Below are 115,343 nucleotides of genomic sequence, written 5' to 3'. Positions count from 1 at the left end.
TGGCCGCGTCGGCCACGAGCACGCGCAGACCGACCAGGCCCAGTTGGAAGATCAGGAAGAGGGCGACGACACCGACGACCGCCTCGATGGTGATGTCGCCCCGCTCGGACGGCTTCACGGCCGCAGCTCCTCGATCGGGCCGGACGAAGTCTGGCTGATGGAGAACTGCGCGAAGGGCACCAGGGACACGGCTTCCCCGGTGACCGTCACCGACACGTTGCGTCCGTCGGTCTCGGCGTGCGCGGCGACCTCGTTCAGCCATGAACCCGTGGCTCGGGTGACGTAGCCGGCCGCTGCCGAGGCAGCGGCGGCGGTGTCCACCGGTGGGAGCCGGGCCGCGTGGACGCCGTCGCGGGCGGCTTCGAGCGCGACGCCGCGGCCGAGCAGCACGACGGCGACCTGCAGGATCGCCCAGGCGACCAGCAGGACGGCGCTGAAGATGATGGCCGCGGCGACGTTGTCGTCGCCGCGTTCACCCGCCAGCATCAGTGGCCGCCGATCAGCGGGAGCTTGCCGTTGACGAAGGCCGTGATCCCGGCGCCGATCAGCGTGGCGACGGTGATGCCGAGCGCCGCGTAGAACGCCTTGGTGATGTTCTCGTCGCCGCGCTCGCCTTCGTCCGCGAACTGGCCGAGGCGTGTCTGGAGCCAGAGCCACCAGAACGTGATCTTGCCGAGCATGATCTTCTCCTCTCAGGTGTGGAGCATCAGGTAGAGGCCGGGAAACGCGAGGAAGGCGATGAACGCCAGGCCCAGCAGGGCGACGGGCATGTCCATGCGGTCCGAGCGGACCGACGAGCCGGTCTTGCGGTCGGCGAGCTGCTTCTCGTCCAGGGCGGCGGCCTTGGCGCGAAGGGTGTCGACGATGCTGGCGCCGTCCTGGCCGGCGCTGGCGATGATGTGCCCGATGTCCTTCAGCTCACGGACGCCGGTTTCCTCGGCCAGCTCGGCGAAGCCGTCCCACGGCATCCGGCCGCGCAGGGTGGCTTCGTCGATGGCCAGCTTGATCCGCCGAAACGCCCAGCCCGAGCCGAGCGTGGCCGGGTAGCGCAGCGCCTCGACCGGCCCACGGTCGCCGAGCCGTCCCAGCGCGACGAGCCGGCAGTAGGCCGCCAGCGCACCGGCGAACGCCGCTCGGGCGTGCTTGACCTTGCTCTTCAGCACGATCACCGGCAGCTGCCACCCGAGGAACGCGCATCCGACGGAGGCCGCGCCGGTCAGCACGATCGGCGGCGCAGCACCGACCAGCGCCAGGACGACGGTCAGAACCGGGATCCACAAGGCACCGACGAGCAGCAAGCCGACCCGCTGGACCACAAAGGACTCCCGTGACTGGCCGACCAGCGCGAGGTCAGCGGGTTTCGCGATGAGCTTCAGCCGGTCCGCCCGTGCGACGAGACCATGGCGTAGCCCCTGCGGCGTCTCGTGGAGCACGTCGGCGAGCCGTGGCCGCGTGGGTGCGAAGGCCGCCACAACCAGCGTCACGCCAATCGCCGCCACGATCGCCAGGGTGATCAGCGCTGCTTCGGTGCTCATGGTCGCTCCCGGCAGAGGAATCGCGCTGCCGGAGGTTCGACGCCGAGCCGGCGCAGCCACACCACCGCAACGCCGACGACGCCGAGCACCCCAGCGAGCACCAGCTGGCCGCCGACCGAGCAGTAGACCGAGGTGTAGCTGTCGCTGCCGAAGACGGCGAAGCCGACGAACATCACGGCCCACAGCCCGAGCAGGATGCGAGCCGCGGACCGCCGCCGGGCCCGCTCGGCCTCCGCGTCCCGGCGGGCCGCGACGTCGGCGGCGATCTGCCGGGCCAAGGTGGTCAAGAGCTCGGCGGTGCCGGTCCCCTGCCGGTGGGCGACGCAGAGGCCGGCCGCGGCGGCGTCGCCGATCTGGTCGTCGAGGTCGTCGGCGAATTGGAGGAGGGCGTCGGCGACGTCCCAGCTGCGCAGACGCTGGCCCAGCGTCGTGACTTCGGGACTGATCGCGAGCGGCGCGTCGTGAGCCGACCCTTGCAGCGCACCGACAAGGCCGGCGTTGCCCGCGCGCAGGACGTCCGCGAGGCGTCGCAGCCAGTCCTCGAGTGCCTCCAACCGTTCGATCCGGTCGGTGGCGACCTTGCCGGCGCCGAACAGCCACGGCAGGAAGACACCGGCTGTGGCGATGGCGAGACCGGCGACCGGCCAGCCGCTGACCAGCCAAACGAGCGCGCCCGCACCGGAAGCCGCGGCCCATCGTGCTGAGCTGCGTCGCCGGGTCGACCACCAGGCGAGGAATCGTCGGCCGCGCCGGAACGCCGGCACATCGTTCGGCTCAAGACCGTGGATGCCGAGGACAGCCAGGGTGAGACCCAGGCCGACACCTGCGCCGGCCAGGGTCAGGACGAACTCGGTCATCGTGGGCTCCGATCGGTCAGCCAGCCGTCGCCGCTGCTCGTCAGCCAACTGCGGTCGAAACCGCCACGTTCGTAGTCCTCGATGTCGGTCGGCAGGTTCCCGGTCGGCACGGAACGCCGACCCTCCGCCGGGGCGAAGAGGAACGTGCGGGCCGGTCGCCCGTACTCCCCTGGCTCGACAGCGACGATCTCGGCGATTTGGCGATCGAGACGGCCGGGCTCGTGCACCAGGTCGACGTGGACGATCAGGTCGATGGTGTTGGCGACGACCTCGTAGGCGAACTCGGGCGTCCAGGCCGCGTTGGTCTCCAGGCAGAGCAGGACCATGCGGTGGATGGCCTGCGCGGCGCTGCGCGCATGCAGGGTGGACAGCGATCCGGCCCCGCCGGCGGCGAGGGCGTTGAGCATCGGGACGATCTCGCCTCCGCGGACCTCGCCGACGACCATGCGTGCGGTGTGCATCCGCAGCGACTGCCACACCAGCCGTGGGAGGTCGACGCCGCCGACCGGCCTGCCGTTTTCCCAGCGCTCGGTGTTGCCCTCCCGTTCCTCGAAGGCGACCACCGCGGGGAACCGGTCTCGATGGCGGTGCAGGCCGAGCTCGAACTCGGTCTCCAGCGTCGCGAACCGCTCGGTGGGCGGAACCTCCCAGCACAGCGCCCGCAGCAGCGTCGTCTTCCCGGCCTTCTGGCGGCCGCAGATGACGATGTTCTTCTCCGCCCGGACCGCCGCGCGCAGGAGCGCGAGCTGTGCGGTCGAGAGCATGCCGCGCTGTCGCAGGGCTTCCAGGCCTGCGGTCGGCAGCCGGTGCCGACGGATCGAGATGTGCGGCCGGTCGGTGACGCCGATGGCTGCGGCCAGGCGTTCCCCGCCGGGGAGCTCCATGTTGAGCAGGGGGCGGGCGTCGTTGATCGTGTGCTCGGTGCGGCCCATCCGGGCGGCGATCCGCTGCAGCCACTGCACGACAGCTTGGTCGGTCGCGGCGATCCGCGGGGCCCGGCCGACACGTCCGTCGTGGTAGGACAGCCACACCGGGTCGCTGCCGATGATGTCGATGTTCTCGACCTCGTCGTCGGCCAGCAGCGCCTCGAGCCGGCCGAGGCCGAACATCTCCGCCAGCACGGCCGAGCGGACCGTCTGCTCCTGTTCGAAGTCGAGGAATGGCCGCCCGGAGCCGGCCCACTCCTTGATCACCGTCGCGAGGACGTCGTCGAGCAGGATCTCCGCGACCGCCCGCTCATCCCGTTCTCCCGACGCGATCTGCTGCTGCACCAGCGGCGCCAAGCGCTGCTGCACCCGGTCGACGACCTCGTCGATGTCCGCGAACGCGGCGACGTCAACGGACATGGCCGTTCACCACCGGCGGTGGCTTCCGGAGCCAGCTCATGCGCTCCATCGCGCGGCGACCGATCTCTTCTGCGGTTCGGCGTGCGTGGGTCAGGAGGGGCGATGTCTCGAACTTCCGGCCGGGCCGGTGCAGGTCGGTGAACTGCGCCGCGCAGGTCGGGTCCCAGGGCAGGGCGCCGACGACGTGCAGGCCGAGTTCCTTGCCGATCTCGCTGTGCGGGAAGCGCTGATGGGTGCGGGGATCCGGGTCGATGATCAGGACGACGAGCCCTTCGTTGTCGAAGACGCCGTGCTCCTCGCGGAGGACGGCCGCGGCTTTCGCGAGGGTCTGCAGCGAGCCGCGGCAGTTGCGCACGACCGCGACGACGAGGTCGGCTTCGGAGAGCACCGAAGTCGGCGTGGAGCGGCTGCGGAACCGGCCGCAGTCGGCCAGGACGTCGACCGTCTCCAGGTCCAGGAACAGCGAGGTCAGGCGGCGCCAATCCAGGCTGTCTGTCTCTCGCGGAGAACTCACGCCGGCCAGCAGGTGGTGCCGGCCGGTGCCGTCCGGCAGGACGAGCAGCTGGCTCGACATCGCCCGGTGCAGCGGCATGGTCCGCGCCTGCAGCATCAACTCGAACACGCCGGTCCGGCCGTGGCTGCCGTCCGGGTCGAACACGCCGAGGGCGCGCCCACCGGTCGGGTCGCACTCGGCGACCACCGCATGACGCGGCCAGACCCAGGTCAGCGCCATCGCCGCCGTCGAGACGCCCGGGCTGCCGTTCACCGAGATAAAGGAGATCAGCACTTCGATCACCGATCCTTCGGCAGCACGACGATTGCGACGCCGCCGGCCGATGCCCGCGAGGCGAGCTGCACGCCATTCGCTTCCGGTACGACGACGTCCACCACCTGCGTCGAGGTCGCGTCGCGATCGCTCACGCTGATCACCGCGCCTCGGACCGGCGGCCATGCGTCGGCACCGGCAGGGACCAGAAGGATCGGCTGGCGCGGCTGCAACGGCGCGGCGGGTAGCTGGCCGGGCTTCACCGGCACGCCGATCAGCTGCTGCCCGGCGCCCGGCACCGTGGCCGAGCCTGCGACCGCGTCGGGCGTCACGATCTCGCCCGGCTCGAGGTCCGTTGGGGCCGTCCGCCCGACGATCTGGAACCGCTGATCCCACGGCATCGGCCGAAGGCCTGGGTCCGGCCGGACCTGGACCTCGCGCAGCGCCTCGGCGGTGATGACCTCGCCGTAGCGAACCGGCCGAGCGACACCGACCGCGGCCACTGCGTCGTCCGTCGCCCGGAAAATCCAGACGATGCCCGCGGCCGAGACCGCCGACAGCACTACACCCAGCAGGACGAGCAGCTTGGACCGGCGACGACGCGGCGGCCGGAGTGGAACTGGCGCAGGCGGCGTGTCGGGCATTCCGCGCAGCTGCTGTACCCGCGTGCTCATCGCGGACCCCGGGTGTTCAGTGTGCGAATCTCGCGGACGGGAAGGCGCGCCGACGAGGTCAGCGTCATCGTCCGGAACGCGCTCTGTCCGCCGCCGGACCAGCGGATCTCCCAACGGCTGGTCGCGTTGATGGCAGCCACTCCCCCAGCGACCAGGCCGCGATAGACGTAACCGCAGGTCGGCGACTGCTGCCCGGCCAGGCCGTCGGTGAACTCGGTACCAGGTCCGGTGCAGCTGGTGGTTGCCCCGTCTCCCATGGACCAGTCGATCTTGGCCAAGGTCGCCGTGGCTGTCACGGTGATCGAACCCGCGCTCGCGGTCCGGGTGATCGGCCCGACGGTAGCTTCGCGACGAGCGGTCCACATCCACACCGGGAAGCCGATCGTCGCACCATGTGGGGACTCCGCCGGTGGCGCGAGCCGGATGTCCGGAGCAGACAGCCCCATCGCCGAGATGGCCTGTTCGGCCAGCTCGGCCGGCGACACCTGCGGCACCACGACAGGCTGCCCGTTCGGCGCGAATACCACCCGCGGCCAGCCCTGCAGTGCTCCGCCGCCCTGGCAGATCAGCAGCTTCAACGAGCCCTCGGACGGCGAATGGCCACCCCACAGAGGATCGCCCGCGGGCGGCGGTGTCCACGGCTGGTCGACGCACGCGGACTGCGGCCGCCCGGATGCGTGGCCACCAGCTTGCTGGGCCGGTCCCGATCCCTGCTGCGGGGACCCTGCTGCTCCCGGGCGACCCGGATCGGTGGCCTCCACCCAGCACATCCCGCGGGTGCCGGCCGACTTACATCCGCCCGGGCCTGCCTGGCCGTACGCCGTCGCGGGCAGGGCGGCGGTGACCAGGCCAACGGCCAGGAGGCAGCTTCCTTTCAACATGGTTTCTCCAGGCGTGGTTGGACTTGCTGGACCAGCCAGCGATCGGGGTCCGAATAGCGGACGAGCTGCGCTTCGAACTCGTACCGCCGCGGCTGGTCGGGGTTGTCGAGGTTTCGGCCGGACTCACCGGCCTTGTCGCTGACGAGGTGCTCGTCGGTGGCGTCGAGGCAGTCGGTGACGACGACCCGGGGCGGCTCGCCCAGGGACACCGAGGTCACCTTCGGCGCCCGCCGGTACCGGCCGACAGTGTGTGCCGGCACGGAGGCGAGGTTGGCGACCTCGTTCACGTAGTCCGTCAGCGCCGGGTCGGCCATCGCCTTCGCCAGCTCCGGGCGCCAGTCTTTCTCGCGAGGTGTACGACCTGCCTGTTCGCTGATCTGCCAGTAGAGCTCGTAGGCAGCCAACGCAGCTCGGGAGGCTTCATCCTCGGGCCGGACGGGCTTCGAACCCGACGGCAGTGACACCCCGGACGGCAGGGTGCTCGGTGCCTCCTTCTGAATTTCTCCCGTACAACTCACCAATCCCGCCGACACGAGAATAAGCCCCGCCACCGAGAACCAGCTTTGCATCATTGTTCAACCTCTCTGACGAACCGTTGATCAGGTTCATCAAACCGGGCAATCGAGACGTCATGAGCCAACACAGTTCTATTCACTCGAATGTGTGCTTCACTCCGGCCCGTAGTAGCCGGGAGCACATCCGACGCCACCGTTCCACCAGGCGCCAGTAACACGCCATCTGATCACTGGCTGCAGGTCCGTCACGCCAGGGCCGACGCAGTAGTGGTAGATGTTGCCCCAGATGTCCTGGACGTCAAGCATGACGGTGGAACCCGTGCCACCGTCACAATGCCGGTACACGCCCCAGCTCTGATACCCGCAGGAGTCCCTCAGACCGAAGTGGACGGCTGCGTCCGCGGCCGGCGTCAACGCTGCACTGAGCGTGGCGATCACGATCGAGCCCGTGACAGCAGTCCGGCCCACCAGCCGAACAGATTTCGGATTAGACATTTCGACCTCCAAACCGGATCAATCTGCCGCTATGAATCCGGTCTACAGGCCACTGTCCCACGCACTGCAAACGGCGCATGACACGGACTTTGGAGTACGTATGAGTTGCCGCTGAAATTCACTCTTCATCGCAAACACCCGAGACCGCCTGTCGACGGTTGAGGACGACAGGACTAGAGTGGGATCGGGCTTGCCGTTGTAGTTGATCAAATCTCGACGATGGGGCAACTATGAGTGCTGCGCGTGTCGCGTTGGTCGTCACCTGTGGATTGGCGGCAGCGCTGACAACATGGTTCGCGATCGCACGCTGGGACGACGTGAACAAGACCGCGACGATGACGTCGGCGTTAGGTGCGCTGGCAGCAGTGGGCGTCGCAGTATGGGCCGCGGTGCGCACACCGCCAGCCGGGAAGTCGGCAACGGTGTCCGACACCGGCCCAGCCAGGGCCGATACCGGCGGCAAAGCGACCACCGGTATCTCCGGCAAGGCGAGCGTCCTCGATGCTCGCATATGCGTGGAGCGCACAGGCCGAGCCGAAGCTTCTGGAGGAGGGGACGCGGTCACCGGCATCCAACTGGATTGACATTACATTTAACATCGCTCGACGAATTCCTGGATTGAACAAATGCCAAAGGAACAGCCGAGCCGGAACACTGTCACTGACAGCGGCGCAGCCACTGCACCTGGCGGCTACGCCAACTCCGGCGTGCATCTCGGTGACGTCAACTTGGTGACCGGAGTCCCCGTGCGAACGCGGTATCGCGAGCAGGTGAAGCGGATCGCTCCGCCCCAGCTGGTCGGACGGGACACCGAACTCGCTGAACTGACTGAGTTTTGTCGCGCACCTGAGACGGCTGGCAAGTACTACTGGTGGATTGGCAAGGCATGGTCAGGCAAGTCGGCACTAATGTCGTGGTTCGCGCTAAAACCACCTGAAAACGTCAGAGTTGTGTCGTTTTTCGTCACGGCACGACTGGCCAGCCAGAACGATCGAAATGCGTTCATCGACAACGTGATGGAGCAACTGCTGGCCGTTCTTGGCGAGACGATGCCTCCGTTCATGACCGAGTCCACGCGCGAGGCGCACCTGTTAGGCCTCCTTACCGAAGCAGCCGAGTGCTGTCACCGTCGCGGCGAGCAGTTTCTCCTCCTCGTCGACGGGCTCGATGAAGACAGAGGGGCACACGACAGTTCAGACTCACACAGTATCGCCGCCCTTCTCCCTGCGGAACTACCAGCCGAGATGCGTGCGATCGTCGCCAGTAGGCCGAATCCTCCGATCCCTACCGACGTACCAGCGTTTCACCCACTACATGACCAGTCGGTCATCCGTCGATTAGCACCCTCACCGAAGGCGCAAGTCACGCGAACAGCGATGGAACGTGAACTGAAGCGACTGTTGCGCGGTACAATCGCCGAGCAGGACTTGCTCGGCCTGGTCGCCGCAGCAGGCGGCGGACTGTCTTCGCCGGACTTGGCGGAGCTAACCGGATCGTCAACGTGGGACATCGACGACCATCTACGGACTGTGACCGGACGGACCTTCTCTATACGCAACAGTCATCTTAGCCCCGACGGAGCCAATGTATTCCTGCTAGGCCACGAGCAGCTTCAGGTCACAGCCTTGGAAATGCTAGGCGAACGTCGCCTGATCGGTTACCGCGAGCGTATCCACGCATGGGCTGGTCAGTATCAGGAAAAACAATGGCCGACGGAAACCCCAGAATATCTGCTTCACGGTTACTTTCACATGCTTCAAGCAGCCGGCGACGCGCGAAGAATGACGAACTGCGCTACCGATATCGCCCGCCAGGACCGCATGCTCAGCTTGTCAGGAGGCGATGCACTTATCCTAACCGAAATCGCCGCAACCCAAAGCATGATCGCGAACCAAGTCGAACCAGCCTTAGTTGAGATGGTTCGCCTTTCCATCCACCGAGATCGCCTTCTCGCCCGCAACCGAAGCATTCCAACAGAGCTACCTGCCGCCTGGGCAGCACTGGGTCAAATAAAGCGAGCCGAATCCCTCATTAGATCAATACCCGAACCTGAAGATCGAATCTACGCATCGATTTTTGCGGCCACCTCATTAAAGCAGCATGGCGCCACCGAAGAAGTTAGAGAACTACTTAGCACTGCCGAAGCCGCAGCCGCCGCTGTCGCGTCCGGACCCGGAGATCACGCAGATGTCTTGTACGCGGCCGTCGAGGCGTTGATCAACTTCGACAACATCGATCGAGCCGAGACCCTTGCGCGTTCCATCAATTGGTCACCAGGAAAACCGTCAGGGCTAGAATTGGTGATCGATAATCTGATCCATGCTGGCAAAGTGGAGCACGCCGAAGCAATAGCGCAATCCATAACCGATCCAAACAGCAAAGCAAGAGAATTGGGTTTGGTAGTCAAAGCACTCAGCAAGGCCGGCCACATTGAGCACGCTGAAGCAATAGCTGCTTCGAGTAACTACTCAGTTTTCCAGGTAAGACTACTCGCAACAATCTCGAAGACATTGATTGAGATCGGCAAGCACAAACAGGCATCCGAGCTCCTTGAACGCGCCGAGACCATCGCGGGTTCTGCAGCCCCCTTCGAGCAAGTGCAAGCACTTGCTTCCATCGCCACCACTCTCGCCTTTGCGGGCAACAGTGACGAGTCAAACAAAATTACAGCACGCGCTGAGACGATAGCATACGCAGCACCTCGACCCGAGCGCATACAGATGCTGGTGACCGTAGTCGAAACTCTGGCGAGGATTGGCAATTGTTCGCACTCCGAAGCAGTCGCGCGTTCAGTCCCGGACGCCGACTGGCGAGCAGAGTCCCTCATATTTGCCATACGATCCTTCCTCAAATCAAATGATGTCGGTCGCGCTGAAGCGATTGCAATGGGCATATCAGATCTTTTCTATCGAATTCATGCGCTCATACCGGTAGTCGAAGCATTAACCGCGACTAACAAAGTCGACCACGCCGAGATGCTTGCATACTCCATCAAAAATAAGTTCGGCCGATCCGAGATACTGGCATCCATCGCAAAATCGTTGATCAAGATTGGCAATCTAATCCGCGCCGAATCCATCGCCACTTGCATTATCTCCGACTCCGAAAAGATTCATATCCTAGAACTACTGGCTGGAGCGTTTGCAAAATCCGGGGACTTCAGTCGCGCACTAAAAATCGCGCACCTCACGGATGACCCAGGCCAACAAGCCCAGATACTCACTTCAGCAGCCAGGGCCATGACGATCATCAACGACCACAGAGCCGCAAGCGACGTCCTTCAACGCAGCGAGAACCTCGCTCGATCAGTCAACAATCTTGAACGTGAGGCAAAAGAACTGATTTCGCTCGCCGACAAGCTGATAAGCGTCAACCTGCATAGTCAGGCACGCTCCTTCGTAGAACGCACAAAAACTATAGTCGACCACATGGCCGACCTAGAAATGCGCGCACGAGCGCAAGTGTCAATAACTGACATCCTGGTCAAGTTGGGGGACCTCACACAGGCAGAGATGGTGGCGCGCAGTATTACAATTCAAAGTTATCAGGGGAAAGCAATGGGTTCAATAGTCGAGGCGCTAGTCAAGGCTGGCCTATTTGCTCAGGCAGAACCACTTATTCAATCAACTGACGATTATGCCAAACAAGTGAAAATGCTTGTTTCGCTAGCCGAAGGTATGAGCAAATCGGGCAAGCCTGCACCTTCACAAGAGACACTCAAGCGCGCACTAAATATGGTTCTGTCGCGCTACGATGACCCCTCTAAGCATAACGAACTCCTAACCCTAATACTCGTCGGTTTTATCAGGATCGGGCACCTCGAACCCACTGCGGCAATTGTGCGAATTATGAGCCCCGGCGAGATGCAGAGCACCGCGGCCGCAACTGCCGTCGAGGCCATGATTGAGGCAGGATTAACCAGAGATGCAGAGAGACTGGCGCGCTCGATCGTCGACCCCATTGGCAAAAACCATGCACAGATCTCAATTGCCAGGAAGCTCGCCAAGTCTGACAACAATAGCCGCCTTGCAAATATGGTCCAGACGATTATCTCTCTAACACGCTCCCAGGCCAGCGTATCCGACTTAGAGCTACTCATCCAACCACTAATCAAAGCTGTTGCCGAAAATTGTGACATGAGAAGCGTCGAGGCTATCGTGCAATCTATTGCCGACCCTGTCTTACAAGTTCAGGCGTTGACTTGGGCTGCCGAGGCAGCTTCTCAAACAGAATCAAGGGAGCAGCCACACAAGCTCCTCACTCAAGCCGAGGCAATCGCGCGCGCCATTACAGACCACAGCGATTCGGGATTGGCGCTAGATATTCTGACCGAAGAGTTGGTCAAGCAGGGCAGACTCGACCACGCCGAGGAAGTGGCGCGTTCCATTTCCGGCGGCGACTGGCAGATAGACGCCCTTTCCGTCGTAGCTGGCGCACTATTAAAAGTTGGAGAAACCGATCGCGCGGAGTCGGTCACACGTTCGATACCCGACTCCGACATACAGGCCCAATTATTAATCAAAGCAGCCCGAAATTGCACTCGCCAACGCAGAGTGCAGGCCGTCGCGGAAGCCTTAAGAATCTCAAGCTGGCACCAAGCAGCTCCAGATGTAATTCAAATTGAGCCAGATGCAATGATAGTAATCATAGAGGAACTGGATCGCCTAGCGCTGCAAAGACAGCACTAGATCCTCGGACATGCAATTAGTCCGTCCAGTCGACGTGGTGCTGGGTGAGCCATGCGGCTGTGTTGCGAGGCCCGCCCTCAAGCCGCTTCCTGATCGCGATGTCGCGGATGATCCGCTTGATCGGGCCAGGAGTCGCCGTGCCGCCCATCCTCGCGCTGGTCGCGACCAAACGCTCGACCCGCTCCCGGCGCTGCTGCTCGTAGGCCCGGAACGCCGCCACCACCTCGGGCGCGTCGCGTAGGCACTTGGCCAGGACGACGGCGTCCTCCATCGCCATCGACGCACCGTGCCCGGCGTTCGGCGCCGCGGCGTGGGCGGCGTCGCCGATGACGATCATCCGGCCGGCGTGCCACCTCGGCGTCGAGGCGATGTCGTAGCCGTTGCTCGCGCGGATCTGCTCCGACGCCTCCACGATCGACGCCGCCGGCGAGCGGTCACGGCGAAGCAATGCCGTCGCCTGCCGCTTCCACTCATCTAGCGACGTCGACGCCAGTTCTGCCTTGGACAGCTCCGGACGCGGCAGGTTCACGAACCACCACGTCTCGCCGTCCGGCGCGGTTGTGTAGGCGAAGAAGACGCGCTTGCCGTAGATCATCCGGTACACACCAGGCAAAGGCTCGACCGGCGCCTGCCGGGCGTAGCCACACAACACGACCGTTCCCGTGTAGCGCGGCTCGGGCGCGTGCGGGTCGATGATCTCCCGGGTGGCCGAGTGGATCCCGTCGGCGCCGATCAGCAGGTCACCTACCTGGCGGGAACCGTCCTCGAAGGTCGCCACCACCCCATTCTCGAGGCCAGTGTCGACGTCGTCGAGCCGCATGCCGTGCTCGATCTTGATCCCGCGCCGGGCGGCCTCGTCGTGCAGCACGCGGTACAGCTCAGCACGCTTGATGGTGTGCGGCCCGTACGCGCCGGCCGAGCCGCCGCCGATGGGTGCTTCGCCGAGTCGCTTACCCGAGCCGCTCCAGAACAACGCGCGGTCGGCGGGGAAGGAGGCCTGCAGCACCGGCTTGTCAGCCTCGATCGCGTTCAAGGCGTCGAAGCCGTTGTTCATGATCGTCATGAACGCGCCAACGTCGTCCGCGCCTGTCCGATATGCCTCGTACACGACGGAATCGATACCCGCCTTCTGCAGGGCCATGGCCGTGACCGGCCCTGCGATTCCGCCACCGATGATCAGCGCCTTGGTCATCCCGCTCTCCTCGTCTCCAGGCCTCGCGCCAGCTGCACCAGCTCGCGAACGTCCGACTCCAGTCCGTCCCCGTCCGGCAGGGCGACCGGAACCGCCTTCGCCGGAACGTGCTCACCGGCCGCGTGCGCAGCGAGCGCCTCCTGCAGACGGCTCGGCAAATCGGCGGAAGCGTCGGTCCGCGCGAGGTACGGGCTGATCCGGACCAAGCCGTCGCGGCATTCGACGACCCGGCGGTAATACCGGCGGTGCGTCCCCCGCAGCCGCAATGCGTCTCGCCACGGCGCTGCCGGCACACGATCCAGTGCGTCATCCGGAAACTCCGAGTGCAGCACCGTCCACAGTGGCGCAAGTTGCCGGTACCCGCGGCGGTGGCGCCACCAGATCCGCACCGCACCCAGCCTCGTTACCACAGCCGGGTAGGTGACCCCGGCCAGAAACAGCAGAACACCCGGCATCAGCAGGACAGTGACGGCGAGCGCACCTACAACCGTCCCGGCTGACCCACCGCGATCGGCGACGCCGACGTGAAAGATCAACCCCAGCACGATCGCGGGCACGAACACGCAGTTCGCCAAGACGATCGCGACCAGGCCGACGGCCGCGATGCGCAGTCCACGGGCCAGCCGCCCGCCCGCTTCACGCGCGTACCGCCAGGCCCAGACTGCCGCTGTCGCGAAGCCGAGTGCCATGAAGACGTCGGCGGCGATGAAGAAGACCGCCACGCTGGGCACCGACTGGTCGTTGGTCCGGGCGGACGCCGGTGTCGCCAGCGCGGCGACGAGAAGCACGCCCTCCGCCAACAGGAGCAGAACTGCGTACCAGCCGGCGCGTCGCCGGGCGGCTGTTCGGTTCCCGGTCGAGAACAGGAAGAAGCACACGAGGCTGTACACGCCGACCAGCAGAAGACCGTGCTGGATCAGCCGCGCGATCATCGGCGCCAGGCCTGCCACATGGGCGCCTTTGTCGGCCGCAGCGCCGAACGGGAACGCCAAGGCCAGGCACGCCACGAGCGCTGTCACGCTACGCAAGGCGAAGTTCCTCGGGTTCCGCGCCAGCCTGGCGGCCAGCCACAGCAGCAGGGCGGCTGACACGATCCCGTACGCGAGGACCAGAGGTGTCACAGCCACCCCAGCCGGCCTTCGAGCGCGGCTCCCATTTCCTGAGCCGCCTCGCTCGATCTTCCGCTGACGCCGACCTGGTCCAGGACCGACGCCCATTCCAGGATGATCGTCGCCGTCGTCTCGGCCTCACGCTCCTGCTCGGTGTCGTAGGAGGTGCGCCGCAGCGCCCGGCGAACGGCGTCCGGCTCGAGATCCGGATAGCGCTGGCGCAGGCTGTCTGTCGACATGTCCGGGTACAGCCCGGCCAAGAGCTCGTCATCGCACGGATCGCTCTCGTGGCCGGCCAGCAAGTGGCCCAGTTCGTGCAGGATGATGTGGTTTTGGTGCGGCTTGCTGGTTTCGCGCTGGTAGAGGATGTAATCCGCCGGGCGGGTGCTGATCCACACGCCGAACGGACCGGGCACCGGAATCGAGTGGGCGAGCAAGCGGATCGGCTTGCCGCGGCGGTCACCCACGCGTCGGCACAGCTCGAAAACGTCCAGCGGAGGCCCGATGTCCAGGTCCTTCAGTAGCCGCCGGCACCGGCGACGCAGCAGCCGCTCGTTCACCGCTCCCCTCGCTCCCGAGCAGCCTGTTGGTCTCGGTAGACGACGTCGAGCAGGTCCATGACGAGCTGACGGCGATCCGGCGTCAGCTCGCCCGCGCGCATGGCGATCCGCTGCGCCTCCTGGTCGCCAGAGTTCGCCTTGAGGCGTTCCTGCTCCGCTGCCAGGTCCCGGAGCTGCTGGTCGACGCGATCGGTCACGTCGTCGTCGAAGAAGTAGTTGACCGGCACTCCGAAGAACTTGGCCAGTCCCTCGACGTGCTTGATCGTTGGGTTGTCCCGCTTCCGCTTGCGCAGCTGCCAGATGTACGTGCCGGAGATCTTCGTGCCGGCGACCGTGATCGAGTCCGCCGCGAAGTCGTTGCTGTACTCGTCACCGCCCGGCGATTTCGTGACGGCGAACAGGTGGTTCAGCTTGTCCGCGAAGTCACGCCCGCGTTCGGCCATCACCCCTCCTCAGCTCCCCTCGACGGTACCGCTCACCAGGCGACTTAACTGAAATTAAGACCTGATCAGGTGAATGCCGACGCGATAGTTGAGACGTGACCTGCGGAAACTTAAGATCAACAGCCTGGGGTGATCGAACCGGGGAGGGAACGATGACTCGACCGAGCACACAGGCGATCACCGCCGAGGACGCCGAGCGCCTGCGCAAGCTGCATGACGCGAAGCAGCTCTTCGGCGGTGACTGGATGACGGCGATCCTGCTGGCACTGAAGAGCGGCCCGAAGCACTACACCGAGCTGCTCGACATTGTCGGCTCGCTCAACGACGCCGCAGCGGCGAACAGCTGGTCCGGACGGCCACGAGTGCTTCATGCCAGCGTCCTGACGCGGACATTGAAGACGATGACCGCCGACCGCTTGATCGTCCGCGACCAGGAGGCGGGCGTGTTCCCGCCGTCTGTCGTCTACTCGCTGGCCCCGGCAACGCGGGAAGCGCTCGAAGCCATGCAGCCGCTGGCCGACTGGGTGAGTCAGCACGCGGACATCGTCGACCAGGCACGGCATCGCCGGAGCCAGGACTCGGAAGGGGACCGACGCTCAGCCTGATCAGAGCTGGGCGAGTGTGCCGCACGCGAAGGCGGCCACGATCATGGACGGCCCCATCGGCACCTGGCCCTCCCGGAACGAGTACCTCCGGAGCAGCACGCCGATCAATCCCGCTACCGCGGTGAGGACGTACGTCGCGAGGAAGCCGCTTAGGACCCAGGGCCAGCCGAACCAGCCCAACAAAATACCGACACTCGGAGCGAGCTTGACGTCTCCAGGTCCCGGTTGACCGGTGATCAGGTAGGACAGCAGCAACGCTGCGCCCCAAGCCGCACCGCCAACGAGAGCGCGCAGGCCGCATCCGACATCATCGCCCGCGATCGCGGCAACGATTGCGGCGACAACAGTGGCGCCGCACAGCGGGAGGCTGAGCAAGTCCGGGATGCGGTGCTCGACGGCATCGACGGCCGCAGCCGGGACACCCAACAAGGCGAATGCAGCGCCGAAGGCCATGGCGACCGGAGTCCAGAGCGCCACGACCGCGCCCGCGGCCGCGACGACAACGATCACCTCAGCGACCCACGCGCCCGACAGCTTGGAGTTCATCGACCGGCGCAGCAGGCACACGGTCACCGGCGTGAGCGCCAGGCCCGCGGCCAGTCCGACGGCCAGACGAAGCATCCCCGTCATCCGGCACCCACCCCGCGATCGCCGCACCCGAGGTGATCATCGTAGGAACGGGGCAGCTCGCTCGCCACCGGTGATCGTCAAGGCTGCCGAGCAGGCTTTACGACGAGCAGGCTGCCGACTTCCGCCTGAAGCTGGGAAGGCCGTCCGGCGCCCCGGTGACGTCTTCATCGAGGACGTGGAGTTCGAATCTGGCGGTGTCGTAGCCGCCGGCCTCCCAGGCGAGGTCGCTGTCGCCGATGCGCCACTCGCAACCGGTGACTCGCTCCCTCAGCAACCACGCCACTTCGACCTCCCGAACCCACGACCTCGAACGACGTGAACCTACCACGCAGATAGAACACGCGTTCGATGAAACAGTGCGCGGGTCAGGCTTTCGTGAGGCGCTCCAGGAACGCGCCCCAGGCAACCTGGTCAACCGCAAGCTGCCCGTCGGACGGCGCCTTCGAGTCACGCACCCCGACGTCGTCACCGAGGCGCACCTCAACGCAGTCCGCGGTTTCGGAGCTCCAGCTCGACTTGAACCAGCCGGTCGAGTTCGTCATTTCTTCGCCTCCATCAGCTCGTTCTTCACCTTGGCGATGAGCTCGAGGCTCTTCTCCTCGCTCATCGCCTTGCTGCGCGCCACCTCGGCCTTCCGCCGATGCACCGCAATGTCTTCCTCGGCGTAAAGCATCAAGCCGCCGCGATGCAGCTCGAGATTGATGATCGACGGCGCCTGAGCCGAGTCGAACAGGATGAACGATCCAGTCAGTACGGGTGTCCATCCGGCTTCGAACGGGATGATCCGCACCTTGACGTTGGGCAGCTCGATCATCTCCGAGAGGTACGTCAACTGCTCGACCCAGACGTCCCTGCCGCCGATGACATGCCTGATCGCCGCTTCACCCAGCAACACATCAAGCGTCGCCGGTGACTTGCGGGTGATCAGATCGCGCCGACCGATCCGGATGGCCACGCGTTCATCGATCTCGTCGGCGGGCACCTCCGCGTCGACCATGATGGCGCGAATGACCGCGCTGGTCTGGAGAACGCCGGGGATCAGCAGCGGAGCCAGGTGTGTGACGGTTGTCGCCGTCCGCTCCGCAGCCAGCAGCGCGTTCATCTGCTGCCGCTGCTCCACGACCGTCACGGCATGCCAGCGGCCGCTCTGCTCCGCATTGGTCACCATCGCCATCAACTCGGCGCCGGCATCGTCGCCGATACCGAGCGCCTCGACGATCGAGGCGACGTCGTCGGGCTTGGGGTTGCGCTCGCCGGTTTCCCAGCGCGAGATCAGTCCGGAATCCGACTCCTTGCGACCGATGAGCACGGCCAACTTCCGCAGCGAGACTCCACGCGACTCCCGCGCCTCCTTCAGCGCGTCGCCGAGGTTCATCGGCGCCTCGCGGTGCTACCAGCCATGCAGCACATGCTAGTGCAGGTGGAGCCGACCGCAGAGGTCACCCGATCAGGTCATTGCGCAGCCTCGCTACCAGCGCTGACACTTGCTACCAACATTCGGTAGCACTGTCAGCGCCCAGCTCATGGCCCTGACAGCCTAACGGGGAGGCGCACATGCGAGGACACCACTGGAGCGGAACACCGCTGATCGTCCCCGCACGAACTCCCGCCGGCTCGGCGACGCAGGTCACATTGGGCCTGATCGACACGACCGACGGGCCTGTCCGCGCCGTCCGGGTCGGCGCCGACGGACCGCCCGCCTTCCTGCCCCGGCAAGCGATGGCCGAGCTGGTCAGCCACGCCCAAACGATGCTGACCCTCGATCTGCCGGGAGACCGCAGATGACCGCTCACGGGTCCGCCGCAGCGGCGGGATGACAGCCCGCCCCCTGATCAGCCCGGTCGGTGCGCTTGCCCCGACCAGCGCACCGGCCGGGTGTTCACCGTTCCTTTCGATCCAGCTTCACCGCGGAGATTCCACGATGGCTACCGCACCGACAAGACGCCCGACTCCCCCACGCCTGCTGTGGGTCACTGAAGCGTCGACCGGCACCAACCACCTCGTCACGGAAGCTGCTTTCGTCGACGGAATACGAGCCTCCGGCTCGTACCGCGGGATCTGCGGCGCCGAGTTCTCTGCTGCGCCGATGATCGCTGCTCCGCGCCGCGCGTGCTCGGCGTGCCGCGGGCGCCTTGTCGCCGATCGAACGTCCTGCCGCAGCAAACCGCGTGGCACCTCGTGGTGGCGACGCCTGCGACGCCCCAAACCCGGGAGGCACAATGACCGGCTCTGATCGCTGGGACGAAGCTGTCCTCGCATGGGAGGGCGGCAGCGCGGCCATCAGTGAGTCGCGTAACCGCGGCTGGGAATGGCGCGCCACTCCAGCCGGTTCGAACACACCCGAGTTGCTCGTCGGTCATCGGACAACAGATGCTCACCACGACGTCGTGCGCATCGAAATGCTGGAGACGCCACCGCACGCGATCGGCGCCCGTTTTGCTTTTGGTGACTGGGGAAAACGAGAAGCACTCCCCCTGCGGGGACCTGTCGACGGCCCACCAGAAGTTGTCCTGCGTCAGGTGATGGGCTGGTCCGACGATGCGCCGCACTGAACTTTCCCGAGGTGGTGGAGCACCGTGGCGTCAACCACGATCGCCTGGCCGTCCGAAACCGACCTGTCCGTCGCGGAGCATCCGGACTACGCCCACCTCTGCAGGGTTCTCGCCGGGCTGCGCCGACTCTCCGATAAGGACAGACCGACTGTCACGCCCGGAGCCCGCATGACCCGCGACACCCAGAAACTCGTCGACGCTCTCGAAGCGACTCAGCTTCGAATTTCCTTGCTGGTCATACAGCTTCGAGACGGCACTGCGACCCCGGAGGAGCACCACAACCTCGCCGACGCGGTCGGCGAACTACCCGACCTGCTCCGCTCCCACGGCGATGACGTCGCCGCCGGGATCATTCCGGCAGCCCGTGACATGGAACGAGAATGCGCATGACCAAAGCAAGCCCCTGCCTGCCAGCCCTGCTCGCCTTGAGTGCCTCTCTGCGTACCGCCCGAATCGCAGAAGGACTGGGGCTGCGCCAGCTGGCACACAAGCTGGGAATCTCAGCCCAAGCCTTGTCTCTTTGGGAGACGGGAAAACGCGCACCGGCGATCGAGGACGTGGCCCACGTCCTCGGGTTTCTCCGAGTGAGCCCAGTCGAGTACGGCCGCGTCATGCGGCTCCGGCGGCAGCTTGATGACCCGGTTTCCATCGAAACCCTGGACGCGGGCTCGACGAGTCAGCGGCGAACCTTGGAGGCGCTCGCGGTTCGCACCTTCGAATGGGCGCCACACGTCGTCCCAGAGCCGCTGCAGACGTCGGAGTACATCCGGGCGATCGCGCAGGATCATGCGGCGAAACCGGATGATCTCGATCAGGCGGCCTTCGAACACCAAGTCCGGCAGCTCGACCACGGCTGGACCGGCCACCGCACCGTTCTGGTGGGCGCCGCAGCCTTGGCCCCGGCGACCGAACCGCAGCTACAAGCTCTTCGAGCGGCAGCCAACCTTCCCGGCCTGGTAGTCAAGATCGTTCCGCCGAGTGTCGCGAAGGCGATCGATCCGTTCACGATCTATGAAGGCCAGGCCAGCGCCTTCACCGTCGCACTGCGACACCAAGAAAACGTCATCTTCATCAACGAACCCGACGCAGTCCAGAGCTACCGGTCGACGTTCAAGGCTCTCGAACGTGGGTCCGTCACCTGCGCCGACTTCCGGTTTCCCTGATCGGAGCGTCGCGATGACCGCACTGATCTACCTCGACGCGCAGACCGTTCACCCGGTCATCGACGGCGAGTGGCACCGCCTCGCGGGAGCACTCGAGGCGGCAGAAGTGATCACCACGCTGTGCGGTATTACCGACACGCCGGTGTTCATGCCGTTGAGCGAACGGCGGAATCACGGCATTCCCCGGCAATGCGATGCGTGTGACACGATTTACCGGCGGCGCCAAGGCATCCCGTCACGACGAGACCGGCTCAGCGGCCGTCGGCCCGCTCAGGAGTAACCCGAAGCTTCGAGCCGGGCACTTCAGTTGGCGACGTGGACGCGGGTGGCGAGGTCGCGGATACCCGGAACGGGAACGCGGCCCTGGTTGAGCAGCACTCCGACGATGTCCCGGACGGCAGATCGGGTGTAGACCTCCCCGGGCGCGCGACGTTCGGCGGCCAGCAGAGTGTTGTACGCCGAACCGGGGCTACCGAGGTCCAGGTGTACGGCGGCGAGGTCGACCAGGAACCGTCCTTCGCGCTCGACGTCGGGGAACCTCACCGGGCCGGCAGTGCGGGCATGCTGGATGGCCGCGGCCGGGTTGCCCAGCAGGTGCTCGACGGAGACACGATGGCTGAGCAGGTTCGCTCCCGCCCGGGCGCCAGCATCGCCGGAGAGACGCGCCGTCGTCGTGGCGGCCGCGTCGAGCAAGTCCCTGGCGCGGACGCCGTCGCCTGCTCGGGCCGCGGCGTAGCCGCCGGTGCACAGCAGGCTGGAATGAAGCACCAGGTGCCGCGGGTCCTGCCCGTCGAGCGTGAGCCGGTCGGCGGCGCCGAGGACGAGAGCCTGCGCCTGTGCGTGATGACCTGCGCGGCGGCAAACACCCGACAGCATCCGTTCCGCTTCGGCGAGCACCAAGGGCTCCCCCGCAGCGCCGGCGGCACGGACGGCCCGGTCGGCGCTGATCCACTCCAGCCCGTTGGGCGCCAGCTTCGCGAGGGCGCGGGTGACCAGCGTGTATGCCTGGGCCAGCGCTCCCGGGTCTTGAACGGCCTCAGCTGCGCGCACCACCGACGGCAGCACGTCGGCCAGGGTGAGGAAGTCGGATTTGCCGAACGCGGTGCGCGCGGCTGCCAGACCGCGGGTCAGCTGTTCGGCGGGCATCGTCGGCCCGTGAGCAGGGGCGCCGACCAGGACGTCCGATAGACGCGCGGCGAGCACGGTGGCCGGGTCGGGCGCCAGGGCCGAGTCGGCTGCCGCGGGCATCGCGGCGCCGGCGACGGTGGCGCCGACAGCCAGGCTGCCGGCCTTCAGGAAGCTGCGCCGACGCACGTCGTCCTCCTCCCGTTCGGGACTGCCGATCACCCTAGAAGGACCGGGCGTGCTGCGCCGGGTTGCCACGCCCTCGTGGTCGTACAGTCCGAAGGCTTCCATGGGCACTGACAGGACCTCGGCCAGGCGCTGCAGTGTCTTGACATCGCGTAGCGGCCGCCGCCGGGACTCGAACCGCGAGATCACGCTCGGGTGAAAACCCAGCCGGTGGGCCAGCTCGGTCTGGGTCCATCCGGCCAGCTCACGGGCGTGCCGCAGCACTGCCGGGTAGTCCTGGCGCGCGATCGCGTCCCGCAACGGCGACGGCATTATCGGGGACATCGGCGTGTCCTCCACCTTCGAGAGGCCGACTCACCCAGGGTAGCCATCCGGTGACGTGTTGAGGGAAGCGTGCCGAGCTGGCACAGCTGTGCCGGACCGGCACGACGGACGCCCGGACCGGCCGGCGACGCGGTTTTCTCGATCGCACCAGGGCCGGCACCGCGCCTGCCCGGCGAGGCAAGGAGGCCCGGTGGAGACGACACGGACAGCGGACGTCGTAATCGTCGGCGCAGGGATCATCGGGCTGGCCTGCGCACTGGAGCTGGCACAGAGCGGAACCTCGGTGGCACTGATCGGGCCATGCGCCGGCCTGCACCTCGGGCAGGCGAGCCGGGCAGCGGGAGCGATGCTGACTGTGTTCTCCGAGGTCGAGGCCGCACACCCACCGAAGCGGGTCGCCATCGAAGTGGCCGAACGAGTCGCCGCCCGCGTCGGCTACGAGGCCTGGCTGGACCAGCTCGCCGAAGCCGGCGGCCAGCCAGTGACACTCACCCCGGGCGTGTGGGTCACCGCCAGCACGCCCACCGACCGGGCCGAACTCGCCGCGATCGCCGACGCGGCCGCCGACGCAGGCGTCCCCGGCGAGCTGCACTCCCCTGGCGACGTTCCCGGGCTGGCCTCCGAGACGGTGTTCGAAGCGCTGTGGCTGCCCGGCGAAGCCGGCGTCGACGCCGAGGCCTTGACCGGCTCGGCCACGGCAGCGGTGCTCGCACATCCGCGGATCTGCTGGCTCGATACCGACGCCGTCACGGTCACCGAAGCTGGATCGGCGATGCGGGTCGCCACCGCCGCCGACACGACGGTCACCGCCGAGCAGGTGGTGCTCGCCGCCGGCGTCCAGATCCCGGCGCTGTTGCGCCACAGCCCGGGACTCGAACTCGGCACCCCGCCAGTGCTGGCCGGACGCGGCGTCAGCATCGTCCTCGACGCCGCCCCGGCCCCGGTCGCCTCGCCGATCCGGACGCCGAACCGCGGGTTCGCCTGCGGCGCCCACCTGGTCACCCGCACCGACGGCAGCCTGTACCTGGGCGCCACCAACCGGCTCAGCACCCACCCGGTCCTGGACCGCTGCCCCAGCGTCGACGAGATCGCGACTCTGCTCCACGACGGCATCCACGAACTCAACGCCGACCTGCGGCACGCCCAGATCCGTAAGGCCCGGGTCGGCTACCGGCCCTACACGACCGACCATCTCCCCCTGGTCGGCCGGACCGCGCACCCGAAGGTGCTCCTCGCGACGGCCACCTACCGCTGCGGGATGCTTCTCGCACCACACGTAGCGCGCCTCATCCAGCGCGAGGTCGACCACCCAGGCGCCCTGCTCGATCACCCGTACTCGCCGCGGCGATCAATCCAGACGCCCGGTCTGACCGAGCTGCTCGCCGCGCACGGTCCCGCCTTGGCGGAATTCATCTGCCAACCCGGCGGGCGCCTGCCCGCTGGCACTGCCGCAGCACTCGGTGGGCATCTGTGCGCTGCGCTGGCTCAGCAGCTGGCCGACCCCGCGGTGCAGCGGCTCGCTGCCTCCGCCCCAGTCGAGGAAGTCCTGCCGCTTCTGCTGGACGTCGCCGGGCGGAGGAGCCGATGACCTTGCCTGCTCCCCTGATCGAGATCGTCACCGCGCTGCGCCCAACGGCCGTATCCCTCACCCTGACATCCACTTTGGACGAAATCGGCTTCGATTCGCTCGATCGGATCCGGCTCGCCACCGCGCTCGAATCGGCCTACGGCGTCGTCATCCCCGACGCCGTACTGGCGGACGTCCACCAACTCGGCGACCTCACCGCAGTCCTCGGCACCCACCCACCGGCCGAAAGCCAGTCGCAGATCGTCGCCGACCGAATCCCTGCCCCACGCGAGGCACCTCGCCGACTGCCGCCGGCGGTCGTGCACCCCAGCACCGAACTCGGCGAGGGCGCTCACGTCGGGCTCGGAAGCCGGGTCTGGCACCGCGTCCACCTTGCCGACGGCGTCGAAGTCGGCGAGGAGTGCACACTGGGCACCGGCGTCCACCTTGGCACTGGAACCCGGGTCGGCAACCGGGTCAAGATGCAGAACCTGGTCCAGGTGTTCGGCGCGGACATCCACGACGACGTCATGCTCGCGCCCGCCGTCCTCATCCTGGAGGATCCGGCACCGCGCGCCGTCACCCCGGCAGGAGGCCCGCAGACACCAGCGGACTGGACGGCCCGCCCGGTGACGGTCTGTCGGGGCGCCACCATCGGCGCCGGCGCCATCCTGCTCCCTGGCGTCCGGATCGGCGCCCACGCACTGGTCGCCGCCGGAGCGGTCGTCGACCACGACGTCCCACCGCACGCCCTGGTCGCCGGCAATCCCTGCCGCCAGATCGGCTGGGCTTGCCGCTGCGGCCACCGCCTCACCGACGACACCTGCCGTCATTGCGGCACCCGCTACCAGCGAGACACCCACTCAATGTAACGAGAAGGCAAGCGGACAGTGACGAACCCTGCGAGCTAGCCTGCTCTCCGTGACGACGCCCACCGCGACACAGCGGGAGTTCTTCGAGAAGTACCCGATGGCCATCCCCTCGGCCGGCGTGCTCTTCTTCGACACCCCCGACCACGAACGCGTCCTCATCGTGAAGCCGAACGGCCGCACGCTCTGGGAGATCCCCGGCGGGGTCACCGAAGCACGCGCCGGGGAAACACCCGTCGCGACCGCACGCCGGGAGATCGCCGAAGAACTCGGCCTCGACATCACCGTCGACCGGATCCTCGGCATCGACTCCGTCCCCGAAGGCCCCGACCACGCCCCGATGATCGCCTTCCTTTACTACGGCGGCGTCCTCACACCCACCCAGCTGAGCTCGATCCGCTACGTCGACCACGAAATCGGCGACAGCCGGTTCGCCCACCCCGACGAGCTCCCCGGCATCATGGTGCCCCGCCTCGCCCGCCGCGTCGCCGCCTGCGCCCACCACGCCCGCACCGGCAAGCAGACCCCGCTCCACCTCCAGCACGGCACCAACCCGGCGATCATCTAGCCGGACGACACTGCAGCCACGCCGCTGTCCCGCTCCTCCCCCGGCTTGGACGACGGGCCCCGGCGGTGCTGTATTTCGCTCGCGTACGCCGGATCCATGGAGTTCAATGGGGAGCTCAAAGCGCAACATTGTGGACGGTGAGGACGATGAGGGCGGCGGATTTCCTCCTTGAGCCAGAGCCCGGCTTCGACATCGAAGGCGAATTCATCCCGCCCGTTCTCGACGAAGACTTGCTCAAGGCGCTACGGACCGGTCCCCTTGACGGCGTCACCGACGTGTCGGCGGCCATCGGGCTTCTCGACCTGGTTCACGACCAGCTGAGCCGCTACGGCACAGACGGAAGCCAAAGTCTGGTCGACCCGCAGATCGAGCTGGCAATCAATACGTTGGCCGCGGTGACGACGCGCGCAGGCGTCCCACTTCAAGTTCCGTTCCGGAACTTCACTCGGTTCCGCAGCTACTGGCTGAAGAACGACGGGCACAACTCTTGGCAAGCGCGGCGGGACATCCTCGAGGAGATCTTCGAGCCGACGCGAGCCAAGCTCGTAGAGATCGACGCACGTCCCTTGGATGCCCGGCTGCCGGCCGAGTCGCTCGCCGAGCTCAAGGACACCTCCGCGATCCTCGAGCACCTCCAGCGGATCCAGCGCGCGATTGTGACCGATCCTGCGCAGGTGATCGGCAGCGCAAAAGAGCTCGTCGAGAGCACCGCCAAGGTAGTGCTGACCGAGCTGGGGCTCCCCGTCGACGACAAAGCCGATGTTCCGGCTCTCGTGAAGGACACGCAGACCGCCCTAGGACTTCACCCGAGCACGCACACGCCGGGGCCCGACGGCAGCGACGCGGTGAAGAAGATCCTGGGCTCGGTCACCGGTGTCGCGATCGGCGTGGCCGAGCTGCGAAACCGCCACGGGACCGGGCACGGTGTGGCAGGACCTCGTACGGGGCTGAGCGCCCGGCACGCGCACCTCGCCGTAAACGCCGCTTTCACGTGGTGCCAGCTGATGCTCGACACCCTCGCCGACAAGCAGGCGCCCTGGCGGCAGAGTTCGCAGTGATCAGTGCACGCGACCGACACCGTCATCGCCGACGCCCTGGCCGCGCTATCGACGCCCACGACGAGCCCGGGGGCCGCAGATACGGCTGAGGGCAAAGTCCGCGCACGGCGCTCGGCCTGTTCGACGCGGTCACCTAACACCCTTGGCTCGCCGCCCAGTTCGCCGTGCAGATCACCCGCAACCCCTGGGGACCGGTGACACTACGGGTCTTCGAGAATATCGGCCGACCGATGCGCGCGCTCGACGTGCCGCAAAGCGACTGGTTCGCTACGACCTCGACCTTGGTCCACTACATCCTCGGCACCACCACCCAAACGCCCAGGCCTCCCCGGGACGCCTACGGGACGCCTACGGGACGCCTACGGGACGCCTACGGGACGCCTACGGGACGCCTACGGGACGCCTACGGGACGCCTACGGGACGCCGGAGAACGAAGCCGAACGCGCCGAGTTCCTCGATGCCGCAGCCAGGGTATGACAGGACCTCAACCCCGAGAATACCCGTTCGTCGAGGCTATCGCCGAGCAGATACGCGAGCACGACGACCGCCGGCAGTTCCAAACCGGCATCGACCTGGTCCTCAAGGGCCATCATCGCCTCCAACCCGCCCGCCACGACGTCGCCCGGCATATGACGAGTCACGTGCCTGGCTATGCCTGCACCCGCTGCCCACCCCGCGCTTGGCCCAGCCCGGTCGAGCCGTGGCTGGCCACCACCGTGACCCTGCTCGGGACGCGATCCACACCATGTCCCTCGGCCGGGCCGAAGGCGGAACACCGCGCTGCGGGATACCGGACGCTGCGGGACGCCCTCGTGACAGTCCGCGACGGCGCGCCGCTCCTCGACGCCGTCGCGCGCTACGAGGCGGAGATGCTCCGGTGCGGCTTCGAAGCCCTCACCCAATCACTGACCGCCCCCTTTCGCCCAGTCAGACGGTGCTCGGGGTCGCCACCTGCCAGCCAGCTCGCAAGTAGCGGCGTCACTGCGGCGAGCTGCTCGTTGCCGGGCCGCGTAGGCCGGAAGGGTGAACCGTCGACCCCGTTCGAGCACGGAGCGTAATAACTTCTGAGGATACGCCGACTCCATGAACACCCCTCGCGTCGTATCCGGTGCGGAGCAGAAAACGAACTGACCGCATCGACGGCACGAGGAAAGTTGAGCGAGGTCGGCGATATCCATGACACAAGATTTTCATGACGCATTACCGAAGAGCCTGAGCCAAAAGTTCTCGGAAGCGCTGCGGGACCAGCCGACCGGAGCGATCGGCCTGATCGGGCCGCGCGGCGTCGGCAAGACCTCGCTGCTTCTTGCCTGCGCGCGAGGTGACTTCGACGTTGACGGCACCGACAAGCCGGTCACGGTCATGATGCGTGCGCCGATCAGGTACGACCCGACCGAGTTCCTTTACGCCGTGTATGAGGCACTGCGTGCGGCCGTACCGCCGGACGAGCTGCCGCGGGAAGCACCACTGCGCGAGCTTGTGGCCAAGCACGTGAAACAAATTCGCCGATCACCTGAGACCCTGTCACAACCCCAGGTCGCCGGCGCCCTCGGCCGGTTCACGACGCTGGTGGCCAGCGACCGCCGGGTGCGTATTCTGATCGACAAGCTCGATCACGTCGCCCCGCCCGAACGCGTCTCCGATTTCCTGACGGACATCCGCGAAGTCCTGGGCGTGCCGAACTGCCAGCTGGTGATCGCCGCGTCCGACGCTCTCGCCGCGGAGACATTGGCCGAGCACGTCGACCGGACGATCCGGCTCGAGGGCCTGGCTCTCTCCGAATCCGTCGCGCTGCTCGAGACCGCGGTGCCCGGGCTTCCCCCTCGCCTCCTGTGCTTTCTCCACTGCGTTGCCGGTGGCGTACCGCGGCGCCTGAGACAGCTGGCTCGCATCGCCGTGGACTCCGCACCGGTCGACCCCTCCGGCGATTCGTTCATCCACGAAATCCTGTGGAAGGAATTCCACGGTGTGGACAACCCCCCGACCGCGGCGCTTCAAGGAACACTCGTCAAAGCCTTCACCATCGACGTCGATGACGAGTGGTTCCGTCGGGCGGTCAACGAAACACAGTGGGCGGGTTCGTTCGACTCGCTGGGGCACGTGCGCAATTTGCTCGGCACCGACCCCGCGCGGGCGGCAGCCAAGCTCGCCGGGTTTCGCACGGCTTGGGGTCTCGGTCCTCAGGTCGTCACTCCACCGGCCGGGATCGAGCCGGAACCGTTCCGGGAGCCCGTCGACGAGCCACCGGAGGAGAGCGATCCGGACGTGCTCGAGCTGGAGCGCGAGTGGCTGCCACAGTTGATCGGCGAGGAACTGGAGTCCACCGAAGCCCAGCGCGCCATCAAGCGGATGAACCTCGATCGCGGGGCACTCGCGGCCGAGATCGCGTCGTCGGCGCTGCTGCAAGACGTCGTGGCCACGTGTTCGAGCCGGCTGGGCGAAGACCTACAGGCATTGAGCGAGAGCCTGCTCGACAAACACACGGGAAGGAATTTGCTGACCGGCACTCTCACCGCAGTCGCGACCGGCGGTGTGGCCACGGTGAGCGTCTCGTGGGTGGTCGGAACGCTCACGGTGGTCGCGGTCGTGGTCGCCGCGGGCGTGCAGTTCGGGGTGGAGCGATCGAACCAGGCCCGGTTGTCCGAACGGCGCGAACGCCTGAAGGCGCGGTGGCGGCGTGACGTCGTCGAACTCGGGGTACGCCCGGCATCGCGGCTGGCGCTCAACAAGGCACTGCAACCGGTCTTGTGGTTCAGCCTCGTCATCACCGACCAGTCCGGGCTCAACCACGCCGCGGGTGACGAGTTCGTCGTGGACACCGGGTCGGTGCGCCGGTTCGACCGGGCGGCACGGCGCGTCCGGAGCGGGGCACTCGGCCTGGCCGGGCCGCGAGGTTCGGGCAAGACCACGCTCATCGGCAGGTGGGTGCGAGACGAACTGGACAGGGTGGCGATCCAGGTGCCCGCACCCATCCGGTACGAACCGCGGGACTTCGTGCTTCACCTGCACAGTGCCCTGTGCCTCAAGGTGATCCGCGGGCTGGGCCGGGGCGGCCCCGGCACGGGGGTCCATCCCGACTGGGGTCTCCTGCTCGACCGGGAACACCGGCGCAAGCAGATCTGGCTGGTGCTGCGATTCCTCTTCTGGGCCGGCGTGGTGCTCTGCGCCGCGACCGGGTGGGCGATCGCCGCGCTCGGGCTGTCCGCGCCCAAGACGATGTTCGGCGAGCTGCTGGCGAGGCGGAGCACCGGTGATCTGCCCGCGCTCCTGATCCTTCTGCTCGGTTCCCTGGGCGCGGCAGGGATCGCCGGCACGCTCCTCGCCGTCGTCTGGCTCAAGCTGCGGCGCCGGGGATGGTCGTTGCTCCGGGTGCTGCGGTCCATGCTCACCCGCACGAAAGCGCGCTCGAAACAGGATCTGCTGGTGGATCTGGCCAGGCGGGACCTGACACAGATCCGGTTCCTCCAGACGCTCACCACCGGCTGGTCGGGCAAGCTCACGCTGCCGCTCAAGATCGACCTCTCCCGGACGCGGTCGACGCAGGTCTCGCAGCGTCCGCTCACCCACCCGGAGCTCGTCGGCCAGCTCCAGCGGTTCATCCAGCAGCTGGCCGAGGTGCTGGCGCCCAGGGACGGCCGGCCCAGCGTGGTGATCGGCATCGACGAGCTGGACAAGGTCGAACCCGCCGAGGACGCACAGCGGTTCGTCAACGAGATCAAGGGTGTCTTCGGCGTGCCGGGCTGCCAGTTCGTCGTTTCCGTGTCCGAGGAGGCACTGACCGCTTTCGAACGACGGGGACTGGCCTTCCGCGACGCCTTCGACAGCGCGTTCGACGAAATCGTCCGCGTCGACCACCTCAGTCTCAGCGACGCGGACCACATGCTGTCCAAACGGGTCACCGGGATGTCGGAGCCGTTCCGCTACCTCTGCCACTGCCTCTCCGGCGGTCTGCCCCGGGAGCTGATCCGCGTGGCGCGGAACATCGCCGAGCTGTCCGGTCCGGACACCATGCCCATGCTCGCCGAGGTCACCGAACGGCTCGTGGTCGACGAGCTCGGCCGCAAGGCGACGTCACTGCAGGAGGCCGCGGCGCGGATCGGCGCGGGTGCCGATGTGGCCGCCTTCGTCCGCATGATGCACACCTGCACGGCGAATCCCACCCCGGCGATGTTGCTGCGCAACGCGCCGGCGGTGACCACCGTCGACGACTCTCCCCTCGGCCGGCTCCGGCTGGAGTCCCACATCTACCTCCGCTACGCCGCGACCCTTCTGCAGGTGTTCGACAACGATCTCGACCGCACGGAGCTCCGGGTGGCGAGTGCGACCGCCGAAGATCCCGGTTCCTTCGACGCGCTCGCCTCCGTTCAGCAGCAGATGGGCCTGCACCCCATGGTGGCGGCGGTGGCCCTCGACAGGTTCCGCCTCGCGTGGAACCTGGACCCCGGCAGGCATCCGGCCGACCGGAGCTTCGCGTCGTCCGAACTGCTGCTGCAGCCGGACGGCGGCGGACTGCCGGCGGAGCTTCGGTGGTTGTGCCACTGCCTGTCGGGCGGAGCGCCCCATTCACTGCTCCGCACGGCGAAGAGGGCGGTCGCGTTGCTCAACAACGAACCCCCTCCTTCACTCGACCGGGTGGTCCACCGGCTGGTGGGAGACGACCTGCGCGAGCGCCTGGAAAACCTGCACGAGCAGGCCGTCAAGCTTGGGCTGGGGCCGGATATAGCCGACTTGCGGAAAACCCTGCGTGGTTGCGCCCACGGGACGGCGAACGACCTGCTCACGGCGGCCGGTCCCGCACTGCCGAACGGCAACCGGCTGGCCGCGCTGCGCGCGGAATGCCGCGTTCACCTGAGGTTCGCCGCGACCGTGCTGCAGCTCTTCGCCTCGGGGCGCGTGCCGACGGACGGTTCTCTCGACGCGTTGGCGACCGTTCCACAGCTGGTGGCAACCGGCGCAGCCGACGCCGGGAAACTGATCGACCAAATTCGGGTGACTTATCACCTGTATCCGTGATCACCGGAATCCGAAATTAGAACATTCGGGTGACTTCGGTAACGTTTCCCGGGCCGCCGGCGAGTTTGCAGATAACGCCGGTGGAAACTGACGATTTCGCGCAGTCTTCCCCGTTTTGCCAATCTGGATCGAGGGGTGAATCATGTCCGCTCACAAGCTGCCCGTCGTTTATGTTCGCGGGTTCGCTGCAACATCATCGGAGATCGACGACGCGGTGGACGATCCGCTCTACGGTTTCAACAAGGGTGCGGTGCACGTCCGGATCGGGAGCGACGACAAGCCCTGGTTCCACCAGTTCGAGGGTCCGCTGCTGCGCCTGATCAGCGACGAACGCTACCAGCTGTTGGTCCACGGTGACCAACGCGCCTTCTTGCTGTCGCAGGAGGATGCGGCCGTCCCGGAGGCGACTGTCTGGATTCACCGGTTCTACGACCAGGCCGCCACGACATTCGGCGCCGAGCCGGCGGCATTCGTGCTCGAAGATGCCGCCGAGGACCTGTTCGACTTCGTGAAACTGGTCCTGACCAAGACCGGCGCTCCCCGCGTGTTTCTCGTCGCTCACTCCATGGGCGGCCTCATCTGCCGGTCGATGATTCAACGAGTGATTCCCCTGGCCGACGGTGCAGCGGATGCCGCGACCAGTTACGTCGACCGGTTGTTCACCTACGGAACCCCGCACAGCGGCATCCAGTTCGCCCACGGATTCGGGCTACTGGAAAAGCTTCGCGACCTGTTCAACATCGACGCCGCCGCGATTTTCGGTCCCGACCGCATGTATGAGTACCTGACGACCGACGGGGGTAACCGCCCGAATGGCTGGTCGCCGGCCGACGTGCCCGACGGGGTGTTCCCGAAGGAGCGGATCTTCTGCCTCGTCGGCACGGATTCGGAAGACTACGCCGTGGCGCGGGGCCTGTCGTCCAAGCTCGTCGGCGTGCGGAGCGACGGCTTGGTCCAGATCGACAGAGCCTTCGTGCCTGGAGCCAACCGGGCACTGGTCCATCGCAGCCATTCGGGCCGGTACGGCCTCGTCAACTCCGAGGAGGGCTACCAGAACCTGCGCCGATTCTTGTTCGGAGACCTCCGCGCCCAGGTGGACCTGGTGCACGTCGAGCCGCCACCGGGTTCCGGCGACGACGGCGTCATCCGGCAGGTCGAGGTCCAGCTGGCGATCCGGCAGCTGCCGGTCCTCGTCGACGAACGGACCTCCGCGCACCACTGCCCGATCCAGTTCGAACCGACACCCGCCGAAGACCCGGTGCTCCCGCTTCTGGTCACGTTCCTCACCAGCCGGCTGCCGCGCCCCACCGACACTCTGCGGTACTCCCTTCACCTGCGGCTGCTCTCGCTCGCCGAGACGGGCCTGGAACTCGCCCTCGACCCGGCGAACCACCTCGAGCAGACGGCCGATTTCGACGACACTCTCGTGGTCGACGTCCAGCCCGGCAACGGCGACGAGCAGCCGGCGCAGGCATGGGCTGTCTGGAACTCCGAACTCCCGGGAGCGATCCGCAACTGGACGCCGACCGGAGATCCCCTGCCCGGCGACCAGAGCGGGGACGGTTGGATGACCGAGGTCGCACTGCCGGAGACAGCGAACCCGCTGTTCGGCCCCACCGCCGCGATCCGGCTGACGTTGACCCCGTGGCAGTGAGGCGGGACCGTGCTGCCCGCCTCAGGAGCCGGGCTACTCCCGGACGACGGCCGGGCAGCTCGGCGAATGTGTCGGCGTCCCAGTCGGCGATGAAGGTGCTGACGTGAGGCAGGTGGTCGAGTCCGATGTGCTCGGTTACCCCTCCTCGGGTGCGAAGACCCGCAGCTCACGTTTGGGCGAGTTGACGGCCTGGTCGTAGGGCGCCGGCCTCATCGGCGGTGCCGACGCGTCCGAGCGGGGTCCCGGCGATGTTGACCGCGCGGAACGCTGGAGCGGCCGACGGAGCACGCCTGGAGCAAATCCGGGCTCGAACCTTACGTGACGGGCAAGAAGCTGCCGCCCCGAGGAAGTCGACAGCGCCTGAAGACACTCCTCCTCGTGCTTGGCGAGAAACCGGACGACCGGACGCCGACGTCGAGCACTACCTCAATGCCTGGGAAACCGTTCACAAAACCACGTACCGATCGGTCCCGTCGCCGAATCCGAAACCAGCGCCGGAACAACCTCGTCCGACAGGGCCCACCCCCGCCCAGAATCGCACGATCCAGCTGCCGATCTCTCAAGCCGCTCTGATCGTCGTCGTTTTAGTTCTCCTCGTCGCCGCCGCCGCGTTACTGCTCTAGTCCAGCGGTAGAACAACGATCCGTCCTCCAACTGCCCTCGCCGATCAATCAGGCATGCCTCCAGCCGGCGAAAAGCCCGGTCACCGGCCAGTCATCGGGCTTCAGGTATGCCAAATGTTCACGGGCGTCGGGTAGGTGAGCGAGCATGCCGACAGCCAGGTCGTCGAGCTGCTGCCGCAACTCGTCTTCGGTCGCGGCGAGGACTTTGACCAGCGGTTCACCCCGGTAGGTCGTCATGATCCACCGGTGGCCCGGGGTACCGCCCTGAACCACCTGACCATTGGCGCGATTGCGAGGATTGTCCACGCCTGCGGCACGCAACGCGTCGATCACTTTGGCGCCTGCCCCTGCCTGCGCTTCTCCGGTGGGATTCGTCGTGCCGAAATGCCGGAACACCCGGATCACGACGATCCCGCCGCTGATGTCCTCGTACTCGTTGGTAGGGGCAACGCGGAATCCAGCGCGCCGGAGCTTCAGAGTGGCGGCCCTGACGAGGTCCTTCGGGACCTCGTAGTCGAAGTGGACGGTTCCCGGTGGCTGCCACGTGACCAGTTCGTCGATGGTGAGCACTTCCAGCTTCAGACCGCGCGCCTGCTGCGCGAACTCTTTCGCGCCGCCGGTGTACCCCGAGCTGGCAATCAAGACTCCGCCGGTCACCCCGACGTCCTCCAGGAAGCCGTAGAACGACTGCACGTCGGGAACGTCGATGGCTCGCCCGTGACGCTTGCAATCCACGACCACCTGCGTGACTCCCAGCCCGGCCACCGTCGTTGTGATGAGCACGTCGACCTGGCGCTTCCGCTTACTTCGCAGACCCGGCAGGTGGACATTGCGCTGGACGGTCGCATCGGGACCGGCCAGGAACGCCAGCACGTCCGCGACGCCGTTCTCGTACTCGGTGGCCAGGCCAAGGTCGGACATGGAGATACGATACGCGCGGGGTTGTCCCCTCGACGGAGCGTTCACCAGTTCGTGTTCCGGAGCACGGCATACCGCTACCGGCGTCGCGCCGTCTCCGGTCAACCTCTCATGTCCCGCCGTCGGGCGTGAACCTCCCAGGTGACGAGCCAGTCGATGCGCATGAGAGGCCCCGGCGGCTTCCTGGACCACCTCGACCGCGTCTACCGGACCGGCCGGCCCTTCGTCGGCCGAGACGCACGCGTCCTGCTGGGCGAAGGAGCCGGTACCCGCAATGCCTCCTTCGACATCACCGATGAGCCGCGGCGCGACGAGACCGGCGATGTGACGGTAAGTTCCGCGACGTCGCCCCAACCCGGCTCGCGGCCTGCTGGTCGACCTCGATTCTCGGCCGCGACGACGGCCCGGCGGGTAGCCGCAGGTCACGCAGGCCGGGACGGTAGCGCTCCCCTGCATTCGATGCAGCTCCCACGTGGCCCGGCGACCTGCCTGGGGCCGACCTGGGTGCCGGGCTGTCACGCACTGCCGACCAGGTCGATGTCGAGCCACGTCGCGGGCCGTCGTGAGCCGGAGAGCCATGCTGCGAGCTCGACCAGCGCGGCGTTGACGGTAAGTCCGTTGAGGTAGACAACCGATGGGTTGGCGGTGCCAGTTCCGTACCCGTGCCGGCGATCGAGGGCCTGTTGATCGGCGGACTTCGCCCAGCGCGCGACCTCGGCGGAGTCCAGTTCCTCGAGACATGTGAGGCATGGACCGCCGGGTAGGACGAACACGACCCGTCCTCCGAGTGCGATCGGCTCGGCGGTGTCGTCGGCCCCGGTGGCGATGTCGAGGTAGGGGATCCGGGAGTCGACCGCGATCTGATTGAGCCGGTGCCGGGGACCGTCGTGGTCGACGCATCCGATGATCAAGTCTACGTCGTGCAGTTCGGGGTTTGCGCCGGCGACCGTGATGCCCGGCAGCTGGTGGGCCCAGACTAGCGGGTCGATCGCGCGCATCCGGCGCCGGGCGACGAGGTTCTTCGGACTTCCGATGTCAGCGTGCTCGGCCGTGACCATACGGTTGAGGTTGGTCGTTTCGACCAGGTCGTCGTCGAAGATCAGTACGTTGCGGAAGCCGAGGTGGGCAAGGGCGACGGCGGCGTGCGACCCGGTCCCGCCGGCGCCGACGAGGGCGACCCGCATGCTGCTGATCGAGGCCTGCGCGTCGGCACCCAGGAGTGGAAGCTGGCGGTTGAACCGCACATCGGCCACCGGCTCGGGCGTTGAGGATCCGCAAGGAGGGGCCGATGGATGTCACGGTGTCGAACGGACGGCGTTCAACGCCGCCGCCCGGGGCTGGCCGCCACCACTCGGCCCAGAGCAAGCCCTCGGTCCAAACCGCCGCGCCGTAGGGTGCACCGTTGAGCAGGTCCAGCATGTAGCCCGCCATCGGTTCGAGGTGAGTCTCGTCGAGGGACGAGAACCGCGGTGGCCCGGCGTGGTGGTTGTGGAACTCGACCAGGCCACGGCCGGTCTTGACGGCGTGGTTGTGCACGCGGTCCAGTGCGTGGTCCGCGATGGACCAGCCGTGGGAGCCGCGGTGGACGTCCTGATCGTCGATCAGAATGACGTCCGTGGCCTCGATGACCGGACCGTCCGGGCCGTCACGCAGGATGTTGGTCAGCGCGAAGGCGAAGCGTTCGCCCGAGCCTCCGCGAAGGTGCTGCTCGATGCGGGCCCAGTGGTCCGGCACGGTGAACTTGAGGGTGCTCATGGTCATCAGTCCGCTTCTTGGAATCGGGTGAGAGCGCCAGTCAGGTACTCGGCGAGGTTGCTGCCCGCGGCCGGGTCCGCATCCGGTCGCCAGTCGCCCGGATCGACGTAGTAGGAGAACTGCAGCCACCGCTTTCCCGCGTGGACCTGGACGCCTTGGCTGTTGCCCGGGGTCCCGCCGTTCGCGAGGGTCAGGTCGGGCCGGGCGCAGATGTTGTCCGGTTGTCCTGCCGGATAGTTCGGCGGAATCTGGAAGAGCACGTCGGTCTCGCGGTGCGACCAGCCAGCTGGAAGTTGATGGCCCGAGAGCACGACGACGAGCGACTCGCGATCGATGCGGGCTCCGGGGTATGCCTGGCGCAGTAAGGTTTCCTCCTGCGCCAGGCGAACCGCGAGCCTGTTCGGCTCCGTCATTGTCAGCCCCGCTTGAACCGCGGACGGCGCTTGAACTGCGCTCCGGGCACCAGATGAACCGTCTCGTCGGGCGCGATGGTCTTGCGGGTCCCGTCCGGCAGGATCTGGATCAGTCCGTTGCTGGAGCTGATCCCTGCGATGGCCATGATCTCCGCACCGGTGATGGTGGGATGGTTATGCTCGTAGGTCGTGCCGTCGACGTCAAACACGAACTCGGTCCGCTGTTCCCCGGGGTGACGCCCTGAGGGGTCGTCGATGTCGGCACTTGTGTGGATGGCTGACACGTCGCCTCCTGTGGTCGGCCCGCCGTTTGCGGGCTTTCACTAAGCTTGACTCTGTCGGGAATCTTGGAACGGTTGGCGCGTCGCGGAGGGTGACCGGTAAGTAACAGCGAGGCTTCGGGGGTTAGAGAAGTCGCAACGCTCCCCGAGGTGATCGCATGTCCTTACCGGTTGATTCCCGGTCCGCAGTGGAGGTCCCGGAGCTCACCGCGCGGATGGCTCGTGCCAGTAACCCTGGTGGTACGACGGCGATGTGGGTGCGTGACCGCCTCAGCGGACTGTGGAGGGATGAGGACTTCGCCGACTGCTACTCCCGCAACGGACGCCCCGCGCTCTCACCCGCCCAGTTGGCCACGGTGAGCGTACTGCAGTTCCTGCTGGGCTTGTCTGACCGCGATGCCGCCGAGGCGGTGCGTTGCCGTATCGACTTCAAGTACGCGCTCGGCCTCGAACTCGACGATCCCGGCTTCCACCACAGCGTGCTCGGCGACTTCCGCGACCGCCTCCAGCGCGACGGCCGGGCGGACCGCCTCCTCGATGTCGCCCTGGCCCGTCTGAAGGAGGCCGGACTGGTCCGCGAGCGCACCACTCAGCGCACCGACTCCACCCACGTCCTGGCCGCCATGCGCGACCTGACCCGACTCGAACTGGTCACCGAAGTCATGCGCGCGGCACTGGAGGAACTCGCCCGCACCGCCGACCACGCGCTGGACGGCCTGGTCGACGAGCACTGGGGCCGTCGCTATGGCCGACCGGTGCGCCTGGGCAAGAACCCCACCCGCCCCAAAACCAGGATCAACAGCACCGGGGCGGACGCCCGCCACCTGCTCGAACACCTGAGCCACAACCATCCCGGCCTGCTGGACGGCCCTCGAGTGCAGGCCCTGCGGCAGGTGCTGGTGCAGAACTACCACTGGGACCCCACGGGCCGCCTGCGCTGGCGCGACGAAGACGAAGGCACTGGTCTGCCACTTTCCGCGAACCGGATTATCTCGCCCTACGACCTGACGGCCCGCTACGCGCGTCGGGGTCAGGTCACCCGCTGGCAGGGGTTCCTCGCGCACGTGACCGAAACCTGCTCCGGCGACAGCCCCAACGTGATCACCGACGTGGCCACCATGCCCGCCACCAGCTCGGACGCCGAAGTCCTGCCCGGTATCCACACCAGACTGCAGCACCGGGACTACGACCAGACCAGCATTTGGTCGACGGCGGCTACACGTCCCTGGTCCACCTGGAGCGGGCCGAACGCGAACACCGGATCACCGTGGTGGGACCGCTGCCGGGCAATCCCACCCACCAGCACCGCCAGGGTGAGGGCTTCGCCCGCGACGACTTCCGGATCGACTTCGACCGCCGACAGGTCACCTGCCCGCAGGGCCAGGTCAGCAAAGGCTGGCACGGCCCTTACCCGACATCCTCACCGACCGCGGCCCGCTGATCGTGGCCCGCTTCACCAAGAGCCAGTGCCAACCCTGTCCGGTCCGAGCCAAGTGCACCACCTCCCGCGACTCCGCACGCAACGTGGGCTTTCCCCCACGAGAACTCCTCGAACTGCAGCTGCGCAACCGTGCCGAGCGGCAGGAACCGGCCTGGCACAAGCGTTACGCGGTGCGGTCGGGCATCGAGGGCACCATCTGCGAGTTCGCCCGCGGCCACGGCATGCGCCGTTGCCGCTACCGCGGGCAGGCCAAGACCCACCTGCAGCACGTACTCACCGCCATCGCCGTCAACATCGAACGCCTCAGCCGACAGCCTCCCGGCGACAGCGCGTCCCCACGGCCACCGACAGCCTTCCAGGACTACCTCGACCAGCAGGACATCCCACGCCTGCGCTCCTGGCGAGCCGTCAACTGACACAGCACCGACCAAGATCCCCGACAGAGTCAAGCTAAGGGGTACGCCACCAACGGCGCACCGACTCGATGGTGTCGACGCAGCTCAGCAGACCGTCGGTACCACTCAGGCTCTGCACGATGGGCATCGCGCACGCGAGAACCCTCAGACAGCCGTTGAGATCGAGCCCGTCGAGGCAGCGCCGCACGAGTTCGAGGTCGGGGCGGGGCTCGGACGCCTGGTAGCCGATCACGGCGGACCGGGCCAATACCGTCTCACGCGTGGGCGAGAATGCCTCGGCCAACGCCTGCTCCCGCAATCTTTCCGGCAGGTGCATGGCCAGCGTACCCAGCAACGGTGTCGGATTGAGGGTCTGGGGCACGGCACCGGCGATCGTCACCGTGCGCCGTAGCAGGCGTTCGGGCAGCAGCCGGGCGAGTTTCGCCACCTTGGCCGCGCGCACGATGCGGTCCCGGTCCGCTAGCTGCTCGTCCAACGGGTGGAGCTCCCTGAGCACCTCGATCACGGCCCGCCGAGGAAGCGCCCTGGCGAGCCGGGCGAACCATCGAATGTAGGTTTGGACCGGGTCGCGGCTGACCGGCAGGTCGCATCCCTGAGCGAGGACACGGTCGAAGAGCCGGTCGCGCTCGGCCACCGGCGCGAACACCGCCAACATCGCCAGGACACCTACGTTGTAGTACGCCGGTGTTCCTACCAGCGAGCCGGCATCGACGGCCCGCCACAGTTCCTCGCGCTGCGGAGAAGACAAATGGGGGGCGAGACGGATGATGGCGATGGCCCGGCTTTCCGGGTCTGTGACCGCTGTGGTGATCGCGTCGAAAGCTTCGGCGACGATCGCCGGCTGAGCCGCTGCGGGAAGTGCGTTCAGCACTGTCGTTAAGGTCGTAGGCCGGTAATCGTCGTCGTCGGAGCGTGCCGCGGCGAGGGCTTCGAGCAACGTCGCGGCTCGCTGCGGTTCCGCGGTGGTATCCGCGAGGGAGGTAAGGGCGCGTGCCCGGAAGTACGGGTCGAGCACCTGCCTGGCCGCGTGCAGCGCACGCTCGCGAAGCTGGTTGCTCTGTGGGGCGGGTAGCACGGAAGCGAGAGCGCCGAAAATCTTGGCGCGCCCGTATTCGTCGCTGATGGTCCGTGCGGCACTAAGGCCTTTGGCCGCCAGGGAGGCATTGAGAAACGGGGCGAGGTTGCCGATCGCGTCGGCCCTCTGGAAGGCGTCGGTCAGCTCCCCGGCGATCGTCAAGGCCTCGTTGTGCAGCCTCTCGGGCAGATGCGGAGCCAAGCAATTCAGCAGCCGCACCTGTCGATTCTCCCCGCGGACCAAGCGGACCAGGGCGAATGCTTCGTCGATGACGCCTTCGCGAGCCTGCCGAGGAAGGTTGTCGACAACGACGCCGAAGGCTGTTGCTCGTTCCTGGTCGTCCGGAATCGCCCGGACCGTGGCGACGGCTTCGTCGGCCGCCACGGCCGCATGCCGCGGGGTGAGGAGGGAGGCGATGCCGGCGAGCGTCTCCGCTCGCTCAAGGCTGCCCGGCACCTGGCGGGCAGCCTCGATCGCTTCGCAGCAGACCTCGTCGGCGAGTGAGCCCTCGACCAGAGGCGTGAGCGCTGCAATCTCCCAGGACCGGTCATCCGCCGGTGAGATCGACCGGGCAACGTCGAAAGCTTCCTCCGGAAGTTCTCCTGGTGAAGGCATCGCAGCGGCGACGATCCGCAGTGCACGGGCCCTGACGTACGGATCGGGCGCCGCGCGGCCGACCGCCAGCACTTCGGCGAGCACAATGGCGCCGAGTTCCAGGTCATGACGTGGGACCAGAGCAGCCAGCGCCAACGCACGATCGTCCAGTTCGGCGAGTGCTTGTGCCGCTGTCATGGCATCTGCCAGCAGTGGCTCGGGGAGGACCGGAGCCAGCGCTGCGAGCAGCCTGGCGGCGGCGTGCGTGTCTTCGATCCTTATCGTCAGCTGCAAGACCTCACCAAGCTTTTCCTCCGAGAGCACAGGGATCAGCCGCTGGAGGAAATCCACTTGGCTCGAGGAGCTCTGGATAGCGACAACCGCATCCAGCGCGTCGCGGGCCATGCGTTCGTGCTCTTCATTGGCCACGTGCTTGAGCAGGCGAATGAGAAGCCATGCACGATATTCGTGATCGGTGACCAATCGAGCGGGTTCCCACGCCTGGACGGCAGCCTGGCGCTTCTCCCTGTCACCGACATCGCCCAGAAGGCCGATCAGTGTGTTCGCACGATCAGCCGGATGGTGGAGGTTCCGGGCGTGGTCGAGCGCTCGGCCGACTGTCCACACTCCGGTCGTGACCAGTCGCCGGATGAGCGCAGCCGGGACGTTGGCAGTGAGCGTGATGATGGCGCAGGCCATCACTCGGTATTGGAGTTCGAGGGCAAACGACGACGACGTCCGGCAGCTGCCGTGGTCTGCATCCGTGCCATCTTCGACGAGCCGCCTGGCACGCTGCAGCGCCGTGAGGTATTCGTCCAGACTGCCCGCGCGATCGTGTACGGCGAACCAAGCATTGCGGATCCGGCCCTCTTCGGCGAGGTGCTCGGCATTGAGCAACCGATGCAGGTCTCCGGCCTCGCCAGCGTGCTCGAGATGATAGGGCAGCTGGCGTCGTGGGTATCCGTCGTCGATGTTCGCCAGGTCAGGGTCCCGCTTCAGCGCAGGCAATTGCTCGTCCAGCCCGCCGAACAGGGTCAGGTAATGACTTGTGATCCGTCGATGTGCGGCCGTGGTTGCCTGTGCGAGCTCGTCTCCGCGGGCACGCGTTCGCTCCAGCGAATGCGTCCGGGCCGCGCCGCCGATGAATTCGCGCAAGCTCGCGTGATAGATCCCGTACCGGCGGGGTTGACCGGGCTTCTCGACCACCGTGAGAAATGGCCGCAGAGCCGAGTCGCACAGGGTGCGGACGCGACTCGGATCCGCCAGACCGGCGAGCTCGCTCAGCGTAGCCGCCGGAAGCGGTTCGGCGGCTGCGGCCAGTGTGGCAAGCAGGGGAAGCCGGACCGAAATCCACGCTTCTCCGTCGCTGGGCAGGATCAGGCTTTCCACGTAGTAGCTGACAAGATCGTCAGGCAAGCCGCCCAAGGCGGCAATGTCTCGAAGCCCGTACCGGAGCTCGTCGAGAACGTAACGCAGGTAGACCCAGACCCCGCCGCATTTGCGCACGAGCAGCTGCGCGAGGTCCTCCGCCGAGACCTGGTGATCCGGCAACATGGTGGCGAGCGGTTCCGCGGCAGCGGTCGCGAGGACGAACTCGCGAAGATCGTTGCGATTGCGCTGATCAGCCGGATCGATCAACAGGGATTTCCAGGGCTGCCGCAAGGCGGAGAGATCGGTCCCGACTCGGGAGGTGACGACGATGAAGACGCCGTTCGGGAGGACGGTGGGCAGTCCCAGCGGTAGGTCGCTGTCGTAACGCTCCGCCTCATCGAGTCCGTCGATCACGAGAACGAGCTGTTGCCCGTACTCCTGCGCTTTCGCGGCCGCAGCCCGCAGGAGCCCGTCGAACCAGCCGGGTTCACCCGCGGTGTCCGGCAGTGTCCCGAACGGCGCGAACTCTTCGCCGAGCTGGTACTGGGCGATTAGCTGCGAGGCCAGGTTCCGAAGTGCGGTGGAGACACTGCGCCCGTTGCGCCTGCGGGTGAAATGGCAGGGCCAACCCCGCGTCCGGGCGAGCCAGGCCGCGAACGTCGTCTTCCCCAGGCGTAACTGGTCAGGTCATGGAATTGCGGGCAGCCAGGGGTTTCCCTCGGCGAGTGTGACGAGGGTGTCGAAGAAGTGGTGGCCGTGTTTGGCTGCGGTGGATAGGTAGCTGCGTATGGCGCAGAACTGCCCGGCTCCGGCGAGGGTACGGAGGCAGCCGGAGATCTTCTGCCGCAGCTTGATCATGCGAATGTCACGTTCGGAGCCGTTGTTGTCGGCGGGGATCCGCCAGTCGGTGGTGAAGCGGAGGTAGTCGTCTTGCCGGTTGATCAGTCTGCGGGCGAGTGCGTTGTGCTTGCACGCCAGCGCATCCACTCGATCGGCGGTCTGGGTGATCCCGACCTGGGCGGCGGAACGGTAGCGGCGGATCTGGATGGTCAGCGCGTCGGCATCCACCGCGTCGGCACCGGCGGCGATCGCCTCGGCCACCAGGTGTTGCATCGCGACGAGCGCGTCAGCGACCTGGGTTGCCCAGCACCATGGGCTCTCCGGCGGCACGGTTTCGGTCACGGCCTGCAATTCGCGCAGCGCGTGGGCACAGCAGAGTTGATGGTCGGCATCGAGGTAGGTGTCATACGGTGCCCACGCGTCGTGCACGGCGACCCCACGGAACCGACCGAGCACACCGGCGTCGTCGATACCCGCGCGGCCGCGTTTGGGGTGACACGTGATCAGGGTGTACTTCTCAGTGCGGGCGCAGTGCACCCAGTGCAGCGTCCCGGCGACGCGAAGCCCGGTCTCGTCGAACCCGGCCACTGCGGCCGCTGCAATCAGGTCACGCAGACGGGTCAGGAAGTCGGTCAACCCGTCGGCGGCGCGTGCGGTCATCGCTGCCACCGTGCCCTGCGAGATCGGGGTACCGAACAGCTCAGCCAACGCGGTCGCGGTGCGTTTCTTCGACAGGAACTGCCCGACATACAGATAGAGGACGATCGCGGTGATCCGCGGCCCGTACTGCACCGGCGCCGTCACCCCAGCCGGCGCTGCGCCGCAGGTGGTGGTCCCACACTCACAGCGGCGCGCGATGAGCTGGTGCTCGGTCACCCGCACCGTGATCGGCGGCAGATCGAACACCTGCCGCCGCTCCACCCCGACCTCCGCCGCGAAGGCCAGATCCGCACCACAACCGGAACAAGGACCGGGCTCATGCCGCACTCGCTCATGCGGATCGGTGACCTGCGCCAGCGTCGACCCCGGATGCCCGGACTGCCCGCCCGGCTTGCGGCCGCTCCTGCGCCGCAACGACTTCGGCGCCGGCTTCACAAACGGCGAATCCGATGACGGTGGCTTCGACGAGTTCCGGCTGTTCTGCCCCAACTGCCGCCGGAGTTCAGCGTTCTCGGCCCGCAAAGCAGCGACCTCAACCCGCAACTCCTCGATCACCGCCGCCTGCCGCACCACCAGGGCGGCAAGCTCGTCATACGACGGACGCCCATCCCCGGCCTGCACAACAAGATCATCTCACGGGGGCAAACACACCCCGGAAACGACCTGACCAGTTACCCCCCGGCAAGCAGTGGTTGTCCGAAGAATGCCAAACTTTTGCGCGTCAGATGTTCGTCCGGCAGACGTTGATTAGCGGCCGCCACAGAGGATGCGCGACGGCCGGGACGACCAGATGGGACTGCCTTCGAGCGCGGGTCATGACGACGTAAAGCAATCGCGATCCGTCCGGGTACGGCTCGGTTTCGCGCCCGTAGAACTCGTCGGTGCCCAGCAGCAAGATCGTGGTGTCAGCCTCCCGCCCCTTTGTCTGGTGCAGGTTCATGACCTGTATCGGGCGTCGGCGCCCCGCAAGGTTTCCCACCAGCGACTCGTCACGCAGGCGACCCAGGTCTTCGACGATCGCAGTAGGCGAGACTTCGCCGCGTCGTCCCAGGAGCGCGTTCCGCGTTCGCTGGGCGGCCTGTGTCCAGGTCTCCTGACCGCGGAATGTCCCGACCCGGGCATACGCACCAGTCACGGTGTCAGCCAGACGACCAAGGTCGAGCGGCGTCGCTGCGTCGCGCAGATCAGTGGCGAGCTGAGCGATCGCTCGTTCCAAGACAGGGTTGCCGCGAGGGTCGAGCACTTGCTGAGCAAGCGGCGGGATGCCCTTCCCGCCCTGCGTGGCCGTGATGTAGACCGCCAGTTCTCGGAGCGGAAACATGCCATCGTCGATCGCATACCGAACCAGTGCCGAATGAGCGGCCAAGGCTTCACCGTAGGCCTCTCCGAAGCCGACCTGCTCATGTTTAAGCCCGGCGACGGTGAGTGCATCCGACAGCTGGGTGGTCGCGACGTTCGTGTGGGTGAAAATGTTTACGCTATGACCTTGCCGCCGCGCTCGCCGAGCGAGATCGACGACTTTGCCATGACCGCGGTCATCGGTCATCTGCGTGATGGTCAACCTCCCGGAGTCCGCGGCCACGCGCAGGGCCGGATCCGCGAAACGTCTCAGTCTTGCTGCCTCGGCGGCTGCCGGCAGGACACCTGTGGGGTCCCGGTGGCTAGCCGGGGGCAGGTCGATCTTGCGAGCCCCGGGAATGGCCAGCGCCGACGCGATGCGCTTCAGCGGGTCGACCCCTGGCTTGAATCCGCCGTAGATGGACTGGTTCACATCGCCCAAAAGGATCCGGCGAGCCCGAGGTGCAATCAGCTGGAAGAATTGCCACTCATCGCCGTCGGTATCCTGGAACTCGTCGCAGATGACGAGTCCGTATCGCCCAGCATAGTGATCGGACACCTGCGGAATCGACAACAGCTTCCGCGCACCGGGAAGCAGCTGCGGGTACGTGAGGCCGTTCGGCGCACCAGGAACACGCACGCTGGCCGAACTCAACACCGTCAAGGGAGGCGGGAAGCCGTAGTGCGCACCAAAGCTCGTGATGATCCTCCAGGCGAATCCGTGGAAGGTGGCGACCTCCAAACGAGGGCCGTAAGGCCTGATGACATCTCCCGCCCGATCGATGATTTGCGCGACCGCGGTACGGGAGAATGACAGGAAGAGAACTCGCTGATGGGCGAGCAGGGGCGCACGCACGCACGCCCGTTCGGCGGCCGCGCGCGTGGACCGCAGTTGCTTGTCGGCCGCTTCCAGATAGGTGCGAGCTGCCGCGATAGCCGTCGTAGTCTTGCCGGTCCCCGCCCCTCCAGCGACGACAAGGACCGGATCGACGCTGTTGATGACGTCTTCTTGCTCGTCGTTGGGCTCGTATGTCATAAGCGCTCCGCTGGCGGCCTGGGGATATCGGCCACGTTGACCAGGAGCGGGCCGACGTACGTAGGGCTCGCGACCGCGCTCACCTCACGGAGGACCGTCTCGATCATCGGCGGATGGGCGCTGAACTCAGCATAGAGAGCTTCCAAGAGCTGCTCGTGCAGCCCTTGCTTGTGGACCACTTGACAGAGATTGGTCACCCCGGCTTCACCGAGCTGGTCGACCATCGGATCCGGTAACCCGTATGCGGTCAGTGTGGCACTAGCCGCCGCGATGTGATCGATGGCGATTCCGGCGAGCATTGCGCGTTCGATGGCGCCGGCGGGTAACCGAATGACCACATCGCAAGCGCCCTGGATCCTCTCGAGCTGGAGTCGCGACTGGTCGGTGTCTTTATCCCGGTCGATGAGCGCGATCACTCTGAACCCCAGTGCGCGAGCAAGATTCGCGACTCGAGGTATCTGGTCGATCCCACCGTCTGTCCCGGTACCGGCGGACACCAGCCGTACGCCATGCGCTGAAAGCGGCAGCGCGGCAGGGGCAAAACGCCGATCGACCTTCGCGTAGACGGCGACGTCATGGGGACCTTCGGTGATCGCGACGACCGGCGCGGTCAGAGCCGCCAATAGCTGCGTGTGCAACTGCCGCAGAGCGGACACGGACTTGCGATCGGTGACAGCTTCGAGCTGGTGGTGCACTCGCGCACCGCCGTGACGGACGAGCCGGACGAGTTCGACTGGTTCGAAAGCTCGGGCGACCTCAGGACGTCGCGTCGACAACCACGCCTGACCAGCTCGTGCTCGTATGACAGAAGCGAGGTGTTCGGCCGCTGCGGTGTCCAGGCGATCGCCGAAGTCGTCGGCAAGCACAATCGCGCCGGGCACGTCGGCGAGCAGCATCGCTTCGGCCACCGAAAGTACGGCCGCCGCCGAGCTCCCGTGGTTCGCTAGAGCGAGCAGACCTCCGGCATCGAGTCTTATCGCTGCCTGCAGGGTCCGAAGTAGCGCACCGACGGATCCGTCCTCGGCCAGAAACCCGACGCTAGCGGACCCGACCGGTGAGTCGCCCAGACGGATGCCGGCGCCGCCGGATCCAAGAACCGCGTCGACAGCCTCGGTGACCGCCGAATCCATCGACAGCGCGGCCATCGCCGCATCGACGGTGTCGTGTAGCTGTTCGAAAGCCAGCTTCGCCGCCTCCGGGTCGCGGCGGTCGACGATCTGCCTCAGCCGTCCACCTGCACGAAGCTGCATCGGCTGACTGGCACTGAGAGTAACTACTGGAAGTGCCCTCCGAGTCGCCGCCGGCACCCGGGCAAACTGACCGACCGCGGGGTTACTGAGCACCGGAAAGTAGGTGACCGCATCCAGCTCATCGACTTCGGAGTCATAGGTCAGCCGGTACGTTAGCCGCGCACACAGCTGCGCGAAGGGGTTTGCGTTAAGATCGTCGCTCGCCACACCCGAAGCGTCCAGAGGCTCCAGGCAGCCGTCGAACAGCTGCTGAACATCGGGATCGAGATCACTAATTGTCACCTCGATCTCGGCGACAGTCACGCGGGCCGTCGTCACCCCACGATCGCCTTCAACGTCACGCTGCCGAAGATCACTTAGAGACGCAGAACGGGCCACGCTCGGATCCAGCACCCGAACGAGAGCGGCGACGACATCAGATCGACCCGCACGTGGAACTCCGGCGAGCAGTACATGTCCGGCTGGGCGAAGGTCGAGACGGTCCCAGCCACGGAACCCGGAGATCACGAGTCGAGTCACGCGCATGAACCCATTCTCCGAAGAAGTCCCGGGAGCGCACTGGCGCCGATCGATCGGCGACGGATTCAGACGAAATATCACTCTTTCGAGGTCGCATGCACTCGAACCTCCGATCGAGTCAAGCCGCAGCCCTCTTGATCACTCTCATCAGTACTGCTTTAGCGCACCGGAAAGCCAGACCGTGAGAAATTTGCTGACGTCGCCGATGGCGATTCCCCGGCGAACACAACGCGGGACAATGGCGACGAAGCAGCCCATCCGGGGAGTAACTCGAACCTGTGGCCTGCAGTAGTTCCGCATTTACCTGGTGGAGCCATGCGTCCCACTTCCCTGACACGGAGGTGGAGACCAGCGGGCAACGACTGATGATGAGCCCAGTACACGTGGCGGTCTCGGAGTGACCGGCAGAGCTGATCAATCCGCCTTACGTGGACGACCGCCGCCGGCGCCTTGGCCCGGCCGACCTGCAGCCCACCTCTCGATCTCATTCCGGCGGTCGGGAGACCAGCCGGGCGTGCGACCGATGACCACGTCCGGTTCCGGGAATGGGTGTGAGTCAGCGTAGCGGGAGCGCCAGTTCGCCACGGCGCGGTGGCTGACGTTGAACCAGGTGCCGATTTCTACCATGTCGGCGTAGCGGAGGGTCGCGCCGGCCGGGGCGGCCGGGCCATCCGTGATCTGCCGCTCGACGTGCTCCACGCCGGGAAGTTAGCAGGGAAGAGCAGGTCGTCGCGGCATTCGGCGTCGCGGCGCGTCGGCCTGACTCTGCCGATCAGAGCGTCTTGAGGAAGTCGAGCACCTTGATCCCCTTGTTCAGGCTCTTCACCTCTTCGAGGAACGTGGCTTGGCGGGCACATGCCTCGTCGGCCCACCGTGGATGCGTGAGGATGTCGCCGACGTAGAGGTAGACCCGCGGGCCGAGGCCCCAGATCAGGCCGTTGACGGCGGCCGCCGCGATCGCGAGATCGTCGACGTCGGCCCCGAACCATGACATGTCGGCCGGGTCGAGGCCGCGGCTACGGACGACGCACACGGCGGCGCGGAAGAGCCCACCGGTGCCGACAGCGTCGTCGCAGAACGATTGGCCGGGCTCAAGGTCGTCGAGTGCGACCGCAGTCAACGCGCACGCGATGTCGCCGGGGGTGTACATCTGTGCGTTGACCTTCGTCGCCGTCCGGGACCGCAGTGCGCCGACAAGCGGTCCGAGCACGTCGCAGTCGAAGCGACGCTCGGTGACGGTCAACTCGAGCAGACCTGCGCGCAACGCGGCATCGGCGGTCGCCTTGATCTGCTTCAGCGGTGCCTCATGAGCGTCGGCGAAGAGCCATCCGAGCAGCGGATACACCGACATCGCCAGGGCCGGGTGACGGCTGAAGGTCACAGCCCACAAGCTGCGGGCGATGTCGACGAAGCCGTCGGGCGAGGCGGACTTCATTCCCTCGGCCACGTCGGCGGTTCGGTCGACCAGCAGCCCGGCGGCCGCGATGGTCGCCACGATTCCCAGCGGGATCTCTGGCCGGTCGGAGCCGCCTCCTCGGTGCCAGGCGGAGGCGACCTCGACGGCGAGGGTCAGGGCGTGAGCCTCGGCGTTGATCGGGTTGCTCGCCGATCCCTGACCGGCACGGTGCTTGCACTCGTTCATGTCGAGCCCCTCAATCATTGTTGACTTGGTACTCAAGGTTTGCTTACTGTAAACCAAGAGAACTGAGTACACAATGTTTTAACGAGGAGCTGCAGCTAGATGAACGTCCCGGAATCACCCAGCTGGTCACCCCCGCCGCCGCGGCAACTGCCCGCGCTGCGCGAGCACCTGGCCCACTACCTCCTGACTTCGCCCGCTCACCTGTTCACGGCAGAGGCGCTGCGCCGCCAACGCGGGACGCTGCGTCCCGTGGTGAGGCCGGATCTCGGCGCGCGGCTCCTGCTGGAGGACGAGCACCAGCGGCTCAGCCAGGCGCAGCTGTTCTACGTGACCACCGACATCACCCGCTTGGTCCGCCAAGCCGCACAGAGTCTGAAAGACCACTGGGACATCCAGCCGCAGGACATCCCGGCACCGACGGGATTCATGCTGTTCGCCGAGCCGCTGACCGAGTACATCCGCGAAGACGGCAAGCGCATCGACATCGTCGCTGTCTCCTGGGGCGGAACCGAGCTACTCACCTCGGACACCGGCGGGCTCTGGGTGACCTTCTGGAGCGTCACCGACTTCGCGGCGATCAAGCGGCTGGCCCGATCGATGGGAGCCAGCGCCGCCGAGGCCGAGCTGACGGCCCACCAGCAGAACGCCGAACTCACCTGGGACAACGAGATCTACATGCCTTGGGGCGCGACCTCGGCCTCGCTGGAACCCGACCCGGATGGCCGGGAGATTCAGCCCGACCAGATCGCCGCCGCCGAGACGACCATCGGGTGGCTGCAGACGGTCCACGCCGGGTGGATCTTCTGCACGCCGAACGCGTTGACGGAAACCGCCGAAGAGCGCCTCCCCCGGACTCAGCGCGTCCGCGCCGAACGGGCGGGCTACAGCGCTGCGCCGGTCCGGGTGGTGTCGGTGAGCCGCAACACCTCGTCACGATCCGCTCATCGCGGTGAGCCGTCAGGCCGGACGGTGAGTGTGCGGTTTCCGGTCGCGCCGTTTATCCGTCGCCAGGCCTACGGCCCGGGACGGACGCTGCGCCGGTTGACGCCGGTCGCCGGGCACTGGCGCGGGCCGGTCGACGCGCCGGTCCGCATCACCAAGAAAGTGAACCTCGTCGACACGCCACCGACCCGTGCCAGCGAATAGCAGTCAGCTTGCCGGATGCACGGGCAGCCAGCTGCCGTCGATGCGCAGGTCCGCCCGGGCGCTCTCGACGAACGCCGTGATCGCGTGATCCAGCCGCCGACGGACGGCTCCGTCGTCAGGTCGAAGTCGCTCGTCGACATTGCCGCCGAGACCAGGCCGACTGGATGCCTGGATGGTCCGGACGGTATCGGCAACAGCGCGGGCCGCGGTCAGCAGCCGCTCCAGCGACGCATTGAGCCCCACGCCGCAGAAGAACGCGGCCTGCATCGCCACGTCTTCAAGGGAGTCGAGCACCGGCGAGGGATCGACTGCGTCCCGGTCCTTCCAGACCGGCAGTCGGCAGAACCGGTGGGCCGCGGAGTAGACCGCGGGGAACAGCTGGCCTTTGCGTTGCAGGACGACGTAGCGATCGGCGCCGTCGTCGCGGACCAGGTCCATGGTCAGGGGAGATCGTAACCGAGGTTGTTCGCGACGTCGTCGACGAAGTCCTCCCCCGCGACGCCGGGGTCGTTGTCCTGGACGTCCCAGGCGGCGTCGTCGATCGCGTCGCCGCCCTCGGTGAGCGCGGTCGCGACGATGTCGACCAGTTCGCGGGCGTGGGAAGTGTCCAGGTCGAATCGCTGGGCCGCGGACGCGGCGGCCTGGTCGAGTTCGTCGTCGGAGTATTCGTACATGGCTCCTCCGGTGGCAGAGTCGAGTTCGGACGCAGGAGTCACGCCTTCATCGCACCGGGTTGATTCATGGCGAGGACGAGCCGGACTTCGGCGCCTCGCCAGGCGTCGCGATCGGTGGCTGCGGCCGGACGGTAGTGCCACCTCGGGTGGTTCGAACACGCCAGTGAGCGCCGGCAGTCACACGCCTCCGTCTGCCACCAGCCGGCGTGCAGAATCCGCAGCCGCAGTTCCTGGGATCCCGCGACCGGGCGGACATCGAGTGCCGCTCGGACGCGGCTGATGACTTCGGCGATCGTCGAGCCGTGCACGAGGAAATGACCGTGGGCTTCCAGGTGGTCGGCGACCCACTCGACGGCCGCGATCTCCGGAGCCTCGTCATCGTGCCGCATCGCCCATCACCACCGGATCACTCTGGTCTCGCCAGAGACACGCGCCGTGGCGGGCAGATTCAGTCGCTGTCGAGCGCTTCGACCTCGCTCCGTCGTTCGAGCGTCAGGGTGGTCATCCAGGTGTCGAAATCCTGTAGCACGGCGAGCTGGACACCGCAGGCAGGTTGGATACGGGCGCGCTGGCCGGTAACCAGTTCGAGGTTCAGCCCGTCCCCGGAGGCTTGGGCTGCTGCAACGTGCAGGGCCCGCCGGCGGACGACCGAAGGGTCGAACACGGGGAGGCCGTCCTGCAAGCCGGCCGAAGCCACGAGCGGGCGGATCCAGATCACCGCGGGTTCGTCGCGGTCCCGGCGAGCGTGCCGGGCGAGCGCGGCCCGAAAGACCTCCCGATCGTCCTCGGTCACAACGAGTTCGGCGCCCGGCAGATCTTCGGCGCTGTCTTGCCGGGCACCGGCGAGCAGCTCGGTCAGCCTGGTCCAGAGCTGGCCGGTGGTCAGGTTGGTCATGCGGTGACGACCTCCTCGATCGCTTTCCCGGCGATGCTGGTGACGTCCTTAGCCTGCAGCATCGCCCGGATCTCGTCGCGCTGCGTCGTGTTGCTGCAGAGGATGCGGCTCGGGCCCTCCGGCCCGAGCAGATCGATGCCGTCCGCGAACATCACCTCGTTGCTCGGGTTGGCGAACTTGGCAATCTTGAACGGATCCTTGGTCGACTTGGCACCGTACTGCTCGACTTTCGCCGGATTGATCACGCCGAAAGTGTCGCCGTTGGCGCCGTAGTAGTCGGCGCGGGCGAGCAGCCGTTCCGGTTGATCCCAGATCAGCTTCGGGCCCGAATCCACGGACGATGTCGTACGGACGCGCAGGAACACCGAGCTCGCGCCACCGGTGAGCTTGTCTGCGCTCTCGCTCTTGCCCACGCCGACGTGGGTGCCCATCGTCGTGCGGCGCTCGGTGGACGCCAGGACGCCGGTGGCCAACATCGCTTTCAGCCCGGTGTGCGAGGTCGAGTGGACCAGTGACCGGCCGGCGACTGCGCTGCTGAGCTTGCCTGCGGAGTTGCCTACGTCGAACCGGGTCCAGGTGAGCCACCCGGCCGAACGCCGTGGCGCCGGGTCGTAGCCAGTGCTGGCAGCGAGCGCGTCACCGTCGGCGAAACCCGCGGCCTTGGCGACCGCGTCGCGTAGGACCTGCACCTTCGCCGGGAGCGCGCGAGTGTGGGCTTCGAGCTGGATGTGCTTGGCGAAATCGGCCAGCTGCGGGCCGGTCATGCCGACCGCTTCGTGGGCGCGTTCGTGGAAGATCTCCTGCCGGACCATCTCCTCGAGGTGCTGGCCGGTGGCGTGCGCGGCAACGACCTCGGCACGCCCGTCCAGGCTCTGGGCGGCGACGTTGGCGGTGAGGTAGGTGTACTCGCCCTCGTCCTGGGTCATCGGCCGGTTGGCCAGGTTGAGCTGCCCGAGCCGCGCGACAAGCTCCGGGCCGTGGCCCTCGCCCGCAGGGGCGATGACTTCGAGACGCCCACGTAGCGAGTACTCGGTCGTCGCCGGGTCATTGATGCTGTAGGGACGGTAGACGGCCTGGTAGCCGTCGCCGAGGTCGATGGCGTACTCCTTGCCGAGGACGTTGGTCGCGCGGGCACCGTCCCAGCTGGCTTGCCCGGTGCCGGTGTCCAGCTCTGGCTTGATCCGGGTCGCGCCGCGGAGCACGGCGACTGCGCCGGCGGCCCCCTCGGGTGGGGGCGCCGGGACCATGACCGTGGCCAGCTCGGTGCCTTGGTGCTGGAACGGCGTGACGTGGGCGACCGGCGTGCCGGTGGCGACGGCGTCCTTCACGGCCTGGAGCTGGGCGAGGTAGTGGTCGAGCATGGCCTTCTCGACCGGCACGGGCGTGTCGCCGAGGCCTTGGAGAGCAGCTTCCGCGGCGTCGATCTTCTTCGCCGTCGTCGCCGGTGGTCCTTGCTCGGCGGTGAGGGTGCCGTTGGCGACGTGGTGGTTGACGCTCTTGGCCGCGGTGATGATCTTCTCGACCAGGTTGTGCTGCTTATCGATGGGCAGCCGGCCGGTGACCTGCTGCTCGATCTGCGTCGGCACCATCCCGGGGCTGATGGTGAGCGCGTCGAGCAGCTTCGCTTCGGCGTCTTCGTCGACGCGAGCGTGCAGCACGGTGCGGGGGCCGTCCGCGCTGTGGTAGCTGACCAGCGTGGCGGTTGAGGCGATCAGGTCGGCTCCCCCGACGAGCACGGGTTCGCCGTAGGCGTGTCCGACGTCCGGGGTGAGCGGAATCGGCGTGACCGGCTGTTGCCCAGGTTCGACGACGGCAGGCTCCTCGACGATCGGCGGGACCTGGTCTTCAATTTCGGGCGGGTCGATGAGGTCGCTCTCACTGGCCGGGGTGATCGCGTACGCGGTGTGGGTTGTTTTGGCGTTGGTGCCCATCACGTCTTGCCGAGGTGCGCCAGGGCAGCAGCGGAGGACATCTTGAGGTCCTCGGTGAAGAACTTCACGAAGTCCCGCCGCAGGCTCTTCTTCCGCTCGACGGCGTAGTCCAGAAAGGACTCAGCGATCTGTCCGGTGGTGACGGCGGACTCCGGAATGCCTTTGGCCTTCGCGGCACGAGCGCGCATCGGTGGGACCCAGGTCAGGTTCTGCGCGGCGCCGGCGTGGGCGACGGTGTGGAGCATGGCGCGCCACTCGGCGTCCGGCACGGACTCGATCCGGCGGATGACCGAGTGCGCCGCGGCCGGGTTGACCTGCACGCCTTGGCCGAGCTTGCCGACGAGGTGGGCGTCGTAGACCTGGTGGTAGACGGTCGTGGTGCTGGGTCGATAGTCGAGCTTCAGCTTGTCGCGACCGAAGTTCTTGAACGACTGGCCCTGGTCAACGGGCACGAGCCCGCCGGCACTCGTGCGCAGGACGTTGCCGTGGTGCGCATCGTGGTTACCCAGCGCCCAGCTGGTGACGTGCAGCCGCACGATCTCGTCGACGTCGGCCTGCGACCAGCTCGCCGCGCCGCCCGAGATCGGTTTCGCCCCGGTGAGCAGGGGCTGCACGCTGACCGGCTTGCCGTCGACCTTGGTCGCGTAGACCGGGACGACCGGAAGACCGGCGCGGGCGGCGAGCCGGGACGCCGCGGCCTCGGTCTGGGTGATGGCGCCGGCGTGCGGGGTTCCTTCCTGCTTGGCCATCCACGTCGTGCCGTCCGGTCCGGTGTGGAGAGTCTTCGGGTGAGTGCCGCCGAGATTCGCCGGCGTGCCTGGCCCGAAATCCCAGGCGGCAACTGCGGCGGGATCGAGAGCCTTGGGGATGGCGTTGTGAGCGGCCTGGGCCTGCTGCAGGGCAGCGACGAGCTGGGCATGCTGCATCCCGAACCGGCTACGAGGCTTCGAGACGACCGGAGGTGGCTTCGGTACTGGGGAAGTCGGCGACTTCGTGGGAACCTGAAGCGCCTCCTTGACGGCGCTGACCGTTGTGGTGGAGGCGTTCAGGTGACCCTGTAGCAACTTCCCGAGTGCCGACTTGGTCGCCACAGCTGCCTCGGCCGGTGTGACGATGCCGGCGCCGGCGACGAACTTCCGCAGGTCGCCGACCTTCTGACCGTCGGCCCAGGCGAGCACTTTCGCTTGGCCGGCGTGCAGCACGGCTTGGTTCAGCGGCGCGGGATCGACGGTGTCCCAGGCCGCGGCGGCGGTGTGGACCTCGGCAATTGCGCGCAGTTGCTGCACCAGAACGCCCGCGTTCGCTTGGTCGACCGGGCCGGCGTCGAGCGTGGTGGTTGCGTCGGCGGCGCAGGTGGCGGAGTGCGCCAGCATCGCCGACCGTTCCGCGACGACGCCGGTGATCTCCTGACGTTCGGCAGCGGGAGTGGAGGCGCGCAGCAGCTGGAGGACTCGGTGGGCGTCGAGGGTCTGCAGCTGTGGATCGGCGATGTGCCCGTCGTGCTTGCCGTCCGCCACAGCGGCACTCAGCTGCGCCGGAGTGACGGCTCCCAGCAGCTCATCGACATGATGACGCGCCGCCGCCGTCGCCATGCTGAAGTCAGCAGCAGGATCGACGCTCTGCGCGGTGGCGATCCGATTTTCCCAGTGCACCAGCGCGGCGACCAACTCAGGCCCGGTGGCGGCGCCTTGCTGGGCGACCGCAGCAGCGGCAGCGTCGAAGTCGCCCTGCACCTCGGCCAGGTCGGCTTCGGTCGCCGCCCATCCCTCGAACCCCTCCGGCAACGCCGCAGCGGTTGTCGGAAGATCCCACTCGGCGAACGTCTTGCCGTTGATCGCCTGGCCGGCGCAGAGGGCGTCATGGCGGGCCAGCGCCAGCGCCTGGATCTTCTTTTTGGCTTCGGCATCAGCCGGCACGGACGGGTCGAGCCAGATGGCCAGCGGATGCGGGAGCTGCCCAGCGATCCCGACCAGCTTCGGGTGCTCGAACCCAGCCGCGGCCGCGATATCGGCGAGTTGCGCAGGCTCAAGTTCCGCCAGGTACTCGGCGCTGAGGGCGTGGAGGTGCTCCTCGTAGGGCCCGGTGGCGGTGTCGGAGAGCTGGCTCCCGGCAGCGAGCGCGGTGCCGACCGCCGCGGAGAACACGCCATAGCCCTGGACCGGATCGTCCGGGAGCTCGATCGCCGGTGGTCCGAGCGGGTCATCGGGGTCGACGCCGCCCGCCACGATCCCGGCGACGAATTGCAGGTCGGCCTCCGCCGCGTCCGCGGGCTCCTCGGTATTCGCGCAGACAGCGGCAAGGTGCGCGGCGAATACGCCGGCGGGTGTCACGGCGTAGGCAGCGTGACCGGCTTTGGCGTTGGTTCCCATCAGGCGACCGCCGGCTCAGCGCGCAGACCCGAGGAGGTCGTCGACCTGCGTCCTCACGACGTCCCCGAGAGCTCCTTCAGCCCCATCGACTCGCGCGGCCGGAGCGATCGGCGTCTCGGCCCAGAACCCCATCCGGTCGGCCAGCACCGCCGGGTCAATACCGGTAAGGCGTTCGCGCCAGATCCGTCCGGCTGCATACTCCCGCGGGATCCACTCGACAAAGCGCTCGGGCTTCTCCGGGTCGAGGCCGAGGACACCGACCGACGTAACCGCAGCGCCGAGCTCGGGCGACCAGCCCAGCAGAACCCAGATGTGTCGTGGCATCAGAGGCCTCCCCCGGCGGTGACGGTCCTGTGCGGAAGCAGGGAAGCCATGAAGCGAACGGAGCGGGCGAAGGCGTCAGGAATGCAGGCGTGAACATCCTGGCGACCGTCGGCGGTCATCACCGCGCCGTGTAAGGCGTACTGCGCCGGGTTCTGGCTGATCACGACGAGCCTGTTACCGAACAGGTCGAGCGCGGTCTCGATGCGATCCCGCCGGGACAGGCCGGTCAAGATCACCACGGCGTCCGGTGGAAGGTTCTCGGCCAGCCAGGACAAGCCCGGCAGCGCCCAGCTCTGCCAGTTGTTGTTCTCTCGCACGGTCTGGACGTTGACCGCGACGGCGGCAGGCTTGGTTTCGGCGACCCAGTCGGCCTGGCGGCGCAGGTCTTCGAGGCGGTACCAGTACAGGTTCGGCACGGTCGGGATCCCGGCGGCGGCGAACTCGGCGGCGATGATCAGCGAGCGGCGCATGTTGATCAGGTGTTCGGCGCGGGGCCAGTTGCCGTAGATCGAGTAGTTGGGCGCCAGCACGAGCCCGAATCGCAGGTCGGCGATCCGGGTGATCAGGTCGTCGCGGTGCCGCGCCGTCCAGAAGGCCTCGACGAGCGGGTCCTCGCCGTATCCGCTGAGGACGGTCAACGTGGTGTCCGGGACATCGAGGACCTCGGCGGCGATCCGGCCGTCGCACCAGCGCGGGTAGAGCGCATGAGTACGGGGAGAAAACACCCGCCGTAGCCCGACCGCGTACGCCGGCCACCGGATAACCTCGTCGAGCTCAGCGACGCCGGAGCCGTCGACCTGCGGAATGAACGCCGGCAGCGAGGTCGGCAGCGAGGCGGGAACGGCGAGGTCGTCGAATTCCAGGGTGCCGCCGACGTCGCGCATCCAGGCGTCGATGTCAGTGCGGGAGCCGCAGCGGATCGGGCAGGCCCGGCAGTCGGAGCGGGCGCAGCCGCAGTAGGCGCAGTCGGAGTTGCAGCCGGAGCACAGCGGCGCGATGGCGACTGCAGGCTCGGCGTCGACGTACCAGGGGCAGCGTCGGCAGTCGCAGCGCGCGGCCGGCGCGGTAGGCATACCGAGGAAGGTGCTCACGCGTCCCCTCCCTTGTGGATGACGTCGCCGAGCTGATCGAGCAGCAGCGCGACCGAGCCGCGGTCGTGCTCCCCCAGCTCGGCGCCCTGGACCAGCGCGAGAAGCAGCTGGCGGAGGGCAGCGAGAGCGCGCTCGACGAGCCGGGCGTCGACTGCGGCGACCTGCGCCTCAGGCTTGGCGCGGAGCTTGTCGGCGCGCGCAGCGTCGGCCTGCTCCTGGACGCGCTCGGCTTCGACCAGGGCTTGCTCCGCGGTCAGATCTTCGTCAGCTGTGGCCGCGGCGAGCGCGGACGGGAGCAGCCTGGTCCGGCCGGTGTTCTTGACTGCGGCCCAGATGTCCTGGGCGGCTTGCTCCCGTCCGCGGCGCAGCTCGACGAACCGGATACGAGTGTGCAGGGACACCTTCGCCTCGTCCATCTCCTCGGCGACCTCGCGGGGCATCTCGGCGAACGCCCGGACCAGTTCGCGGGCCTTGCGCGGGCTCAGCTGCAGGCCGAGCCGGCTCAGGACTTCCGCCCACGGCGCCGCGCACTGCTTGTCGCTGCCGCGGATGCGTTCCATCGCGGCGAAGCGTGCGATCGGGTCGTCGATGGCGTAGACCTCGGCCGGCACGGCGTGGCCGCCCGCCAGCAGCTTGCCCAGCAGGACGGCACAGCGGTCGAGCACCAGGGCGGCGGCGAGCTCGCCCGGCCGCAGGCTCTCCCGGGCGAGGTTCTCGACCAGCTGCCAGATCCTGCGTTCCTCGTCCGACAGCGGCCCTGGGCAGACCACGGCGGGCAGCGCGGCGAAGTGCGGGTTGTCCGGCCGGTTGACCGCGCCCCACCGGCACGCGCGCAGCCGCCGCTCCCCCGCGGCCAGCTTCATCGCCGGATGCGTCCCGTCGCCCGGGTCGATCTCCTCGACCAGCACCGGCTGCAGGACTCCGACGCTGGCGATGGAGGAGATCAGGTCCGCGAGGTCTGCCGGCGTCGTGGCGTCGCCAGGGAGTCGGCCCTGCAACTCGGTGAAGGGCGTGCCCTCGCCGCGCAGAGGCAGCAGCGCGAATCGACGTTGCCGCAGCCGCGGTGACAGCCCGAACTGTGCCACGACCTCGGTCATGCCAGCCTGCCGAACACGCTGACCCACCGCGGGTCGCCGAGCAGCGGCATGGCCACGGGCTCCAGCGGTCCACTCCCCACGAGGTGGGGCAAGGTCGTCGCGATCATGTCGACTCGTCCCGCGGCCGTGCTCACCAAGGGCATGGCCTGGGCATGGGCGCGCAGGTCGGCGAGCCGGCGCTCGAGCGCCGGCTGCTCAGCACCGGAGAGGACGATCACGACCCGCGGGAACCGGGGATACCGCTCCCGCCATACCGGCTTCCGACCTGCCCCGGCTGGGGCGTGGTCGTGGTAGCGGATGTAGCCGACAAGCTTGCGAGCCAGCCGAGCGACCGGCATCGTCGCCCGGTCCAGCTCCACGAACAACGTCCGCTGAGACCGCCGGCCAGCCTCCTCGAGCACGTACTGCAGGACGGCATCGGCGATCACGACGCCGCGCCGATCTCCCGCGCGATCGCGGAACTGGTGGGCGACCTCCGGCGTCCAGGACAAGGGTCCGCACTCGTCACCGCGCCGTCGAGCCGTCTCGACGAAAGCGAGACCGGTCTCGACAACGTCGAGGGTGTGCTCCTGCAGCAGATGCGCGACCAGGGTGCCCGGCAGCCGATAGGCGCGGGCATCGACCGTCCCGGCCGCCTCGACGGCCTCGGCGCCGACCGGGGTGACGTGCCAGGTGCGGGGGCGGTGCTCTCGCGTAATGCGGTCCGCCAGCCCGGCTCGGCGCAGGTCGGCGAGCTTTGCGCGGACGGTGACCGGGGATAGCGCCGGGGCCACCAGCCGCCGGACTTGCTCCGTGGACATCAGCCGGTGCCAGTAGAGGACGGTCAAAGCCTCGCGTTGGAGGACATCCACGGTGATCACTCCACGTTCGAGGTCAGGTCGATGCCGGCGCCGCTGCCCCGCGTCGGCGGACGTCCGCGGCGCGGTTGCGGGGCCGGCCGCTCGGCCTGCAGGGCGGCGAGGATCCGGTCGTCCAGGTCCTCGAGCTCGTCGAGGACCTCACCGATCGGACGGCGGGCGAGGTTGGCGTCGAGGGCCTGGTCGACGTCGTTGTTCCACTCGGGGTGGAAGTGCTCGGCGAACTCGTCGTCGACGTGCAGCCCGCGGATCTTGAACGGCGTAGTGCGCTGCCCGCCGAGGGTCACGGTGACGACATGGTGAAACTGCTCCAGCTCGGTGACCGTCGCCGGCTGCACCAGGCCACCGAACTCGCGGGCCACGGTACGGGCGCCGTCGATCGCGGCGGCCGACGTCATCAGCAGCGACTGGTTCTGCAGCAACGCCCGCCGCGTCTCCGCGGCGAGCCGGTCGGGCATCTGGTTCATCGCATGCAGCGCAACCCGGTACTTGCGCAGCTGCTCGAGGATCGCCGCGAGGTAGCCGCGCGAGGCGCCGTCGACCGCGGGCAGCTCGTCGACGAACGCGTCGCACCTGCGCCGCTGCTCGACCGGCGTATCCGCGCGCGACCGGCCGGCGCGGAACAGGTCGTAGATCATGAACGAGGTGATCAGCTTGTTCGTCTCGCCGGTGCCGGTGGTGCAGACGAACACGATCCGCCCGGTGTCCATCGCCCGCCGCACGTCGTAGGTCGTCATCGACGAGCCGAGGAACGCCGAGAGCGTCGGGCTGGTCCGCAGCCGGTTGATGATGTTGGTGACCACGGTGGTCGCGTCCGGGGCCAGCTTCGGGAACGAGTCGGTCCAGTACCGGCGCACGCTGGGCTTGAGCGCCGGCAGGATCGATTCCCGCCAGGTCTCGTCGTCCAGCAGAGTCGGGATCTGGAAGATCGTCGGCGCGCAGTCGGCCGGGAGCCGCATCGCGAGGTAGCAGAGCGCCTCGCAGGCTTTGGTGAGGATCGACTTCGCCCGCGGCGCCGCGTCACCCCAGCCCAGGGCCGCGGCGAACGATGTGACGACCGCGTCGACGCGGTCCTCGATGTCGGACTCGGTGAAGCCCTGCATGCTCAGCGGGTTCCAGCCCGGCAGACGCTTGCCCCGACCACGCACGTCGAGGTTGACCTCCCACAGCCGCGCCCGCAACGCGGGATCGGAGAGGTAGGGCTTGGCGCGTTTCCAGCCGTCGGCGTGGGGATCGAGGAACCAGACCCCGCCGCCGAGCCGGGCGATCTCAATGGCCTGGGCCAAGGCCTCCTCGGTCTTCCCGAACCCGGCCTTGCCGAAGCGCGCGGAGAAGAGCAGCTCGCGCAAGGGCACACCGACCAGGCGCTCGTCGCCGTTGACGTCGGTGACGTACCCCAGCCGCACCAGCCCCGTTCCCGGCCGGTAGGTCGGGACCTCGCGCGGCGCGGGGAGCACCCAGCCGCGGCTACGCGCGATCGCCGGCGACTGGCACCGGCCTGACGGCGGCTTCAGCAGGCCCGCGAGTTCGCTGGTCGTGACCAACGAACTCGGCCGCGGCTTCGCCAGCCCCGTCCGGAAGCGCCGGTCGAACAGCCAACGCACTCCCGCGGTGTCCGCACCGAAGTGCCAGCCGAGGACTCGCGGGCCACGGACCCGCCAGTAGTTCTCACCTCGGAAGATGTCGAACGCGCCGATGACGCTGCGCAGGTGGGCCTGCGCCCGGCCCGGGATTTCCGAGACACAGCGGATCAGAACCTGGATGGCGAAAACCGGCTCATCGGTCACGAACTTGTTCTTCACTCGTTGAGGCGAAGGTGTCACATTCCGGGAACGCCCACCGACCTGCGAGCGAGCGATGGGTAGGAACTCGCCGAGCAGTTCCACTGCAACGTCGGCGACTACGCCGAACGGCCTCACACCATTTCCACCAGAATGCGGCATGGCCCGACGAGCGAGGTGCCGGATACGCGCCGGCGTCAACGGGATCAGATCAAGGCAGACCTGCACCGATTCACCAAGGTCGACGCGAACGTCACCGAGCGCGTTCGCCAGTGTCTGAAGTGGATCGTCCGGACGGATAGGCAAGGCAGCCACGGGAAGGTGCGCAGGTCGCGCCAGCACGAGCTCGGCTCGCGCCACGTGAACGTCCGGCGAGGATGGCTGACGATGCACGGCGGGTTCTCCTCCCACGAACGGTTTACGTCATCAGTCATGGGAGGTCGAAGCGGTTTTGATGCAGCCGAGCACGGGGGTGACTTTTCCTTTCCGGCTGACGTATGGATACACTCACTGACAGAACATCGCAGAATCTGCAACTTGCAGGTGTTCCTGGACGCACATCCACCCGAGGAGCATTCAATGGCCCAGAAAGTCCTCGTCGAGATCCTCGACGACATCGACGGCAGCACCGCCGCCCAGACTGTGCAGTTCGGTCTCGACGGGGTGACCTACGAAATCGACCTCTCCGACGACAACGCCGCCGCCCTGCGCGACGAACTGGCCCGCTTCATCGGCGCCGGCCGCCGTATCGGCGGCCGGAAGGTGCGCGTCGCCACCGGCCAGTCGACCACCACCAACGCGTCCGACCGTGAGCGCAACCAGCAGATCCGCGCCTGGGCCAACGCGAACGGCTACGAGGTGTCCGAGCGGGGACGTCTCTCCTCCGAAGTGGTCTCCGCCTACGAGCAGGCCCAGGTCGCCGAAGCCGAGGCGCCGGCCCCGCGGAAGCGTTCTTCGCGCAAGAAGGCCGCTGCCTGACCTGGCCACGATGGACAGGAGATCACTGGGGAGAGATCACCGCTGTCGTCCCGTCGGCGGCGAGGAGACATCGCCCTCGCCGCCGACGCAGGACACTTCACCCTCGGACGTCGTCGCCCGCCGGATCTCGACGTCGGGGTAAACGAGCTTGTTGAGCACACCGGTCACGGACTCGCGCCCCTCCACGCTCATCACCATCTTCCCGAACTCCGGATCCGTACCGAACCGAATCCGCACCCCCACCACCGACTTCGGCACCCACCCACGCACCGGCCGCACCCGCCCCAGCTGATGGGCAAACGCCTGCACGGCTTGTGGCGACGGATCGAACGTCGCCGTCGGCAGCAGCTCGAACCGGACACGGGAGCGGAGGTGGTGGGAACGAAGGTGTCGGTGGAGGACGAAGACCGCGATCAGGATCGCGACCGCGGCGGTGGTCACCCACCAGAACGCGCCGCTCGTGAGGACCTCGCCCAGACGGAGCGCCTTCGGCGCGCTGTTCCCCAGCATGACCTGGCGGCCATGCGTACCGGGGAACATGTCGGCATTCGGAGCCAACCCCAAAACTGCTGTCTGACCTCGTCGAGACCATCGCAGTCCGGCGCTCGCGAACGCTCTGCCAACGCCGCACCCAACGATCACACCACCGCCACGGGTCTCTACCGTGCTGCCCTGCCTTCCGACTTGCTCCATGAGACCAGACATGTCGGCCAGCGGTAACCTCCGATACGTCGACGGTCGACTTCGGCAGCACAGTGCCCACCGATCACAGCTGCTACCAGCGTCCGGCTTGCCACACCGCCGCGACGAAGCGCATCCTGGGAAGCTCCGAGCAGGAGGAGCAGACGATGCAGTGGTTCGCTTTGATCGTTGCAGCAGGGCTTGCGACGTCGTTCGCAATCATCCTCGTGCGCACGGCCGCTGAACTCCTACGCAGCGGCTTCGAAGCACTACTCGGTGCTCCACAGAAGCTCCGCAACCGACGCTCCAGCGGACTTGCAAGGCAACGCACACCTTACGTTGCGCCGAATCTACCCCATCGGACGATCATCAACCAGTATCAAGAAAGCTCCCAGGCGCAGCGTTGGACATCTGGAGTCGCTAACTTCGAGCTGACTCTCGAACCACGCACGCCTACACGCGAGCAGCCTCAGCCGGTCAACGAGCAGCCTCGCCTGCCTTACAACAGATCAGGCGAGAGATCCAAGCATCCCGGTAATTTCAGCGTGAATCAGCCTACCAACGCCCCGGCACAAGTTCGCCGTTCAAACCATCCAGAGGCCACTCCACTGCCAGGGCAATTTTCAAATGACGGGCCCATACTCTCCGTCACACTGGCAGTCGAGCCGGCACAGAATCTTCCGCCCAGCATACGCGATGGCCGCCGCTTCTGCAGTATCGATATTCGCTCGACCGACGTCCTCGCCATAGGCGATTCGATCACGCTAGACATGAAATTCCACTACAAGATAAAAAAAATAGAAATCGACATGAACGGATTGGTAGGCTCACTCAGCTCGAAAGCATTAGGCGCTTTGCGAGACTTAGTAGCCGATCCTAGTGATGACGCAGCGAACCGCCGATTCCGAGAGACCCTCCCACTTTCCGCGCAGCACGATGACCAACCCTGGAAAACGGTTCACACCCGACCGAATGCGCGAACAAAGATAACTGAATGCAATGTCCTCATAGAAGGTGACAACAGGCGGATTCCAATCAAGTCACGAATAACCATCACCAAGGGAAAGTTACCACTGGCGGCACTTCTGCGCAGTAATGGACAACTTACATCCCAGTTGGCACGCGCACTAAGGGAACCTGAAATACACAAGGACTTCACACGAGCACTCACCCGGTCAACAAGAGAGATCGACAGCCTGAAGATCCTCCAACACAGTGAATTTAAGCCAAGCGCCATACACGACAGTCCGATCATATGTACAGGTAATGGCATATTTGGATCCGGACTTCCAGCCGTAACGGTCGGAGAAGAAACTCGGGCAAAACTAAGAACAACCTCCTCGCTGAATAGCATACTCAGTGACGCGCAGCGCGGCCTGGCGGATATCAACGGGCAACTCAACCCAACACCGCCACCGCCAGCGGTGGACACTTTCCGGATACCGGGTCCCGGCGACGGCATCTCCAACCCTTTCGGCTGAAAGTTGATAACATGCGACCACCAGTGAAAACATTGATTGTCGGATTCGGCGGATCACTCATATGCTTGGGAATTGGCGCGTTCCTATGGTCACAAGGATTGAGTCACGCAGACGAGTGGGCAAGCGTGATTGCAGCATTTGTTGCACTCACGTAACTGGTCAGGTCGTTTCCGGGGTGTGTTTGCCCCCGTGAGATGATCTTGTTGTGCAGGCCGGGGATGGGCGTCCGTCGTATGACGAGCTTGCCGCCCTGGTGGTGCGGCAGGCGGCGGTGATCGAGGAGTTGCGGGTTGAGGTCGCTGCTTTGCGGGCCGAGAACGCTGAACTCCGGCGGCAGTTGGGGCAGAACAGCCGGAACTCGTCGAAGCCACCGTCATCGGATTCGCCGTTTGTGAAGCCGGCGCCGAAGTCGTTGCGGCGCAGGAGCGGCCGCAAGCCGGGCGGGCAGTCCGGGCATCCGGGGTCGACGCTGGCGCAGGTCACCGATCCGCATGAGCGAGTGCGGCATGAGCCCGGTCCTTGTTCCGGTTGTGGTGCGGATCTGGCCTTCGCGGCGGAGGTCGGGGTGGAGCGGCGGCAGGTGTTCGATCTGCCGCCGATCACGGTGCGGGTGACCGAGCACCAGCTCATCGCGCGCCGCTGTGAGTGTGGGACCACCACCTGCGGCGCAGCGCCGGCTGGGGTGACGGCGCCGGTGCAGTACGGGCCGCGGATCACCGCGATCGTCCTCTATCTGTATGTCGGGCAGTTCCTGTCGAAGAAACGCACCGCGACCGCGTTGGCTGAGCTGTTCGGTACCCCGATCTCGCAGGGCACGGTGGCAGCGATGACCGCACGCGCCGCCGACGGGTTGACCGACTTCCTGACCCGTCTGCGTGACCTGATTGCAGCGGCCGCAGTGGCCGGGTTCGACGAGACCGGGCTTCGCGTCGCCGGGACGCTGCACTGGGTGCACTGCGCCCGCACTGAGAAGTACACCCTGATCACGTGTCACCCCAAACGCGGCCGCGCGGGTATCGACGACGCCGGTGTGCTCGGTCGGTTCCGTGGGGTCGCCGTGCACGACGCGTGGGCACCGTATGACACCTACCTCGATGCCGACCATCAACTCTGCTGTGCCCACGCGCTGCGCGAATTGCAGGCCGTGACCGAAACCGTGCCGCCGGAGAGCCCATGGTGCTGGGCAACCCAGGTCGCTGACGCGCTCGTCGCGATGCAACACCTGGTGGCCGAGGCGATCGCCGCCGGTGCCGACGCGGTGGATGCCGACGCGCTGACCATCCAGATCCGCCGCTACCGTTCCGCCGCCCAGGTCGGGATCACCCAGACCGCCGATCGAGTGGATGCGCTGGCGTGCAAGCACAACGCACTCGCCCGCAGACTGATCAACCGGCAAGACGACTACCTCCGCTTCACCACCGACTGGCGGATCCCCGCCGACAACAACGGCTCCGAACGTGACATTCGCATGATCAAGCTGCGGCAGAAGATCTCCGGCTGCCTCCGTACCCTCGCCGGAGCCGGGCAGTTCTGCGCCATACGCAGCTACCTATCCACCGCAGCCAAACACGGCCACCACTTCTTCGACACCCTCGTCACACTCGCCGAGGGAAACCCCTGGCTGCCCGCAATTCCATGACCTGACCAGTTACGCACTCACAACCTCCGTGACGGCCATGACCAGATGGACACACGCGCGCGAAAAGCATCTGGGGCTCGCTAACACCCGAAAGCCCAACGTAAACATCGAACTGGCTCATATAGTCAAAACTGGCGGATTCTCGATCATGCCAATCGTGATCAGGCACAAGCATACATCCAGCTAGTGTTCCGCGTCAGAAATCCGCTGGCAATACCGGGCGAGGGAGTCAAGGATCTCCTCGGCGGTTTTGCGCCATACGAACGGCTTCGGGTCCTCATTCCATGCCTTGACCCACTCGCGGATGTCTTTCTCCAGCGCCGCAACACTTTTATGGACACCACGACGGATCATCTGGTCGGTGAGGAACCCGAACCACCGTTCGACCTGGTTGATCCAACTCGACCCGGTCGGGGTGAAGTGCATATGGAACCGGGGATGCCGCGCCAGCCACGCCTTGATCGCCGGGGTCTTGTGGGTGCCGTAGTTATCGCAGATCAGATGCACATCCAGGCCGTCGGGCACGGTCTTGTCGATCGTGGTCAGGAACTTCTTGAACTCAATGACCCGGTGCTGGCGGTGCAACTCGCTGATCACCGTGCCATCGGCGATGTTGAACGCGGCGAACAAACTGGTGATGCCGTGCCGGACGTAGTCGTGGCTACGCCGCTCGGGCATGCCCGGCATCATCGGCAGCACCGGCTGGGACCGGTCCAGCGCTTGCACCTGGCTCTTCTCATCGGTACACAGCACCACCGCCCGCTCTGGCGGGTTGTGGTAGAGCCCGACCACGTCGATGACCTTCTCCACGAACAGCGGATCAGTGGAGAGTTTGAACGTGTCGGCCTGGTGCGGTGTGAGCCCGAAGTCCCGCCAGATCCGTCCGATGGTGGACTTGGACAGCCCGGTCCGCGTCGCCATCGACGTGCGCGACCAATGCGTGGCGTTGCGGGGTGTCCGCTCCAAGGTGGTCACGATCACGTCCTCGACCTGGTCGAGGGTGATCGACGCGGGCCGACCGGGCCGGTCCTCGTCCACCAGTCCCTCCAGCCGGCGGGCGACGAACCGGGACCGCCACTTGCCCACTGTCATCCGATTGACCCCAAGCTGGTCTGCGGTCTCCACATTCGACAAGCCTTCCGCGCAGGCCAGCACGATGCGGCACCGCAACGCCAACGCCTGCGCCGAACTCGCCCGCCGCGCCCAGCGCTGCAACGTCACACGTTCCTCTTCGCTGAGCACCAACTCGGCTTTAGACCGTCCACGACCCGCCATCACCAGATCCTACAATTAGATAGCGGATCTCTGGCGCAGGACACTAGCCGCTTGGGCGGCTTGCACCGACAGCTCGAGAGCCCATCTGGTCAACGCGAACCGGCAGTCCCAGGTCGGGCGCGTTCACCATAGTCGTTCTTGATAGAACCAGTCCGACGTGAGTGATACGGCCTGCGCTCGTTCCGAAAAACACCAGGTCTCCGGGCAGTAGCTCGTCAACCGAGACTCGTCGCCCAGCGGAATATTGGGTCTGCGCGGTCCTCGGCAGGTCGATGCCGGCTGCAGCGTAGGCAGCTTTCGTGAGGCCTGAGCAGTCGAACCCGCGATCACCGCTGTCTGGGCCATTTCCGCCCCAGACATAGGGCAGGCCGAGTTGGTTGCAGGCGAATGTGATCGCGGCCTGGGCAACGTGGTTCGGGGCCTGCACCGCGCCGCAACTGTACTTCTCCGCCTGGTCAAGGACCTTCCGGACGTACCACTCGGCGTGGTTGTAGGCGAAGATCGCGGCGTGCAGGTCGCGGCCGTCGCGGGCTCCGGAGTCGCAGAGGTAGGCCGCGGCGGCGTAGATCGCGTCGTGCGGGTTGTACCGGGACGGCGGGTGTGCGCCGCCGGGCGGTGGTGGGTGGCGGGAGACGACGCTGTCGAATGTCGGCTGGAGGAACTGCATCGGGCCGCCGGCTTTGGCGCTGTTCTCCCCGCTGTGGACGCCGGGTAGCTGGGAGCGGCCGTGGTCGCTTTCGATCTTGCCGATGGCGGCGAGGATCGTCCAGTCGAGGCCGGGGCAGGTTTGGGCGGCTTCGCGGTAGAGGACGAGGTAGTCGGCCGGGATGTCCCCGACCGTGCCGCCGTTCGGCGCGGCGGCCGAGCTCGAGTCGCCGGCCCCGGCGAGCGTCGCGAGCAGGACGACGACGATCACCACGCAGGCGGCAGGCGGGCCGAACAGCAGCAGCGCGGCCAGACAACCCCAGCGGGCCGGGTGTTCGCGGAGCTGGTCTCGGGCGATCTCGGCGGCTCGCAGGGCGAGCAGCGGGTTCATCGTCGGCCGGCGGCGTCGCCGAGCCGATCGCGCAGCCGCTGCGCCCACGAGACGGGCGGCGGCAGCATCGCGGGAGGTAATAAGGTCTCAGTCGATGGTTTCGTGATGAAGCCGCGGCCGCGCGCTGCGGCCCCGAGGTCGGTGCCGGTGAACGCCGGTTTCCGCCCGGTGGCCGGCGGCGTCGCTCCGGCGATCTCCGCGCCGAGGTACGTCGAGGCTGCTGGCTTCTGCCTACGTGAGCGGTCGCTGAGTGCGGTGAGTACGGGGGTGGCGGCCTGCCACGCGGGTCGCGCGCCGGTCGCTGTCCCGACATTTCCGGCGTAGGCGGTGGCGTAGGTCTTCGCGGCCTCGGTACGGCGAGCCAGCGCAGCCTTGGCCATACCGGATTTGGCGGTGAGCGCCGTCTGCGCACGCTGAGCTGCCTGCGGCCACGAGACCGGAGCCCCCACGGTGTACTTGAGCACCTGTCCCCCGGCCTGCCCGCCGGCGCGGCCCGCGGTGACCAGGCGCTCCTTGAGCCGACCGACCGGCGCGAAGGTCTCGGCAAACGCCGACGTCCCGGCCTTGACCGTCCGGGCGAGCCGATCCGGACCCGCGGGCACGACCGGCGTCGGCAACGCCTTCGGAGCCTGGCGCGGCCGGCCAAGCCGCTGCAGCCGAGAGCTCACCTGGCCGCGGACCCGTTGGAGGTTCGCGGCGAGGCGTTTGCGGAAGAGGAACCCGGAGAAGACAACGAGGTCGATGACGGCGAACCGGACCAGCTGCGGGCCGAGATCGGCCAGCATGAGCGTGCGCAGCAGCACAGTCATGACGGCGAGGAAGACCATGCCGGCCAGCAGCCGGGCGATGGTGGCGGCGATCGAGCTGACCCGGTAGGCGAGCTGGTGCTGCATCGAGGGCACCAGCGCGGCAACCAACGCGAGCGCAAGCAGCAGCCCTTCGAACAGCAGCAGGTACGGCGCCAAGACCTGCACGGCGTTCAGGCAGATCACCAGGATGGCGAACAGGAGCATCGCGATCGCGTACAGCCAGGCACCGAGGGTACGGTCGCCGTCGGCGACCTCGTTGTACTTGCCGTAGTCGCCGGGGCAGCCGTCGAGTTCGCGGGCCTTGGTGCTGTCGTCCTTGCCCGACCAGGGACCGTCGTCGAGGACCTTCTTGACGGAGTACTGGCAGGCGCCGGCGATGCCCTTGACCCGGCTGATCGGCGTGCCGTAGTTGAGCGTCTCCCAGGGCGTGATCAGCAGGTTGTCAATGAACGCCTGACCGATCGGCGCCGCAGGGTTCCCGGTGCCGCCGGGCTCCTGTCCCATGACGACGCTGGAGACGTCGGCGGCGAGATCGCGGGACAGGGACAGCACGCCGTCGTCGCCGACGAGGACGTCGACGGGGTGGGTGATGATCGCGACGGCGAGGACGTTGACCGCGATGGTCGACGCGGTTTCCCGCCATGCCCGGGTAGTCAGGCCTCGCGCGAACAAGAGCCCGAGGTAGCAGGTGGCCACGAGCAGCGCGATCTCGCGGAGCTTCAGGTCGCCGATGACCGAGGTCTGCCAGATGCCTTCGAGGTCGCGGGCCGGGGCCTTGATCCAGTCGAAGACCTGGGTGGAGGCGGCCCATTCAGTGAACCAGACCGAGAACCCGACCGCGTACTTGCCGACGGCGAAGCCGATGTTGCCCAGCCACAGCCAGATCGTCGGCATCGGGTTGTCGAGCAGGCCGGGCAGGTTGGCGAAGAGGTCGTAGTTGTGCAGGTCGCGGCCGTAGCCGTCGTCGATGCTGAAGATGCCGCCGAGGTGGACGTGGTGGCCGGGGTCGTCCTGCAGCGGCAGTGGCGGCGCGTCCGGATCCGGCTTCGGCGGCGCTGGCTGGTCACCTGGCACCCACAGGCATGTCGGATACGGCTCGCACGGATTCTGTTGCGCCTGACCATACGCGGCCTGCGGCGCGAAGAGTCCGATGAGGACGATGACAGCGCCGATCGCGAGTCCACGGGTTCCGCCCGACCTCAGCCTCATCATGCCCTCCCGCCCGTCTCCGTTAGACAGGGCTCAGGAGGCCGGGTTCAATGCGCCCGATGACCTCGGGAAACGGAAGGTGTGGTCAGGACGGCGTCGGGCAGCGTGCGGTACGGCTGGGTCATCGCCTTGACCTTGCCAATCCGTCCACTGTGATCACGCACGAGAAACTCCCCCGCTCGAGCGCGACGCTCCTCCTCGCCGCCAGCCGGATTCAGCGGCGAGAGGTCCTTGGTGACGACCTCGTGGTAACGAGCGTCGGCCGGGTCGACACCGAGCCATGCCAGGCCGCTGCGGGCGAGCCCGTCGTCGCGGTGGCGGCCGAGGAACCGCACCGCGATCAGACCGCGCAGGACGCCGTCGCCGAGGTCTTTCGGGGCATGTGAGCCGAAGGCTGCATCGGCGCCGTGCTTACGGCCGTCGCGCACGAACTCCAGCGCGATCTGCTGGCCTTCGGGGGTGCCGGTGACGTTGTAGGCCTCGTCGCAGATGAACTCACCCCATCTGCCCGGGGTGAAGCAGATCTCCTTGGCGATCGCGGCGATGAGCAAGTGGAAGGCGCGGCCGAAGAGCTTGCGCGGCGGAATCCGGGCGGCCATCCGCTCGTTGCTCATCTCCAACGCGCTCGGCAGTGGGATCTCATTGGTACAGAACACCACCATGTCTGCACCGAACAGATCAACTGGAGCGAGGTCAGGGTCGAAGATCGGGCGAGTGATCAGGTCGCGCCGCAGCCGCTCGAGCCGGTCGGCCAGCGCACGGGCCGCCGGGTCGCGGGCGCCCTGCTTCCGCAGCGTGTCGACAAGTCGGTTGCTGGAGGCGTCCGACCGACCGCTAACGGCGTCGAGCCCGCGGCCGAGCGCGTCTCGCTCGGCGGAGTTGGATTCCAGGTCGAGCCAGGCGGCGAAGAACGTCTCGGCGATACCGGTGCTCGACTTGGCGGTGCTGCGGAAGACCCGCAACGGGTCACAGGAGTGCCGCAGCTCGGCCGCGTCGGGCCGGTCGTCGAGGCTGGGGTCGATGATGTCGACGACCTGCGCGTTCCCGGGCAGCGCGGCGGCGACGGGTGCCCATTCGCGGCTGCGGGTCCGGTCGATGACGATCACCCGCCCGTCCAGCATCAGCCGCACGACCGCGGCGACGTTCTTAAGGATCACCGACTTCCCGGCGCCGAGCTCGCCGATGACCGCGATCCCGCCGGAGGAGTCGTGGGTCGGCCCGTAGGTCGGGTCGAGCAGGAACGGGGTGATGGCGCCGCCGTCGACGGTCAAGCCGAACAGCGCGCCGGTGGGGTCGCCGAAGTCGGTGGCCGAGACCGGCAGCAGCATCGCGGCGTCGGTGGCCAGGAGATTCTGGCTGCACTCGCGCACCACCATCGGCGTCCGGCTCCCCGGCAGCAGCGCCTGATACAACTGCCGCTGCCCACCGAGAGGCCGCTCCCACCGGTACTCCCCGCCCAAGAACGCCTGCCGCAACGCCTTCGCGCGGGCGTCGGCGTCGCGGGCGGTGGAACCCCAGACGCAGGCGACGACGCCAACCTCGAGATCGATCTCGGTCGAGCTGGCACCAAGACGGGCGTTCTTGTGCTGGATCTCCTCCTGCGCCGAGATCACATCCGCTGGCACGCCGGCGGTGTCGCCGGCGTGCTCCTCGTCCTGGCTCATCAGGTCCCGAGTCCGGCGCCGGTTCGCGGCGCGGGCGTCCTCGTTCGAGCGGGCGGTGATCCGCAACGCGTAGTCGACGCCGAAGCCGATGTCGGCCAGCCGGGCCAGGATCTCATGCCCGGGGAAAGTGAAGGCCCGCGGCATCTCGGCCAGCACGAGGAAGGCCTGGTAGCTGGCGACCGCGCCGTCGTCGGACGGCGTCACGCACTTGACGAACCGTCGGCTCAACAGTCCGAGCGGTCCCCAGCCCAGTCGGTCCTCGGGTGGGTCGGTGCGGCCGCCTTCGTCGAACACGCAGCTGCGCAGCGTCGTCAGCCGCGCGCGTCCGCTCCCCCACCGCACCGCGAGACCGGTGTTGTGGACGGCGTCGATCCGGTCGAGCTGCGGCTCGTTCACCCCGCGGACCGGTGCGCGGCAGAGCCACCACAACAGCTCCGCCTCCGTCGCCGGCCGGAACGGAACCGCGCCGCCGAGTTCCTGGGCCGCGACCCGCGCCCGTTCGCGTCCCGCTGCCACCGCCGCAGCTGATGCGGGCCGGGCGGGCACGCCGAGCAGCTCGCCGAGCGCTGCGGCCGTCGCGCGCGCGGCCGCCTGGGCGGCTTCTTTCCAGCCGTGGCCGGCGAGGGGTTTGGCGAGCCAGAAGCTGCGGCCGAGCACGTCGAGGGTGTCAAGCTGGTCCCAGGCGTTGTGGACGGTCTCCGCCCAGTGCGGGTTCACATCCAGATCGATCCCGTCGAGGCAGCGCTGGACGATCGCGTGGGCCTGGACCTGCTCGCACATCGACGCGATCATCACCTCGCCCCGCAGCGACTTCATCAGCGTCACCGTGCGGTCATACAGCTCCCGCAGCTGACGACCGGTTGAGCGAGCGCTCTCGTGCGGCAGCACCCGCCACACCGCCCACACCGAGCCGTCGGCGCAGAACAGCAGGTTGCCCGCCACATCGGTCACCGGGGAATCCATCATCGCTCCCGAGCCTGGGCCAGCACCTGCTGCAGCGACGAGACCGGCGCCGCCAGCTCCTCGACCTCGTCGCGGAGGTGCAGGTACAACCAGCTGCTGCTCTGCTGCACCCGCGCGGGCCGATACGGACGATGGCCCAGGATCCCCGCCGAGGGCGCGAGCAGGTGCGCGCCCAGGCCGGCGAGCCAACCGAGCGGGGTCCGGGACTCGATCCGGGCCCGCCGGAGGAACACCGCCGACAGCGGCAACACCCAGCGAGCTGGGCCGAGCCAGTCCAGCAGGGGTAGCTTCCACACCACCACCAGCAAGATCAGGAACAGCGTGCCCTGGGTCAGGGTGTACGGACCGCCGGGCAGATAGCCGCCGTCGCGGCCGGGCATCCGCCCGAACATCCGAGGAAACCGCCGCGACCGCGTGTATGACCGGCCGACCAGGACATCGCCGCGGCTCTTCGGGGCGGTCAATGGGTGAACCAGGCGCCGAACATGCCGGCGACCGCGTCGAGGTTGAGCAGGATGCCGAGGAAGATCGCCGCGATCACGCCGTACTTGATCGCCCGGGTGAAATTCCCTCGGGTGCCGACCAGCAGGCCGATCCCGCCGACGATCGCCGCTAGCAGGATCAGCCGCCGGACGGACTGGTCACCCCAGGCCAGGTTGGTGTCGATCCAGGACTTCACATCGGCGGCGAGCACGATCATCGGACTTCTCCCTTGCCTACCGGCCCGCCGTCAGCGGCGCCGGATCGATGCGGTTGATCTCCCACCGGCCAGCCCGCGCGACCAGGGTCAGCGCGTAGTCGACCGGCGTGCTCTGCCCGGTGGCATCCCATCCCCAGGCATGGACGAAGCTGTGGACGACCGTTCCGTCGACCGGCCTCGCCGCTTGCCCCGGCTCGAACTTCTCGTGCGTGCGCACCTCGGTCACCTGCACCGCCGCATACGGCACCGGACACGGCAGGGCAACGCTTGCCCCAGGGCTGACGAACCGGTCGAGCTGGCCTTGCCCCGCCAGGTACGCGGCCAGAAATCCCGTGACCGACTGCCCGACCGGCCCACCCGGATCAGCGACCTCGTCGTAAACCAGCTGGACGGCGCCACCGGTGCCCGGGCACGCCACGACCGCGGGCAGCGCGGTGGCGACGTAGGCGGCGTCGGTACCGCTCATCGCCACCTGGGCGCACAGCAGGGTGGCCGCGCGTTTGCCGTCCGGCTGCAGCACCAGCACGTCGGCGACCACCACGACCGACCACACCCCCGACGCCGGCGAGACCGCCGAGATCACCCCGGTGCCGACCGGCACCTGCGTCCCGACGGCACGCTGCGACTTCATCCCGGGCGGGTAGAAGGTTTCGAGATCCGCAGGGTCGTCTCGGGTCGCCGAGAGCCAGGAGCGCACGTACATCTCCGCCCAGCCCTGCGGCGACGTGGAGGGCGCGGGTGCGCCGCCGTCCCGCATCGACGGCGCACCCGCTGGCTGGAGAACGATCAGCCCGGCGATCGTCAGCAGCGGACTCGCCAGCACGGCCAACCACGCCACCCACCGGCCGACCCGGTGAGCCGCGCCCCGCAGCGCCGGCTCGACGTCCCTGTCTGGCAGGAGTTTGACCAGCGGGCTGCTGCCCGCGCCCCCACGGTCGCGACGAACGATCACGACTCGACCTCCCCGTGCTTGGCGTGCAGGCTGCTACTCGGAGGCACGCAGGTCGGCCGGCCCGTGTGATTCAGCCGGCCCAGGGCAGGTCGCGGCCCGGAAACTCCGTTGCAGCCTCCGCCAGCTGCTCGAGCGCCCGACGGCGATGCCGGGTGATCGTGGGCTGACTCAGCCCGATCAGCGCGCCGACCTGCCGGTCCGTGGCGACGCCGTCCCGGCCGACTGGACCATCGAAGTAACGGGTGGTCAGGATGGTGGCAGAGTGCTCGTCGAGCCGCTCCTCCTCCACTGCCCAGGCCAGAAGTTCGAGCAGCTCTTCCGACGCGTCCGGCTCGCCCGGCACGTCCGTCAAAGGCCGGTACACCTCGTCGTCGATGCTGACCACGTCCGCGGCGGCCTGACCGTGATCGACGCCGAAGTCCCGCTGCGCGGCCCGCTGGGTCTCGCGCACCAAGTTCGCCGCAACGTGCTCCCGGCGCCGCAGCGGGTAGCAGCGAGCCTGCTCCCACAGGTGACCGATCACGGCCGCCTGGATGTCCTGGCAGTCCTCGGCCGCCGAAACCCCGCCGCCAGTCACGCCGCGCCGGACACCGACCGAGCCACCCGCCGCCCGGGCCGCGCGGACGACCCGGCCGACAATGCCCGGCACCGCCGGCAGCATCGCATTGACCACGATCTCGGTGGCCACGACACCGCCGTTGCCCGGTTCAGCGGCCCGGACCAGCAGCGCATGAAGCACGTCGTCGTGTCGCGTGTAGTCACGGGTGGCCAAGACGGCGACGAGGTCATCATGGGATGCGACTTCGGAGAGCGCCGTCTCTTCGACGGACCAGTCGTGGACGGCCTTGTCGAATTTCGCGATGGAGCGCGCCTGACCGAACTCCTTCTGCAGCATCGTGAGCGGACTGTTCACGGCGGATCGACTACTCAACGAGGACATGACGCTGGCTCCTTCGCTTCGGTGACAAGCTCTGGGCCAGGGTCAGAACCGGTCCTCGCTCCCTCCCCATGCCAGATGCTTGCCCCGAGCGAAGAGCAAGCAAAGATTCAGCCATCCGAGTCACGTACACGATGAAGCTGCGACGGCCCTACGAGCGACTGTGGCGATCTTGCTTTCCCGCGAACGCACAGAACCGTTCCGAGTTGCTGATGTCAAGGTTCACCATCGCAGTGATGAACACGACGCACTGTTAGCGGTTCATCACGGCCGATCCGCGGGCCTCTGTTCGGAGACTTCAACCAGTCTGGTTCAGGTTCACTAGATCGTTATGCCACTGCCGTAGCGTGCTGGTTCCTCGTAGCGAACTAGGTGGTGATCGGCGTACGGGAGGTCGCGAATGACTATTGACAGCGAGCCAATGAAAGAGGATCTGACCCCCGAAGAACTGGAGGACTACAGCCTCAGCGGCGAAGCAGGGGGTGAGTCGCAGGCCGGTTCCGACGACCCCTTCTTCGTATCCAAGAAGGCTGCGGCAGTGTACAAACACAAGCTCCTGAAGACGTACTTTCCCAAGTTCGCCGGCAAGGCTGGCTCGACCGAGGCCGATAAGCGCCTGGTCTATGTCGACACGCACGCTGGGCGTGGCTCCTATGATGATGGAACAGCTGGGAGCCCCCTGCTTGTGGCTCAGGACGTTGCTGGGATGCAGCGACTGCGCCGCATTGACTGCTTCTTCGTCGAAGCTCGCAAAAGCAACTTCGAGCATCTTGACGATGTCCTCACCCGCAACATGCCCGAGGGAGCCCGCTGGCACACGCGCCAGGGACGGGCAAGCGACCACTTGCAAGAGGCACTGACCTTCGCCGGCGATTCGCCGCTGTTCATGTTCATCGATCCCTACGGCCTCGGCCCGACATTCGACGAGGTCGTGATGGTGCTCAACCGGCCTCGCAACGGCTACGGCAGCAAGACGGAAGTCCTCCTGAACTTCATCGCGATGGCCTTCTCCCGCGCAGGCGGCTACCTTCGCCGCGCTGAGAAGTCCGCGCAGCAGCTGACCACTCTCGAACGCCTGGATAAGGTCCTCGGCGGTCCTTGGTGGCGCGCGGTTTACCTCGCATCGGAATCCACCGCTCCTGCCATCCAGGAGATAGCTCTCGGCTACGCCCAGCGAATCCAGGCGAAGACCAACTGCTCCGTCAGCTTGATCCCGGTCCGAGACCGCGCACACAACCACCCCATCTATTGGCTTGTCCACTTCACCCGCCATCCGGACGGCGTCTGGTGGATCCGCGAAGCTGCCGCGTACGCGAGTGAAGCGTGGCGGCGACACTGCAGCCCTCCACCGCAGGGAAATGACGACGGGCTCTTCGCTGTCGAAGACCCGTTTCCAGCCGAAGAAGCCGCCCGACAGGCTGGGTGGATCGACGCGATCGAGCGACATGCTCGGAGACTTCTGCAAGAGCAGGGCACGATCGAGCTCCCACGAGACGCCCAAGCGGTGTTCGGACCTGAAACGTTCGGCCAGGCCTGGGCCAAACATCTGCGAGGAGCACTCGCCCGGCTCCACAAAGAGGGGATCCTCGAGCCGAAGCCGCTCGCTGACGGCTTGGACAAGTACAAGGGACGCCGAGTTCAGCACTCGTAGCAGCGCGGCGGAAACCCTTGAACGAGATTCATGAGCCGTGTAGCGTCGATCAGGCACGCTATGAAGCGAGGACAGCACACTAAGTAGCCGCCACTGGGGAGATGGCATGCCGGTTGATGGCCCCGTGCCGTGGGAACGCGCCGATCACACCGGCGCCAAGCACGACATCTACCGGCGGTACCTGAAGCGCTGGTTCCCGATTCTTCTGGACGGGGCAAAGCCGTATCGGTCGGTCACGTACGCCGAAGGGTTCGCCGGCCCAGGTATCTACGTTGGCGGCCACCCAGGCTCGCCGATCATCGCTTTGCAGGCTCTCGTTGACGAGGTGACCAACACCAGCTCCCTGGTCAAGATGCTCTTCGTCGACGACGAACCCCGGTGCATCAAGATGCTCAACGAGCAGTTTCGCTCCCGGTTTCCTGTTCGTCCGCGCACCCCCGACACCTTGTGGTCCAAGGTCACATTGGGAACCTGCATCGAGAAGCTCGAGTCAGCACTCGATGAGATGGACTCCTGGGGGCAGCCCATCCTGGCGGTGCTCGACTCCTGGGGGAACGTCCCCGTCACCTATCGACTTCTGAAACGGCTGGCCGACAACCTGTCCTCTGAGGTGATCATCACTCTGGGGACGCAGCCGTTCATCCGCTTCGTATCGAAGATGGGCTCCGACGCCGATGAAGTGTTCGGCGGCGACCCGACGTGGCGTGCACTGAGCGACCTGCCCAGCGGCGCAGCCAAGAGGCAGCACATCTTGACCTGCTACCGGCAGACCCTCCAACGAGCCGGTTTCAAGTTCCTCCTCGACTTCGAACTGATCGACACCCGCGGCGAGTCGCTCTACCTCGTATTCGGGACGAACCACCGCCGCGGCCTGGAGAAGATGAAGGACTCCGCATGGGAGGTCGATCGCGTGTACGGTGTCGGCTTCCGCGACCCGCGTGATGAGCAGGCCGAGGCACTGTTCGAGCTCACCGAACCCGCTCTGGCACCGCTGGGCCGACTACTGCTAATTCGGCTGAAAAGTGGCCCGGCAGCGGGAATGCGGATCGAGTCGCTCAGGGAATTCGCACTGTTCGAGACCGTCTACCGACCCGAACACGTCATCCGGACGCTGCGCGAACTGAGGAGCCAGGGCCTGATCGACAGTGACGGTCAGGCTTTGACCAGGTCCAGCATCGTGCGAGCGACGCCGTAGTTCACTCTCTAGGGGAAGCCAGCGCAGCCGGGCGCGCCGGCATGCCGTCGTAGGTCCGCCCATCGAGTTCACGGCCGAGGGACTTGGGACGGATACCGCCCCACTGCTTGTGAAAGAAGGGAACGTCTGCGGCGGCGCAGTTGTCTCGAATGTGCCGAACCCAGTCGGCATCACAGGGACGAGCACGCGGGCCAGACTCACCACCGGTGATTACCCATCCGATCCCGTCCAGCGATAGGCCGGGCAGCGGACCCAGCAGCGGCTCAGCTGAAATGAATCGAACAGCAGCCGGCACCTCCCGAAGGTGATCGACCCGCTCCAGTTGCCCCTCGTTCTCGACCGAGACGCCCATCCAGAGGTTCTGTGGCCACTCGAGCCGATCTGCCATCCGACGCAATCGCAACGAACGCTTCGTCAGCATCTGGTACGTGTGCTGCGGGGTATCTGCGATCACACCAAACACATCCCTGATGAAGCCCACCGGAACCCGCGCGTGGAAGAGATCCGACATCGAGTTCACGAAGACGAGACGAGGCTGCCTCCAGCGATACGGAAGAACCAGCGCATCGGGATGCACCGCCACACCAAAGCCTGGGCCGGAGGTCTTCGGATTGCCATCCGTCTGGTACTTCGCGGCACCCATGGCCTTCAACCGCTTGGCCAAGGTGAGCGCGTAACAGTTGTCGCACCCTTCAGAGACACGGTCGCACCCCGTCGTGGGGTTCCAGGTCGCCTCCGTCCATTCGATGGAACTACCGTCAGCCATGTCTCGTCACTCCTCGCAAAGACCGAAGGCAAGACTAGATGCACGAGCTCTGTGCTCGTCAGGGCACCCTGCTTCGCTCGAATCGCCTCCGTTCACCAGACCGACAGTAGAACCTGTGTTCGAATCATGCAACACGTGTCGCTTTACCGTTGTCTACAATCAGCCACTGACCGGTGGGCTGCCACAGGAGCGACGACAGACCGTCGCGTGGCCACTAGCAGCGACGGTTCCACGCGACAGCAAGCCGGATGCAGTCCTGATGAGATCGGCTAACCGAGCACACCCACATCAGTCGGAGCCGCGGAAGCCAGCATCCAGCCACCTGATCGCAGCCAGATCATGAGTCAGCCAGTGATAGGCGAGGCTGGTCGCAGGACACGGAACATGCAGCGGGAGGTCCAACTGCTGCAAGCGATTCTGACCGAACATCGACCGGCTGGAACGCTTGTGGGAACGGCTTGATCTGAGTCGAATCGAACTCCGCTGTCGGTCGGCGAACTTCCACAGCGCCGCGGAGTGATCTTCGACGATCAACGAAAGGTCGACTGGTTCGGCGGCATGATCATTGATTGTCGTACCGGGAAGGAACGCGAGCATCATTGTGACCCCCGGGTCTTCCTCGTTGTCGGGCCTTAGTACGAGCCCTTCGACTCTCAAAGGAAACATGCCATACAAGCCCATCGCATCACCGAATGCGGCAAAGTTGAGCTCGACGAGCTGGCGGTAGCCTGTCAATGCCTCCCGCACCACATCGCGCGCCACTGCGAGTGTCAGCTCCGGGGAGTAGGCCTGCCACGCCCATTTTCCGGCATGAGGCTCGTCGGCCCCAGACCAGGGTGGCAGGAGCACATCGCCCTCCTCAGCCTCCAGTTGCGCGGCCAGCCAACGGATGTCGTCCGAGTCTACTGTGTGGCCAGGCAAGCCCCAAGTCGAGCGTTCAGAACCATCGGCCCGGTCTAGCCAGGAGTAGAGCTTCCCGCGGACATCGGCGAGCTGGACGGGGCGAACACGTCGCGAGGTGCCGAAGTCCTGTATCAACGCCGCCAGCAGATAGCTGCGTTCACGGGCCAGCCACGAAGAGCGAGGCACCTGCAGCGTTCGCCGCGTGATTGCGGACTCGAGTCCTCGGCGCAGCTCCTCCTGCGCGCGGGTCCAGCGACCGAAGTCTGTGGTAGGAAAACGGAACTGCGTCCACCGATGCCAGCCCTCGGCGAGATGTGGCGGCCTCCGGACCAGTTTCGCCACGTCCGGAGGTGGGGCAGCTTTTTTCGCCCGGGCGACGGTCAAATAGCCATCCGTCAAGCCGACACCCCACTGTGTCGGTTTGCCGTCACGATGCCGTACCAGCGACCCCGCCAGCGGACCGAGACCAACGAGCAACGCCTCTTCCGCCTCCCGAAACCACAAGCCAGCTCGGACCTCCAGGTCAGGTTCCTCGACGAATCCTGGATGAGCGCGTCGCCGGAGAAGGGCCGTGATCACGTCACCGGAGGGCCCTTCGAGGGTTTCGTGTCCGTCGGAGTTGACGATCTCATCGAGGATCCAGAACACGGCGGAAGGGTTGACTTTCGCCATTTTCAGGAGCAATGCTTCCTGCTCCGGCGGGGTGCTGCTCGACACCGCGAAAGCAATCGCGTAGCGCCAGCGAGGGAACGATCCCGCCGCAGCCACTGCCTCGACTCTTACCTCACCCGAGATGATCGCCTCAGCGGCAAAATACTGCTCGAAAACCGCCAGTGCGAACGAGAGCTCTCCCTGGTCTAGGACAACCAGGTCGGTCGCAACAAGCCGCCGCAAGCGCGGCAGCGGCCGGAAGAGGGCCGCCGTCGCAACTTCCGGCCGATCCAGAAGGGCCACCGCGAGCTGAGCCGCGTCCGCCCAGGTCTCGTCGGACACATCGACATGATGGGCTCCGATAAGCATCGGCGTCAGATCGGCAAGGAGTCGGGCACGCGAGACTCGAGTGTCCCGGCCGGCGTCGATGCGTGCGGCTACAGCCAGTGCAGTGAGCGGGCTGGTCAGCAGGTCGTCTGCCTCGGCCGACCAGAGATCCGCAGGAAGACGGTCACCGAGCGCAACCTCGGCTAACTCGATCGCGCGTTCAACCGGCCACGGTTCCACTTCGATCTTCTCACCGGCGGGCACATCGAGCCCCGGGCGCGCGGTGGCCAGCACGCTGACTCCGCTCCAAACCTCGACGAGCTGCCGAGCCTCCGCGAGTAAGCCGTCAGCTTCGCGGCCCGGTACGCTATCCAGGCCGTCAAGCACCACCCGACACGTGCCGGCCGGGTCGCCACCAAGCTCGTCGATGACCGCCTGTTCCAGGCTCGAAACAATTTGGCGGGGCGCGAAGTACAGCGGAATGTCCACTTCCGGATCTCCGGCAGCCTTGCGTAACCCCTGCTCCCACCAACGCGCTGCCTGCTCGGACTTCCCGGCACCAAGGCGAGCGACCAGCACGCGGACCTCACCGGCCGGGACGACGACGACAGGCTCGTCGAGTCCTGCCATCCACGCCAAGACGTCTTCCCGGCGTTCGGCGTTCACGATCGCCAGGCGAGCGACACGCCGCGCATGGCCCCGGCGCGCGGCGAGTTGCCAATTTTCGGGGCGGCTCCGCATTCGCGAACTGAACGGCATCGCCTCAATGACTGCCTTGATCGCGGTGTCGAGGTCAAGTGGGCCGACAGCCTGCTCCACATCGGCGTCGGTGATGCTCCATCCCTTACGCGCTCCTTCGTACTCGGCCAGTTGCGCGCGTTTCCAACTTCGAAGGATGTCGGCAGGGTAAGCTTCCGGAGTTTTGTCGATTTGCCACGCGTGCAGGAGGCAAAGGAGAAGAAGGTTCTCCGCGCTGCGGTTATCCACCTCGCTCATGGAGGGATCCCACCGAGGTCCACCTGCGCGGCGGGCGTGGATGTGGGCGACATGGCTGTTAAGCACCTGCTCGCCCGTGTTCGTATCGACGACGTACAGACCTGCTTCGCATCCCGGCATTCCACAAGCGAAGGCCGTGCCGTAGAGCTGACGCACGGTGCCGGGCGTCGGTTCACGATGCTCGACCGGTTGCTGGTCGCTGGTAGGGCTCACCCTTCTCATTATCCGACACCGGCCAATCCCGGCTTACCTCCGGTCAGTCACTACGCCAACGGTCACTCCGTATGTTCGACGTTGACGGCAGCGCCGGTGATCCGGCACTCGGAAACCAGCATGCGTCGGGTCCGAAACGAGCGTCCGGAACCTGTCCGCTCGCCAAGTCGTCGGGTGGACCGGACGAACCCTTCGCGGCGACCAGACCGGTTCCGCCGCTACAGCGAGCACGCCTCGCGAGTGAACCCCGTTCCGTCTCAGCCGCGAAGACCGGACGTGTCCGTGGCTCCGCCACCCGGCAGCGCGGAACAGCCGACCAGCAACCCGAGCAGACCCGTAATTTCGGTCACCGACCACTTGGCGATCATCCCGATAAACACGATCAACAGCCATGGCACCGCACGAACCAGGTCACCCCACGGCAGGGGGCTGCCGACGGAACCGCCGGGCCGTGGAAGCGCGGCGATGAGACCTGAGGCGGTGAAGCGACGGCCGCCCTGGCCATGCTGTTCGTTGAGCACTTGATCTCCTTGCTGAGGGTTCACACTTCACCACGGCACTTCGACGCGAGGACACGCCCCGGCGACCCTTTCGACATGACCGGCCAGTCAGGCCTGAGGCCACTCCACATCTCCATGAGCTCAGAACTCCTCGGCGCGGATCATCCCGCGCAGCCGGGTCAGGGCGCGGTGCTGCGTCACGCGCACGTTCCCCGCGGAGATTCCGAGCGCTTCGGCGGTTTCGGTCGCCGAGAAGCCGACGGCGATGCGCAGGGTCAGGATCTCCTGCTGCACCCGGGGCAGGGCGGCGAGCAGCCGGCCGAGGCGGGCACCGAGGTCGAGGTGCAGCGCGTGGCTCTCGGGCTCGTTGCCGGCGACCAGCGGACGCTCGGGGAGCTCTGGGACGGGCTCGGAGCGGTCGCGGGCGACGGCGCGGTAGGCGTCGGCGACCTTGTTGGCCGCGATCGCGTGCACCAGGTAGAGGAAGGAGCCCCCGCGGCCCTGATAATCCGGAAGGGCCTTCAACACCGCGACGCAGACCTCCTGGGCGACGTCGTCGGCCGACAGGTAGGTGAGGTCGCGGCCCCCCATCCGCGCCCGGCAGTACCGCACCACGACCGGCTCGATCATCTGGAGCAGGTTGTGGATGGCGGCGGGGTTGCCGTCGCCCGCGCCCTTGACGAGGGGGTCCAGGTCCTCCTCGGTGAGCCGTCCGCTGGGCCGCGGCAATGACTCCGGAGTCCGATAATCGCGAACATCGGAGACGGAACTTGCGGCCGACGTCGCTCCCTCGGCGCGGTCGAGCACCGCAGCCGCAGTGATGGAATCGCATCGAGCGGCAAGGCTGCGCACGCCTCGGGTCCCGACCGACGAGCGGTTGACCAGCTTCTCGGCCGTCTTCGCGTCGATCATGGCGATGGTCTCGTCACTCATGCCCGATCTCCTTCACGCCGTTCCTTGGCTGCCTGCTTGCGGTACTCGGCCAGGATCTTCCGCACGGTGCTCGAGGTGTACTTGGCGGATTCAGAGCTGATCAACTCGGCGATCTCGGCTGACTTGTAGTCCTCCATGTGGTAGAGCACGACGAGATTCACCACATCGTCGGGATACCCGCTTCGGCGACCTCGCCGGCCTCCGCGCAGGGTGTCGACGATCCCGAGCATGCCAACCACCTCATCTTCGGCCGACTGCGTCGCCGACGCGCCGAATTCCAGGTCGAAGTCGGACACGAACACGTCTTGGTCGCTGCGTGAGCGCTGCGTCAACTGCCCGCGGTGGACGTTGGGGAAGCACAGCACGCAACTGCCGATGAAATAGGTCGACAGACGGGCGCCTCCGGCGGGATTCCATTCGTGCTGCTCGAGCCCCTTCTTTTTGAACAGCTCAACGCCTTCCGCCACCGTGTCCATGGCCACGGCGATGGCCTCGTCCGCGTTCAGGGGCGGCCTCGCCCGTTCGACAGCTCGCCGTTTCAGCTTCGCCCTTTTGTAGATTTCCCCGCTGTGGATCCAGGCCTTCACTACCGCGACGCCGTAACGCGCCAGCCGATTGGAGAGCTCGGTCCAGAGCGTCCCGTGGAATCCCTCGGCCTGCAGCGCGCACAGAAGCCGTACATCGTGGTCGACCAGGGCTGCCGACTCGTCGAAACCTTCCCACGTCTCCGGGCGGTCCCCATCCACATCAGGCACCACGGCGAGCAAAAGTTCCTGCAGGTCGAAGACCTTTTCCCGACGATCGGGCGCGAGGCCGGAGACGATCTTCCGCAGCCGCGGCCGACCGGGCCGGTCCAAACCGGCACTGCCTGCCGGCTCCTCCTCTGTCGTCATCGGCGGGTTTCCTCCACGGTAAGAACGATCTGAGATGCGGTGGCGGAACCGCTCTCCGCCGCCGACCTGGACACATGGGTTGTATGTCGACGCGACGGGAAACTGCACCTGATCTTGAAATGAGCACAACCGCCGTCTCCCCACCCCGGCAATAAACGCGATTGTCTCAGATTTCCGCTGTTCAGCGGCCTTGAACCCCAGAACCACTACAGGGCGGTCGACCCCTGACAATATCGACCGACAGTGTGTGCACGATCAACTCGTCGGATATAGGTCACGCCAGCGTGCTGCTCCAACGCTTGGTTGGTTCTTCGGCCAGGATCCGGTTGTAGCGTTCCACTCTGCCGTTGTGGCGTGGGGTGTAAGGGGTTGATGCGCTGGTGGCGGGCTCGGCGTAGGACGGTGGTCTTTGGCGCGGTAGCAGGAGCCGTTGTCGGTGACGATGCGGTAGATGTGGGTGATGCCGTGGCGGGCGAAGAACGCCCGGGCCCGGTCGACGAACCCGATCGCGGTCCGGGCCTTCTCATCAGACAGGGGCCTCGGTGTAGGCCAGGCGTGAGAACCGTCGACGGCGGAGTGCAGGTAGAAGTAGCGGCCCGCTGACCGCGGGTTTTGCCGCGCGCGACGCGTTTGTCCTGGTCACTGCCTTTGCCGTGGATCCGCCAGCCACCTCCGTCGGGGATCTGACCGGTCTTCTTCACATCGAGGTGGACCATGTGCCCTGGCCAGCGCGCGATGATCCGCCGAGGTGCCCGGTTACTGACGCCGGTCGGATCGAGGAACCGGCGCCGATTCAGGCCCAGCTGCAGCAGGTGCCGGCCCACAGTCCGCACCGAGATGGTGATGCCCTCGGCAGCCAGCTCGGTCGCGATCCGGCGAGCGGAGTACTTGCGTTGCCGGCGCAGCTGCTCGATCCGGGCCACCACCTGCGCAGGGGTGGCGGTGGGCTGGTGGTGCGGGACGCTCGGATGGTCGAGGAGACCGGTCTCGCCATGGCGGCGCCAGCGGTTGATCCGCTTGGATGCGCATTGACGCGAGATGCCCATCTCGGCGGCGACGTGGGCGATCAGGCGGGTCTGGCAACGCGCGACGAGCAGGCGGCGGCCGCCGACTGGGACGGCGGGCCTGCCACCATCGACCTGGCCCTGGAGCTGGGCATCACGTTCCTGAACACCGCCGACGCCTACGGCACCGGGCACAACGAGGTGCTGGTGGGCCGGGCCATCAACGGCCGCCGCGACCAGGTGCAGCTGGCCACCAAGTTCGGCATCGACCGCAGCACCGGCGACCGGGCACGCCGCATCCGCGGTGCCCGCGATTACGTGCTGCGTGCCTGCGACGCCTCGCTGCTGCGGCTGGGCGTCGACGTGATCGACCTGTACTACGCCCACCGCCCGCCCCAGGACGTGGAGATCGAGGAGACCGTCGGGGCGATGGCCGAGCTGGTCGAGGCGGGCAAGGTCCGCCACCTGGGCCCGTCCGAGGTCGACGGCGAGCTGCTGCGCCGGGCGCACGCGGTGCACCCGATCACCGCGGTGCAGAGCGAGTACTCGCTCTGCACCCGCGACGTCGAGGCGGTCACCCCGGTGCTGGCCGAGCTGGGGGTCGGGCTGGTGCCGTACTCGCCGCTGGGGCGGGGGTTCCTGACCGGCACCCTGGACCGCTCCACGCTGGGCGAGAAGGACTTCCGGCGCACCAACCCCCGCTTCGCCGGCGAGGCGGGCGAGGCCAACGAGAAGATCGCGCAGACCGTGCGCGAGGTGGCCGACCGGCTGGGTGCCACCCCGGCCCAGGTGGCGCTGGCCTGGGTGTACGCCCAGGCCGAGCGGCTCGGGGTGGCGGTGGCGGTGGCGGCCGTTCCGGGCACCCGCAGCCCGGCCGAGCTGGAGCAGAACGCGGCCGCGCTGCAACTCACCCTGGACGCCGACGCGCTGGCCGCGCTGGACCCGCTGAGCGACCAGGTGCGGGGCGAGCGCTACATCCCCGCGCACACCGCTGAGGTCGCCCGGGATTAGCCGGAGGACTCGACGCGCACGACGTCCAGCTCGACGACGTCGTTGACGTCGCGCCCACGGGTGACCTCGCCGATCACAACCAGCCGGGACCGAGCCAGCGGTGCCCCTCCTACTCGACGGCCAAGATCGCGCCGGTTGCCGAAGCCTGGAGAACTATCCGGAGACGCTGCGGATTAGGTTGACGACCTCTTTTGTACGCAGGTACGCACCGGCCGTGTGGAAATCCCATGAACCGATGACGACTTCGGTGTCGTCCTCTACCCCGGCGAACCGATCCCGAAGACCAGAACGCGGAATCGCGATGATGTCGCCGACGTCTGCGGCATTGCGCCAGCGTCGCACGCGTGGTGGACGACCTCCGATGTCCGTTGCCGGGATCAGCCTCGGCGCCACCACCCCAGCCATGGCAAGCGGGCTTCCGATGGTGACCAGCAATTCGACATCGTGCTCGGGGTGGGCCCACAGAGCCTCGTAAGCGACCACGCTGCCGAGCGAGTGAGCGACGATCACGTCGGGCCGGTGCTCGGCAATCGCGTCCGCGACCACCCGCCGGGCGGCCTCACGACGGGGTGAACCGGGGCTGGCCAGATAGGTGTGCACTTCACGGCAGAAAGCGATGGCGAAGACGCGTGAGGAACGACCGAAAGTGCGTGTCAGCCATTCGGCAGCTTGCCGTGCTCGCGCGGTCCGAGGGCCTTGTGGGTTCGTCATTCCCGGCCGGAGTAGGTCTACCCAGTCGACTAACAGCTGCTGTGCCCCCGGCTCCAAGGCCGACGGATCGCCGGCCTCCCCCTGCGAGGTACCGCGGTGCAGGCAGTGAGCATAGAACGCCACCGTGACGTCGAAGTCGTCAGCTGACGGAACACCGGCGAGCTGGGCGCCCCACTCGGCCGACAGCAATTCAGCAGCGCCCTGTACGGATCCCCCTCTACGTAGGTAGCCGAAGTTGCCGATCCCGTGCACTCCGAGCACTGATGTCATGCCGTCCCCCGCGCACGATAGGCGAATTGGAGCAGTTCCCCGCCGGCACCGACTAGCAGCCGAGGGCCAGCCAAAGTACTGATCTTCCAGATCGGTCGTCCGATTTCGATGACGTCCGACAGTTCGCGTTTCACCAGGTCCCAGACCCGGACTTGCCCGTCCGAACCACCGCTGAACACCACCGGCCGACTGTCGACATAGGTACAGTGGATAGCCCTCACGCCGCGGTGGTCGCCGACAGTTTGTGTGCCGCCGTCCGGACCTGTGATCAGCACAGCGTCACGACCTGCTGTGATATGGACGAGTTGGTCGCCCACTACGAGATCGGCCGAAGGACGGCTGCCACGCTTGACGTCCTCCACGAATGCAGAACTCGGGTCCAATTCGACCGAATCATCGGAACGCCGGCTCTGCAGCCAGACACCGTTCTCCGTGGTGATGAGGAATGCAGCCTTTCCTCCCACCACAGTCGGAATAATCTCTTCGATCGCACTATCGAACCGAACGGCACTCGACTTCAAACGCCGCGTGCGACCGCCAGGATCGACCATCCTCCACTGTCCATCCGCGTATCCCACAAAAACCTGATTACCCCCCGTAGGAGATGTCGTCGCGAAAGTAGTGACAAATTGCCGATTTTCCGATCCTGAGTCAAACGGACCCCCATCAACCGGACGAACCGCAGGAGGAGACCCCGCCGACAGCCGCCAAGACTCGTTCTGGGCGGAAAGGTAAGCAGCACCGTCCTCGTCCACGGCAACGACTCGACCGTACGGCGCGGCAACTGCAAGATCTGTAATCGCAACCTTGGACAGCCGCCCAGTCCACACTATGTTTTGCGCCATGTCGATCACGGTGACCTCGCCGATGTCGCTCCCGGCCGCCAGGAGGCTGCAATCGTCGCTGAACGCAAGTGCAGTCACTGCACCTCTTATGACACGGGCGTAGTTGGCAACGCCAGTCTCACCCCAGCGCAGGGTGCCGACTTTCCCGTCCGCAGTCCCCAGGGCAACGCTGGCTCCATCGGAGCCGAGAGCCACAGACCGAGCACGGCCGGCGAGAGAGTATGAGCTACGGCCAGAGCGTCCGAAATCGATCAGCCGCGCCTGCCCGTCAGCTAGCAAACAAACAGCTGCTGAAACGCTTCCGGACACGGCAACGTCCCAGTCCGATCCCAGACCGCCTTCGACCTCGAGGATTTTCTCAGGCCCCTTGACCCCAATGCGAATGAATTGACCTTTTTCCGTGACGCAGATATAAAACCCATCGAACGTCACTGATGTGACAACAACTCGCGCATCAACATAAGCAGAATGCCAGATACCCTCTCGCCACCACTCGAGATTGGCGCCGGCCGCCACCAGGAAGTCCCCGCCTGTCGGGGACATCGTAACCAAGTTCCCAACTAAGGTCGGGGCCACGCTGCTCAACACCGGTTTCTCGTCGAGAGGCCAGACCCACGTGCGCAACCCCGCTGGCCCGACCGTCACCAGAGATGTTCCAGAGGGCGAAATGGCGGCGGCCGTAACTGCACCCTTAAGTCCCGGCTCACTGCCGGGCGACTCCCCCTGCGTGCCGATGGACCATTGAGGCTGCCACGTCAGTGGTGGCCGATTACGCAGGTTGGCCGCGCGTCGGGCCAACTCTGGCCGGCCGGCGCGGACAGCGGCAAGCGCGAGTTCGGCCGGCGATCTGACGCCGGAGAACTGATTGTCACCAAGCACCTCGAAATACCGTGGGTTCAGCAGCAGCCCCGGGTCATCAAGGACTTCGGATTCACAGCCCGCTTCCCGAGCGTGTTCGGTGATGTGCCGGAGCAAGTACGGCTCAGCCGCATCCCAGTCGCGGTACTCGGATGGGCCGAGTGAATACAGCAACGCATCGAACAGCCGGCACGCATCTTCGTGTCCCCCCTGTCCCAGCAGAGTGTCCGCAAGGCCTTGGTGAAACAACCGGTAGATATTGCTGTGATCGTCGTCCAGCGATTGGCGGATGTAGAATTTTCCCGCCGTCAAAGCGGCACGAATCTCCGCTACGGTCGGAACCGGCTCTTGCGGCCGGAGAGCCGGCACGACCCGCGCCAGCACCGAGACCGGCATTCCCGCACCACGCGCGTGCGCCAGCGCGAGTAGAACCACGGCCAGCCACGGCTGATCGCGTTGCACAGACAGATCGAGCTCGAGTACGCCCGGCAGGTCGAGCGGGACACACGCGCCCAGCTCCGCTGCCCGAGTCGCGTCGGTGATGACGTCGTCTGAAGCGACCAGATGGCGCGTGTACAGACCCGCCACCAGAAATGGGCCCCACCGACGGCGCTCAGTCTCGTCCGGAGCGGCCAATGCGCCGGCAGCCGCGTGAGCGAAAGCACCGACCACAGCGCCGTGAGGACGGTACGCTCGCGTAGCACGCAACAGTCCGGTTATGTAGACGTGCAAGTCGTTTTCCAGGACGTCCTGGTCGACGTCGTCCAAGTCGACCACAACGGCACGCTCGAACAACGGCACGAACTGTTCGTAGTCTCGCACACCGACCAGCAGCCGGACGGGACTGCCAGGCTCACCCTCTTGCGTGAGAGGCAACAGGAGCTCGGACATGATCCTTGTCGGATCGTCAGCCTCGTCGAGTGCGTCGACCACGATCACGGTCGAATGTGTCCCCCGCAGCTTGGTGACCAGTTCGGCGGGCCCCATGCCCTCCGGCAGGCTGAGCTGACGCGCGATGGTCGCGACGATCGCAGCGAGCCCGCGCTGACGGGCATGCACTGCAGCAAGCGAGGTGATCGGGAGCGGTGCCTGCGCGACGCGATTCCAAATCGCCTCGGTGGCATCACGCAGCGCTGGGTGCGCCGCACAGACGAGAACACCAAGCAGCGCCGACTTTCCCGAGCCTGGGCTACCCGTGACCACGTACAGCGATCCATTGCCATGCCCATTGAGCCACGGCGAGATCCGCCGCAGCTCCTGGTCCCGGCCGGTGAAGCACCCCACGAAGTCGGCGGCGCTGCCGGCGAGCCCACCAAGGCCCGTTGCACGGTCGAGAAAGTGTCGCGCGTCGAGCCCCTCGTCGAGGTCGTCCAGAAACGGCAACACCGCAGGTTCAACAGCAGCTCGCAGCCGCAGCCGGGGATGGGGACTGTAAGCCGGATTCGCGAAGAACGGAGGCTCTACGTCTGCGCTGAGGTCTACGAGGCTCGCGGTCACTTGCTGGTCGTACGCGTCGGCCTCGGCAGCGAGCCGGTTGACCTCCTGACGGATCGCGCGAGCGACAATGTGGAGCGGCACGTACTCTAGGCTGGGATCGACGTCAAGCTCACCGGCGGCCAACGCACACAGAACGGCGATCGTCGCCTGCGAGAACCTGCCGTCGTACGCCGTCTCGTTCGGACTGCAAGCAGCGATAACCCAAGCTCGGGGCGCCCCTTCGAGCCTGGTTTGCCACGGCAGCCTGGCCACCGTCCCAGCCGAGCACAGATCGAGCAAGAACAGAGCCGTCGGTCGCCCAGGTTGCTGCTGCATCGTCAGCCAATGTGCAATACTGTTATCGGCGTGACGCGCTCCCTCGGAGCCGAGTGCGAACACTGTGGCGTCGCCATCGGTGAGCTCGCCATGGGACACGATGTGCACAATGATCAGATCATCCGACTGCCCTGCTGTCAGCACCTCGTCGACCAGCTCGCCCAGTTGTCGGCCGTCAAGTGATTCCGCGGGATGCTTGTCTACGTCGTAGTTGACTTTGGCCAGGACGTCGCTGAATTCCCGCACAAGCTCAGGAGCGAAGTCCAGTGGTTCATGATGCTCGAAACGAGCCACCCCGATCGACAGTGCACGCCGCGCCGACACCGAAACTTCCCTCCCCGGCCACCCTCTGACCCGCTCCCCCATGTCGTGCCACAAGACAGAAGCGTTACCGCTCGACTCAGGAGCGCTGCGTCTACCTGGCCAGCCAATCTTTGGTTCAGCGATCCGGCCCCGGTGACGACTGAAGAGACCTCGGGCTTCGGCGGACGCCAACCAGTAGCGCTCCTCATGGACCTTTATGCGCTCGAGCGGAGCATCTGCCACAGACGTCGGTTCCGCAGCCACCGTGTCCAGAACCGCTGCCAACGCCGCCGCATGGACATCCAGGAACCGATCGTACCGATCGTCGTCGAGATCCGGGGGTACGACTACTGCATCGGGGTCCGCAGAACTTACCTTCGGGAGGAACGCGGTAGTTGCGCGGTGGAACTGCTGCAGGCGGGCGCCGGTCGGTAACGGCGCGACCGGTTCGACAGCCATCCGTCCCAGAACGTCGAGGAGGCCCGGGGCCGTCTCGCGACGGAGCGTTTTCAGCCATGGCCCGACCGCCCGCGCCAGTAACAGGAGGCGGAAGTTGCCTCCACGTCCCCGCTGAGCACCGATCGCGGTCACCACTGCGAGAATCTGCCCGGTACGCGCTTCAGCGTAGTCGACAACCAACAGCAACGGACCAGATTCAGTCACCGCTCGCGCCAGCAGGCCAGACTCGACACCTGCCCGGACGAACCCTGCGCGCCATCCCTGCTCCTGAGCCCGGCGAACCAATTCGATGCCGAGCCGGGTCTTCCCTCCCCCGCTCGGCCCGGTCAGCACGCGCACGCTCACCGGCACGGGATCGTCCAGCCAGGCGCCCAGGTGCTGGAGTGCGTTGTCAGGACGATCGAAGTCGACAACGTGATACTCAGCCTGCAGAAGCTCGCAGGGTGCGGGGTTCTCACGCAGGACCTGTTCGGGTTCGAAGACCACCTCCCACCGCCGACGGTCTTCGTTAACGCCGAGGATCTGGCCCGCCTTCTCGATCGGTGCCGCCAAAACCCGCCGAAGCTGGTCGGCGAGGTCCGCACCCAACGGGCGACCCCCGAGGCGGTGTTCAACACCTTCGGCAACCTCTGCACGGCGGCCCGCGGCGACCATTGCTTCGACCCAGAGCAGCAGGAGGCCGTGGTCTACAGGCCCCGGGAGAAGCAACTGCATGTCGAGTTTCTCTGCGGCCTCGCCAGGCCGCCCCACTGCGAGCAGTCGTCTGGCCTGCTGCGATTGCGCCTGTCGAACGTCTACAACGAGGCGTTGACGAAGTCTACTAAGATGCTGACCTTGCAGTCCTTCGAGAGGCTGACCCTCGACTTCCCCGAGAGCAGCGGCGAGGTGGTTCAGGGCAAGCTCGTCGTCGATCTCCCCCTGCGCGGCTGCTAGGTGAGCCAAGAACCGCTGGTGGTCGACGACTCGGTTATCAGGCAAGGTCAACATTTGGTAACCCATTAACCGGTGAAGTTCGGCGCTCCCACCCGATACCTCGGTCAAAGTTTTCCGGAGCGTCGAAATGTAGCGGTAGACGGTTGTCCGCCCGGGGGCCTCATCCCAAACCCAGGCGATGATGTCGTCCGTTCGCACCCGTCTATCCAGGTGAACCACCAGCACAGAGAGTATCGTCATGACCTTCTGAGGAAGCTTCACGGGTCGGCCCGAGTCGTCGAGCAGCCCGGGGCGCCCGAGAATGCGGATCTCCATGCGTCCCTCCGATCGCTGATGAGGCCCAACTTAACCAGATCACGCTTGCCGTTCCCGACGGGATGTCCTTGCCATATTCCTGATCACGAGAGGTGGGGGCGCCGGGCGCATGGCGCAGCCGGCCGGTGTCACGCCGCTCAAGACGTCGACAACGCCGACGACGCGATCGTCGACCGGCCACCGGTCGAAGACGGCTCCCAAAGACGGTAGGACGGCCTGAGCGTAACGGCGCGGCTGCGGCGCCACGACGTGCTCGATCAAGCGTGAGGCAACGCCCCGCCAGGGCGACCCCGCCCATCGTGAGCAAGACCTCCGCCGGAAGCAACGGCAGCCCCTCGGCGCCCACGCAACCGCTCAGCTCACCGACATACACCGGACGACCCTGGCTCTCGGATAGTGGTTGTGCTGCTCGGCGTCACCGTCGGCGTGCTGTGGCTGCTGCACGTCCAGCCGTACACGTGCGAGTAACGGTACAGCCGTCCCTTCCGCGTCCGATCGGACGCGGAAGGGACGGCTGTACCGAATGTGTGGAACCGGCTGTCGGTGCTGGAGAAGATCCTCGACGTCCTGCGTGAGGTGACCCCCGAGCCGCCGGGCCACTACCTCGGCCGCCCGTAGGCCACGGCCTACCAGCTGGCCATCGCGCTCCACACGAGGTACCCCGAGGTCGCCCACGAGCTGGGCTTCGAAATCGGCCTCGCGCAGTATCTGGGCCAGCAGCTGTCGACGCGCATCGCCCACGAAGGCGACGCAAGCGCGATCGAAGGGGCCTTCCTGTCCAGCGACCACATGACGACCCTGGAATTCGTCGACGCCCACAGCCGCCACCACACCAGCAGGGGACTCGACCGCCGCGATCGTCAACAGGCCATCGACCAGCAGCGGCCAGATCGACGCTGTCACCGCGTCTGCGCCGAAGCGGAGTGCGAACTCGCGTCCAACGCGATACGAGGCATACGCCGCGCCGAAGGCGACCAGACCGGTACAGGCACACTGGACGGACAGAGCAAGGTCTTGAGCAAACCACTCCTTGAGCCGCCTCACGATCGCACCGCCGTGCTCGCGAACTCGGCGACATGCCCAACGCGCCCTGCCGCCCCACCAAGTGCCCTTGAAAAAGGGTTCGGACCAGCCGACACGACCTGGCAGTTGCGAGCCCGCGGGGAGCCCGAGAGCGCACGGACGCGGCGGCAGACCGCGACACGGGTCGGCACCGTCGCGACCGGCGACCGAGGAAAGCGATCTGATCCGGCATCACTCGACACCATCCGAAACCTCAAGATCACCACTCTTAAATAGCGGGTTGCAGCTCTGCCCTGCCCTCCTCTGCGGTCTCCTTCGCAATTGCTGGCGGGCGGCGACCCGCCATAAGCGCGGAGACTGCACTTCCGTCCGGGCCGCGACCACTGGTACGCCACTGCCGTAAGACCCGCCGCCCGTAGTTGTTCGTGCCGGCGACCCGATCAAGATCCGCACCTGTCGGAGTTCGACCCGCCGATTGCTCCTCCAGGTAGTACGCCCACATCCGCTCCTCAGCAGACTCCTCGCACAACGCCGCCAGCTCGGAATCCGCCTCGACGAAGCCAGTTGAGGACCGAGGACGATCGGCGAGCTCATTCTGACCACGATCATGCGGGCCTTCATCCGGCCGCCGCCCGCTACGTCGATGCCGCTTCAACGCTCGGTTCAGCAACTCCACCGCCAGGAGCAGGGCAAGGGGCGGGCAAGCTGCTACCACGATCGAGAACACCGTCAGCCGCGGCGCCGAGCCGATGTTCGCACACAACGAGAGCGAGATGCCGAAGCCAAACGCCGTCCACGCAATCCACCGGCGGCCATCACTCGGCTTCCACAGCTCGACCGTCGCCGTTGTCAATAACCCATCCACGATCAACGGCCAGATCGCGGCGGTCGACTCGTCGGCACCGAACCGCAGCGCAAAATCACGACCGTGCCGGTACGACGCATACGCCGCCCCCAGCGCCACCAAGCTCGTGCACACGCACTGCACCCAGAGTGACAACGTCTCACTGTTCGCCTTCGACGACGTCATGAGGCACCACCTCGACGACGTCGCTCGACCTCGACCGAACCGCAAATCTGCAGCTCACGGCACCTTTGACCCCGTGAGGTTGCTGCGTGAACCGCGCCGGGGGCACCACCTCTGACCTGCGGAAACAGGCCTCTGAGCAGGCTTGTTTGGAGCGGCGATCCAGTCCGGGAGTCCGGTTGTGTACGGCTGAAACCGGTGACTGGCGGCCAGTCGCGGTCTATTTGCGGTCTACTTTTTCGCCGGATCCGGGGCCTCGGACGGGCGGGTAGCTCGGCGGCCGCTCCGTGTCCCCTGGGGAGCCCGAGACGACGGTAGCGGGGGTGACGGCGTCCTGGCCGGAGCGGAGGAGAAGTGGCGACGGAGCCAGCAGCTAAGTCGGAGCGAGAGGAATACCTGCTCGCACAGGTCCGCGAGGCGTTCGGCCGGGTGGTCTACACCACAAGACCCACGAGAAGCAAGCGGATATCTGCTTCCGGCGATACAGGTGGCAGCAGGGTGCGCTGGTCGCCTTCACGGCTGTCAGCACCGGCACGTTCCTCGCGTCCGTGCTCGGCATGCTGGGCAACCAGGTCCTGACCAGCCTCGCGACCTCGTTCATCGCCCTCATCGTCAGCGCGCTGAGCCTCGCCTCCAAGAGCTTCAAGTCCAGCGAGGAGTCCGAGGCCCACCGCAAGATCGCCTCGCGGCTGTAGGACGTACGCGAGTCATACCTGTCGCTGATCGCCGACCTGATGTCCGGCGCGACCATGCCGGCGGACGCTCGCGCGCGCCGCGACGAGCTCCAGGAGGCCACACGTGCGGCTTACGCCGACGCGCCCCGGACCACGTCCAAGGCTTACGGCCGGGCGCAGGACGGGCTCAAGAACAACGAGGAGCTGACCTTCACCTCCCGCGAGATCGACCTGTTTCTCCCAGAGGCGCTCCGTCTCAATGAAGGCGAGGCCGGACGATGACGGTGGACGAGATCTTTGACACCCTGCTCGAAAACCTCAAGGTCGGCGACGCCAGCACCACCATCGCCGCACGCCGCGACCAGATCACGAAGGCGTTGAACAAGGACTTCCGGTCGGTCGAGGGCTCCACGGCGCATCGGCTCATGGTCGGCTCCTACGGCCGGCACACTGCGATCCGCGGGGGTCTCGGACCTGGACATGATCTACATCCTCCCGGCCAGCCTCCGCTCGAGCTACAGCAGCGAGACAGGTCCGCGGAGGATGCTCAACCGTGTCCGGGACGATCTGACCGCCCGATACCCGAACACCGACATACGCGTCGACCAGTGCGTCGTGCGTGTGCAGTTCACGACCAACAAGTTCAAGTTCGAGGTGCAGCCGGCATTCGAGAACAGCGACGGCAGCTCCGACTACCCCGACACGAAGGCCAAGGACCGGAAGGTCACCAAACCGCGCGCAGAGATCACTGCGACGAAGGACTGCAACGACCGCACATCGACGAACATGCGCCACCTCGCGCGGATGGCCCGGGCGTGGAAGGACACGAACGGCGTGGTCATGGGTGGCCCGCTCATCGACACGCTCGTCCACCGGTTCTTCTCGACCACGTCCGAGTATGACGACAAGGGAAGCCTCTGGTTCGATCTCATGGTCAGGGACTTCTTCGAGTTTCTCATGGACGAGCCGGACAAGGACTACTATCTCGCGCTGGGCAGCAACCAGCAGGTGAACGTGAAGAAGCGGTTCCAGCCGAAGGCGAAGAAGGCATACAACCGCTGCCTCGAGGCCATCGCCAACGAGGGCAAGGCCTCCGCGAACAGGAAATGGCGAGAGATATTCGGGTCGGCGGTTCCGCTGCAGGTCACCGAGTCCGCCCGCTCGTTCAGGGACACCGAGCAGTTCATCGAGAGCCAGTACCCCGTCGACATCAACGAGTCGCTCAAGATCGACTGCAAGGTCACGCAGAACGGATGGCGACCGGCATCACTCCGGGACATGCTCAAGAACAAGACCTTGCTACTCCCGAACAAGGGGCTCGACTTCACTATCACCGAGTGCAGCGTCTCCTGCCCGTATGAGTGAAGTGGAAGGTGCTGAACCGCGGAGACGAGGCCGAGCGTCGGGACAACATCCGCGGGCAGATTATCTCACCCAACTGTGCCGGCAACGCTCAACACGAGCGGACCAGCTTCCGCGGCGAGCACATCGTCGAGTGCTACATCATCAGGGACGGGATCGTGGTCGCACGGGACGTTATCGATGTCCCGATCAGCACCCCGGCGAGGCGTGCGGCCGGAATCCGGGATTCCCAACTGGGCTGGATGCCGACGTCGACCAGCTTGCGCTGGACGTCGACCACGACCCTGATGGTGCCGCTGGAGTCGCGGGCTTCGCATTCGGCGGCGGGCTCGACACGCTCACCACCGGGCCGCAGCAGGTCATTCAGCTGCGCGTCCACCGCAGCGACGTCGGGTACGTCGAGCTGCGCGAGCACGACGCAGTCAAGACTGAACGCCAACGGTCCGCCCCTGCGCGGCCATGACTGGCTGCACCGTCGCGACGACGATACAGGCAGCCACTTTTCCACGCAGAGTTTCACTCATACGAGTGATCTGAGGAATGTGCACATCCCGCCGAATGCGTCTTGACCGCTGGTATGTCGCCTTGAAGTGGGCTGGAATTCGCCGGGCCGCGCGGTCGCCTATCGGTGATGCAGCCCGATTGCAACGCCGAGCGCGACCTAGGTGGTTGACTCAGCCGCAGCGACGTCGTGACAGCAGCACCGTCGCGGCCGACGCGCTCGAGCACCGTCCACCTGGACGTGCCGAGTCTGGTCACAGTACAGCGGGCCATCCGTCAAGACCTCTTCCGCGGCGACCGCGCGGGACCGCTGGCGAGCGCGAGCGGCGGAAGGTAAAAGTCTCCGGCAAGCGCCCGCCCTCGTTCCAGGGGGCAGTGCGGACGTGCCGAAGATAAGGCGGGAGTTCGCGACAGGCACGTAATAATCGACAGAATCGAACACTCCACTGAATTAGCGAGGATATCGATCAAGCGTCCCCTTGCTCAAGCTCCCAATCTACGACTGAAGTCGGTGATCTTCTTTTTATTCTTCGGGGGGCATACTGCTTTCGTCCTCCAGGGCGTGGATTCGCTCACGCACGTACTTGCCGGCTTCGGGGTTGCAGTCGTCGTAGATGCGCAGGGCTTCGCGCCAGCAGTCAATAGCCCGTGCAGTATCTCCGGTAGCCTGTAGCACGATGCCGAGCGTGTCGAGGGTGTCGGCGACCAATGTTGGGAAGAACTGGAGTGAAGCGACGCCAAGGGCTTGCTCACACTGCTCGATCGCTCTCTGATGTTCTCCCAGGCGGTGGTGGATTTTCGCCATGCCGCACAGACTGTGGACTTGACCTTCATGATCGCCGGCTTGTCGGCTGAGAGCAAGGCAGCGGCGGGCGTGGCGGAGGGCCTCCTGGTAGTCGCCCAGTCCGAAGAAGACACGGCTCAACACCACCTCAGTCTGTGCTTCTATTCGTCCATGCTGGGCACCTGGTGTCAGGGGTAAGGCTGCCAACAGGTAGTTCCGCGCTTGGGTGTATTGCCGCTGCGCTGTGCACCCATTGCCGAGTTGCAGGAGCGCCGTTGCCTCCCGCCATGGGTCCTTGAGTTCGCGAGCCATATTCAATGCGGTCTGCAGTACGCCGTCGGCGTCTTGCCACTGGCCGAGCAGCTGAAACGTTTCGCCCAGATTGATCAGGGTCTCGAGTCCGGCGCGGCGGTCGCCACTGCGCCGGGCTGCTGCGAGAGCCCGTGAGTACAGGTCGAACAGGTCGTCCCAACGTCCCCGACGGTGCAAGATCATCGCGGTGGTCGTGACGAGGAGGAGGGTGAGGGGCATCTCGTCGTGCTGATCGGCGGCTCGGGTGGCGGCGACCAAGTTGTCGACCTCGAGGTCGGTCCACGCCCACGTCTCTTCACATCCGCGGAGCTCGATCTCCGGGCGCGCGTGCGTGGCCAAGCGTAGCGCGGGGTCCCAGTCACGATGTGCTGGGAAGAGGATCCCCAGTGCGGTCTTGGCATGGTGGGCATACCAGGTCAGCAGCGCTGTTCGGGCGCGCTCCCGCTCAGCTGGAGCATCGTCGTGCTCGGCGCGGTCAGCGGCGTAGGCGCGCAGCAGGTCGTGGAATCGGTAGCGGCGGTGTCCGGCCGCCGGTTCGATCATGTGCGCTGCCGCCAAAGCTGCGAGCACCCGCCTCGCTCCGGGCAGATCGAGCTCGGCCACTGCAGCAGCGGCTTCTACGCTGAACTCCTCGCCGGGATGCAGGCCGAGGCGACGGAACACCCGCGCCGGTTCGGCGGGCAGACGTCGATAGGACCAGTCGAACACTGCTCGCACCGCCGCCCGTTCATCCGCGTCCTGGCTCAGGGTGTCCAGACGAAGCCGCTCATCGGAGAGTTCGCCGACCACATCGCCTACGGTGACACGCGGGTTCGTGGCCTGGCCGGCGGCGATCCGCAACGCCAGCGGCAACCGGGCGCAGTACCGCACCAGTTCCCGGATCGCGTCCGGTTCGGCGGCGGCACGGACCGGGCCGAGGATGCTGGTCACCAGCTCCACGGCTTCAACCTCCGACAGCAGATCGAGGGTCAGCCGGGTCGCTGCCTCGGTCACCACCAGCCCGGTCAGGCTCTCCCGGCTGGTCACCACGACGACACACCCCGGCGTGCCCGGCAACAACGGACGGACTTGGTCGGCGTGGTTGGCGTTGTCCAGCACGATCAGCATCCGCCGACCGGCCAGCAGTGACCGAAACATCCCCGCCTGCGCCTCGACTCCCATCGGAATCTGCTCGGCCCGTAGACCCAGTACCCGCAGGAATCCCTCCAGCACCTCGCCGGGCCTAGCCGGGTCGCCGGCCCCGTAGCCACGCAGGTTCGCATGCAACGTGCCGTCGGGAAACCGGCCCTGGACCCGATGCGCCCACCACACCGCCAACGTGGTCTTGCCGATCCCCGCCGTACCGTCCACCGCCGAAATCACCACCGCGCCCGTACCGATGCCTTCGTCCTCCGCAGGCAGCAGCGCGTCCAGCGTCGCGATGTGCTCAGCACGGCCGGTGAAATCCTTGATCGCCAGCGGCAGCTGCCGCGGCACCCTGGGTTCAGCTCTACTTGCTCGCAGGTCAGCTGACCCAGTCAGCGACACGTGGTGGACCGGGTCCGTCTCCGCTGCCGGGATCGATACTCCACAACCAGCATCATCCCGAGCATCTGCCCTCTCTGCCACGGCAGTCAGTGTGTCGCGCCCCAGGCTCGCAACACCGCGAGAGCGCCCAGGTCCACCCGCACGGAGCACACGTGGCAATGACGTTTCGATGCTCCGGCCAAGCTGAGCACGTCCGCGACCAGGTCACGTCAAATGGAGCCGCGTTGTGCGACGAAGATCCGGGATCGCGGAGACACCCGACCAGGAACGTCGACCAACTCCGTCCCGACAAGCGTGACCGGCAGGCCATCGCAAGCGAATCGGCTCACTGGTCGCCGCCTGGCCGCGCTCAGCAGCGCCGAACCGAACCCAAGACCGCTGACGCGCCCGCCGTCATGTACGTCGTAGAGGAGACGGGCGAGACGTTCGCCGTCGCCGACACGGACGCCCAGCGGCTCCTCCTGTAGGCGGAGATTGACGCAGTATGGGTGAGCCCCACTGCGTCACGATCGAAGATCCTCGACCCTGCCCGCGTCGACATCGCCTGGAGCCCGGACGACCGGACGGAGTGAGCACGGCGGCTCTGCCTCGCAGATCTCGGAGGTATGAAGAGCGCTGCCGCGACCCTCGCCCAGACCTGTTTCAACGCCAGCGGCCGCCTCCTGGACCTCGGCCCCCGCACCTTCAAGGCAACGGGCTCGATGACCGTGCGGGACCTCATCGTCGTCCTTGTGGCGTACGGCCTCCTGGTCCTCGACAACACCTTCGAGTGGACGGCCGGGTGAGCATCCAGGAACTCGTCGGCTCCATCGCCGACCCCGCCGAGCGCGAGCACGCCGCCGCCGTGTTTCGGCACGCGGTAGCTCGCCGGCTCCGCGTCGAAGAACCAGCCGGTGTCCTCGACGTGCGGCAGCAGCTCGCGCGCGACGTCGGCGCGGATGGCCTTGAAGCCGCACTGCGCATCACTGAACTTCGCGGCCAGCGTCGAGCGGAGGATCAGGTTGTAGCAGCGAGAAATGAACTCGCGCTTCGGGCCCGCACCACCCGCCGCGAAAGGCCCCGCCCCCGCCGCGGCGGGACCATCGCCGTCGCCGCCGGCCTGCTCCTGGTATCGGCGGCGGCGATGCTGGTCACGACCGGCACCACCGACAGCCGCGGGCTGACCATCCCGGTGCTGCACAACGACACCAGCAACCAGCCCGTCGCCTGCACACCGGCCTGCTGCCCGTCTGCGTGCACCCCGCCTACGCCACCGAACTCACCACACTGTCCACAGTGGTCAAGACCATCGCCGCGTCCGTGGCCGGCACCCCAGGATTCCCGGCCAGCGGCCTGCCCTGCACGAACGCGACCGACGCCGCGGCCACCCGCCTCACCGCACTGACTCCCGCCGCGCGCGCCACTTGGCTGGCCACCCACCTGCCCGCCGTCGCCACGGGCGGCCTCACGGCGGAGGACATCCCATGACACCGACCGCCCGGCTGCTCCGGCTGCACCTCGACAGCCGCCGGATCCGCCTCGCCGTCGCATTGCTCGTCGCGACCGCCCTCGCCCTGCGCGCCTGCTCGAGATGGACCCACGGCACCAGCACGCTGTCGCAGCTGCTCCCGATTCTCATCGCGTGCGCGGCCGCGGCCGTGATCGCCGTCGGCACCCGCAGCCCCTTCGGCGAACCCGAACGCGCCGGTACGCCACTGCCCGCCCTGCGGCAGCTGCACGTCCTCACCCTGCTCACCGCCACGCTGACCGGCGCACCGCTGGACCGCGCCACTCGGTTACGTCCTGGTCTGCGCCGGTGAAATCGACCTCCGCCCGGACCCGCTCTGGGCCTGGCTCGCCCTGCCAGCCGACAGCGCCCCGGCAGCACTGCTCGCCGCAGCAATCCTCCTCGCCGGACTGATTGTCGCCACACTGCGCGGCCCCCGGGACACTCTTTCCGAACGGCCTTGACGTTGCTTACAACCACGTCAAGGGCCCTATTCGTCAGTGGTGAAAGGACCGCTCGACGGCCGAGGGCGGCGACCGGCTTCTGGCGCTGCGGGTGTGAGCCGGCGAGTCAGCCGCCGTGACCGTGCTCGCCGGCTTCCATCGCGTGTCTTGAGAACTCGTCGGCTCCGAACCCGTGTACCGCGCCCACGACGATTGCGGCGGCGATCAGCAGTCCGATGAGCCCGGTGATGAGGATCAGCAGACGCCGTCGGCCGGACGCGGGCTCGGAAGCGCGGCCGAGCAGGACCGCGAAGTCGGCGAGGAGGGCACGGCGGGCGGCGGCCAAGACCGGCCGCCAACCGGTCGTTTCGTCCGCCTTCGAGGCGGGTAGGTCCGCGGTCAGACCCGCGAGTTCGTGCCGGAAACGGAGTTCCTCGAGCCGGCCCAGGCGCTCCTCGACTTCGTCCATCGTCAGCCGGCCTTCACCGGCAGCCGCATACAGAGTGGCCCGAACTTCCTCACGTTCCGCATTCGAACAGCGGATGCCGTCCACTGCACCGACGGGCATGGTCGAGCGGGCCGTGTCGTCGCTCATCAGATTCCTTTCGCGCAGAATCCACCTCTTTCGAGGCTAACCGCGGGAATGCGGACGAACGTTAATCTTCGATGAGAGTTTCCCGGCTGGGCGGCCGCCTCGACTACAGTCACCGTGTGTCATCGGAATCCAGCGGAAGGGACACCGGGTGCACCTGGTGATCGTCGACGACGAGACAGCCCTGCAGGATTCCTTGTCGAGGACGTTGCGCTTCGAGGGCTACACCGTCTCCGTCGCCGGCGACGGGGCGTCCGGGCTCGCGATGATCCGCGACCAGCGCCCCGACGGGGTCCTGCTCGACGTCACCATGCCGGTGCTCGGCGGCCTGGAGACGTGCCGCGTCCTGCGGGCCGAGGGCAACACGGTGCCGATCCTCATGCTCACCGCGCGGACCGCGGTCACCGACCGGGTCGCCGGGCTCGACGCGGGCGCCGACGACTACCTCGTCAAGCCGTTCGCGCTGCAGGAACTGCTGGCTCGCGTGCGGGCCCTGCTGCGCCGCACCGACTACAGCACCCCGCCCGTGCCGGCCGCTCCTCCGCCACTTCGGTTCGCCGACGTGACCCTGGACCCGGCGACGCGGGAGGTGTTCCGCGGCGCCCGCCCGGTGCACCTGACCCGGACCGAGTTCGCGATGCTCGAAACGTTCCTGCGCCACCCGCGGATCGTGCTGACCCGCACCGTGATGTTCGAGAGCGTGTGGGGCTACGACTTCGGGACCGCGTCCAACGGGCTCGATGTCTACGTGAGCTACCTGCGCCGCAAGCTGGAGGCCGAGGGCGAGCCCCGGCTGCTGCACACCGTCCGCGGCGTCGGCTACGTGCTGCGCGAGGAACCGCTGTGAAACGGCCCCGCTGGAAGACGCTGTCGCTGCGGGCCCGGCTCGGCGTGCTGGTCGCGGTCGCGGTGGCGATCGCCGTGGTGACGGTGTCGGCGAGCTCGTGGAGCATCACCCGGGCCAACCTGTACGACCAGTTCGACGCCCGGCTCCAGTCCTACGCGCAACTGGCGGCGAAGACGTCGTCTCCGGAAGAAGCGCTGCAGACCCTCCGGTCCACCGAGGAACACCCCGGGTTCGGCCGCGACGGCGGGCTGACGGTGCAGTTCCTGTCCGCCACGGGCGCCGTGACGGGCACCGCGGGCACAATGCCGGTGATCCCGTCGTCTCCGCTGGACGAACCCGTCGCGTCGGGCTCGCTCAGCCGCACTTCCGACGTGCGCCGGATCGCGGGCGACCGGTTCCGGGTGTGGACGGCGCAGCGGTCCGACGGCGGCGCGGTTCAGGTGGCCCAAGACTCCGAAGAAGTCGAGAAGACGTTGGCCCGCTTGGGGTTCTGGCTACTCGCCGTGTCCCTGGTCGGCGTGCTCGGGGCGACCTTCACCGGTCGGGCGATCGCCCGCTCGGCGCTGCGCCCGGTCGACGACCTGACCGCGGCGGCCGAGAACGTCGCCCGGACGCAGGAGCTGTCGGCGGCCATCGACGTCGCCGCGACCGGCGAGATCGGCCGGCTGGCCACCTCGTTCAACGCGATGCTCGGTGCTTTGAGCCGCTCCCGCGACGAGCAGCGGCGCCTCGTCGAGGACGCCGGCCACGAGCTCCGGACGCCGTTGGCCAGTCTGCGCAACAACATCGAGCTCCTCATCCACGCCGACGCGAACCCGCAGCGACGGCTGTCACCCGAAGACCGGTCTCGGCTGCTGTCCGACCTGGACACCCAGGCCATCGAGCTGACCGCTCTGGTCGGCGAACTGGTCGAACTCTCCACCGGGGAACGGCCGAGCGAAGCGGCGGAACACCTTGTGCTGGCCGACGTCGTCCGCTCGGCCGTCGAACGCGCCCGGTCCCGGTGGCCGGACGTGTTCTTCGAGGCCGAGCTGACCGGCGCGGAGGTCGTCGCGCGGCCGGGGGCGATCGAGCGAGCCGTGGTGAACGTGCTCGACAACGCCGCGAAGTGGTCGCCGTCCGGGACAACAGTGCTGGTGACGATGTCGGTGGCGTCGGGCACGGTCCGAGTGCGCGTCGACGACGAAGGCCCAGGCATCGCCGAAGTCGATCTGCCGCACGTCTTCGAACGATTCTACCGGGCCGACGCCGCCCGCGCCCTGCCCGGCTCGGGGCTCGGGCTCGCCATCGTCGACCAGGTCCTGACCCAGCACGGCGGGCGCGCCGAAGCCGGCCACGCCGACGGCGGCGGCGCACGGTTCGACCTCGTGCTGCCCCTCGCCGCTTCTTAAGGAAACTCCGCGCGATCTTCATCGAACTCTCATGGTCGGCCACCACTGTCTGAGAGGTGACTCCGCGGCGGGCGTTTTCGCCTACTCCCCTGGCAACTCTGACACTGGTGACGGCCGCCGTCGCGCAGGTGATCATGGCCGGGTTGACCTTCGGGTTCGCCGGCAGCGTCAACCCGCTGCGCGACCCGGTCAGCGATTACGCCTGGCATCGCGGCGGCCGGCTCCTGTTCGCCGTCGCCGTCCTGCTGCTGCTCGCGGCGGCCGGAGCGCTCGCCGCCGCGGCCCACCTCGCCGCGTTGCCGCGAACCCCGCTCGCGAGCGTTCTCTTCGTGCTGTGGACGGCCGGGCTGATCGTGGTGCTGGTGTTTCGCAGCAACGTCAGCGCGACGGACCCGACCGTCTCGGGGGAGATCCACCGCGTCGGCGGGGCTGTGCTGTTCACCAGCCTGCCGCTGGCGGCCCGGACGCTGAGCACGCGGCTGCGCACCGAGCCCCGCTGGCTGCCCGCGGCGTCCGCGGTGCGCCGCGGCGCGACGGCCGGCCTCGTGACGGCCGCGGCGTTCGGCTTGACCCAGCTCGTCGGCTGGCTGCCCCTCGGCTTGCTGGAACGGGCCGCGCTGCTGGGTGAGTTCACCATCGTCGCCACCGTGGCGACCGCGCTGCGCAGGGCCGTCCGATGACCGCGCTCGCCATCGTCTGCGCCCTGCTCGCCGCGGGCATGTTCGCGGCCGCGGCCGCCCGGCAGCACCGCGAGGTCACCGGCCTCGGCGTCGAGGGCGCACCGAAGCTGCGGACATTGGCCCGGTTGCTGCGCTCCCCCGGCTGGTGGTTGGGCACGGGCCTGGCGACCGGGGGCAGCCTGCTGCACATCCTCGCCCTGTCGCTGGCCCCGCTCGCCGTGGTCCAGCCGCTCGGCGTCTTCAGCCTTGTCCTCACGGTCGTCTTCACGCGGCGAGCGCGGACGCCCCGGGTGCTCGCCGCCGTCGTGCTCGTCTTGACCGGCGTCACCGGCTTCGTGACGCTCGCGGCGTTCACCACCCCGACTACCTCGATCACGTTCGGCGGCGCCGAATCGGTGGCGGTGACCGGGTTCGTTCTAGCCGCGATCGCCTGGTTCGTGCAGGCGGGCTGCGCCGTGCCGGCCGCGGCGGCCGCTGTCCTGTTCGGACTCGGCTCGTCGGTCGTCCACGCCGCCGTCACCCAGCCGTTCGCGGCGGCCGTGCTGCTCGGTGGTCAAGCACTGCTCCTGCTGGGCGCCGGTGGGGTGCTCCTGCACCGCGCCTACGCGGCGGGGCACACCGCTGTCGTCGTCGGCACCACGACCGTGCTCGATCCGCTGACCGCCGTCGCCGTCGCGGCCCTGGTCTACGGGGAGACGCCGCACCTGACCGCCACCGTCGCGATCCCGGCGGCGGCCGCCGCACTCGTCGCTCTCACCGGCGTGTGTGTGCTCGCCGGCGCTCTGCCGCAAGCCCGTCATCGAGCCCGTCATCGAGCCAAGGAGAATCCCGTGTCCCCCTCCGGCCTTCGCGTCCTGATCGGCGCCGACACCTTCCCGCCCGACATCAACGGCGCGTCCTTCTTCGCCGGACGACTGGCCCACGGGCTCGCCCGCCGGGGCCACGACGTCCACGTCGTCTGCCCCTCCCACGACGGCCCCCCGAGCACCGAGCAGCGCGACGGCTACACGATCCACCGGGTCCGGTCGCGGGCCATCCCGTTCCACGGCGGCTACCGGTTCTGCACCCCCGGTGGCGCCCGGCAGGCCACCGGGCCCCTGCTGGACCGGTTGCGCCCCGACGTCGTGCACGTCCAGGCCCACTTCGGGGTGGGCCGTGCCCTGCTCGCGGCGGCGGCCGCCCGCGGGATCCCCGGCATGGCCACCAACCACTTCATGCCCGACAACCTGCTCGGGTACACCCCGTTCCCCCGGCGGGTGAAAGACACGATCGCCCGCTGGGCGTGGCGGGACCTCGTGCGGGTCTATCGCGACGCGCGCCTGGTGACCACGCCGACGCCGCGTGCGGCCGAGGTCCTGGCCACCATCGGGCTCGAGCGGCCGGTCGAAGTCGTCTCGTGCGGCATCGACCTCGCGCACTACGCCGCCCCCGCGCGCCCCGCCGATCGGCCGACGTCGGTGCTGTTCGTCGGCCGGCTCGACGCGGAGAAGAACATCGACCAGCTGCTGCGCGCCATCGCCCCGCTGCCGCACGTCCGCGTGGACCTCGTCGGCGACGGGACTCGCCGCCAAGAACTCAAGGCGCTCGCCGGGGAACTGGGCGCCGCCGGCCGCGTGACGTTCCACGGTTTCGTGTCCGACGCCGAACTCGTCCACCGCTACGCCGAGGCCGACGTATTCTGCATGCCCGGTACCGCCGAGTTGCAGAGCCTCGCCACGATGGAGGCGATGGCCGCCGGCCTGCCCGTCGTCGCCGCCGACGCGCTCGCCCTCCCGCACTTGGTGCACCACGGGACCAACGGTTACCTGTTCGAGCCGGGCGCGGTCTCGACGATTTCCCGGTGGATCGCCGAGCTGGCCGCCGACCCGGCCGCGCGGGACCGCATGGGTGCGGAGTCCCGGGCGATTGTGGCGCGGCACGACATCGACGGTGCCCTGGCCGGTTTCGAGGCGCAGTACCGGATCCTGCTCGGCCTGCCCACCGCTGCCGCGTCGGCCAGAGGGAACGAAGAGGCGGTCACGACCGCGTAGCAGCCGACCGGGCTGGACTTTCCTCCATCTCAAACCAAGCAGAACGGAGCAGCATGATCGAGGCACGAGCAGTGTCCAAACGCTACGGCGAGAGAGTGGCCGTGGACGACTTGACCTTCACGGTGAAACCCGGTGCGGTGACCGGTTTCCTGGGCCCGAACGGGGCCGGGAAACCGCGACACTGGTCTGCCTGACCTACCTGGCCGTCACGATCACGGTCACGGCAGTGTGCGTCACCCGCCGCGACCGCTGAGCGCCCGGCGTCGTACCGCGGTACTACACGGCGTCCCGGATCACCTCCCGCGGTACCACGATTGTCCCGATTTCCCGGCCTACCGTTGCGGGCAGGAACGAGCCGGGTTGTCCGGCCCGCGTACCCAGGGGATGACCGATGATCGAGGCACACCAGCTGACGAAGCGTTACGGGGAGAAGACGGCGGTGGACCGGCTGGACTTCACCGTCCGGCCGGGCACTGTCACCGGGTTTCTGGGACCGAACGGCGCCGGGAAGTCCACCACCATGCGGCTGATCGTCGGGCTGGACGCCCCGACCGGCGGCTCGGTGCAGGTCAACGGCCGCCGCTACGCCGAGCACACCGCGCCGCTGCAGGAGGTCGGGGTTCTGCTGGAGGCGAAGTCCGTCCACCCGGGACGGTCGGCGTTCGACCACCTGCTCGCCCAGGCCCAGACGCATGGCATCCCACGCCGCCGGGTGGACGAGGTGATCGAACTGACCGGTCTGCAGTCCGTCGCCAAGAAACGCGCGGGAAGCTTCTCGCTCGGGATGGGGCAGCGGCTGGGGATCGCCGCGGCCCTGCTCGGCGACCCGGCCACGGTCATGCTCGACGAGCCGGTCAACGGGCTCGATCCCGAAGGCGTCCTGTGGATCCGGAACCTGCTCACCGGGCTCGCCGCCGACGGGCGCACCGTGTTCGTGTCCTCGCACCTGATGAGCGAGATGGCGCTGGTCGCCGAACACCTCATCGTCGTCGGCCGCGGCCGGCTGCTCGCCGACACCACGGTGGCCGACCTCGTGCGCGACGCCGGCGGCGACACCGTGCAGGTGGCCACCGCCGACCCGGCGCGGCTGCGCGAGGTCCTGGCCGGCCCGGGCGTCGAAATCGCCGGCCGCAGCGGGTCCGAGGAACTGCAGGTGACCGGCCTGTCCGCCCGCACCGTCGGGCTCAAGGCGGCCGAGCACGGCATCGCACTGTTCGAACTGACCGCGCGGACCGTCTCGCTCGAACAGGCCTTCATGGACCTGACCCGCGACGCCGTCGAGTACCACGGCGTCACCACCACCGGCATCGACACCCTCGGGAGGGCGGCATGACCACCATGACCACGAATCCGGCCGCGACGGCCGCGCCCACCCGGCCGGCCTACCGGGTGACCTGGCGCCACGTCCTGCGCTCGGAGTGGACGAAGCTGTGGTCGCTGCGCTCGACGTGGATCACCCTGGGCCTCGGTCTGGTGTTCCTGGTCGGGTTCGGCCTGATCTCCGCCGCCCGCTACCAATCGAACATCAGCTCCGGGCAGCCGCTCGACCCGGACTTCGCGCAGGCCACCGCCGTCAGCCTGTCCCTGTTCGGGACCAACTTCGCGCAGCTGGCCCTGGGTGTCCTGGGTGTGCTGGTCGCCGCCGGTGAGTATTCGACCGGGATGATCCGCTCGACGCTGACCGCGGTCCCGCGCCGCCTGCCGGTGCTGTGGGCCAAATCGGGGGTCTTCGGGCTGGTCGCCCTGCTCGTCGGGGTGGCCGGTGCGTTTCTCGCCTTCCTCTTCGGCAGCGGCATCGTTTCCGGGACGCCGGCCGCGATGACGCTGTCGGACGCCGGCGTCGTGCGCACCCTGTTCGGCGCCGGTTTGTACCTCGGGCTCGTCGGCGTGATCGGCGTCGCCCTGGGCGCGCTGCTGCGGTCGGTGGCCGGGGGCATCTCGGTCCTGGTCGCCGCGCTGATGCTGATCCCGGGCCTGATCTCGCTGCTCCCGAAGGCGTGGCAGACCGACCTCGGCCCTTATCTGCCCAGCAACGCGGGCCAGTCGATGTTCGCCCTGACCCACGACAGCACCAGCCTGTCCCCCACCGCCGGGCTGCTCGTCTTCGTCGGCTGGACGGTGCTGGCGCTGGGTGGTGCCGCCGTCCGGCTGGTCCGGTCCGACGCTTGAGTCCCCGGCGTCGGCGATCGTCGTCCACGATGGACAGGTGACCCACGTGAGCAGCAGCGACCACGCCGACGCCGGGGGGTGGCCGGCACACCCCCTCGTCGCGCGGCTGACGCGGCTCGGCCACCGGCTCCGGCAGGCGGACCGGCGCCGTCCGTGGGTGCTGGACCTGGCCGTCATCGCCGCGATGTTCCTGCTGTTCTGCCTGCCGGACCTGATCCCCCACCAGGAGGACGACGACCGGGGGCCGGAGCAGCTGCTGCTCACGTTCACCCACCTGCCCGTGGGCGGCACCCTGGCCCTGCAGGCCGGTCTGCTGCTGCCGCTGCTGTGGCGGCGGCGCGCCCCGTCGGCCGCCCTGGCGATGACGGCGGCGGTGTTCGTGGCGCAGTGGTCGCTCGGGGTCTTCCTGCGCGCCGACGTCGCCCTGCTCGTCGCGCTGTACAGCGTGGCGCTGCACGGTCGGCTCCGGCACCTGCCGTGGGCCTGCGCCGCCGAGATCGCGCTGCTGCTGCCGGTGGCGGCCAGGGTGTCGGCCGTGGTGTCGTTCTGGGGAGCCCTGTTCTTCCTGCTCAGCGCCGTGACCGCGGCCGTCACGCTCGGACTGGCGGTCCGGATCCGCCGTGCCCAGCTCGCCGGCCTACGCGACCGCGCGGCTCGTCTGGAGGTCGAACGCGACCAGCGCAGCAAACTGGCCACGGCCAGCGAACGCGCCCGCGTCGCCCGCGAAATGCACGACATCATCGGCCACAACCTGTCGGTCATCATCACCCTGGCCGACGGCGGCGCCTACGCCGCCGACGTCACCCCGCACCGGAGCAAGGAAGCCCTCCGGCTCGTCGGCGACGCCGGCCGGCAAGCCCTCGGCGAACTGCGGCGCATGATGGGTGTCCTGCGCGACCGGACGGACGCCCCCGAGCTGAATCCCCAGCCCGGCATCGCCGACGTCGAACAGCTGTGCACCCGGTTCCGTGCCGCCGGGCCGGAGGTCGTCTACCGCTCCGCCGGCGAACTCGACACCCTCGACCGCGGAGTGCAGCTGATGGCCTATCGCATCGTCCAGGAAGCGCTCACCAACACCCTCAAGCACGCCGGGCCGCACACCCGCATCGACGTCCTGGTCGCCGCCGCGGACGCGGAGCTCCGCGTCCGCGTCCAAGACGCGGGCCGGCCCGACCGCACCGACCCGCTCCCACCATCCGCCGAGGAAGGGCACGGGCTGGCCGGGATGCGCGAACGCGCCGCCCTCTACGGCGGCACCGTCACCGCGGGGCCCGCGGCGACCGGCGGCTGGGTCGTCCAAGCCGTCCTGGACCTCACTCCGCTCACAGGCGGTGCGGCGTGACCACTGTTCTCATCGTCGACGACCAGCCACTGCGGCGCCTCGGCTTCCGGATGCTGCTCGAGGCCACGCCCGGCACCGAGGTCATCGGAGAGATCCTGGTCGCGATCGGCCACGGCTGGACCAACGGCGAGATCGCCGAACGCCTCGTCCTGTCCGAATCCACCGTCAAGTCCTACTTCGGGCGGGTGCTCGCGAAGATCGGCGCCCGGGACCGCATCAAGCGGCGATCCTGGCCTACGACCTCGGCCTGGCCCGCCCCCATGCACCCGGCTGACGGCACTGTTCTCCCGTCGCCGGCCGGCACCCGACGGCCGGGTCACCGTTGGCCGCGCCCTCGGCGAGGTCGAGCGTTTCCTGCCTGGCGTCAGTCCGTACGCGCCGAGATTTCCTCGGTCGCCGTTGCCCCGACCAGCGGGCGCCACCTTCCCGACCGCATCCGGACGACCAGCGCCGTCAGCGGCGTGCGCAGCAGCAAGCCGGCCAGCGCCACCAGGGCGCCCAGCACCGCACCGGCGACCACGTCATGGACGTAATGCGCGCCCAGGTACACCCGGGAAAACCCGATCAGTACCGCCACCACGAGCGAGCCGACCCCGATCCGGCGTCCGACCAGGCACAAGGCGACCGCCGCGGACACGGCGATCGTCACGTGGTTGCTGGGGAAGGAGTAGTCCGTCGCGAAGTCGCACGTGGCGACAGTCGGCACGGCCGGATAACGGATGCAGGGTCGTGGCTCCTCGACGAGGATCTTGACCAGGTTGCTCAGGCCGTAGGCCACGGCGACGGCGCCCGGCACCCAGAGCACGGCCGCCATCCGCCCGGCGTCCTGGGCGCGTGCGCGCCACCACGCCACTGCGACGACGAGTGCGAGCAGGACCAGGCCGGCGTTGGTGAAGACCTGGAAGAACCCGTTCAGCCACGGGGTCGCCCGGGCGAACCCGAGCACATCCAGGTACCAGCTGCCGTCGATGGCTCCGCCGTCCACTGCCGCGACCTCCCAGTCAACTACACTCTCGTAGAACTTCTACTGAATTGTAGATGATAGGGCGGGTCAGCCTGTCGCCGAATGCCGGACGGCCTTCGCCAGGTGGGTAGATTGGCGGTATGCGGATGCGGCGAGACGACGGCGCCCGGCGCGCTCCCGGTGCGCTCGAGGCCGAGGTGCTGACGGTGCTTCTGAGCGCCGACGGCCCGTTGGCGCCGGCCGAGGTGCAGGAACGGCTCGGGGCCGACCTGGCCTACACGACCGTGGTGACCATCCTGTCCCGGCTGCACGAGAAAGGCGTCGCGGACCGGGAGAAGCAGGGCCGCTCCTACCGGTATCGCGCGGTCGACGACGAGCCGGGGCTGGCGGCCCGGCGGATGACCAAGGTGCTCGACAGCGAGCCCGACCGCGACAGCGTGCTCGCCCGCTTCGTCTCGAAACTGTCCCCATCGGACGAACAGCTGCTCCGCGAGCTGTTGCGGCACAACGAAGGCTGACCGAATGGATCCCGACGTCTGGGTGCCTCTGGTGCTGCCGCTGGCGGCCTGGCCCCTGGCGCGCGTCGTCGCCCCGAGGGTGCCCCCGCGTGCGGCGAGCTGGCTGCTGACCGCCGGTTGCCTGGTGCTCGCCGTCGCCAGCACCGCCGCCCTGACGTTGCAGGTCTTCGCCGGCCTCATCCTCGTTCCGGCGGTCGCCCGCGCCGGCCACTGGTCGCCCGAAGCTCTGTACGGCGTGGAATCGGTCAACGTCCCCGCTTCGATCGGCTGCGGGCTTGTGCTGGCCGCGCTCGGTGGAGCGTTCGCCCGCACCACCGTCCGGTACGCGCGGTGGCACCGCGAACTGACCCGGCAACTCGACGGTCACGGCCCGGCACCGGGCGTCGTCATCCTGCGCGGCCAGGAGCCCGTCGCGTTCTCCGCACCGGGCCGTGGCGGCCGGATCGCGATCTCCAGCGGCATGCTCGACGCGCTCGGCCCGGCGGAACGGGACGCGCTCCTGGCCCACGAACGAGCACACCTCCGCCTCGGCCATCACCGCTTCCTCATCGCGGTCACCCTCGCCGCTGCGCTCAACCCCTTGCTGCGCCCGCTCTGCTCGGCGGCGAGGTTCGCCCTCGAACGCTGGGCCGACGAAGCCGCCGCGCAGCAGATCGGCGACCGGAAGGTGGTGGCCACCGCCGTCGCCAAAGCCGCGCTCGCCGGACGGGCCGAACCCGGCTTCGCCCTGGCCGCGACCGGCGGTCCGGTGCCACGCCGGGTGAGTGCCCTGCTGGCCGCACCCACCCGCCGGCTCCCCGCGGCGCTGCTCAGCGCCACCCTGGTCCTCGGCGTCACCGGCTGGTCCGCCCAGACCGTGGTCGACGCGGCCACTGACCTGCACCAGGACCTCGAATCCGCACAAGACCTCACCGGATACCAGCCATCGCCGGGCGCTCCCGAGCTTCTGCCCGGTGGGTAGGGGCGGTCACCCGCTACCTTCCACTCCTCGCGACCCGCTTGACCGACGTCACTTTGCCGTGCGCTAACCAATAGTTGGCCGCCCGCTTGCTTGAGTCCACAGTGGACCATGCACGAGTACTCCGTCGGCAGGAAACTTCGCCACCTTCGAATAATTAGGTACGCCTCACCTCTATGAGGCGAGCCTGCCCTGAGTTACGGTCGCAGCGTTCGCCGCGAGAATTCAGGAGCCACGCCCATGTCGCCCACCCAGATCGCCGTCCTCGGCGCCATCTCGGGGTTCACCATCTACCTCGGGCTCCCGCTCGGCCGGCTGCGAGCCGAGATGCCACGGCTCAAGACCTTCCTCAACGGCACAGCCACCGGCATCCTGGTCTTCCTGCTGTGGGACGTGCTCGCCCATGCGTGGGAACCGATCGACGCCGGGCTCGGCAAGGACGAACTCGGCGGAGTGCTCGGCAACGGCGCGGTTCTCCTGGTCACCGCCGGAGCGGGGCTGCTCGGCCTGGCCTACTTCGACCAGGCGGCCGCTCGCCGCCGGACGGACGCCCAGCGCGCGTACGGGCCGGGCGCCGCGTCGGTCGGCGAGCTGAGCGCGGTGAAGACAAGTGATCCCGCCTCCCGGCTGGCCATGACGATCGCGGTCGGCATCGGCCTGCACAACTTCGCCGAAGGCCTCGCCATCGGCAACTCGGCCGCCACCGGTGAGCTCAGCCTCGCCGTCCTGCTGGTGATCGGATTCGGGCTGCACAACGCCACCGAAGGCTTCGGCATCGTGGCACCCCTGACCGGCACCCGCCCGTCCTGGGGGTACCTCGCCCTGCTCGGCCTGATCGGCGGCGGCCCGACGTTCGTGGGCACGCTCGCCGGGCAGGCCTTCGTCAGCGAGACCCTCTCGATCGCGTTCCTCGGCCTGGCCGCCGGGTCGATCCTCTACGTGGTGATCGAGCTGCTCGCCGTCGCCCGCAAGGCGAACCTGAAGACCGTCACGACGTGGGGTGTGTTCCTCGGCCTCGTCCTGGGCTTCGCCACGGACGCGGTCATCACCGCGGCCGGAGCCTGACGAGCCGCGGATTCAACCACCGCCGACGTGGGGCGACGGCCGGCTTCTGGGCGATATCCGACGATAACGAGGCCAGAAGCGGCGCGAGGAAAGAGAAAGCCAGAGAACGATCAAAAGCCGGGTACCGCGCCGGGTTTCAGTGCTCGTCGGACGAGCGTTTGCGGCCGCGCCGCAGTTCCAGCGCCAACGGGATCAGCGAGACCACCACGACAACGGCGATGATCGGCAGGAGGTACTGGTCGATTCCGGGGATGCTGGCGCCGAGCACATAACCGGCCAGCGTCACCCCGACCGACCACAGCAGCCCGCCGAGCACCTGCCACACCAGGAAGGTCCGTGCCGGCACGTCGAGGATGCCCGCGAGCGGGTTCAGCACGGTCCGGACAACTGGGACGAACCGGGCGAGCACGATCGCTTTCGCGTACCCGTAACGGGAGAACAGTTCCTCGGCCCGCTCGATGCCCCGATGCAGCTGGGGGTTGCCGACCTTCCCGAGCAGTGCCCGACCACCACGGCGGCCGAGCACGAAGCCGACCTGCGCACCCGAGATCGCGCCGGCGACCGAGGCGACGAGCACCAGTGGCAGGGACAGGTGCACCGGGGCCGATGCGCTGGTGGTGCAGAACAACCCGGCGGTGAACAGCAGCGAGTCACCCGGCAGGAAGAACCCGACCAGCAAGCCGGTCTCGGCGAACAGGACCAGGAACACCCCGGCCGTACCGAGGCTGGACAACCAGGACGTCGCACTCAGCGGATTCACGCCGGTGACCACCTTCCGACGGCGGGCTTCGGACCGTTCGACCAACACTTCTACACTACTGTAGAAGCTCCGCGGGCCGCAGCTCGCGCAGCACCTCGCCGGCCGTCGCGCAGAGCACCTTGACGATCCAGAAACAGACCGTGGTTTCCGGCACTTCGTGGATTAGTGATCAGCGGGCGATGGCAAAAGGACGGTTAAATTGACTGAGCCACTCTGTTGTTCACGCATCCGGGTAACGTCCGTCTTGTCCTCGCTGCACGCTCTGCGGCGAATGCGCCGCAGCGTTCACCCGGAATTCGTTT

Annotated in this window: 102 protein-coding genes and 7 pseudogenes (1 of these 109 running past the window's edge); 40 read left to right on the top strand and 69 right to left on the bottom strand. The window is 67.3% G+C overall.

Annotated features, from left to right (window positions below):
- The 11 genes from A3CE_RS0144650 to A3CE_RS59085 form a co-directional block, all read right to left on the bottom strand.
- A protein-coding gene (locus A3CE_RS0144650; RefSeq protein WP_020646624.1) for a hypothetical protein crosses the window boundary here: on the bottom strand, positions 1–118 show its 5' portion. The gene continues 299 nt to the left of window position 1, outside the view; 118 of the gene's 417 nt are visible here — the first part of the coding sequence; the start codon lies at positions 116–118; the stop codon falls past the left edge of the window.
- On the bottom strand, positions 115–486 hold the full coding sequence (locus A3CE_RS0144645) for a hypothetical protein (protein ID WP_020646623.1): 372 nt from the start codon (positions 484–486) through the stop codon (positions 115–117). The genes A3CE_RS0144650 and A3CE_RS0144645 overlap by 4 nt, the downstream gene beginning before the upstream one ends.
- A complete protein-coding gene (locus tag A3CE_RS0144640; RefSeq protein ID WP_020646622.1) occupies positions 486–680 on the bottom strand; it encodes a hypothetical protein in 195 nt (64 codons plus the stop codon). Before A3CE_RS0144640 ends, A3CE_RS0144645 begins: the two co-directional genes overlap by 1 nt.
- A gap of 12 nt (positions 681–692) precedes the next feature.
- Complete coding sequence (locus tag A3CE_RS0144635; RefSeq protein WP_020646621.1) at positions 693–1,535, bottom strand: hypothetical protein; 843 nt, start codon at positions 1,533–1,535, stop codon at positions 693–695.
- A complete protein-coding gene (locus A3CE_RS0144630) occupies positions 1,532–2,392 on the bottom strand; it encodes a type II secretion system F family protein (protein WP_020646620.1) in 861 nt (286 codons plus the stop codon). The genes A3CE_RS0144635 and A3CE_RS0144630 overlap by 4 nt, the downstream gene beginning before the upstream one ends.
- Positions 2,389–3,738 carry a TadA family conjugal transfer-associated ATPase gene (locus A3CE_RS0144625; protein WP_020646619.1) on the bottom strand — a complete coding sequence of 450 codons (1,350 nt, stop codon included), beginning with the start codon at positions 3,736–3,738 and terminating at the stop codon, positions 2,389–2,391. The genes A3CE_RS0144630 and A3CE_RS0144625 overlap by 4 nt, the downstream gene beginning before the upstream one ends.
- Positions 3,728–4,534: a hypothetical protein gene (locus A3CE_RS0144620; protein WP_020646618.1), complete on the bottom strand. Its 807-nt coding sequence runs from the start codon at positions 4,532–4,534 to the stop codon at positions 3,728–3,730. The genes A3CE_RS0144625 and A3CE_RS0144620 overlap by 11 nt, the downstream gene beginning before the upstream one ends.
- On the bottom strand, positions 4,531–5,178 hold the full coding sequence (locus A3CE_RS0144615) for an SAF domain-containing protein (RefSeq protein ID WP_026469464.1): 648 nt from the start codon (positions 5,176–5,178) through the stop codon (positions 4,531–4,533). The genes A3CE_RS0144620 and A3CE_RS0144615 overlap by 4 nt, the downstream gene beginning before the upstream one ends.
- A complete protein-coding gene (locus tag A3CE_RS0144610) occupies positions 5,175–6,059 on the bottom strand; it encodes a hypothetical protein (protein WP_245589707.1) in 885 nt (294 codons plus the stop codon). Before A3CE_RS0144610 ends, A3CE_RS0144615 begins: the two co-directional genes overlap by 4 nt.
- Positions 6,053–6,463 (bottom strand): hypothetical protein, encoded by a 411-nt coding sequence (locus A3CE_RS0144605; RefSeq protein ID WP_020646615.1) that lies wholly within the window; start codon positions 6,461–6,463, stop codon positions 6,053–6,055. The genes A3CE_RS0144610 and A3CE_RS0144605 overlap by 7 nt, the downstream gene beginning before the upstream one ends.
- 264 nt (positions 6,464–6,727) lie before the next feature.
- On the bottom strand, positions 6,728–7,069 hold the full coding sequence (locus tag A3CE_RS59085) for a DUF6355 family natural product biosynthesis protein (protein WP_063714273.1): 342 nt from the start codon (positions 7,067–7,069) through the stop codon (positions 6,728–6,730).
- A 230-nt stretch (positions 7,070–7,299) separates the two neighbouring features.
- Here A3CE_RS59085 and A3CE_RS57075 point away from each other — a divergent pair, with 230 nt between their 5' ends.
- Both A3CE_RS57075 and A3CE_RS57070 read left to right on the top strand, forming a co-directional pair.
- Entirely contained in the window at positions 7,300–7,653 is a 354-nt protein-coding gene (locus A3CE_RS57075) for a hypothetical protein (protein WP_125592344.1), read from the top strand.
- A 186-nt stretch (positions 7,654–7,839) separates the two neighbouring features.
- Positions 7,840–11,757, top strand: a complete 3,918-nt coding sequence (locus tag A3CE_RS57070) for a P-loop NTPase family protein (RefSeq protein WP_125592346.1) — start codon at positions 7,840–7,842, stop codon at positions 11,755–11,757.
- 16 nt (positions 11,758–11,773) lie between these two features.
- On the opposite strand, the gene A3CE_RS0144590 is transcribed toward A3CE_RS57070, so the two are convergent.
- The 4 genes from A3CE_RS0144590 to A3CE_RS0144575 are packed head-to-tail and all read right to left on the bottom strand — an operon-like array spanning position 11,774 to position 15,061.
- The gene (locus A3CE_RS0144590) at positions 11,774–12,949 is read right to left on the bottom strand and encodes an FAD-dependent oxidoreductase (RefSeq protein ID WP_020646612.1); all 1,176 of its coding nucleotides are present in this window, start codon (positions 12,947–12,949) and stop codon (positions 11,774–11,776) included.
- Positions 12,946–14,076, bottom strand: coding sequence for an MAB_1171c family putative transporter (locus tag A3CE_RS0144585; RefSeq protein WP_020646611.1), 1,131 nt, complete (start codon positions 14,074–14,076; stop codon positions 12,946–12,948). Before A3CE_RS0144585 ends, A3CE_RS0144590 begins: the two co-directional genes overlap by 4 nt.
- The gene (locus tag A3CE_RS0144580) at positions 14,067–14,618 is read right to left on the bottom strand and encodes a hypothetical protein (RefSeq protein WP_020646610.1); all 552 of its coding nucleotides are present in this window, start codon (positions 14,616–14,618) and stop codon (positions 14,067–14,069) included. Before A3CE_RS0144580 ends, A3CE_RS0144585 begins: the two co-directional genes overlap by 10 nt.
- Complete coding sequence (locus A3CE_RS0144575; RefSeq protein ID WP_020646609.1) at positions 14,615–15,061, bottom strand: hypothetical protein; 447 nt, start codon at positions 15,059–15,061, stop codon at positions 14,615–14,617. Before A3CE_RS0144575 ends, A3CE_RS0144580 begins: the two co-directional genes overlap by 4 nt.
- A gap of 152 nt (positions 15,062–15,213) precedes the next feature.
- On the opposite strand from A3CE_RS0144575, the gene A3CE_RS0144570 reads away from it, so the two are divergent.
- Complete coding sequence (locus tag A3CE_RS0144570) at positions 15,214–15,666, top strand: winged helix-turn-helix transcriptional regulator (RefSeq protein WP_020646608.1); 453 nt, start codon at positions 15,214–15,216, stop codon at positions 15,664–15,666.
- On the opposite strand, the gene A3CE_RS0144565 is transcribed toward A3CE_RS0144570, so the two are convergent.
- The 4 genes from A3CE_RS0144565 to A3CE_RS52785 all read right to left on the bottom strand — a co-directional run bounded on the left by A3CE_RS0144565 (position 15,667) and on the right by A3CE_RS52785 (position 17,671).
- Positions 15,667–16,296: a prepilin peptidase gene (locus tag A3CE_RS0144565; protein WP_020646607.1), complete on the bottom strand. Its 630-nt coding sequence runs from the start codon at positions 16,294–16,296 to the stop codon at positions 15,667–15,669.
- Between the two features lie 97 nt (positions 16,297–16,393).
- On the bottom strand, positions 16,394–16,579 hold the full coding sequence (locus A3CE_RS0144560) for a hypothetical protein (RefSeq protein ID WP_020646606.1): 186 nt from the start codon (positions 16,577–16,579) through the stop codon (positions 16,394–16,396).
- 82 nt (positions 16,580–16,661) lie between these two features.
- Positions 16,662–16,838, bottom strand: coding sequence for a DUF397 domain-containing protein (locus tag A3CE_RS0144555; protein WP_020646605.1), 177 nt, complete (start codon positions 16,836–16,838; stop codon positions 16,662–16,664).
- A complete protein-coding gene (locus A3CE_RS52785) occupies positions 16,835–17,671 on the bottom strand; it encodes a helix-turn-helix domain-containing protein (protein ID WP_020646604.1) in 837 nt (278 codons plus the stop codon). Before A3CE_RS52785 ends, A3CE_RS0144555 begins: the two co-directional genes overlap by 4 nt.
- Before the next feature lie 179 nt (positions 17,672–17,850).
- Here A3CE_RS52785 and A3CE_RS57065 point away from each other — a divergent pair, with 179 nt between their 5' ends.
- The 5 genes from A3CE_RS57065 (at position 17,851) to A3CE_RS0144530 (ending at position 20,291) form a co-directional block, all read left to right on the top strand.
- Positions 17,851–18,081 (top strand): hypothetical protein, encoded by a 231-nt coding sequence (locus tag A3CE_RS57065; RefSeq protein WP_125592348.1) that lies wholly within the window; start codon positions 17,851–17,853, stop codon positions 18,079–18,081.
- A 434-nt stretch (positions 18,082–18,515) separates the two neighbouring features.
- Complete coding sequence (locus tag A3CE_RS55740) at positions 18,516–18,848, top strand: hypothetical protein (protein ID WP_084641989.1); 333 nt, start codon at positions 18,516–18,518, stop codon at positions 18,846–18,848.
- Positions 18,849–18,872: 24 nt separating this feature from the next.
- Positions 18,873–19,238 (top strand): hypothetical protein, encoded by a 366-nt coding sequence (locus A3CE_RS59080; protein WP_020646602.1) that lies wholly within the window; start codon positions 18,873–18,875, stop codon positions 19,236–19,238.
- Entirely contained in the window at positions 19,229–20,011 is a 783-nt protein-coding gene (locus A3CE_RS52780; protein ID WP_084641988.1) for a Scr1 family TA system antitoxin-like transcriptional regulator, read from the top strand. The genes A3CE_RS59080 and A3CE_RS52780 overlap by 10 nt, the downstream gene beginning before the upstream one ends.
- Before the next feature lie 13 nt (positions 20,012–20,024).
- A complete protein-coding gene (locus A3CE_RS0144530) occupies positions 20,025–20,291 on the top strand; it encodes an HC3 family zinc finger protein (protein WP_020646600.1) in 267 nt (88 codons plus the stop codon).
- A gap of 23 nt (positions 20,292–20,314) precedes the next feature.
- Here A3CE_RS0144530 and A3CE_RS0144525 read toward each other — a convergent pair whose 3' ends face one another.
- The gene (locus tag A3CE_RS0144525) at positions 20,315–21,646 is read right to left on the bottom strand and encodes a helix-turn-helix domain-containing protein (protein WP_051183838.1); all 1,332 of its coding nucleotides are present in this window, start codon (positions 21,644–21,646) and stop codon (positions 20,315–20,317) included.
- A gap of 190 nt (positions 21,647–21,836) precedes the next feature.
- Here A3CE_RS0144525 and A3CE_RS0144520 point away from each other — a divergent pair, with 190 nt between their 5' ends.
- The 4 genes from A3CE_RS0144520 (at position 21,837) to A3CE_RS0144505 (ending at position 25,708) form a co-directional block, all read left to right on the top strand.
- Positions 21,837–23,234 (top strand): NAD(P)/FAD-dependent oxidoreductase, encoded by a 1,398-nt coding sequence (locus tag A3CE_RS0144520; protein ID WP_020646598.1) that lies wholly within the window; start codon positions 21,837–21,839, stop codon positions 23,232–23,234.
- Positions 23,231–24,085, top strand: coding sequence for a phosphopantetheine-binding protein (locus A3CE_RS52775; RefSeq protein WP_020646597.1), 855 nt, complete (start codon positions 23,231–23,233; stop codon positions 24,083–24,085). Before A3CE_RS0144520 ends, A3CE_RS52775 begins: the two co-directional genes overlap by 4 nt.
- Before the next feature lie 49 nt (positions 24,086–24,134).
- Positions 24,135–24,650, top strand: a complete 516-nt coding sequence (locus tag A3CE_RS0144510; protein WP_020646596.1) for an NUDIX domain-containing protein — start codon at positions 24,135–24,137, stop codon at positions 24,648–24,650.
- Between the two features lie 146 nt (positions 24,651–24,796).
- Complete coding sequence (locus A3CE_RS0144505) at positions 24,797–25,708, top strand: abortive infection family protein (RefSeq protein ID WP_125592350.1); 912 nt, start codon at positions 24,797–24,799, stop codon at positions 25,706–25,708.
- A 414-nt stretch (positions 25,709–26,122) separates the two neighbouring features.
- On the opposite strand, the gene A3CE_RS0144500 is transcribed toward A3CE_RS0144505, so the two are convergent.
- Positions 26,123–26,338, bottom strand: a complete 216-nt coding sequence (locus A3CE_RS0144500) for a hypothetical protein (RefSeq protein ID WP_020646594.1) — start codon at positions 26,336–26,338, stop codon at positions 26,123–26,125.
- A 547-nt stretch (positions 26,339–26,885) separates the two neighbouring features.
- Between A3CE_RS0144500 and A3CE_RS0144495 the strand changes: the two genes are divergently transcribed.
- Positions 26,886–30,722, top strand: coding sequence for a P-loop NTPase family protein (locus A3CE_RS0144495; protein ID WP_020646593.1), 3,837 nt, complete (start codon positions 26,886–26,888; stop codon positions 30,720–30,722).
- Positions 30,723–30,864: 142 nt separating this feature from the next.
- Positions 30,865–32,376, top strand: a complete 1,512-nt coding sequence (locus tag A3CE_RS0144490; RefSeq protein WP_043791441.1) for an esterase/lipase family protein — start codon at positions 30,865–30,867, stop codon at positions 32,374–32,376.
- Between the two features lie 671 nt (positions 32,377–33,047).
- Here the strand turns inward: A3CE_RS0144490 and A3CE_RS0144485 are convergent.
- From A3CE_RS0144485 to A3CE_RS0144470, 4 genes are all read right to left on the bottom strand, one after another.
- Positions 33,048–33,920 carry a restriction endonuclease gene (locus tag A3CE_RS0144485; protein WP_020646591.1) on the bottom strand — a complete coding sequence of 291 codons (873 nt, stop codon included), beginning with the start codon at positions 33,918–33,920 and terminating at the stop codon, positions 33,048–33,050.
- A 512-nt stretch (positions 33,921–34,432) separates the two neighbouring features.
- The gene (locus A3CE_RS0144480) at positions 34,433–35,170 is read right to left on the bottom strand and encodes a ThiF family adenylyltransferase (RefSeq protein ID WP_020646590.1); all 738 of its coding nucleotides are present in this window, start codon (positions 35,168–35,170) and stop codon (positions 34,433–34,435) included.
- A 507-nt stretch (positions 35,171–35,677) separates the two neighbouring features.
- On the bottom strand, positions 35,678–36,085 hold the full coding sequence (locus tag A3CE_RS0144475; RefSeq protein WP_020646589.1) for an E2/UBC family protein: 408 nt from the start codon (positions 36,083–36,085) through the stop codon (positions 35,678–35,680).
- A gap of 2 nt (positions 36,086–36,087) precedes the next feature.
- Entirely contained in the window at positions 36,088–36,369 is a 282-nt protein-coding gene (locus tag A3CE_RS0144470) for a multiubiquitin domain-containing protein (protein WP_020646588.1), read from the bottom strand.
- Positions 36,370–36,524: 155 nt separating this feature from the next.
- Here A3CE_RS0144470 and A3CE_RS60025 point away from each other — a divergent pair.
- Positions 36,525–36,809 (top strand): annotated as a pseudogene (locus A3CE_RS60025) (transposase); the annotation flags it as partial.
- Here A3CE_RS60025 and A3CE_RS60080 read toward each other — a convergent pair.
- Both A3CE_RS60080 and A3CE_RS58205 read right to left on the bottom strand, forming a co-directional pair.
- Complete coding sequence (locus tag A3CE_RS60080) at positions 36,702–37,097, bottom strand: hypothetical protein (RefSeq protein ID WP_245589706.1); 396 nt, start codon at positions 37,095–37,097, stop codon at positions 36,702–36,704. The pseudogene A3CE_RS60025 and the gene A3CE_RS60080 sit on opposite strands and share 108 nt — an antisense overlap.
- A 452-nt stretch (positions 37,098–37,549) precedes the next feature.
- Complete coding sequence (locus tag A3CE_RS58205; protein ID WP_211231878.1) at positions 37,550–37,768, bottom strand: hypothetical protein; 219 nt, start codon at positions 37,766–37,768, stop codon at positions 37,550–37,552.
- A 41-nt stretch (positions 37,769–37,809) separates the two neighbouring features.
- Here A3CE_RS58205 and A3CE_RS58200 point away from each other — a divergent pair, with 41 nt between their 5' ends.
- Complete coding sequence (locus A3CE_RS58200) at positions 37,810–38,223, top strand: transposase (protein WP_211231877.1); 414 nt, start codon at positions 37,810–37,812, stop codon at positions 38,221–38,223.
- Positions 38,224–38,257: 34 nt separating this feature from the next.
- On the opposite strand, the gene A3CE_RS0144445 is transcribed toward A3CE_RS58200, so the two are convergent.
- The 6 genes from A3CE_RS0144445 to A3CE_RS0144415 form a co-directional block, all read right to left on the bottom strand.
- On the bottom strand, positions 38,258–41,677 hold the full coding sequence (locus A3CE_RS0144445) for a hypothetical protein (RefSeq protein ID WP_020646585.1): 3,420 nt from the start codon (positions 41,675–41,677) through the stop codon (positions 38,258–38,260).
- A 273-nt stretch (positions 41,678–41,950) separates the two neighbouring features.
- Complete coding sequence (gene tnpC, locus A3CE_RS0144440; RefSeq protein WP_026468424.1) at positions 41,951–43,384, bottom strand: IS66 family transposase; 1,434 nt, start codon at positions 43,382–43,384, stop codon at positions 41,951–41,953.
- A 100-nt stretch (positions 43,385–43,484) separates the two neighbouring features.
- Complete coding sequence (locus tag A3CE_RS0144435) at positions 43,485–45,137, bottom strand: UvrD-helicase domain-containing protein (protein WP_020646584.1); 1,653 nt, start codon at positions 45,135–45,137, stop codon at positions 43,485–43,487.
- Complete coding sequence (locus A3CE_RS0144430; RefSeq protein WP_185839898.1) at positions 45,134–46,690, bottom strand: hypothetical protein; 1,557 nt, start codon at positions 46,688–46,690, stop codon at positions 45,134–45,136. Before A3CE_RS0144430 ends, A3CE_RS0144435 begins: the two co-directional genes overlap by 4 nt.
- Positions 46,691–47,320: 630 nt before the next feature.
- A complete protein-coding gene (locus A3CE_RS55735) occupies positions 47,321–47,605 on the bottom strand; it encodes a hypothetical protein (RefSeq protein ID WP_026469457.1) in 285 nt (94 codons plus the stop codon).
- Positions 47,606–47,678: 73 nt separating this feature from the next.
- The gene (locus tag A3CE_RS0144415; RefSeq protein ID WP_245589705.1) at positions 47,679–48,605 is read right to left on the bottom strand and encodes an N-6 DNA methylase; all 927 of its coding nucleotides are present in this window, start codon (positions 48,603–48,605) and stop codon (positions 47,679–47,681) included.
- A 42-nt stretch (positions 48,606–48,647) separates the two neighbouring features.
- Here A3CE_RS0144415 and A3CE_RS0144410 point away from each other — a divergent pair, with 42 nt between their 5' ends.
- Positions 48,648–49,694, top strand: coding sequence for a hypothetical protein (locus tag A3CE_RS0144410; protein ID WP_020646580.1), 1,047 nt, complete (start codon positions 48,648–48,650; stop codon positions 49,692–49,694).
- A 3-nt stretch (positions 49,695–49,697) separates the two neighbouring features.
- Here the strand turns inward: A3CE_RS0144410 and A3CE_RS0144405 are convergent, their stop codons facing one another.
- Genes A3CE_RS0144405 through A3CE_RS0144355 form a run of 11 tightly spaced genes read right to left on the bottom strand, consistent with a single transcriptional unit; the run spans position 49,698 to position 60,734 of the window.
- On the bottom strand, positions 49,698–50,132 hold the full coding sequence (locus A3CE_RS0144405) for a hypothetical protein (RefSeq protein WP_020646579.1): 435 nt from the start codon (positions 50,130–50,132) through the stop codon (positions 49,698–49,700).
- 2 nt (positions 50,133–50,134) lie between these two features.
- Positions 50,135–50,368, bottom strand: a complete 234-nt coding sequence (locus tag A3CE_RS0144400; protein ID WP_020646578.1) for a hypothetical protein — start codon at positions 50,366–50,368, stop codon at positions 50,135–50,137.
- A 38-nt stretch (positions 50,369–50,406) separates the two neighbouring features.
- The gene (locus A3CE_RS0144395; protein WP_020646577.1) at positions 50,407–50,757 is read right to left on the bottom strand and encodes a hypothetical protein; all 351 of its coding nucleotides are present in this window, start codon (positions 50,755–50,757) and stop codon (positions 50,407–50,409) included.
- A 59-nt stretch (positions 50,758–50,816) separates the two neighbouring features.
- On the bottom strand, positions 50,817–51,263 hold the full coding sequence (locus A3CE_RS0144390; RefSeq protein WP_020646576.1) for a hypothetical protein: 447 nt from the start codon (positions 51,261–51,263) through the stop codon (positions 50,817–50,819).
- Positions 51,260–53,194 carry a hypothetical protein gene (locus A3CE_RS0144385; RefSeq protein WP_020646575.1) on the bottom strand — a complete coding sequence of 645 codons (1,935 nt, stop codon included), beginning with the start codon at positions 53,192–53,194 and terminating at the stop codon, positions 51,260–51,262. Before A3CE_RS0144385 ends, A3CE_RS0144390 begins: the two co-directional genes overlap by 4 nt.
- Positions 53,194–55,563 carry a hypothetical protein gene (locus tag A3CE_RS0144380; protein ID WP_020646574.1) on the bottom strand — a complete coding sequence of 790 codons (2,370 nt, stop codon included), beginning with the start codon at positions 55,561–55,563 and terminating at the stop codon, positions 53,194–53,196. Before A3CE_RS0144380 ends, A3CE_RS0144385 begins: the two co-directional genes overlap by 1 nt.
- A 15-nt stretch (positions 55,564–55,578) precedes the next feature.
- Positions 55,579–55,887 (bottom strand): hypothetical protein, encoded by a 309-nt coding sequence (locus tag A3CE_RS0144375; protein ID WP_020646573.1) that lies wholly within the window; start codon positions 55,885–55,887, stop codon positions 55,579–55,581.
- Positions 55,887–56,978, bottom strand: a complete 1,092-nt coding sequence (locus tag A3CE_RS0144370) for a DUF4417 domain-containing protein (protein ID WP_026469454.1) — start codon at positions 56,976–56,978, stop codon at positions 55,887–55,889. Before A3CE_RS0144370 ends, A3CE_RS0144375 begins: the two co-directional genes overlap by 1 nt.
- Entirely contained in the window at positions 56,975–58,075 is a 1,101-nt protein-coding gene (locus A3CE_RS0144365; RefSeq protein WP_020646570.1) for a ParB/RepB/Spo0J family partition protein, read from the bottom strand. The genes A3CE_RS0144370 and A3CE_RS0144365 overlap by 4 nt, the downstream gene beginning before the upstream one ends.
- The gene (locus A3CE_RS0144360; RefSeq protein WP_245589704.1) at positions 58,072–58,926 is read right to left on the bottom strand and encodes a replication-relaxation family protein; all 855 of its coding nucleotides are present in this window, start codon (positions 58,924–58,926) and stop codon (positions 58,072–58,074) included. The genes A3CE_RS0144365 and A3CE_RS0144360 overlap by 4 nt, the downstream gene beginning before the upstream one ends.
- 5 nt (positions 58,927–58,931) lie before the next feature.
- Complete coding sequence (locus A3CE_RS0144355) at positions 58,932–60,734, bottom strand: type IV secretory system conjugative DNA transfer family protein (protein ID WP_020646568.1); 1,803 nt, start codon at positions 60,732–60,734, stop codon at positions 58,932–58,934.
- A 558-nt stretch (positions 60,735–61,292) separates the two neighbouring features.
- Here A3CE_RS0144355 and A3CE_RS0144350 point away from each other — a divergent pair.
- Positions 61,293–61,691, top strand: coding sequence for a histone-like nucleoid-structuring protein Lsr2 (locus A3CE_RS0144350; RefSeq protein ID WP_020646567.1), 399 nt, complete (start codon positions 61,293–61,295; stop codon positions 61,689–61,691).
- A gap of 36 nt (positions 61,692–61,727) precedes the next feature.
- Here the strand turns inward: A3CE_RS0144350 and A3CE_RS0144345 are convergent, their stop codons facing one another.
- The gene (locus A3CE_RS0144345; RefSeq protein ID WP_245589703.1) at positions 61,728–62,231 is read right to left on the bottom strand and encodes a hypothetical protein; all 504 of its coding nucleotides are present in this window, start codon (positions 62,229–62,231) and stop codon (positions 61,728–61,730) included.
- A gap of 308 nt (positions 62,232–62,539) precedes the next feature.
- Here A3CE_RS0144345 and A3CE_RS57060 point away from each other — a divergent pair, with 308 nt between their 5' ends.
- Together A3CE_RS57060 and tnpC (A3CE_RS0144340) are read left to right on the top strand one after the other, a co-directional pair.
- Positions 62,540–63,853, top strand: coding sequence for a hypothetical protein (locus A3CE_RS57060; RefSeq protein ID WP_125592533.1), 1,314 nt, complete (start codon positions 62,540–62,542; stop codon positions 63,851–63,853).
- A gap of 205 nt (positions 63,854–64,058) precedes the next feature.
- Positions 64,059–65,492, top strand: a complete 1,434-nt coding sequence (tnpC, locus tag A3CE_RS0144340; protein ID WP_026468424.1) for an IS66 family transposase — start codon at positions 64,059–64,061, stop codon at positions 65,490–65,492.
- A gap of 183 nt (positions 65,493–65,675) precedes the next feature.
- Here the strand turns inward: tnpC (A3CE_RS0144340) and A3CE_RS0144335 are convergent, their stop codons facing one another.
- The 8 genes from A3CE_RS0144335 to A3CE_RS0144300 all read right to left on the bottom strand — a co-directional run bounded on the left by A3CE_RS0144335 (position 65,676) and on the right by A3CE_RS0144300 (position 75,040).
- Positions 65,676–66,767, bottom strand: coding sequence for an IS630 family transposase (locus tag A3CE_RS0144335; RefSeq protein ID WP_026469453.1), 1,092 nt, complete (start codon positions 66,765–66,767; stop codon positions 65,676–65,678).
- A gap of 43 nt (positions 66,768–66,810) precedes the next feature.
- On the bottom strand, positions 66,811–67,803 hold the full coding sequence (locus A3CE_RS0144330) for a C40 family peptidase (RefSeq protein ID WP_020646564.1): 993 nt from the start codon (positions 67,801–67,803) through the stop codon (positions 66,811–66,813).
- Positions 67,800–69,686, bottom strand: a complete 1,887-nt coding sequence (locus A3CE_RS0144325; RefSeq protein ID WP_245589702.1) for a hypothetical protein — start codon at positions 69,684–69,686, stop codon at positions 67,800–67,802. The genes A3CE_RS0144330 and A3CE_RS0144325 overlap by 4 nt, the downstream gene beginning before the upstream one ends.
- Before the next feature lie 182 nt (positions 69,687–69,868).
- Complete coding sequence (locus A3CE_RS0144320) at positions 69,869–72,436, bottom strand: ATP-binding protein (RefSeq protein WP_245589701.1); 2,568 nt, start codon at positions 72,434–72,436, stop codon at positions 69,869–69,871.
- A gap of 11 nt (positions 72,437–72,447) precedes the next feature.
- Positions 72,448–72,828 (bottom strand): hypothetical protein, encoded by a 381-nt coding sequence (locus A3CE_RS0144315; protein ID WP_245589700.1) that lies wholly within the window; start codon positions 72,826–72,828, stop codon positions 72,448–72,450.
- 80 nt (positions 72,829–72,908) lie between these two features.
- Positions 72,909–73,148 (bottom strand): hypothetical protein, encoded by a 240-nt coding sequence (locus A3CE_RS0144310; protein ID WP_020646560.1) that lies wholly within the window; start codon positions 73,146–73,148, stop codon positions 72,909–72,911.
- Positions 73,149–73,164: 16 nt separating this feature from the next.
- Positions 73,165–74,100, bottom strand: a complete 936-nt coding sequence (locus A3CE_RS0144305) for a conjugal transfer protein (protein WP_020646559.1) — start codon at positions 74,098–74,100, stop codon at positions 73,165–73,167.
- Between the two features lie 70 nt (positions 74,101–74,170).
- Positions 74,171–75,040 (bottom strand): sigma-70 RNA polymerase sigma factor region 4 domain-containing protein, encoded by an 870-nt coding sequence (locus A3CE_RS0144300; protein WP_245589699.1) that lies wholly within the window; start codon positions 75,038–75,040, stop codon positions 74,171–74,173.
- 397 nt (positions 75,041–75,437) lie between these two features.
- On the opposite strand from A3CE_RS0144300, the gene tcmP (A3CE_RS53810) reads away from it, so the two are divergent.
- Both tcmP (A3CE_RS53810) and tcmP (A3CE_RS0144290) read left to right on the top strand, forming a co-directional pair.
- A complete protein-coding gene (gene tcmP / locus A3CE_RS53810; RefSeq protein ID WP_020646557.1) occupies positions 75,438–76,688 on the top strand; it encodes a three-Cys-motif partner protein TcmP in 1,251 nt (416 codons plus the stop codon).
- A 106-nt stretch (positions 76,689–76,794) separates the two neighbouring features.
- Positions 76,795–77,883 carry a three-Cys-motif partner protein TcmP gene (tcmP, locus tag A3CE_RS0144290; protein WP_020646556.1) on the top strand — a complete coding sequence of 363 codons (1,089 nt, stop codon included), beginning with the start codon at positions 76,795–76,797 and terminating at the stop codon, positions 77,881–77,883.
- A 1-nt stretch (position 77,884) separates the two neighbouring features.
- Here the strand turns inward: tcmP (A3CE_RS0144290) and A3CE_RS0144285 are convergent, their stop codons facing one another.
- From A3CE_RS0144285 to A3CE_RS55730, 6 genes and pseudogenes are all read right to left on the bottom strand, one after another.
- Positions 77,885–78,649 carry a DUF5131 family protein gene (locus tag A3CE_RS0144285; protein ID WP_020646555.1) on the bottom strand — a complete coding sequence of 255 codons (765 nt, stop codon included), beginning with the start codon at positions 78,647–78,649 and terminating at the stop codon, positions 77,885–77,887.
- 288 nt (positions 78,650–78,937) lie between these two features.
- Complete coding sequence (locus A3CE_RS52760; RefSeq protein ID WP_157376800.1) at positions 78,938–81,739, bottom strand: hypothetical protein; 2,802 nt, start codon at positions 81,737–81,739, stop codon at positions 78,938–78,940.
- A 257-nt stretch (positions 81,740–81,996) separates the two neighbouring features.
- Positions 81,997–82,260 (bottom strand): hypothetical protein, encoded by a 264-nt coding sequence (locus A3CE_RS0144275; RefSeq protein ID WP_020646553.1) that lies wholly within the window; start codon positions 82,258–82,260, stop codon positions 81,997–81,999.
- Between the two features lie 120 nt (positions 82,261–82,380).
- Complete coding sequence (shbA, locus tag A3CE_RS0144270) at positions 82,381–83,172, bottom strand: RNA polymerase sigma factor ShbA (RefSeq protein ID WP_020646552.1); 792 nt, start codon at positions 83,170–83,172, stop codon at positions 82,381–82,383.
- On the bottom strand, positions 83,169–84,065 hold the full coding sequence (locus tag A3CE_RS0144265; protein ID WP_026469449.1) for a hypothetical protein: 897 nt from the start codon (positions 84,063–84,065) through the stop codon (positions 83,169–83,171). The genes shbA and A3CE_RS0144265 overlap by 4 nt, the downstream gene beginning before the upstream one ends.
- Positions 84,066–84,351: 286 nt before the next feature.
- Positions 84,352–85,162, bottom strand: a pseudogene (locus A3CE_RS55730) (helix-turn-helix domain-containing protein); the annotation flags it as partial.
- On the opposite strand from A3CE_RS55730, the gene A3CE_RS0144260 reads away from it, so the two are divergent.
- Positions 85,094–86,080 carry an aldo/keto reductase gene (locus A3CE_RS0144260; RefSeq protein WP_245589698.1) on the top strand — a complete coding sequence of 329 codons (987 nt, stop codon included), beginning with the start codon at positions 85,094–85,096 and terminating at the stop codon, positions 86,078–86,080. The pseudogene A3CE_RS55730 and the gene A3CE_RS0144260 overlap by 69 nt on opposite strands.
- Positions 86,081–86,233: 153 nt before the next feature.
- Here the strand turns inward: A3CE_RS0144260 and A3CE_RS57055 are convergent, their stop codons facing one another.
- The 4 genes from A3CE_RS57055 to A3CE_RS52745 form a co-directional block, all read right to left on the bottom strand.
- Entirely contained in the window at positions 86,234–87,061 is an 828-nt protein-coding gene (locus A3CE_RS57055; protein WP_125592173.1) for a hypothetical protein, read from the bottom strand.
- Positions 87,058–92,586 carry an AAA family ATPase gene (locus A3CE_RS0144245; protein ID WP_084641987.1) on the bottom strand — a complete coding sequence of 1,843 codons (5,529 nt, stop codon included), beginning with the start codon at positions 92,584–92,586 and terminating at the stop codon, positions 87,058–87,060. Before A3CE_RS0144245 ends, A3CE_RS57055 begins: the two co-directional genes overlap by 4 nt.
- Before the next feature lie 354 nt (positions 92,587–92,940).
- Positions 92,941–93,630, bottom strand: a complete 690-nt coding sequence (locus tag A3CE_RS59070) for a DUF2637 domain-containing protein (protein WP_020646545.1) — start codon at positions 93,628–93,630, stop codon at positions 92,941–92,943.
- A gap of 247 nt (positions 93,631–93,877) precedes the next feature.
- Positions 93,878–94,639 carry a DUF2637 domain-containing protein gene (locus A3CE_RS52745; RefSeq protein ID WP_020646544.1) on the bottom strand — a complete coding sequence of 254 codons (762 nt, stop codon included), beginning with the start codon at positions 94,637–94,639 and terminating at the stop codon, positions 93,878–93,880.
- A gap of 389 nt (positions 94,640–95,028) precedes the next feature.
- Between A3CE_RS52745 and A3CE_RS59065 the strand changes: the two are divergent.
- The 4 genes and pseudogenes from A3CE_RS59065 to A3CE_RS60075 all read left to right on the top strand — a co-directional run.
- Positions 95,029–95,592: pseudogene (locus A3CE_RS59065) on the top strand (SLATT domain-containing protein).
- Positions 95,589–95,714: pseudogene (locus A3CE_RS60020) on the top strand (hypothetical protein); the annotation flags it as partial. The pseudogenes A3CE_RS59065 and A3CE_RS60020, both read left to right, overlap by 4 nt.
- A gap of 13 nt (positions 95,715–95,727) precedes the next feature.
- Entirely contained in the window at positions 95,728–96,675 is a 948-nt protein-coding gene (locus A3CE_RS58180; RefSeq protein WP_312024837.1) for an SMODS domain-containing nucleotidyltransferase, read from the top strand.
- Positions 96,672–96,806: pseudogene (locus A3CE_RS60075) on the top strand (nucleotide-binding domain-containing protein); the annotation flags it as partial. The gene A3CE_RS58180 and the pseudogene A3CE_RS60075, both read left to right, overlap by 4 nt.
- Before the next feature lie 2 nt (positions 96,807–96,808).
- On the opposite strand, the gene A3CE_RS59060 reads toward A3CE_RS60075, so the two are convergent.
- The 3 genes and pseudogenes from A3CE_RS59060 to A3CE_RS55710 all read right to left on the bottom strand — a co-directional run.
- On the bottom strand, positions 96,809–97,111 hold the full coding sequence (locus A3CE_RS59060) for a hypothetical protein (protein ID WP_245589856.1): 303 nt from the start codon (positions 97,109–97,111) through the stop codon (positions 96,809–96,811).
- Positions 97,112–97,696: 585 nt separating this feature from the next.
- Positions 97,697–99,745: an ATP-binding protein gene (locus A3CE_RS52730; protein ID WP_020646539.1), complete on the bottom strand. Its 2,049-nt coding sequence runs from the start codon at positions 99,743–99,745 to the stop codon at positions 97,697–97,699.
- A 922-nt stretch (positions 99,746–100,667) separates the two neighbouring features.
- A pseudogene (locus A3CE_RS55710) lies at positions 100,668–100,832 on the bottom strand (glycosyltransferase family 2 protein); the annotation flags it as partial.
- Positions 100,833–101,029: 197 nt separating this feature from the next.
- Between A3CE_RS55710 and A3CE_RS0144195 the strand changes: the two are divergent.
- A complete protein-coding gene (locus tag A3CE_RS0144195; RefSeq protein WP_020646538.1) occupies positions 101,030–101,263 on the top strand; it encodes a hypothetical protein in 234 nt (77 codons plus the stop codon).
- A complete protein-coding gene (locus A3CE_RS0144190; protein WP_020646537.1) occupies positions 101,260–101,595 on the top strand; it encodes a hypothetical protein in 336 nt (111 codons plus the stop codon). Before A3CE_RS0144195 ends, A3CE_RS0144190 begins: the two co-directional genes overlap by 4 nt.
- Positions 101,596–101,852: 257 nt before the next feature.
- Here A3CE_RS0144190 and A3CE_RS0144185 read toward each other — a convergent pair whose 3' ends face one another.
- A complete protein-coding gene (locus tag A3CE_RS0144185) occupies positions 101,853–102,320 on the bottom strand; it encodes a DUF1707 SHOCT-like domain-containing protein (RefSeq protein WP_020646536.1) in 468 nt (155 codons plus the stop codon).
- A 148-nt stretch (positions 102,321–102,468) separates the two neighbouring features.
- On the opposite strand from A3CE_RS0144185, the gene A3CE_RS0144180 reads away from it, so the two are divergent.
- The 8 genes and pseudogenes from A3CE_RS0144180 to A3CE_RS59050 form a co-directional block, all read left to right on the top strand.
- A complete protein-coding gene (locus tag A3CE_RS0144180; RefSeq protein WP_020646535.1) occupies positions 102,469–103,164 on the top strand; it encodes a response regulator transcription factor in 696 nt (231 codons plus the stop codon).
- Positions 103,161–104,555, top strand: coding sequence for a sensor histidine kinase (locus A3CE_RS0144175; RefSeq protein ID WP_020646534.1), 1,395 nt, complete (start codon positions 103,161–103,163; stop codon positions 104,553–104,555). The genes A3CE_RS0144180 and A3CE_RS0144175 overlap by 4 nt, the downstream gene beginning before the upstream one ends.
- Before the next feature lie 107 nt (positions 104,556–104,662).
- Complete coding sequence (locus A3CE_RS0144170) at positions 104,663–105,235, top strand: DUF998 domain-containing protein (protein WP_020646533.1); 573 nt, start codon at positions 104,663–104,665, stop codon at positions 105,233–105,235.
- The gene (locus A3CE_RS0144165; protein WP_020646532.1) at positions 105,232–107,265 is read left to right on the top strand and encodes a glycosyltransferase family 4 protein; all 2,034 of its coding nucleotides are present in this window, start codon (positions 105,232–105,234) and stop codon (positions 107,263–107,265) included. Before A3CE_RS0144170 ends, A3CE_RS0144165 begins: the two co-directional genes overlap by 4 nt.
- Before the next feature lie 391 nt (positions 107,266–107,656).
- A complete protein-coding gene (locus A3CE_RS0144160) occupies positions 107,657–108,598 on the top strand; it encodes an ABC transporter ATP-binding protein (RefSeq protein ID WP_020646531.1) in 942 nt (313 codons plus the stop codon).
- Positions 108,595–109,434, top strand: a complete 840-nt coding sequence (locus A3CE_RS0144155; protein ID WP_020646530.1) for an ABC transporter permease — start codon at positions 108,595–108,597, stop codon at positions 109,432–109,434. The genes A3CE_RS0144160 and A3CE_RS0144155 overlap by 4 nt, the downstream gene beginning before the upstream one ends.
- Before the next feature lie 46 nt (positions 109,435–109,480).
- Complete coding sequence (locus A3CE_RS0144150; protein ID WP_043793148.1) at positions 109,481–110,776, top strand: sensor histidine kinase; 1,296 nt, start codon at positions 109,481–109,483, stop codon at positions 110,774–110,776.
- A 50-nt stretch (positions 110,777–110,826) separates the two neighbouring features.
- Positions 110,827–110,931 (top strand): annotated as a pseudogene (locus A3CE_RS59050) (hypothetical protein); the annotation flags it as partial.
- 209 nt (positions 110,932–111,140) lie between these two features.
- Here A3CE_RS59050 and A3CE_RS0144145 read toward each other — a convergent pair.
- Positions 111,141–111,761 carry a phosphatase PAP2 family protein gene (locus A3CE_RS0144145; protein ID WP_020646528.1) on the bottom strand — a complete coding sequence of 207 codons (621 nt, stop codon included), beginning with the start codon at positions 111,759–111,761 and terminating at the stop codon, positions 111,141–111,143.
- A gap of 119 nt (positions 111,762–111,880) precedes the next feature.
- On the opposite strand from A3CE_RS0144145, the gene A3CE_RS0144140 reads away from it, so the two are divergent.
- From A3CE_RS0144140 to A3CE_RS0144130, 3 genes are all read left to right on the top strand, one after another.
- Complete coding sequence (locus tag A3CE_RS0144140) at positions 111,881–112,258, top strand: BlaI/MecI/CopY family transcriptional regulator (protein ID WP_020646527.1); 378 nt, start codon at positions 111,881–111,883, stop codon at positions 112,256–112,258.
- A 4-nt stretch (positions 112,259–112,262) separates the two neighbouring features.
- Complete coding sequence (locus A3CE_RS0144135; protein WP_020646526.1) at positions 112,263–113,219, top strand: M56 family metallopeptidase; 957 nt, start codon at positions 112,263–112,265, stop codon at positions 113,217–113,219.
- Positions 113,220–113,456: 237 nt separating this feature from the next.
- Positions 113,457–114,281 carry a ZIP family metal transporter gene (locus A3CE_RS0144130; protein WP_020646525.1) on the top strand — a complete coding sequence of 275 codons (825 nt, stop codon included), beginning with the start codon at positions 113,457–113,459 and terminating at the stop codon, positions 114,279–114,281.
- A 136-nt stretch (positions 114,282–114,417) separates the two neighbouring features.
- Here the strand turns inward: A3CE_RS0144130 and A3CE_RS0144125 are convergent, their stop codons facing one another.
- Positions 114,418–115,041 (bottom strand): DedA family protein, encoded by a 624-nt coding sequence (locus tag A3CE_RS0144125; protein WP_026469447.1) that lies wholly within the window; start codon positions 115,039–115,041, stop codon positions 114,418–114,420.
- Positions 115,042–115,343 lie beyond the last annotated feature (302 nt).

Source organism: Amycolatopsis balhimycina FH 1894 (genome assembly GCF_000384295.1).
Lineage (GTDB): Bacteria > Actinomycetota > Actinomycetes > Mycobacteriales > Pseudonocardiaceae > Amycolatopsis > Amycolatopsis balhimycina.
The sequence above is the reverse complement of the archived record's forward strand: the minus strand, read 5'-3'. Positions and strand labels throughout refer to the sequence as shown.

What these genes read in the sequence shown, in the direction of transcription:
- A3CE_RS57075 (WP_125592344.1), top strand. Translation starts at nt 7,300, where the DNA reads ATGAGTGCTGCGCGTGTCGCGTTGGTCGTCACCTGTGGATTGGCGGCA.
- A3CE_RS0144365 (WP_020646570.1), bottom strand. Translation starts at nt 58,075, where the DNA reads ATGACCGAGGTCGTGGCACAGTTCGGGCTGTCACCGCGGCTGCGGCAA.
- A3CE_RS0144345 (WP_245589703.1), bottom strand. Translation starts at nt 62,231, where the DNA reads ATGTTCCCCGGTACGCATGGCCGCCAGGTCATGCTGGGGAACAGCGCG.
- A3CE_RS52745 (WP_020646544.1), bottom strand. Translation starts at nt 94,639, where the DNA reads ATGACGTCGTCGAAGGCGAACAGTGAGACGTTGTCACTCTGGGTGCAG.
- A3CE_RS0144410 (WP_020646580.1), top strand. Translation starts at nt 48,648, where the DNA reads ATGAACGTCCCGGAATCACCCAGCTGGTCACCCCCGCCGCCGCGGCAA.
- A3CE_RS0144265 (WP_026469449.1), bottom strand. Translation starts at nt 84,065, where the DNA reads ATGACGACAGAGGAGGAGCCGGCAGGCAGTGCCGGTTTGGACCGGCCC.
- A3CE_RS0144525 (WP_051183838.1), bottom strand. Translation starts at nt 21,646, where the DNA reads ATGTCCCCGATAATGCCGTCGCCGTTGCGGGACGCGATCGCGCGCCAG.
- A3CE_RS0144590 (WP_020646612.1), bottom strand. Translation starts at nt 12,949, where the DNA reads ATGACCAAGGCGCTGATCATCGGTGGCGGAATCGCAGGGCCGGTCACG.
- A3CE_RS0144160 (WP_020646531.1), top strand. Translation starts at nt 107,657, where the DNA reads ATGATCGAGGCACACCAGCTGACGAAGCGTTACGGGGAGAAGACGGCG.
- A3CE_RS0144505 (WP_125592350.1), top strand. Translation starts at nt 24,797, where the DNA reads ATGAGGGCGGCGGATTTCCTCCTTGAGCCAGAGCCCGGCTTCGACATC.
- A3CE_RS0144575 (WP_020646609.1), bottom strand. Translation starts at nt 15,061, where the DNA reads ATGGCCGAACGCGGGCGTGACTTCGCGGACAAGCTGAACCACCTGTTC.
- A3CE_RS0144405 (WP_020646579.1), bottom strand. Translation starts at nt 50,132, where the DNA reads ATGGACCTGGTCCGCGACGACGGCGCCGATCGCTACGTCGTCCTGCAA.
- shbA (WP_020646552.1), bottom strand. Translation starts at nt 83,172, where the DNA reads ATGAGTGACGAGACCATCGCCATGATCGACGCGAAGACGGCCGAGAAG.
- A3CE_RS0144245 (WP_084641987.1), bottom strand. Translation starts at nt 92,586, where the DNA reads ATGGAGATCCGCATTCTCGGGCGCCCCGGGCTGCTCGACGACTCGGGC.
- A3CE_RS57060 (WP_125592533.1), top strand. Translation starts at nt 62,540, where the DNA reads ATGCAGTGGTTCGCTTTGATCGTTGCAGCAGGGCTTGCGACGTCGTTC.
- A3CE_RS52775 (WP_020646597.1), top strand. Translation starts at nt 23,231, where the DNA reads ATGACCTTGCCTGCTCCCCTGATCGAGATCGTCACCGCGCTGCGCCCA.
- A3CE_RS0144135 (WP_020646526.1), top strand. Translation starts at nt 112,263, where the DNA reads ATGGATCCCGACGTCTGGGTGCCTCTGGTGCTGCCGCTGGCGGCCTGG.
- A3CE_RS0144635 (WP_020646621.1), bottom strand. Translation starts at nt 1,535, where the DNA reads ATGAGCACCGAAGCAGCGCTGATCACCCTGGCGATCGTGGCGGCGATT.
- tcmP (WP_020646557.1), top strand. Translation starts at nt 75,438, where the DNA reads ATGACTATTGACAGCGAGCCAATGAAAGAGGATCTGACCCCCGAAGAA.
- A3CE_RS0144395 (WP_020646577.1), bottom strand. Translation starts at nt 50,757, where the DNA reads ATGCGGCACGATGACGAGGCTCCGGAGATCGCGGCCGTCGAGTGGGTC.
- A3CE_RS0144615 (WP_026469464.1), bottom strand. Translation starts at nt 5,178, where the DNA reads ATGAGCACGCGGGTACAGCAGCTGCGCGGAATGCCCGACACGCCGCCT.
- A3CE_RS0144530 (WP_020646600.1), top strand. Translation starts at nt 20,025, where the DNA reads ATGACCGCACTGATCTACCTCGACGCGCAGACCGTTCACCCGGTCATC.
- A3CE_RS59085 (WP_063714273.1), bottom strand. Translation starts at nt 7,069, where the DNA reads ATGTCTAATCCGAAATCTGTTCGGCTGGTGGGCCGGACTGCTGTCACG.
- A3CE_RS0144565 (WP_020646607.1), bottom strand. Translation starts at nt 16,296, where the DNA reads ATGACGGGGATGCTTCGTCTGGCCGTCGGACTGGCCGCGGGCCTGGCG.
- A3CE_RS0144330 (WP_020646564.1), bottom strand. Translation starts at nt 67,803, where the DNA reads ATGAACCCGCTGCTCGCCCTGCGAGCCGCCGAGATCGCCCGAGACCAG.
- A3CE_RS0144285 (WP_020646555.1), bottom strand. Translation starts at nt 78,649, where the DNA reads ATGGCTGACGGTAGTTCCATCGAATGGACGGAGGCGACCTGGAACCCC.
- A3CE_RS57065 (WP_125592348.1), top strand. Translation starts at nt 17,851, where the DNA reads ATGCGAGGACACCACTGGAGCGGAACACCGCTGATCGTCCCCGCACGA.
- A3CE_RS0144140 (WP_020646527.1), top strand. Translation starts at nt 111,881, where the DNA reads ATGCGGATGCGGCGAGACGACGGCGCCCGGCGCGCTCCCGGTGCGCTC.
- A3CE_RS0144190 (WP_020646537.1), top strand. Translation starts at nt 101,260, where the DNA reads ATGACACCGACCGCCCGGCTGCTCCGGCTGCACCTCGACAGCCGCCGG.
- A3CE_RS0144130 (WP_020646525.1), top strand. Translation starts at nt 113,457, where the DNA reads ATGTCGCCCACCCAGATCGCCGTCCTCGGCGCCATCTCGGGGTTCACC.
- A3CE_RS0144640 (WP_020646622.1), bottom strand. Translation starts at nt 680, where the DNA reads ATGCTCGGCAAGATCACGTTCTGGTGGCTCTGGCTCCAGACACGCCTC.
- A3CE_RS0144315 (WP_245589700.1), bottom strand. Translation starts at nt 72,828, where the DNA reads ATGCCCGGCCGCGACGGCGGCTATCTGCCCGGCGGTCCGTACACCCTG.
- A3CE_RS0144385 (WP_020646575.1), bottom strand. Translation starts at nt 53,194, where the DNA reads ATGGGCACCAACGCCAAAACAACCCACACCGCGTACGCGATCACCCCG.
- A3CE_RS0144185 (WP_020646536.1), bottom strand. Translation starts at nt 102,320, where the DNA reads ATGAGCGACGACACGGCCCGCTCGACCATGCCCGTCGGTGCAGTGGAC.
- A3CE_RS0144555 (WP_020646605.1), bottom strand. Translation starts at nt 16,838, where the DNA reads ATGACGAACTCGACCGGCTGGTTCAAGTCGAGCTGGAGCTCCGAAACC.
- A3CE_RS0144380 (WP_020646574.1), bottom strand. Translation starts at nt 55,563, where the DNA reads ATGGGAACCAACGCCAAAGCCGGTCACGCTGCCTACGCCGTGACACCC.
- A3CE_RS0144495 (WP_020646593.1), top strand. Translation starts at nt 26,886, where the DNA reads ATGACACAAGATTTTCATGACGCATTACCGAAGAGCCTGAGCCAAAAG.
- A3CE_RS0144310 (WP_020646560.1), bottom strand. Translation starts at nt 73,148, where the DNA reads ATGATCGTGCTCGCCGCCGATGTGAAGTCCTGGATCGACACCAACCTG.
- A3CE_RS0144500 (WP_020646594.1), bottom strand. Translation starts at nt 26,338, where the DNA reads ATGCCGGGCGACGTCGTGGCGGGCGGGTTGGAGGCGATGATGGCCCTT.
- A3CE_RS0144570 (WP_020646608.1), top strand. Translation starts at nt 15,214, where the DNA reads ATGACTCGACCGAGCACACAGGCGATCACCGCCGAGGACGCCGAGCGC.
- A3CE_RS0144475 (WP_020646589.1), bottom strand. Translation starts at nt 36,085, where the DNA reads ATGACGGAGCCGAACAGGCTCGCGGTTCGCCTGGCGCAGGAGGAAACC.
- A3CE_RS0144645 (WP_020646623.1), bottom strand. Translation starts at nt 486, where the DNA reads ATGCTGGCGGGTGAACGCGGCGACGACAACGTCGCCGCGGCCATCATC.
- A3CE_RS0144300 (WP_245589699.1), bottom strand. Translation starts at nt 75,040, where the DNA reads ATGTCCTCGTTGAGTAGTCGATCCGCCGTGAACAGTCCGCTCACGATG.
- A3CE_RS0144400 (WP_020646578.1), bottom strand. Translation starts at nt 50,368, where the DNA reads ATGTACGAATACTCCGACGACGAACTCGACCAGGCCGCCGCGTCCGCG.
- A3CE_RS0144625 (WP_020646619.1), bottom strand. Translation starts at nt 3,738, where the DNA reads ATGTCCGTTGACGTCGCCGCGTTCGCGGACATCGACGAGGTCGTCGAC.
- A3CE_RS0144485 (WP_020646591.1), bottom strand. Translation starts at nt 33,920, where the DNA reads ATGTCCGACCTTGGCCTGGCCACCGAGTACGAGAACGGCGTCGCGGAC.
- A3CE_RS0144390 (WP_020646576.1), bottom strand. Translation starts at nt 51,263, where the DNA reads ATGACCAACCTGACCACCGGCCAGCTCTGGACCAGGCTGACCGAGCTG.
- A3CE_RS0144165 (WP_020646532.1), top strand. Translation starts at nt 105,232, where the DNA reads ATGACCGCGCTCGCCATCGTCTGCGCCCTGCTCGCCGCGGGCATGTTC.
- A3CE_RS0144375 (WP_020646573.1), bottom strand. Translation starts at nt 55,887, where the DNA reads ATGCCACGACACATCTGGGTTCTGCTGGGCTGGTCGCCCGAGCTCGGC.
- A3CE_RS0144435 (WP_020646584.1), bottom strand. Translation starts at nt 45,137, where the DNA reads ATGACATACGAGCCCAACGACGAGCAAGAAGACGTCATCAACAGCGTC.
- A3CE_RS0144335 (WP_026469453.1), bottom strand. Translation starts at nt 66,767, where the DNA reads ATGGCGGGTCGTGGACGGTCTAAAGCCGAGTTGGTGCTCAGCGAAGAG.
- A3CE_RS55740 (WP_084641989.1), top strand. Translation starts at nt 18,516, where the DNA reads ATGACCGGCTCTGATCGCTGGGACGAAGCTGTCCTCGCATGGGAGGGC.
- A3CE_RS57055 (WP_125592173.1), bottom strand. Translation starts at nt 87,061, where the DNA reads ATGACATCAGTGCTCGGAGTGCACGGGATCGGCAACTTCGGCTACCTA.
- tcmP (WP_020646556.1), top strand. Translation starts at nt 76,795, where the DNA reads ATGCCGGTTGATGGCCCCGTGCCGTGGGAACGCGCCGATCACACCGGC.
- A3CE_RS0144155 (WP_020646530.1), top strand. Translation starts at nt 108,595, where the DNA reads ATGACCACCATGACCACGAATCCGGCCGCGACGGCCGCGCCCACCCGG.
- A3CE_RS0144610 (WP_245589707.1), bottom strand. Translation starts at nt 6,059, where the DNA reads ATGTTGAAAGGAAGCTGCCTCCTGGCCGTTGGCCTGGTCACCGCCGCC.
- A3CE_RS0144630 (WP_020646620.1), bottom strand. Translation starts at nt 2,392, where the DNA reads ATGACCGAGTTCGTCCTGACCCTGGCCGGCGCAGGTGTCGGCCTGGGT.
- A3CE_RS52780 (WP_084641988.1), top strand. Translation starts at nt 19,229, where the DNA reads ATGCGCATGACCAAAGCAAGCCCCTGCCTGCCAGCCCTGCTCGCCTTG.
- A3CE_RS0144350 (WP_020646567.1), top strand. Translation starts at nt 61,293, where the DNA reads ATGGCCCAGAAAGTCCTCGTCGAGATCCTCGACGACATCGACGGCAGC.
- A3CE_RS52785 (WP_020646604.1), bottom strand. Translation starts at nt 17,671, where the DNA reads ATGAACCTCGGCGACGCGCTGAAGGAGGCGCGGGAGTCGCGTGGAGTC.
- A3CE_RS0144490 (WP_043791441.1), top strand. Translation starts at nt 30,865, where the DNA reads ATGTCCGCTCACAAGCTGCCCGTCGTTTATGTTCGCGGGTTCGCTGCA.